This is a genomic window from Photobacterium sp. TY1-4 (genome assembly GCF_025398175.1).
Taxonomy (GTDB): domain Bacteria; phylum Pseudomonadota; class Gammaproteobacteria; order Enterobacterales; family Vibrionaceae; genus Photobacterium.
Genome location: NZ_CP099734.1, coordinates 1,896,445 through 2,011,787 on the forward strand (window position 1 = coordinate 1,896,445; position 115,343 = coordinate 2,011,787).

A 115,343-nucleotide genomic window follows, 5' to 3' on the forward strand; every position below is an offset into this window, starting at 1 on the left:
TCCTTGCCAGTCTTCTAAGTCCTGGTTCGGTTTTTCAGCTCGGAATTTTGCATACTGCTCAATCCCCAGTTTATCTTCCAGAATATCGACTTGAATCCCCTTTTCCCGAAGCAAGGCTTCATTCCCGCCGGCATTGGTGACATCACCGACAACGACACGACTAAAGCCGCGCATATAAAGTAAGGTAGCGCAGACATCACAAGGGCTCAGGCTGGTAAATAAGGTCGTTTGGCTGAAGTCGAGACGTCCCGCATCCCGAATGGCTGAGGTTTCACCATGATTATAAGGATGATCTTCCTGAACCAGAGTGTTATGTCCTTTACCGACAATGGTTCCTGTTGCGTTATCAACAATCACAGCGCCAATCGGACAACCACCTTCCTCGTCACTTTTTTGTGCAAGATATACCGCGATCCGCATGTAATCCGCATCCGTTAATTTTTGCGCAAAGTCTGGGCCAATCAGCACCGGTAAACTTTGTGTCGGCATATGGGCAATAGCTCTTAAGACTGCTTCATTGTTCTCGGAATAAGATTTGAACAAGGCTTCCATCTGTTTTTCTCCAACATTTCACTGAGGCCGACTTGCATCATAAAACACCACCGCCGGAATCTATACCCGTATTCAACCCAAAGACACATTAAGTTTTTTTCTTCAATGTTTGATTGTAGTGAACTGCGGCATGAATAAGAGCCTTCAACGCTTCCGTCTCTATGGTATCGTCCTGATAGATATCGATTGCACGCCTGACTTTCCCTTCAAGGCCGGCATTAAATAACGGTGTCGGATCCGGTAGTGCAGCACCATGTGCAAACGTCAGCTTGACTTTAGATGTGTAGGTTTCTCCCGTACAAACAATCCCGGTATGAGACCAAACCGGCACCCCCGCGGGGTTACTGGGCTTACACCACTTACGCTCTTCAATCATTTCCGGCACTGCGTCCAGAATCAGCTCGCGAACCTGACTCAACACATCAGCGCGCCAATCGCTCCGTTCGGTCATTTTTTCGTGTTCCAGCATGAACAGCCTCCCAACAAAAAAGGCGATCTGAGCGCCTTTTTACCCAATTGCAACGCCCCCGCGACACGGCCCGATCCACGAGCCGTTTAACGGGAAAATTAAGACCACCCCAGTTGCTGTAAGCTCACGGAGTCATTCCAGACTTTGGTCATATGCCGAATCAGCTTGCCTTCAAAATACATAATATAGACATAATCAGCCGCAACGACTTTCCCAGTCGGCTCTACAGGGCCACCAGGTCCGGTATTTGTGCCATGAAACACCGCAAATGCTGCGACACATGCCCGTGCATCATCTTCGGCGAAACATTTCAGTTCATAACGACCATCCGGGATGGGAGTGAGCAGACCCTTCATCCACTCAGTATAAGCTTCAAGCGTGGTCACCTCGGCCAGCGCCGCAGCCTGCGCTGAAAATGTTGCCTCAGGATGACAAAACATCTTGCAGACTTCCCATCCTTTACCGGTTTCACACGCATCGAAGAAAAGCATCGCCTGTTGCTGTCGATCACTCATCACGGTCACCTTCTGTTATCTGAAAATCATCAGCATAAGTGTGGTGCTTCCGACGATTGTTGCGTGATTCATTTGCAATCATCATGACGCGGCCAGAGACTCAGCGCCCACCACAACCAGACCGTTCAATTGAGATAACAGGGTTTACATGATTGATGATGCCACTTGCGTCGAATGCACTGCATGGACTTTCAAACGCCCATCCTGAGGTGCCCAGACACGGGAAAACATAAACTCCCCGCTGGCATCCATACCATCGTAGGTTCCGTGGATTGTCGCCCGAACCTGCACCACCCCAACTGACGCAATCAACTGAACAGTCATCTCAGAGAGCTCAATCGCCTCTAAGCGTAACTGGCCCGACTGATGCAGCGCTAAATCTTGCGCTTTGGTGACAACCTGACCGAAGTGATTCACAAACACCAAATCGTCAGACAGTAATTCAGAAAGCGTCTGGGTATCTGAAATTAACATTGCAGACTTCAAAGTTTCTTCTGCTGCGACAATTGTCTCACTCGATAACGAATTCATATTCACTCCAAATGTCATATTGATAGCATCACACAAGTTGACTGTCACACCAATCACGCGGACCATCACGACTGACTTTTCCCCAAACGACCCGCTTCAGGGGACAACTCCTCAGCACTTTTATTTGCAGAGCTTACTCAGCAAGTTGTTTTTTACGGCAGGCCATTCGCTGGCGATAATCGAATAAACGACCGTGTCTCGATACGAGCCATCCTTCATGATCTGGTGATTTCGCAAGATACCATCCAGCTTGGCCCCTAACCGCTCAATTGCAGCCCGGGAAGCCTGATTAAAAAAGTGAGTTCGAAACTCTACGGCGATTCCGGCGCAAGATTCGAAAAGATGACTCAGCAACAGCAATTTGGCTTCTGTGTTAATCGGCGTTCTTCGAACGGATGCGGCATACCAGGTGTAACCAATCATCGCTCGTCGATGGGCACTTTCAACATTGTAATAGCGTGTGGTCCCAACAATTTCATCGGTCAGTTTTGAACGAACGGCGTATGCGATATCCCCTGTTTCTGCTTGCCGAATGGCTTGCGCCACATATTGCGGAATTTCATCTTCACGCGGTACATTGGCATACCACAATTTCCAGGATTCGCCATCCTGCACGGCGTGCTGCAACGGCACAATATGCGCGTCGCTCAACGGCTCCAGCGTAACGTATTGACCTTCTAGGACTTTATTTTCTATCCACATGATTTCTATCCCTGATTTTCCTGACGCGCTACGTCTTACTTTTAAATTGATTAAGAACGAATTTTTTCGCCATACCCTGCTCAATGGGCGTGATGACTTATCATCCCCGACCGGTTTCCCATTCCTGTCTGAGAACACCATATTTCACAGAGTCATAGTATTGCCTCTGGTAATAGCGGACCTTTCGTAAGCAGGCTTCTTGTTGAAAACCTAGCTTCTCTGCACACGCCATCATCCTGGGATTCCCGGACCAGGTTGTTAAACCCACACGCTCGATTGCTAAAGTCGCAAAGAGGTGACTCACCCAAAGCTCCAAGGCACTGACTGCAATCCCCTGTCCCCAAAAGCGCGAGTCATAAATGACGACACCGGCTTCCAACCATCGGGTTGCCTCACATTCCCAGTAATAACTAACAGAGCCGACCGGCTGATCATTGACTGTGATCAGCCGCATGCGCCTTCCGGCACACAGTGAAGAAAACAGACCTTGCTTAAATTCGCAACGCGACGGCGTTGTGTATGGGAAATAGGGTCCGTTGAATTGGGTCCATTGTTCATCCGTCGTCACCAGCAGGAACAGTGACTCGAACTCATCTGAGCGTGCAGCCCTTAGTTGAACGGTATTGACCAATACTGAGCCCCCCTGAAGCCTGGATTTAAACGTGGTTTCGTTTTGGGATCCCCCCGAGACGAAACCTCTCCCGATTCTTTATGGCTGCTCGTCATACGCAACCACACCCTCGGATAAGGTATACCACGCCTGTTTCTGGCTGACCCAGACATGAGCGGTCGGCTGGATCAAACTCGTATCTGATAGATTGGAAGGTTTCAGTTTAATCTTATCGGGTTCGTCCGGGTTGAAATGATAGATACGGTTACCGCAAGTCGGGCAGAATTTTGCACCATTGATATTGCCGCTGTCAGCGGTTCGGCACCACTCTGCCAGCGCTCCCTGAAATTCAATATCCGTTGCATTCACGATTGCGGTAATACTAAACGCGCTGGTTGAGAGCTTCTGACACGCTTTACAATGGCAGGCAACCACCATCAAGGGTGCTGCGTGGAGCTGATAAGTCACACCGCCGCACTGGCATGACCCTTCTACCGGATAATTCATTGTTTCTCCTGATCGAATCGATGTTCGCTGTTCACCGCACCCCCGGCAAATGTCAGCGCATACCGACCAGTCGCAGCACCCAACTCGCACACGCTTGCTCCCGCCGTAAGATACGGGGCCAAAGCATGCATCGTGGTGTCAAACTCCATGCGCGTAATGTACTGACGAACCAAGCGGGCGTCTTCGTCCGCGCCGGTATACTGAGCAATTAATGCGTCCAATCTTGACGTCTCCCTGTCTGTTCAGTGGTGGGGTCATTCGGTGTTTTTCAGCGTCTGTGTCAGATATGCCACAATCATGGCACTCAACTCTTGATGGAACACGCTCCGGTCAAACCCCGCCGGGTCTTCAGCAACCACGCCGAGTTCAGCTTTGATGGATTCCGGATACGGCGTAATAAATGCGTAATGGCCGGCATTTTGAATCGTCACCTCAGTGAGCTTCGCTTTGCCGTTATTGTGTGTCTTCCCTGTATAGCCTGCCGCAATCACCGCTGAGTGATAGGGCTCCGTTAACTCTTCATCCTTTCCGGCCCGGATAAGCAGCATCGGAATGTCAACCTTTGCGAAAGCATCTGCGGCGCGAAAAACCAAGCCGACCGGCGCCATCAGCACCGCGGCTTTGATGCGCGGATCTTTGGGATTTTCAATCCGTACTGCCGTGAGCTGGTTGCCCTGAACACTCAGGCAAAACGGGTCTTTCATGTCCGTCTGCGATGTACACTGCTCGATGATCTGGCCGGTATCCGCAACAGCCCCGGCAGCCGCTAACGCTGCATAGCCGCCCATGGAATGCCCTATCACCGCAATCCTCCCGACATCCAGACGCTTGGACAGCTGTGGGTGCGTCACCAACGCATCAATGGCCGCTTGAAGATGCTTCGGCCGGTTCTGCCAGTTACGCGTCGTCCCTTCGGCCTGATTATTCTCAAAGTTGTTTCCCGGATGGAGCGGCATGCCGACCACAAATCCTTTACGGGCCAGCGCAAAAGCAATACTCCGATGCGCCAAATTACTCCCACCCGAACCGTGAGAGATGAGAACCAGCGGAAAGTGACCGGATGATATCTCGCTGCCAATCGCGAGCTCCATGGCAAACGGCCCGAATTGAACCCGGGTTTCGGGCGTCTGCGTCGGATACACCACCGACATCGGGAATTTCTCGCCGGTGTCCCGGGATTCAACCATCACTTTGCGAAATCCGACGTGATAGTCAGCCGGCGCCGCATTCGCGGAAAACGCCCCCAGAAAGCAAAACACAAGCAAGACCATCATCCGCGAGTTCATCATATGTCCCTACATTCAAAGCAAAACGTTCATCTAAAAAATCATTCAAAGCGCTATTTCATCAAGTGCTATTACCGATAAGGCGTGCCATCTTTTCGCGATGCGATCCATGCTCCGTCATCGGTGACGACCCATTTAAAATCATCATCCGGATACACGGCTTCATCGCCGTTCACCCGGCTGCCAACCACGATGAAGGTCGCAATTTCAGAGCTTCGGTTGATCAAGTGATGCCCGTTCTCTTTTCCCGCAGGAAAACCGACACACATCCCCGACTGTAATGTCTGCTCACCTTCATCGGTCACCAGCACCAAGGCGCCGGATAACACATACAAAAACTCATCCGACTCGGTGTGCCAGTGCCGCAAAGCCGACTGAGCACCAGGCTGTAAAACTTCCAGGTTGACCCCAAACTGTGACAGTCCGAACGAATCCCCCAGACTCCTGCACTCGGCGCTGCCGAGCCGGGTTTTCAAGGGTTCCGGAAATGGGTTAAACGTATCACCTTCAATTTCCAAGGCAATTTTCGCTTTTGGCATGCTTGTTCCTGTTCCATTGAATTGAATATTGCTGAGGGCAAGTGACCACGAGTCTGCACACCTGCCCTGAAACAGACGACACCAGAAAAGAGCCATAAAGGCTGAAGGTTAGTCCAATGTTGAATTGGTGAAGTTGAGGAGCGGCTCAGCCATGATAAATCCATCCGGCATGGTCATTTCCCATGCTACCGCCCCTAGGTAACGCTCCCACAAACGATAAATGATGCGCACGAAGCGCAACATCAATCGATTGAATATCATTTCGTATCGTTTTTCAATGAGTTATACGAAAAACATTAACATTTGAAAAATGAAATCGTCATCAATGGGTTACAGACAGGAAAATTCATAAGACACTTTTGCCACATATGGAGAAGGTTCAGAGACAGCCGGTTCTTTCATGGCGTAGAACAGCCAGCCATTGCTCCGGGTTGGCCAGAATAAACTCAAAAACTTGACCATCTGATAAGGTGATCCGAATTGCATCTGATGTGACGGGAATAAAACCGCCCCCTTTCTCCAAGCACTTTTCGACACGGGCAATCGATTTTCGCTCAATTCGATAGGGACCTAAACCAAACGCCTGATTATGCGGTTCAAACTGAAGCTCGGATTCGGTGACCCACAATTTTCCATCAGCTCTTGCAACACCACACTGCACGGTCGCGATCGATGATTTGAGCATCTGTTCCGACATATCAATTCCTCCCGGGTTAACCATGAACCTTATTCGCGAATCCCAAACTGTATTTCAATCACGTTTTGCGCCGACTCATTGTCTTGCTATTGGCGATCGCCAAACAGACCATACTCAACACAAGGTGAAAAACGGACCGATCCGCTTTGAAAGAAGCTACCGATGATTCGTGATAAATAATACGCAATTGATCACACTTGTGCTGATCTCACCCTCTAAATAATCAGAGCGTTTGTGTGAATAGCGCCCGGTAAACGGCGCCTCACATCATCAAAGGGCACCGCATTGCATCGAATGCCGGCGCCCATCCAAAAACAGCGGATTAACCTGAAAACGCATCAGCGCCTGAAAGGCAGGAATCTGTTGAGGTTAAGGGTGTTTGTTCAACACTTCGTCAATGTCGGCGGCATGATGACGCTCAGCCAGAATCTCCCAGTCTTCTCCCCAGGTGCGATTGACAATTCTTCCCCGTTGCACGGCGGGACGCTGCGCAATCTCTTTCGCCCAGCGCAAGACATGTTGGTAACGCTCAACATCAAGAAACACCGCCGCATCGTACAATTTGCCCAGGACCAGGTTCCCGTACCATGGCCACACTGCGATATCTGCAATGCTGTACTCATCCCCGGCAATAAATGCATGGCACGCCAGTTGTTTATCGAGCACATCCAACTGCCGTTTCGCTTCCATCGAAAAGCGATTGATCGGATATTCAAACTTTTCCGGCGCATAAGCATAAAAGTGACCAAATCCACCGCCCAGGTACGGCGCTGAGCCCTGAAGCCAGAACAGCCAGTTCATCATCTGGGTCCGAGCCGACGGCTCTGTCGGTAACAAGCGATTAAATTTTTCGGCCAGATACAACAGAATCGCCCCGGATTCGAACACGTTCACCGGCGTATCTGTTGAACGGTCCACCAACGCCGGGATCTTGGAGTTCGGGTTGACCTCAACAAATCCGGATGAAAATTGCTCCCCTTCGCCAATCTGAATCAGGTGGGCATCATATTCCGCCTCAGTCACCCCATCCGCCAGGAGTTCTTCAAGCATAATGGTGACTTTCTGCCCGTTGGGCGTCCCCAGGGAGTACAGTTGCAACGGGTGCGAACCAACGGGAAGCGCCTGATCGTATCGGGCACCGGCATCAGGCCGGTTGATACTGGCCCACTCGCCTCCATTTTCGGAATCCATCGTCCACACTTCGGGTACTATATATTCGTTTGACATATTCTCTCCTGGCCAATAAGGCCCGTCAGTCCTTGAAAACTCGTCATCAATATAGACATACTTGAACAATCACTCAAGTAATGAGTGGCATCCGTTCAAGGCTGATACAGCATAGTCCCTACCCTTCATATTGATTTGTTAGTTTCATCACAAACAAACGTCATAAAATTGACGAACTTTCGCCAGCAAACCTGCATCTACCACAAACTCAACACACACCCTTTGCCTTAAGCCTCTGTTAACAATATCATTTGCCGCCTGCCCTTAATGATGTGCCAGAAAAATAGTACTGACTGAGACCCTCAGTGATCAAAACAATAACGACTAATCCTGACGCCCCTTGGAGAAGCTTGCTTTGAGCGCCAATAACCAAATGTCATTTCATGTTCTGCAACGATTGAACCTTCGCCTGCTGATACTCTCGCTGGCCTTGCTCAGCGTCTTGATCACGCTGGGAAACAGTTTTTGTGCCACTTACCAGGTACAACGCGATTTACTGATTAACAATACTTTAGAAGCCAATCGGGCCTATTCCGCCAAGCTGGCGAAAGATACCGACAACTTTTTTGCCGTCGCCCAAAGCCAGCTTCAATACAGTGCCGATCTAATCGCCGCACACATGGATGACGAATCGTACCTGCAAACGGAAGCAACGCGCTTACACAAACAAAATGCCCTCTTCGATTCCGTTTTTATTGTAAATGCCGATGCCACCATCGTTGCTGCATCGCCAAGTGTTCTGAACCTAAAAGGAAGACAGCTTTCAACGCCCGATGCCATCGAAGCTTTCCACGCCCAAAAGCCGATCATATCCAATCCTTTTATCTCCCCGGTCGGCAATTACCTGATCAGCATCTCGCATCCTATTTTTAGCGCTGATGGTCACTATCTGGGCTATGTGGCCGGCACCATTTATCTGCAGGAGAACGGCATCCTGGGTAATTTGCTGGGCCAACATTACTATCAGGACGGCACCTATGTGTATGTCGTCGATCAGAGCGGCGTGCTGCTCTATCATCAGGATCCCAACCGGATTGGAGAAAAAGTCACCGTCAACGGTTTTCTTCAGGCCGTCATCAAACAACAAAGTGGCGAGGCGGAAATAACCAACTCGCGTGGGATCGACATGCTGGCCGGATATGCTCCCATTGCCCGCACCGGCTGGAGCGTGGTGGCACAACGGCCCAAAGCCGTTACCCTGACCAAACTGGAAGAGCAAATTCAGGTCTTCTCGGTCAAAACCCTCCCCTTAACGCTCATCACCTTAGTGTTCATTTGGGTCTCAGCGCTGCTGATTGCCCGGCCACTGAAAGAGCTCGCGAACAACGCCCGGGTTCTGGACCAAAAACAGGCACAGGATCGCATTCAATCCATCAGCTCCTGGTATTTTGAATCCGCCCTACTCAAAAGCGCGATTCTCAAAGGTGTCGGCTTGCTCAACGAGAAAATATCCAGACTACAGGCAGACAGTCATACCGACCCGATGACCGGGCTCTATAACCGCAGGGGAATGCAAAAAGTTCTGGATTACTATCAGGATGTAAAGCAGGACTTCGCCGTCATTTCCTTAGATATCGATCACTTTAAGCAAATCAATGACCGTTACGGTCACGATGTCGGTGATCAGGTCATTCAATCTCTGGCGCAGCTAATGCGTCACAACTCCCGCAAGGATGACGCGCTCTGTCGCAGTGGCGGAGAAGAGTTCCTCATCTTTCTGCCGAATACAACTGTAGAAATTGCAGAACGGATTGCCGAGCGCTTACGCCAAAACGTCGCACAGCATAAAATGACGGAACGTTTCTGTATCACCATTTCCCTGGGTGTGGTTCAGTGCCAAATCGACACCACATCGCCGAAAGATGCCCTGAAATTTGCGGACAACGCTCTCTATCAAGCCAAGCGAAACGGGAGAAACCAGGTGGTGAAGGCAGCTTGATTGTCGCGGTATCTCACAGAGTGAAGCAGCCGTCCGGGGCTGCTTCATTTACCGGCAACGTGTACTCGTCGCTTTCAGAAAACACTGCTGTTATTTTTGCTGATTCAAAGACTTTGCTACACGAAAATGTTGCAGCAGGTAAAATCACTATTCTCATGTAATCACAGCGGGAGTATGATGAATTCGCTAAACATGACTCCCCGATGATCATTCTCTAACCTCGAAGTTTTCTTATGACTAAGCCAGATTCACGGGCGCTCAACGCTCCACAACAATCAGAAGCTGCAAGTAAACCCAAGCGACGTGGCAGGCCTGTCGGCGACCACGAATCGAAGCGTGCTGAACTACTCGCAGCCGCCATTGCTGTCACCGCGGAAGAAGGATATGCCGGCGCTTCGCTGCGCAAAGTCGCCAAGCGATTCGGGGGCACGACTGGCGCCGTGACTTATTACTTTGCGAATAAAGAAGAGATGATCACCGCAGTGATTGAAGAACTATTCAATAGAGTCGACAACTTGCTGAACGTGGATACCGAAAACATCGATATCAAACAGTTAATGCAACAATTTTTAACCTGGCCAGAGACCAGCGAAACTGATTTATGGCTAGTGTTTATTCAGTTATTAGCCCACGCAAAGCATGAGCCCGCATTCGCCACAGTATTAGCCCAACGCAATGCAAATTTTCTGGCTAAATTTGCCTCTGTTATCGAGAAAGGTCAATGCCAAGGGGTTATCCGAAAAGACATTCCTGCCGCCATACTTGCCGATCAATTAAGTGCGATGTGCGACGGCTGGATGATCTTGATGCCGTTTGAACCTGAGCGATTTACGCCCGAACGTATTCAAACACTACTGGACGCCATCGCGAAACTGATTGCGCCGCCACAGATGCTCGCCCCCTAACAACGCCATCACATCAATACGCCGCACTGTTGGATAGATGACTTCAATCCGGCTTTTATTTTAATACGAACAGGAAAACGGCCTGGTGTTCAGTTTCTGAAAACCAGGCCGTCCCCATTGAACCTATCCAGTCATTCGTTCAGTTTCACCCTGTAGAACAACGCGTAAAGCACCGGAAGCACGATCATGGTCAGGAGCGTAGCAAACGACAGTCCGCCAATAATCGTAACCGCCATTGGCGCAAAAAAAGCGTCAAAGATCAGGGGAATCATCCCAAGCACCGTGGTCAGCGCCGCCATAGATACCGGACGCAGACGGCTCACAGATGCCTCAACAATCACCGATAGCAGGTCTTTGCCTTTTCCACTGAGCAGGTTGATTTCCTCAATCAACACAATCGCATTCTTGATGAGCATCCCCACCAGACTCAGGAATCCAAGCAAGGCCATGAAACCGAAGGGCTGACCGGTGCTCAATAAACCAATCGTGACACCAATCAGTGCCAGGGGAACACATAACCAGATCACCAAAGGCTGACGCAACGAGTTAAACATCATGATGGTGAGCAAAATCATCCCTAACACATAGATTGGAATCGTTGAGGCCAGTCCGGCTTCAGCTTTACCGGAGTCTTCATACTCCCCTCCCCACGCCAACTTGTAACCAGGCGGCAACGCTAACGCTTCCACTTGTGGACGTAAACGCGTAAATATCTGACTCGCATTCCCGGTAATCGGATCAGCAAAGACGGTAATCGTTCGCTGCCGGTCACGACGATGGATGATCTCATCTTCAAAGGTTGTTTCAAACTCATGGACAACCTGGCGTAAAGGGATCATTTTCTGTGCAACCGGGCTCCAGATTTGTAGATTCGATAAATTATCCAGACGGCTACGGGTCATTTCATCCGCACGAACAATGATGGGCAAAATCAAATCCGCTTCACGGTATAAACCTGCTGTCACCCCCTGGAAACCCTCCTGAATTGTACTGGCGACCATCGGCCGAGTAATGCCATTGATGTTCGACTGCTCTTCAGCTAACACCGCTCTGACCATTTTGACCGGCTGCCGCCAGTCAGTGCGAATTGACTTCGTATTGGGATCGCCGCGATAGATCGCTTCAACCTCACCGGCCAGGCGTCTCAATTCATTGATATCCGGACCGCTAATTCTTGCCTGTATCTTACCGGTAGACCCGGGTCCCAGCAGGAATGTTGATGCATAAGACAAGGCATCGGGAAACTCAGCGGCGAGTTCTGCCTCGACCTTAGGCAACAACGCATCAATCACCTCTGCGTCTTCCACACTGACCAAGAACTGTGCATAAGCGGAATTTGGCTGCTCCGGCTGGTAGGTCAGCAAAAAGCGCAACGCCCCTTGGCCAAGGCTGGAAGTCACATGCGTGACCCCTTCCTGTTTCAGCAACAGCTGCTCAACTTTTTCCGCATCCTGACGGGTGACATCAAAGTGCGTCCCTTGGGGTAACCAGTAATCAACCTGGAACTGCGGTCGCGTCGCACTTGGCAGAAAGTTCTGCTCTATCAAAGTAAACCCCCACATGGAAACTGCGAATATGCCCACGACGGAAGCGGAGCTCAGGTAACGATGGCGAATACAGGCCCGTAATAACCGCTGATAGCCAAGGTAAAAACCGCCGCTGTAGGGCTCAGCCTCCGCTTCCTTCACTGTTGGCTTCTTGAGGAACATCACGCACAGGAGCGGTGTGATGGTCACAGCCGTCAGCCAACTCAACATCAATGACACCATCACCACCTGGAATAATGAACGGCAAAATTCCCCGGTTTCATCCTGTGAAGTACCAATTGCGGCAAAGGCCAGTATCGCAATTAATGTGGCTGCAAGCAGAGGCCAGGCGGTGTCTTTCACTACTTCAATGGCTGACTCCTCCGCCCCTTTTCCCTTTTGCATTCGGATCTGTATCCCGTCGACCACAACAATCGCATTGTCGACCAGCATCCCCAGCGCAATGATCAGAGCACCTAAAGAAACACGTTCCAGCGCAACACCCATGGGATCGAGGAAGATAAATGAGCCGACAATCGTCAGCACCAGCACAAAACCAATCAGTAACCCGCTGCGCAGCCCCATAAACAGCAGCAGAACCCCAACAACAATCGCTGTGGCTTCAATCAGGCTTTCCACAAACCCCGATAGCGCGGTTGTCACAGATTCTGATTGCATCGAAACGGTGTGCAAGGCCATACCAAGCGGCCGCACGTTCTCCAGTTCAGCTAATCGTGCCTGTACGGCCTCCCCCATCGTCACGACATTACCGCCGGAAACAGTAGAGATCCCTAAGCCTACTCCGACCTGACCATCAAAACGAATTTCAGCCGTTACCGGATCCACATAGTCCCGCTTCACATCCGCAATATCACGCAAATAGATCTGCCGGCTCCCATTGCCACTGCTGATTAACAATGATTCAAAGTCAGTAACCGAACGCAGCCCTCCGGTCGGCATCATGGTCACAAATGAGGAGCCAAGCCGCGCACGACCGGCATCAACCGCCATGCCTTGTTGACGTAAAGACTCCATAATTGCGTCCGGCTGAATCCCCAGTTGCGACATCCGGCTGCGATTAAACTCAACGTAAATGGCTTCACGACGCTCGGCAAACGTCGTCACTTTGCCAACATCCTGAACCAGCAAAAGCTCGCGTTTCAGATTGTCGACATAGTCTTTGATCTCGGCATAGCTATAACCATCGCCGGTCACAACGGTGAAAATACTATAAACATCACCGTAATCATCAAAGACTATTGGTGTGCCGGCACCCGGGGGAAGTTCCCGTTGCGCATCACTGACTTTCCGACGCAGTTCGTCCCACACCTGCGGCAAAGTGGCTTTGTCATAATTATCTTTCATGGTCACCGTGAGCGTCGACAAACCACGCTCCGACTTTGACTTCACACGTTCGAGCTGACCCAGCTGCTGGACTGCTTGTTCCAGTTCATCACTGACTTCCTGCTCAACTTCCAGCGCCGATGCGCCGGGATACGGTGTGATAATCAAAGCTTCTTTAATCGTGAACTCAGGATCTTCCAAACGACTCATATTGCCGTAAGCGAATAAGCCTGTGGCAAACAAGACGAAGGTGAAAACCAACGTCACAACGCGATGTTTAATCGCGACAGAGGCAATATTCATCTCGTCACTCCTGCATCGCATGTACAGGATAACCATCACCTAACGATCGAGTGCCTGAAACCGCAATCTTATCGCCCCGAACAAGCCCGGACTTCACATGGATACTATCCCCAACAGGATCACCTAAGGTGATGATTCTCTGTGAAACCGTGCCGGTATCTTGATCATAGAGCCAGACAAACGATGTTTTATCAGTTGTCGCAAGCACGGCATTTGCCGGGACCAGCAACAGATTAAATTGTGCGTAGACCACCGAGTTGGTCGGCACCAGCAAAGTGACCTGACTCGGTTCCTGCGGCAGCTCATAAATCACGCGACCTGTCATCCCCGGACTGATACTGGCTCCTTCCGGCGCCTCAAAGCCGACAGTGACCTCAAACGTGCGAGTAATCGGATCAGCCATGCTGGAAAAAGACGTGATCTTAGCCGGAATCATCTGTCCCGGTAATGTGCTCAATTCAACATGGATGTGAGAGTTAATTTCTAACTCATCAATGGTATCCACGTTTTTTCCACGCACCCAGTCCGTTTCAGACACATGAACCTTCATTTCCAAAGCATCATCGCCTTGCAAGATCAACACCGTTTGCTTGGCCTGAACATTGGCATAGTCTTCAACCACTTTACGGGCAAGACGCCCGGTAAATGGCGCCCGTAAAATAGTATCGTCAAGAATTTTATTGGCTTGACGAAGGCTCGCTTCAGCAACATCCAGGTTTCGACGCGCAATGTCCAACTGTTGTTTCGTCACAGCTTTTCGTTCAAACGCCACCTGGTAGCGATGAAAATCAGTTTGCGCCGCGCTGCGTTCCGCACGCGCCCGATCACGCTCTGCTTCATAAGTCGTCGGATCCAACGTCGCCAGGACAGTCCCCGCTTGAACTAACTCTCCTTCAGTAACCGGAAAGTCGATAATCCGCCCGGGAACTTCAAAAGCCATGTCAGCTTGCTTGACCGCAGCAACACTCCCGGGAAATTTAAAAACCCGGTTAGCTGAATTCTCACCCACCATAAATAATTTAACCGGCCTGGAAACCATCGCCTTGGTTTGTTGTGGCGCTTGCTCACATGCCGTAAGCATCGTTGCAGCAAGCAACAACATAGAAACGGTTTTAAAACGTAAGTATTTGTCTGCCATTCAGCTCTCCGCAATACCGTACTGAATTTGGGAAGGGACAAGCGCTAAGGCATGGCAAAGCGCTCCCGTCATCATGTTTTTTTCTCTCAACGAGCAGTTACCACCATCATGAAAATCGCTCGCAAGACGAAAACAAAACACCACTACCTCGTTGCTTTACCTGTTGGTTCAAGCCGGCATCACCACCTGAAAAGCAGCATATGATTGAAGTGATTCGGCGGGATTATAGCAACCAGACGATTTTACACAACACACGTTATGTTAATTTTATTTTATTGCGGAAACGACAGTATTGATTCGAATCCGGCAGACTTTTCACCGGCCTTCACTCACCCAACGCACTGCGAAATCAAGAAAGCAAGTGCCGTTGACTGTTAAGTTTGACGGCACATTTTGCGCCATCCACAGAGCCGATTATCACTGTTCAGTACTGTATATCCCTGTATAAACCAGCCCACCAGCAACGTGAATCACGTCAAAGTTTGAATACTCAAAGCAAAATAATTCAGGTCCTTACCAGGGCTGAAACAAAAACAACGAATCAAATAAAAATAATTAATATCAATTAGTTAGGGATAAACAAAACCTCTCCAAACCCAGCGATAGCGATTTAACCTCTAGGCGGTTTTGCCACAAAAAAGCTTGCATCCCTGCCTGAATAAAACTACTGTATAGACATACAGCATGTACATATAACCACTGGTAAGGATGACAAACGATGACAACGTATTTCGATAACTCGCAATCAGTCACTGCATCTCAGGTTTACAAATCGACTTGTGCAACGGCCGCTCACTCGCCGTCATCTGTTCAGCCGGTGAACTGCCCGATTGAAGTCTGCTTCTCAGACGAAGCACAGGCCCAATTAGCGTACTTTTTGCGATTGCTCAAACAGGCCAGCCAGCAGAGTCGCTGGATCATGTTTATCGGGGAAGAGGCGTTAATCGATAAGCAACTACTAAAGGGCGCCGGCATTGATACCAACAAAGTGCTGCTGCTCAAAAACAAAAAAGGCATCTCTGACGAAGCCTTGATGGCAAAAGCGCTGAGTAGCGGGAATTGTAGTGCTGTGATTGCCACCGGCAGGATCGACACCTTTGAGCGGGAAGACATTCGTCACGCGGCGGAATCAAGCGCGAGCTATGCCTTTGTAATTAATCGTGAATTTAAAAATAAAGTTACCCTTCACTAACCTTGTTCAACTTTTTTGCATACACTTGTCTAACAATAAAATTCCAATCACCAGCGATTCTGTTGGTGGTTCTGCATTGAACTCACATTACTGGATTTAATGACTAATTATTGAGCCATTTTTAGTGATATTTTCATGATTAATACATTTATTGCGATATAAAATACAATCCATGATTGGATTTATGGTTTTTTCAACCGGAATATTGCAACATGGAAAAGAAACTTGGCTTGGGGGCATTAACCGCTCTGGTTATCGGCTCGATGATTGGCGCCGGCGTCTTCAGCCTTCCACAAAATATGGCCACCGTTGCCAGCCCGGCAGCAGTGATCATTGGCTGGACGATCACCGGGATCGGGATGATCTTTCTCGCGCTGGCTTTTCAATACTTATCACGACTGAAACCGGACATTACCAGTGGGGTGTTCGGCTACGCCCAAGCCGGCTTCGGTGATTTTGTCGGGTTCTGCTCCGCCTGGGGCTACTGGCTCAGTGCGATGCTGGCGAACGTTTCTTACCTGGTCATTGTCTTCAGTACCCTGGGGATGTTTTTTGATCATCCCGATCAAATCCTGTTTGGTGAAGGCAATACCTTGCTGTCCGTCATTGGCTCTTCCGTCCTGCTTTGGCTGGTCCATGCGCTGGTACTGAAAGGCGTGCAAACCGCCTCGGCGATCAATGTTCTGACCACCATTGCCAAACTCATTCCACTGTTCCTATTCATTGTGTTTGCCTTTATTGCCTTTCGCTGGGAAACCTTTCTCTTTGATTTCACCGGACTGCAATTTGGTGCGGAACATGATCTACTGGCTCAGGTCAAAGGCACCATGCTGATCACAGTTTGGGTCTTTATCGGGATCGAAGGCGCCGTCGTGGTGTCCAGCCGCGCCAAACACCGCAAAGATATCGGTCGAGCAACCATTCTGGGGTTACTAACCGCCCTAACAATCTATGTGCTGGTCACAGTGCTTTCCATGGGGGTCATTTCCACCCCGACGCTCGCGACTTACCAAAATCCATCCATGGCCCGAGTGCTGACAGAAATTCTCGGCCCCTGGGGCGCTGTGCTGATTGGTTGCGGGCTGATTATTTCGGTCTGCGGCGCTTTTCTCAGTTGGACGGTTCTGGCCTCAGAAGCGCCGTATCTGGCAGCACGTGAGCATATGTTCCCACGCGCATTTCGCCGTGAAAACCAGGCCGGCAGCCCGGTGGCATCACTTCTGCTGACCAACGGGAGTGTTCAGGTCGCGCTCATTTTTGTGGCTTTCGCCGGGAGTACATACGACATACTGTTGGTGATTGCTTCCGAGATGATCCTGGTTCCTTACTTCCTGGTTGGTGCCTACACCCTGAAGCTGGCGATTCAACAAGGCGAACGCGGAGCACTGCTCTGGGTCGGGCTGGGTGCAACCCTGTACGGTGCCTGGTTACTGTATGCTTCCGGTCTGAACTATCTCTTACTTTCGGCTCTACTGTACCTGCCGGGACTGTATTTCTATATCCGGGCCAAGCGGGAACAAAACAGGGGGCTATTCACCAGAAAGGAAAAGGCAGCTGCGGGTGTGCTCACCGTCGCAGCCGGGTGTGCCGTGCTGTTGCTTTATCAGGGCATATGATGCCTGAGCTCTTGGATATTCAGCACTTGGATACCCAACGCGTAGATGCAAACAAGCCAGCCGTCGATTCGGCTGGCTTGTTTTCACGATTGATGCGATATCCGTCGGTTTCAACACCTTATTGCTCGACGAGCATCGCGCGCAGCACTTCCCCGCTCTCTGAAGCCAGAATGATCTTGCATTCTGCTCTTTCTTCAATGTAATCGAGCTGTTCGCTGTCGAGCGCGTATGGCAGGGTGATCAGCAGCTCCTGAATCCGCTCCTGCCGAGCCAGCCGAATGAGACGGATCAGATTATTGGTATCGCTGGTACTGGTGGAAAGCACTTTCAGTGCCTGCGCTTGTAGTTTTTCTGAGTCTGACAGACCCTCGGGGAGCGCAGAGGTCCAGGATACCGTCAATGATGGAATCAATGCCTTCAACGCATCAATCAATGTCAGCCGGTATTGACAGGAGGCAGATAAAAACGATGTGTAATTAAACACGACGCCACTGTCTTTTGAGATTTCAATTGGTGTATCCATAACCATCCCTAAAGAAACGTGACCTCGACACACTGACAAGACTCAGTATCTCACTTGGTCGGTTGCCGTCTGCTTTATACTTAAAGAACACTTCCCAACTATACGTTTTACTGGATGCTGAGGAATCTTGGATTTTAGAAAATTTGCGGTCGATCTTACTTTTGGGTCAAGAAAACCAAACACAAAATATTTAGCACACAATTGATTAACATCAAAAAAACCGTAAAAACAAAAGATTCACCCCATTCATATTGATTTAACTTATGTTTTTTCGGCGTTGATTGCGCTGAATAAAACCACAAACACCCCCTATTCGCAAAAGAGTTTGTATAAAACAAGACGTGTATCACGCCCGTTTCCCGATGAAATTCATCACCTTTTTCGGTCAAACCTGCAGCCAATGATGCGCCTCAGGCATCATCACTTCAGCTGGTCCACTTCGGGAAATTGATAAGATGACGGGATCACGACCACGCCCTGTTCGGAGATCTGAAACCGTGCTGCATCCTGCTTTTTGTTCACCCCGATCACGGTCCCGGCAGGAATGGTGACATGCTTATCGACAATACAATTTTCCAGGTGGGCATCTTCTTCGACCGTGACCCCTTCAAATAAAATACTGTTGATCACCACCGCGGCATTGTTCACCGAGACCCGTGGAAACAGCACCGAGTTCTGCGCCGATCCCCCGGCGATCACCACGCCATCAGAAATCATCGAGTTGATGAAGATCCCTTCATTACCGGTGGCGGACGACACTGTTCTGGCCGGCGGCAACTGTGGCTCATACGTGCGTATCGGCCAGTCTGGCTGATAGATATCCAACGGCGGCTGTACCGCCAACAAATCCATATTGGCCTGATAGAACGCATCAAGCGTCCCGACATCGCGCCAATACGCATCCTGGCTCACCCGCCCCTCTGCACCGCCGAACTGATAGGCGTAGACACGTTCCGAATCGATCAAGCCGGGAATAATATCGTTGCCAAAGTCATGGCTGGACTGCGCATTGATCGCATCCCGCTCCAGCACCTCAACCAGCGTGTCCATCGAGAAGATATAAATGCCCATCGAGACCAGGCTTGATTGCGGTTTGTTGGGAATACAAGCAGGCTGCTCCGGCTTTTCCTGAAACGCAATCACCTGGTTCTGTGTGTTCACTTCCATGACACCAAATGCACCGGCATCTTCACGGGGCACTTCCATGCACGCCACCGTCAGGCCAGCCTGCGTCTCTTTGTGATGCTTCAGCATCGGCGCATAGTCCATTCGGTAAATATGATCGCCGGAGAGCACCACCACATACTTCGCGCTGCTGCGCGACAACAAATACAGGTTCTGATAAATCGCATCGGCCGTGCCCTGATACCAACTTGCCCCGGTGCGCATCTGCGGCGGAACCGCGGTAATATATTCCCCCAGTTCCGGATTAAAGACCGACCAGCCGTCCCGCAAGTGCTTCTGCAACGAGTGAGACTTATACTGAGTCAAAACCAAGATTTGCCGTAATCCGGAATGCAGACAGTTGGTCAGGGTAAAGTCGATGATGCGATATTTTCCACCGAACGGAACCGCCGGTTTTGCCCGGTTATCCGTCAGCGGTGACAGACGCTTCCCCTCTCCGCCAGCCAGAATGACAGTCATCGTTTCATCTTTCATCAGACATCCCCTGTATCGTCAATCAATGTTCCGTGTTCAACCATGGCCCGACAGCCCGCCAACTCTCTCAAGCCGTATCCTGTGCTATAGAGCATCCAGCAATTATCAGGCCAACTCGATTAACGGATGCGCATCAGCCCCCGAAGTTGACATCCAGCGCCCGGATAGCCGGTGTCCGCCCGCATCCGGCGACGGCTATCACACTTCGATTCCGATCAACCTCCAAACCTTGTCGGCTCAAAGCGCCTTTATTCACAACCGAACCTGAAACCGCAGCGCACCAAACAGGTGCAGCCCCGCGCAGATGCACCAACTTCATCCGTCCCGGCCAGAAAACAAAAAAGCCTTTGCACCATCATCATGCAAAGGCTTTTTGAGTCTAGTCGGGAATGCTCAGTATTGAGATGAAATCACAGGTCTTTTACGGGCGTTCACCGTTTGCCAGACGTTGCTCAATGTCGGCAATAACCGCAGGCAAATCCGCAATGGTATCAATCTGGTAATGAGCACCCGAGTGCGCAAAGGCATCCTGTGCTTTCACCCGAGCCGCCGCCAGCGTTGCTTCATCCGCCACTTCAAACTCAGCCTGGGTCAGGCCCGCTTCATTGCCAGACAGCAGCAAGGCAACCGTCCACATCCCGGCATTCAAGCCTTCCGTGATCCCCGGCACCGAGTCGTCCACTTTCACACAGGCTTTCACATCGCTCACCGCCAGTTCCAGCATGTTTTGCAGCAACATATAAGGCGCCGGGCGGCCACCCGCTTTCAGATCATCGGTGGCAACCGCACAATCCGGGCTGTAACCATTGGCTTTGGCTGCCGGGAGCAACGCATCCAGCACCACACGCGGATAACCGGTACATGAGCCGATTTTCAGCCCCTGCGCGCGTAAGCCATCGATCACGGCTTTCGCTCCGGGGATCAAATCCGCATGCTCGCCGACTTTCTTCACCTGCAGCGGCATGAAAGTCTGGTAGATTTTATCAATGTCTTCGTTTTGCATCGGGCGACCAAATTTGGTTTCCCAGCGCGCCGCGACTTCCGGCAGTTCGCCCACAGCTTTGATATGATCCCACTTACCCAGACCCATCGGAACCCGGGCTTCTTCCAGGCTGATCGCAAAATCATATTCGCGCTTAAATGCTTCGACAAAAATGGTGGTCGGGGCAAAAGAGCCGAAATCGACCACAGTGCCGGCCCAGTCAAACATAACCGCTTGTAAATGTTGCATCTGATGTCTCCTCATCCTTCGTAAAGATGTGCCACGTTCTGCGTCTGCGCTAACCGGCACACCCGAGTCATTGTTGTTGTGGTTCAAATTAGTTTCTGGCAGCGTCGGCTTCACCAATTGCCTGCTCGACGATATCCAACGCCCGGGCAAGGGCGTCGCGACTGATAATCAGAGGAGGACTTAGCTGTAAGACGTTACCCTGTGACACCTTAAAGCTCAGCCCCAGCGCCAGACAGCGATACATCACCTGCTCGGCAGCCGCTAAAGCGCGTTCTTTCGTGTCCCGATCAGTGACCAGCTCAATCCCCCACAACAGACCCATGCCACGCACATCACCGATCAGGGAGAATTTCTCTTGCATGTGCATCAACCGCTCGCGGACATACATCTCATCGGCTTTGACCTTATCGAGCAGGCACTCCTGCTCAATCACCTCAATCGTCGCCAGCGCGGCAGCGCAACAAACCGGGCTTTTCTCGTGGGTGTAATGTCCCAGTGAAACCTGTGAAGCAGTGTTGTATCGATCTTTGGTCAGCAGCGCAGCCAGCGGGACGACTCCGCCGCCCAGGCCTTTACCGATACACAGAATATCGGGCTCAATACCGAACGCCTGGTGGGTAAACCAATGGCCGGTGCGTCCCATGCCATTGGGAATATCATCCATGATCAGCAGCACATTGTGCCGATCGCAAATCTCCCGTACCCGCTGCCAATAAGCCCGGCTGGGCACCTGAACGTCTGTATTGCGAATACCTTCGGCGATAAACGCGCCGATCCCGCCTTCTTTTTCAATCACATACTCAAGATAGTCGGCGTAGTGAACATCGCTGCCGTCCGGGGAAGGCAAGGCTCCGCGATAGCTGACAGCCGGTGGGATCCGCTCCACCCCGGCCATCAACGGCCCCATCCCCTCACGGAAACAGGCTTCGCCGCCGACCGAAATCGCATCCATTGAGGCGCCATGAAACGAATCCCACAGCGACACCACCTTGGCATTACCAGTGACAAAACGCGCCAGCTTGAGCGCCATGCCAATCACTGACGTGCCTCCCGGCGCAAACAACACCCGGTTCAGCTCCCCTCCGGCAATTTCGGTTAAACGGCGGGCACAATCGATCGCCGTCTGATTGGTAAAGCGCCGCGGAGCGAAGGGCAAAGTGGCCAACTGTTGCTGCACCCGTTCAACCACATGCGGATGACCGTAGCCCAGCTGATGGACGTTGTTGCCGTGAAAGTCCATATAGCGCTTGCCGGCCGCATCTTCGAGATAGATCCCCTGCGCGCCCACCAGCGCATCCAGACACGGAGTCGACATTGCTTGGTGGAGAAAATAACGGCTGTCCTCAACCAGCATGGCACGGGTATTTTCATCAGCAATGGTCTGGTTCCAGGCCGCGCGCGCCAGGGAGGTATTGGTATCCCCTTCGCTGCGCAGGGATTGCTCGGACAAGCCCGGTCGGTCGGGCTCGTTCATCGGCAAAAAACTCATGCCTGAGGCTCCTGCGTCCCGGCTGCAATGCTGCTCTCAGCATCATGCTGCCAATACATGGCGGTGCCAATGGCATCAATCAGGCGATGGATATCCTGGTTGTAAACTTCGCCGATATTGCCGATCCGGAAGCAGTCTGCATTGGAGACTTTCCCCGGATAAATCACGAAGCCCTTTTCTTTCAGCAGGTGATAAAAGGTTTTGAAGTCATAGTCCGGATGCGCCGGTGAATAAAATGACGTAATAATCGGTGAGTGTAGCGATTTATCAAGCAGACAGCGGAACCCCAAACGTTCCATCCCATCGACCAGAATTTGCTGATTGCTGTGATAACGCGCATAACGGGCTTCCACGCCCCCTTCCGCCAACAGTTCCTGCAGTGCCTGGTGAAAAGCACGTACAGTATGGGTCGGTGATGTGAAGCGCCATTTTCCGTGATTTTTTTCCATGCACTGCCACTGATCATACAGATCCAGCGTCAGCGAACGGGCACGGCCCTGACATTGTTCCAGCTCCGCTTGTTTGGCCAGGACAAAACCAAATCCCGGAACGCCCTGGATGCATTTGTTGGCGGAGCTGATCAGAAAGTCGATCCCCAGCGCACCAACATCCAGCGGGATCCCGCCAAAGCTGGACATCGCATCGAGGATCATCACTTTGCCGTGCGCTTTCACCAACTCACACACCGGTACGACCGGGTTCAGCATGCCCGTCGTGGTTTCGCAATGCACCATGGCCACGTGGGTAATGGCCGGGTCTTCGGCCAGAATATTCTCCAGCGCCTGCATGTCCGGTTGCGCCACTTCACCCAGCTCAACAATATGGTGCGCAATATTCAGGTATTGGGCAATCTGACCGATCCGCTCGCCGTAGGCCCCATTGTTGATCACCAGCAGTTTGCCATCGGCCGGGATCACCGAGCCGATCGTCGCTTCCACCGCGGCGGTACCGCTGCCCTGCATCAGCACACAGGTATAGCCATCCTGAGCTGTCGCCAAGGCAACGAGTTGCTGGCGAATCACCTCAACAATGCCTTTGTTATAGTCATCATCCCAGGTACACCAGTCTTTCAGCATCGCCTCACGCACGGTACGGCTGGTGGATAATGGGCCCGGGGTCAGCAGCAAGTATTGATTTTCTACAGTTTCCATCTTTTGATTCTCATTCTGGACTATACCAATTTGACAAAAACTATAGCGAGCCAAGTGAATTGCTGTAAATCCCCCCACCGTAGACTTAATAAAACTTTCATAAACGGCAGTGAATGACCCAAACATGAACAGCATGTCGCAATTAACAACTCACATAACTGTTAGCAAACTGACATCTGAAAATCATTGAATTGTCATAATTGCTCCCTAGCATCTTCCATGTCGAACCAATCTGGTACATACCAAAAATACTCATGGAGAATGAACAATGAAGCACCGTTGGATGATTGCGCCTCTGACTGCGATTGCCGCCCTATCTGCGACCTCGGCGTTTGCCGCTGAGGAACTGACGGTTTACACCGCCTACGAAACAGACATGCTGGCCAAGTTCAAAAATGGATTTGAAAAAGCCAATCCGGATATCAAAATCAAATGGGTTCGTGACTCAACCGGGATCATGACCGCCAAGCTGTTGGCTGAAAAAGCCAACCCGCGCGCCGATGTGGTTTGGGGCCTGGCTGGCTCTTCAATGGCCCTGCTGAAAGATGAAGGGATCCTGAAGCCTTATACGCCAGCCGGTCTGGATCAAATCCGCCCGAATCTGATTGACCCGGAGCAGGACAAAGCCTGGTTCGGCAACGACGCCTTCTTCAACGCGGTCTGCTTTAACGAAATGGTTGCCAAAGCACAGGGGCTGCCGAAACCGGAAAGCTGGCAGGATCTGCTGAAACCTGTCTATAAAGGCCATATCGCCATGCCGAACCCGGCCTCTTCCGGCACCGGCTATATGCAGGTTTCCGCCTGGATGCAGTCGATGGGTGACGATGCGGCCTGGGACTACATGGAAAAACTGGATAAGAATATTGCCCACTATACTCACTCGGGCTCCAAGCCTTGTGTTCAGGCCGGGATGGGTGAAGTGGCGATCGGTATTTCCATGGCGATCCGTGGCGCGAAACTGAAAACCCAGGGCGCACCGATTGATATCATCATGCCGACCGGCGGTGTGGGCTGGGAATCGGAAGCTGTGGGCCTGGTGAACACTAAATCGGATGCGGCGAAGCGCCTGGTTGACTGGTCATTGTCGAAAGAAGCCAATCATTTGTACAACGCCTTCTACCCGGTAGTCGGCCACAAAGCGGTTAACAAGCCGGTGAAAAACTATCCGGATGTCGAAAGTGCCATGGTGAAAATGGATTTCTCGAAAATGGCGGTCAGTCGTCAGGACGTGCTGAAAACCTGGTCTGCCAAGTTTGACGCCAAATCTGAGCCACGCTCGTAAGGGTCAGTAAAACCGGTGTGACGTGAGCACAAGAAACAAGAAAGAGTGATGGTGAACCGCCATCACTCTTTTTGTATCTCAATCTGAATAGATGTCAGGGTAAATTTTGAAAGAAAAAGTCCCCAAAGTTGATTCGGATTGATCAATCTGCATCCCGCTAGTGCTGCTTTTCGTGCAGGGTCGCCTCTTCGTTTTCGGGCAGCACCGCTTGCTCTTGCTGCTCCCACCTCGCATCCAGTACCGCCAGTTCCTTCTTCATTTCCGACAACTCACGTTCCATATACGAAATATTTCGAATCAGCATTTTCCTTTCCATCACTTATTCCTTATTAGATTAAGCTCATGTGGATGGTAGCAAATTGAATGGATTAAAACGCGGCTCTCTATTCAATAATCTTTTTTCACGCCAAGTAAAAAAAGTTCATTCAGGTCAAGTTAAGTATTGACCCGATGACAGAAATTTACCACCAGGAGTGTCTTTATTTCGTCAAACAGCTGTCATTGAAGTGTAACTGTCCGCGCGTATGTTTGGTATATACCAAACAAATCGAGCACTCCCATGAAGACTTATCTGAAGATTGAACATCTCAGCAAGCAATATGGCCAGTTTACTGCGCTGACCGACATCTCTCTCGACATTCATCAAGGCGAATTCATCTGCTTCCTCGGCCCTTCCGGGTGCGGTAAAACCACCTTGCTGCGGGCCATCGCCGGTTTGGATCTCGCCTCTTCCGGTACCATCACCCAAAACGGTCAGGACACCACTTTTCTGCCGCCAGAGAAACGTGATTTCGGCATTGTCTTTCAGTCCTACGCCCTGTTCCCGAACCTGACAGTTGCTGAAAACATCGGCCTGGGACTGCGAAATCAGGGCAAAAGCATCAAAGAAGTGGATGACATCGTCAACCACTGGCTCAATCTCATCGGCCTGCCCGACGCCGGAGTGAAGTTCCCCAACCAGCTCTCCGGTGGCCAACAGCAACGCATCGCGCTGGCCCGGGCCCTTTCATTATCCCCAGGATTGTTACTGCTTGATGAACCTTTGTCGGCATTGGATGCAAAAGTGCGCGGCCACCTGCGGGAAGAAATCCGTCGCCTGCAACGCCAGCTGGGGATCACCACCATCATGGTGACCCACGATCAGGAAGAAGCCCTGGCCATGGCCGACCGCATTGTGGTGATGAACCACGGCAGTATCGAGCAGGTCGGCACTCCGGAAGAAATTTATCAGCAACCGGCATCGCGTTTTGTCGCTGACTTTGTCGGGAACATGAACTTCATCACCGGCTCCGTCGTCAGCAATACCCAAATCCGCATCGGGGAAACCCTGTTGCCAAAACCGGCCGACTTCCTCAAGCGCGGTGACACGTTTGAGCTCGGCCTGCGCCCGGAAGATCTGCATTTTGCGGATATTGGTGAGTCCAGCGAGGCCAGTTTTCCAGTCATGGTTGAAGATCTGGAATTTCAGGGCACCTTTGTCCGCGCCGAATGTAAATTGCAGGGAGAGCACCATGCGCCGACACTTCGGGTCGATGTGCCGATCCGTGAACTTCGCCGCCTGGCCCTGCAACGCGGACATTACCACCGGGTAAACCTCTCGAAGAAGCACACACACATCTTTCAGGCGGGGCAGTAACTATGGTCTTCAAGACAACTGCGGCGCCCAAAATACCGCCAATGACCCGTGAGCCATCCATGAGCCATTCTCAGACACGCAGCAAGCCGCGGCTCCATCAAATCCGCAGCGCTTTTAGTCGTGACAACCTGATCCTGGCAATCGTGCTCGGCGGGGTTGCGATCATCCTGGCGCTTTTCGTTTTGGCGCCCCTGGGAGCCATGCTGCAAAAAAGTGTTCTCGACCGCGACGGCAATTTCGTCGGACTGGCCAATTTTGCCGAGTATTTTGCCTCACCGGCCCTGTGGCTCTCGCTGCAAAACACGCTGGGGATTGGGTTTATCGTCACCCTGGCTGTCGGCCTGCTGGCGTTCGGCTATGCCTTCGCCCTGACCCGAAGCTGTATGCCGTTTAAAGGATTGTTTACCGTCATCGGCGCAGCCCCGATTCTGGCTCCTTCATTGCTGCCGGCGATCAGCCTGATCTACCTGTTCGGCAATCAGGGGATCGCTAAAGACTGGCTGATGGGTTATTCAATCTACGGCCCAATCGGGATTGCACTGGGCTTAATTTTCTGGACATTTCCGCACGCGGTGATGATCCTCAACACCTCGCTGAAAACCTCCGATGCACGCCTGTATGAAGCTGCCCGGGCACTCAATACCTCGCCGGTGAAAACCTTCTTCATCGTCACCCTGCCTGCGGCGAAATACGGCCTGATCAGTGCGCTGATCGTGGTCTTCACCCTGGTGGTGTGTGACTTCGGGGTGCCGAAGGTCATCGGCGGACAATACAATGTGCTGGCAACCGACATTTTCAAACAGGTGGTTGGGCAACAGAACTTCTCGATGGGTGCAGTCACCAGTGTGATCCTTCTGCTCCCCGCCCTGCTGGCGTTCGCTGCCGATCGCTGGGTTCAGAAGAAACAACAAGGGCTGTTTGATTCCCGCTCTGTGGCCTACACCCCGAGCCCGCACAAAATTCGGGACGGCCTGTGCTTCCTGTTCTGTGCCGGGATCTCGGTGGCTATTCTGGCTGTGATCGGAATGGCGGTTTACGGCTCGCTGGTCACGTTCTGGCCGTGGAATCTGACTCTGAGCCTGAACAACTACAACTTTGCCGAGTTCAGTACCTACGGCTGGGCACCTTACTTCAACTCAATTCAGCTGGCCAGCCTGGTGGCCGTGATCGGCACCGTGGTGATTTTTATCGGTGCTTACTGTATCGAGAAAGGCCGGAGCTTCGGCCCGCTCCGGAGCCTGCTGCAAATGATTGCGATTCTGCCGATGGCCGTTCCCGGCATGGTCTTGGGGTTGGGATATATTTTCTTCTTTAACCACCATGCCAACCCGATGTCGGTGCTGTACAGCACCATGACGATTCTGGTGATCAACACTGTGATCCACTACTACACGGTCGGCCATATGACCGCCCTGACCGCACTGAAACAGCTGCCGGCGGAAGTAGAGGCGATCTCAGCCTCGATCAAAATGCCGCAATACAAAGTGTTTCTTAAAGTAACGGTTCCGGTCTGTACGCCGGCCATTCTGGAGATCGCGGTGTACCTGTTCGTCAACGCCATGACCACCACCTCGGCCATCGTGTTCCTGTACGCCACCGATACCATGCCGGCTTCCGTGTCTGTCCTGAACATGGACGACGCCGGACAAACCGGTCCGGCGGCAGCGATGGCGGTCATGATCCTGCTCACCGCAGCCGGAGTGAAGCTGGCCCATGTCGGTGCCGGACGCCTGATTGAACGCTCGACTCAGGCCTGGCGAACACGCTGACCTGAACCAGAGACTTACAATGCCATTCAATGCCCCTGTTCATTGAATGGTCATAGAAAACAGATAGGCTCTTTTGACAACAAATACCAAGCTGAAGATATGGGAAACTGCTTGTGCGGCCCCCAAAATCAGCTTGGTATTTTTATAATAAATCACTGAAAAGCGATACGTTATCTTCAGCACCGCCGCGGCGATACCGTATGCCCCGGGCCGAAAGTTGATATAATGCCCAAGCGCACCGCGCATGACTTGAATGAAAGGTAGATCGTGCAATATTTAAAAATCATGGAAGCCATCAACGAGCAGATTGATGCCGGACTTCTGATTGCAGGCAATAAACTGCCGGCCGAACGTAAACTGGCCGAATCTTTTAATACCACACGGGTGACTCTGCGGGAGTCTCTGGCCCTGCTGGAAGCGGAAGGCAAGCTGTATCGCGAAGATCGCCGCGGCTGGTTTGTCTCCCCGGAGCCTTTAAAATACGATCCCACCTATACCACGAACTTTCCGGCGATGGCGAGAGAGCAAGGCCGGGTCGCGCGCTCCCAGCTCCTCTCGGCCAAGCGGGTTCCGGCCAGCCGTCGGGCAGCTTCTCTGCTGCAACTGCCGCCGCTGACGGAAGTCTACCGGATCGACCGCCTGCGCTTTTTAGATGAGCGCCCGGTTGTCGTGGTAACCAACTTCGTTCTGCCCCAGCATTTTCCGAACCTGCTGGATCACGATGTCACCAACTCGCTGACCACCACCTATCGCGAGCAGTACAACGTGATTTACTCGAAAACCCGCTATCGGGTCAGTACGACCTCCCTGTTGGGAGATACGGCTCAGGCATTACGTGCCACCTCCGGCAGCCCGGCCATGTTTGTCGAACGCCTGAACTATGATCAGCACGATAACCTGATTGACTGCGACCTCGAATACTGGCGCCATGATGCGATCTGCATCGAATCACTGGCCACGTTGACCTAAACGCCAGCTCAATCGGCAGCCGATCTCTCAGACAATCCCGCCACTGCGACCCATGAAAAAACCGCCAATCTTCAAAAATTGGCGGTTTTGTTATCGAAAACGCAATACTGAGATACTGAGCGGCTGAGCGGCTGAGCGGCTGAGCGGGGTTATCCTTTATCCGCCTTCCCGGCGGCATTGGCAAATTTTGCCAATTGTCGGTCCAGCCAGTTCGGCTTGAGGCCAGCATCTTCGGCGGCCTCTTTGCGACGGATGGCATTACGAACCAGCATCGCCCCGCTCCAGCGCACCGGCTCCGGCGGAAAATAGCCTTTCGGTCCGGAGACTAACCCGCAACGACGCCAGGCGTTGTCCTGCTCCAACACCAGAGACGCCAGGATTTGGCCGCCAATCCAGGTTTGCGCCACTCCGTTGCCTGAGTATCCCAGACCATAGACGATATTCGCGTTCTGCTTCAGGTGGCCAAAGAACGGCAACCCGGTCACCGAACGATCCGAAGCCCCGGTCCAGGTCGTCGCAAACGGCTCATCTGCCAGCGATGGAAAGAACCCGGCAAAGGCCCGGCGCAACAACGACTGATACCGGCTCGGCTGATCAAACAACGGGCTCACCCGGTTGGCAAATGAGAAGTGATTCCCACCCTTGCCCAGCATCAAACGACCATCCGGCGTTGTGCGGTAGTAATGGACGAAAATCCGCGAATCCACAACCGCCTTGCCATCAGCCAGACCAAGCTGCGCCAGCTTGTCCGGGATCGGCTTGGTGATCGCCATATCGGAAGACACCAGCACGATACTGCGGCGAAATTCGGGAAACTTCTCCACCATCCAGGCATTCAGCGCCAGCACCACCTTGCCGGCAAAAATATCAGCCTGCGGTGTCGTAACAGTAATCGGCGCATCGGTATTGATATCTTCCATCGGGGTGTGCTCATACACGGCCACCCCCAATTGCTCCGCTACCCGCTTCAGGCCCCGCGCCAGCAGCGCCGGTTGCACACTGCCGGCAGCCGGAGAAAAGACCCCTTCCCGATGCAGCGTTGAGCCCGCGGCCTGCTGAACCTGATCGGCTTCCCACTGCTGCCAGCTATTGATTTCCTGTGCATCCAGTGCCTGCAATACCGGATCCAGACAGCCTTCCTGCGCGGCATTAGTGGCGGTATACAGCGCGCCGTGACGCCTGAGCTGGGCATCAATCCCATGGGTGTGGCAAAACGATTCAATCTCATAAACCGCCTGCTCAGACGACTGGACCAACCGGACCGCTTCTTCTTCGCCGAAGAGTTTTCTCATCGACAGGTACTTGGTCGACCAGGTCAGCATACAGCCGCCGTTCCTGCCTGATGCCCCGCTGCCGCAGAGCCCCTTTTCGATCACCACGACATCCAGCGACGGTTGCTGTTGTTTCAGGTTGATTGCTGTCCAGAGCCCGGTAAAGCCCCCGCCAACAATACAGACATCGGTTTGGATATCGTGTGTGAGGACTTTTGCCGTCGTCGGCGATTCCGCTTTCATCGCTTGGGCAAACCAGTACGGCTGGAATGCCTGGTGGTTCTTGTTCATGATTCACCTTGGTATAGACCAAATTAGAGGTGCTAATTTAAATCTATCCTGTGAACAATTGATGATCCCCGCGCGCTGACATAAATAATTCATTTACCAACACCAAAAAGCCCGATCCGGTGTGATCCGGACCGGGCAATTGGCGGCCTTCACAGGCTCAGTAACTGAAATCTTTCAGAGTTATATATTGCGGCTCAACCGGTTTGGCACCCGGCCGGTCATAGCCGTAAATATCTTCACGCATTTGCAACTGCTGATGCTCGTCCAGCCAGGCCGTCACATAGGTAAAATCCACATCGACCCGTTTTGCCAGGCTAATCGTATCCTGCGCTTCATCGTGAACCAGGGTCCGGTATGGCGGGATCCCCGGGCGGGCCTGGTAATCGAGCAAGAATTCCGCCAGCTCATCGGCTTTTTCGACCCGGACGCAGCCGGAGCTGAAACTACGCTTATGCTGCTGAAACAGGCCACGGGCCGGGGTGTCGTGCAGAAAGACCGAGTAGTCATTGGGCATCAGGAACTTCACCCGGCCCAGGGCGTTTCGCGGTCCGGGTCCCTGCTGAAACTCATAGGGGAAAGTTTCCGGATCAACCGTACTCCATTCAATTTGCTCCGGCGCAATTTCACTGCGGTCACGCCAGCTGCGGACAATCCGTATATTCCGCTCGGCCAGATAGCTCGGCGAAACTTTCACACTCGGGATCACATCTTCCTGTTTAATGGTCGTCGGCACATTCCAGTATGGGTTCACGACCATGGTATTGAGCGAGGAAGAAAACAGATACGTTGGCCGGCTACTGCGCCCGACAATTACTTTCGACTCAAACAGCAACTGCTCATCACGGGTAACCCGCAGCATGTAATCAGGGATATTGACCTCAATGCGCGGTCGATCCGTGCCTTGCGAACCAAAGCGGCTGCGTTGCAGGTTCAGCGCAATCACCCGTGCAACCTCCGTATAGGGCAACGTCAGTTGGTGTGCGGTCGCCGGGCCGATGATCCCATCATCGACTAAGCCGTTGCGGCGCTGAAAAGCTTGAACTGCATGGTGCACCTCACCGCTGTTGGTGATCGTGCTTTGCTCTTCCAGCAGCGTATAATCAAGCTGACTGATATCCCCATACTGCAACAGGACATCCAACAACTGATGCCCATTCGGGATCACTTGATGTTCCTTAATGAATCCCCGGCCGGGGAATGCCAGTTCATGAGGCGAGAGGGTGCGGAACTTTTCTGCCAGCACGACGGCGTTTGCCAACCGTTTGACCTGGGGACGAAGCTGGTACAATTCATCAGCCAATTGCAATGGCAGCTGAGTCAGCGTCGATGTTTCAGCCGTCTGAGCCATCAAAGGGAAACTCTGATGAACAAATAGCCGGCTGGGCTTTGACTCGACCTGTTGAATTGCGGATTTATAGACTAAAAAAGTATCCGTGGCCAGAATATCGAAAGCGCGTTGATCCTGTTCGTGTTTCAACTGATCCAGTTCGGCAATCCGCAACATTAACCCGGGAACTAACTCGGCATAAGCCAGAGATTTTAATTGCAAAAATAACTCATCGCGCAATGTCTGATGCATCCAAATCGGATAATAATGATTGGCTGCGTACACCTGCTCCAATAATTCGGGGAAACAAACCTTCTCTGAGCGATGCGGGCATAAACTTTGCTGACTGACCGCCTGGTAGCTTGCCAGCGGCGCCAGCCCTAACCGTGCTTCCGCCTGCACACTGCCGGAAGAGAAAGCAACGGCAGCTGAAATAGAAGACATCACACCGAATTTCAACGCGGCATACAAGGTACGGCTTACTTCGAACATTATTAACAATCCTTATTCAGGAAGAAGACTATTAATGCTCTCAATCCATGATGGCTATTGATTTTATATCGCCGGAATAAATATCCTTCATTACCCAGCGATATTTAATATTTAGTCAACAAAGTAACAAGATGACAAATAAATACCAAAATTACTTTTAAGCCACTGTTTTCAAATCATCAGAAATATATAGCCCTTCGCCAACCCAGAAATTATTTCATACTTTTTTAGTAAATACGGTTCGTTGATTTGGTTTACCCATCAGCGTTCACTGACCGGATAAATAATCCAAATCACAGTCAGGAAGTATTCACACATAGCGTCTGAAAATAAAAAAGGCCGGCTGATCGATCAGCCGGCCTTTCAAATTGTAAAAAATGGCTATTAACGCAAACCGTTCAGAAACTCCGCGCGGGTTGCCGGGTTGCGCTTGAAGATCCCGCCCAACGCAGTCGTCGTTGTTGTGCTGGTCGCATCCATCACCCCACGCGCTTTTACGCAATAGTGTGTCGCGTCCATGGTGACCGCAACATCGTCGCTCTCCAGCAACGTTTGCAGAGCCACCAGGATCTGCTGCGTCATACGCTCCTGCACCTGCGGGCGCTGCGCAAAGAAGCGGACTATCCGGTTAATCTTGGACAAGCCGATAATTTTGCCGCGTGGGATATACGCCACGGTTGCTTTACCGTCGATCGTGACCAGGTGATGCTCACAGGTACTGGTGAGGGTGATATCTTTCACACGAACCATTTCATCACAGTTCATCTTGTTTTCAATGACGGTGATCTTCGGGAAGTTTGCGTAATCCAGGCCGGAGAAGATTTCATCCACATACATTTTTGCAATTCGATGTGGCGTTTCCATCAAGCTGTCATCGGTTAAATCCAGCGACAGCAGCCCGAGGATTTCACGCATATGGTATTCAATTTGCTCTTTCTTTTCTTCGCGGCTGACCACCCGGTCGGTCATCGGTGTTTCAAGCCCGCGCGCTTCCAGTGCGTTACGCACCTTTAATGCAGATTCACTTAATGCCGTCATTCTTTCCCCTCCAACTGGCCCAGGCGTAATGCAGTATCAGTGCCTAAATATCAGCAGCCAGCGATAATCAAGCCCGAAGGATACCTGTAATCGCCGCAAAATACACTACGTAATTGCGAAATGGCTATTCCGGGCCCGTGCGGCACCAGCCTGAGCATTTATTTCTCCCCTGTTGATGAGGAAAAGATAGCGGATCGCGCCAGAGCGCAGGGGAAATCAGAGAAACCCACATTAATATGAGTGTTTTCTCTGTTCTCGCACCGGAATCGGCTTGAGGCAGAAATAATATGCCCAGGCGATCAAAATACATTGCAGGGGCGCGCGGAGCAGTAAGTAGACCGGCCCCCACTGATGGCCGCCTAATCCGACCTGATGCATTGCCGCATAGATGTTGGCAGGGAAAAAGATCACAAACACCCCAATCGCCAGTTGCGCTGTCCGGATCCGAAACCGCGGGATCAATAACCCGGCCGCGATGACCAGCTCCAGGAGTCCCGTGGCATACACCAGTTCAAGTCGCACCGGCAACCAGGGGGGCAGCATCGCAACCATGCCTTGTGTTTCCACCCCGTGACCGATGGCAAAAAAGATAAAAGCTAGGCTTAACCCCCAAAAGGCCTGCTGTTGCCGGGCCAAGGCCAGGCTCTGAGCCGAGGACTGAGCCGGATGCTGACGCTGTCTCCGGCCCAATAATCCGGCAATCAGCATCGGGCCGGTCAGCAGCAGGAGAATGATGATTGGCGTGATCATGCGAACGCCTCCCGGTCGGCATAAATCCGTTTGGGTATCCAGCCGAGTGTTGCTTCTGCCTTTTGGCTGGAAAAAACCTGCTTTAATCCATATCCCTCGGTCCAGCCCCCATAAATCGCACGCCACTGTACCTCGGCATGGGTCAAAATGGGTCCTGCTGCGAGCGATTGAGCCAGGGTTGCCACACTCACCGCCGGATCGCCGACGCCGATATATTCTTCCCCTGGCGCACCTTTTTCCAGCACCAGCCGATACAATTCAGCCAGATTCTGCCGCTCCACCAGCGACCAGGTCAGTGACAGCGACGTAGGGACCGTCGGCTGCCCGTTGCGTTCCAGCTCCATCAGCATAATGGGCGGAACATATTGCTCTTCGGCGCGAATCACATTGGCCGGAGTGACAATCCGCAGATCGACATTCGGCTGCGCTGCCAGCCACGCCCCGTTGTCATTCATCCATTGAAACGCCTCAATGGACTGGCGCTCAGAGTGTTCGGTGATCACCTGCTCATGATTGCCGTAAGTCCAGCAACCGTTGGTATAGAGCACGATTAAAGGGGTTTTCCGCGTTTTTGCATGCGAGGCTAATGCCTGCACAAAGCGACGATCTTCAGCTGCCATGCTTTCCTCAAAGCTGCAGGCGGTATGGATCACGGCATCAACCTGTTCAAGATGCGCCGACCAGATTTCAGGTTCCGACATGTTGCCCTTGACCGGCAAACACCCAGCGGCGGCCGCCTGCTGCGCACTGGCCGAAGAACGACACAAGGCAAGGACCCGGTATTCATGATTCAGCAGCGCTTCGGCCACCGCACTGCCGATATTGCCGGTCGCCCCGGTTAGAAAAACGGTTGTGATTTGACTCATGACTCTCTCCCTGACGTTGTTTTCCATCAACTTACGGACAATAACCTGTCAGGAAAAGACATCGGCTGAACTTACCGACTGATCATCGATAGCGCCGGATGAATCGTCGATTTTTCGGCACGGCTTCCCTGCTCTCCCAACCGGTATTGCTTGGGTGTGGTCTGGTGAAATTGCTTAAAGTTTCGGATCAGTACATCGCTGGACTGAAAGCCGCAGTACTGCGCAATTTGCTGGACCGAGTCAGTGGTTGTCACCAGACGTTCGGCGGCAATAAAGCAGCGCCACTGCCGTAAAAACTGAAGCGGCGCCGTCCCGGCGATCCGTTTAAACCGTTCGGCAAACGACGAGCGCGACAACGCGGCAAGACTCGCCAGTTCTTCCACCGTCCAGTCCCGGGCAAAATTATTCTGGATCGCCAGAATCACGGACGCCAGATGGCGATCGTGCAGCGCACGTAGCCAGCTCGGGTTAATGGCCAGTGTATTCAGCCCCCGTAACATCTCGAGAAAAAACAGCTCCAGCAAGTGCTTCATGGCCAGATCATGGCCGGCTTCCCGGTCCAGGTTTTCCTGGTAAATCCAGGTCAGATAATTCTCCAGCCGATCCCCGGGATCAATATCAACCACGATGGTATTCGGCATCCCGCCAATTTTGGGATCCTGCCCCCAGTGCTGCACCATGGAAAAGCGGATATTGCCGCACATCAGCTGACACGGTGCGCCATCCCCGCCAATGTTCATCTGCCGGATCGCTTCCGGCGTCTGATGCTCAAACAGCGCGCTGACCGACAGACAAGGCACACCGGGCTCACTCATGATGCGGTGCGCACAGCCATAGGGCAGCAGGATCAGTTGTCCTGCTCGCAGGTGGATCGGCGCCTGCCCCTCCACTTCCACCACGCAGCGGCCCGAACGCAGGTAGCTGAACGCCCCGCAATCGAGCTGGGTTTCAGCCATTCCCCACGGCTCGCGCAGCCCGACCTGGGCGAACACTTCCACCTGTGGCGAAAGATGATGGATAAACTGACTTAAGGGATCTTGAAAGTGCATCATCACAATCCATATCAAACGATATGATGATTCAACGGCGAAAGCCGCGAAGCGTCAAGGTGGGACCTGGGATCCTCGGCGTCCTGTCACAACTTCTCGCTTTATCACGGACTTCGAGCTTTCTTATCTACTTCAAGCTTTCTCGCCTACTTCATGTCTGCTCACATTCTTCATGCCGTTTAACCCCTTCACATGCGATTCCGCGCGATGCCCCACTGGCCGCTCTATCACAAAGGGGGTATTCTGCCCGCGTTGCCACAGACAGATTAGTGATGCCCCTGTTTTTTTGTCATAATGGCTTCCACGCCAAATATGTATAAGCCGTTGACGACAAACAGGTACACTTTATGGGATGTTGTGATGTGCCAGGCCTGATGCCTGTAGAAGATGCCCTGACCAAAATCTTGGCAGAGGTCAAACCTTTAACGAAAACCCACACGGTTGCACTGGCCGATGCCATTGGACTGGTGCTGGCTGAAGACATTTGTTCACCAATCAATGTTCCGCCTTTCGCAAACTCAGCCATGGATGGGTATGCCCTGCGCTGTGCCGATCTCGAACACACCGACACCCTGACCCAGGTCGGCAAATCCTTTGCCGGGGCCCCGTTCGACGGACGTTGCGACGAAGGCCAGTGTGTGCGCATCATGACCGGTGCAGAAATTCCGGCCGGTGTCGACACTGTGGTGATGCAGGAAGAAACCGAAGCCGATGGCGATCAAATCCGCTTTCTGGCCCGACCGAAAGCACAACAGAATATCCGCCCGATTGGCGATGATGTCTGCCAGGGCGATGTGGTCGTCGCCAAAGGTCACCGCCTGACTGCCCGCGAAATGCCGCTGCTGGCCTCTCTGGGGATTGCCACTGTGCCCGTTTATCAGCGTCCGTGCGTGGCCTTTTTCTCAACCGGTGACGAGCTGCGCCCGGTTGGCGAGCCACTCGAAGCCGGTCAAATCTACGACAGTAACCGGTACGGCATTCGTGCCCTGCTGGAGAAATTCGGCTGCGAGGTGATGGATCTTGGGATCATCCCGGATGAACCGGAAAAACTGCGCGCTGCATTCCAGCAGGCAACGCAAGCCGACGTGTTGATCACCTCCGGCGGCGTCAGTGTCGGCGAAGCGGACTACACCAAGACGATCCTCGATGAGCAAGGCGAAATCGGTTTCTGGAAAATTGCGATGAAACCGGGCAAGCCGTTTGCCTTTGGCACCATCGGCAACACCTGGTTCTGCGGTCTGCCGGGCAACCCGGTCTCTGCCATGCTGACCCTGTACCAGCTGGTGCAGCCGATGCTGGCAAAACTGGCCGGACACAGCCAGTATCAGCCACCGCAGCGTCTGAAAGCCAAGGCCACCACCGCCTTTAAAAAGCAGCCGGGCCGGACGGATTTCCAACGTGGGATTTACCAAATCGGTGCGGACGGGCAATTTGAAGTCGCCACCACCGGCAATCAGGGCTCCGGCGCTTTCAGCTCCATGCATCTGGCCAACTGCTTTGTGATTCTAGAGCGCGAGCGCGGCCGGGTTGAGCCGGGGGAAACCGTCACCATCGAGCTGTTCAACCAGACGATGTACTGATGCCCCCATCTTCAACTGCCCAGTGAGAATGAACAGGAATAACCCGTGGTAGAACTTAGCGACGCAGAAATGCTGCGTTACAACCGCCAGATCATCCTGCGCCAGTTCGATTTTGACGGCCAGGAAGCCCTGAAGGCGTCATCTATGCTGATCCTCGGTGCAGGCGGCCTCGGCTGTGCGTCAACGCAGTACCTGGCTGCTGCCGGGGTCGGCAAGCTGACCTTGATTGATGACGACACCGTTGAAGTTTCGAACCTGCAACGCCAGGTGCTGCACAGCGATGCAACAGTCGGCCTGCTCAAGGTGGATTCGGCCAAACAAGCGCTGCAAACCATCAACCCCAATACTCAGGTCGACACCCTGGCCCGCCGTCTTGATGACAGCGAGCTGCTGTCGCTGATCGCGCAGCATAGCCTGGTGCTCGATTGCAGCGACAATGTCGAGACCCGCAACCAGCTCAACCGCTTGTGCCACCAGAGTCGCACGCCCCTGATCTCAGGCGCGGCGATTCGGATGGAAGGGCAAATCAGTGTCTATACCTATCAGGATGACGAGCCCTGCTATCAGTGCCTCAGCGCCCTGTTCGGACAGCAGGCCCTGAGCTGCGTGGAAGCCGGGATCATGTCGCCGGTAGTTGGGATTGTCGGTGCGGTGCAGGCGATGGAGGCGATCAAAGTGGTTGCCGGTATGGGCCAGCCGCTGAACGGTAAAATCCTGATGCTGGATGCCATGACCATGAGCTGGCGGGAGATGAAGCTGAGCAAGCAACCGTCTTGTCCGGTGTGCAGATAATCCGGTGCAACAGAGCGTTCTGCCAGCGTCAGATTCAAAAACAACAAAGCCGGTCATCTGACCGGCTTTGTATTTTATAGGGGCACGGAATGGTGCGCTGGATGGCATCACACCAAACTTTGAAGCACCGAAATTAGTTGTCGTTAAGACGGATCCCGTCACGCTCAATGAGGATCAGCCCTTTCTTATACAAACCACCAATGGTTTTCTTGAACGTGGCCTTGCTGGTGCGGAACTCTTTAAAAATCGCTTCCGGAGACGATTTGTCACTAAGCGGGATAAAACCACCCTTGCGTTCCAGCGTGGTCAGGATCTTATCCGCCAGATCATCCACTTTTGCCCGACCGGCTTTTTGCAGAGATAGGTTGATCTTCCCGTCCGGACGAATTTCCTTGATAAAAGCTTTGAGTTTTTTCCCCGGGAACAGTTTACCGAAGGATTCCGTGCGGAAAAGTAATCCCCAGTGCTCATCTTCGATCACCGCCTTGTACCCCAGGTCGCTCACTTCCGCGATTTGTACCTGCACTTCCTGGCCAACCTGGTAGCGTGCCGGGGTTTTATCCAGGAAACGGTTGAACTTGGTCGAACCAACAATCCGGCCGGACGCTTTGTCGGTATAGATGCGAACCATGATGTCCTGACCCTCTTCCAGACGACGGCGCTGCTCACTGAACGGGACCAGCAAATCTTTTTTCAGGCCCCAATCGACGAAAGCACCGACACCACAGATCCCCACCACGCGCAGCAATGCAAAATCACCCACCTGCGCCAGCGGACGCTCCGTGGTGGCAATCACGTCATCTTCAGAATCAAAATAAATAAAGACTTCGAGTTCATCACCCAGCTCTGTGCCGGCCGGGACATCTGATTTCGGCAACAGAATATTGCCAAAGTCTTCACCACCATCAAGGAATACGCCAAAATCTACCTGTTTGACGACCTCTAACGTGTTGTATTGTCCAATTTTAATCATCTGTTCGACACTCTCTGGGTAAATAAAAACGAACCAGGCAACCCGCCTGTCAGGCCGCTGACAACCGTTGCAGCCCATCATTATCGGTTGTAGGCGGCGCATTATACGTGATGTTGCTCCACCCCGCCTCGCCTATCGGCACTTATTTGATTGTTTTTCCGGCTAACGAAGCCTCATACTGGGTTATACAATAAGATTAAACGATTAATTTTACGAAAAATCACTCGGCCGCTGACATTTCTGTCAAAAGTGAGTGATAATCTGCATCATCCTCTTTTCCATCATAAATTCATGACGAGGTCTTAAAGCATAGTGATCACTGTTGAGAAAAAAGACGGCCATAAAATAAAAATCTCCCACGTCATCCAGGAAACCACCAATCGACAGCTTGATCTCTACCTTTTCGTGCCCGGCGAACTGGGACTCAACCCCAACATTCTCTCCGAAGATGAGTTTTACCACACCGCCCTGCTCGGCAAGCGAACCTATTACAGTGATGTCAACCATCTGCCGCTGGTTCACAGCCGGCTCGCCAGCCGGGGCAAACTCTCGACCGAACAATACCGCCTGAGCCTGAGTTTGTATGCTTACCAGTATGCACTGGCGCTGGAAGAAACCGTCCAACAGCTGCTGGATGACAAGCTTGAACGAACGTTGGAAGAAGTCAGTGAAGTCGCCAATTTGGCTCTGCGGATCTTAAAACGGTTACGCCGGAATGTGCCCAGCGACAAGAAGCTGCACAAATACTATGAAAATATCGATAACTACCTGTCCTGGTATACCGAGCAACGCTGCCTGGCGCTGATTGCACACCTGCCGCGCAGCAGTGACTACCCGGAGATCAAGTCGCTGCTGATCGAGATTTGCGAGAATGAGGCCGCGCACCGCCTGAAACATGACTACAACTCCAGCCGGGCCACCCAGGATCCGACCCGGATGTCGAACAAGATGCGCCTGCTGCGCCGTCTGATCGAATACCCGGTGACCATGAAAGAACAAACCATGGCGCTGGGACAAAATACCAAAAAAATTGTGACCGGGTTTGCGGCTGGCTTTGTGATGATATTTGTCACCCTGATGCTGATTAAAGCGCGCGGGGTGCTGGGCGATATTACCGCGTCCTTTATCCTGGTGCTGTCGTTTATCTACGCGGCGCGGGAAGTGTTTAAAGATGATCTGAAAACCGTTCTGTGGCGCTGGGTTCGCAAAGGGAAGCCGAAATGGCGTAAACAGTTCTTCGATGCCAACTCCAACCGCCTGATCGGCCGTCAGCTAGAGTGGCTGGAGTACGCCAGCTATGACGTCCTGGACGAAGAAATTAAAAAGAAGCGTAAACACAAAGTCTCGCAACGGGAAGAAACCATCCTGCACTACAAGAGCACCACCCGGATGTCGACCACTAAGTTTATGACCGGTTACGAGCAGAGCCGCGAGTCGCTGCAACTGGATCTGCGAGTGATCTCGAAGATGATGGAAAAAGGCTCGCAGCGGGTATACCAACTGAAAGAAGGTCAGGTGTCCAAAGAGTCGGTAGAAAAGCGCCACCTGATCAATTTGATCACCCGGGAAACCGACGAAGACAACACGGTGCGGATCCAACGATGGAAAGTCATCGTCAACCGATCCAAGATTGTCGATATCGAGGCTATCGACTAAGCCAGAGTCCATTCAAGCTTTAAAGTCGCTATGCTTACAAAAGATAGCGACTGAGCCGAACACCGGAAAAACCCTACTTTTTATCTCTTGTTTGCGGCCGATAACTTGCTACCCTGACCGGACTTTCTACTCCCTGCTTCACTCGCTAAGGTCAGCTTGATGCGCGCACTTTCAGAACTGGTTTTCCATAACACTTACAGTGAATTACCGAGCGACTTCGGTACCCGGGTCACCCCCCAACCGCTGAGCGACCCTTTCCTGGTCAGTGTGAACCCGCAGATCTGCACCCTGTTGGAACTGGATCCGGCTCAGGCACAAACCGATTTTTTCATCGACCTGTTTACCGGCAACGATGAACTCGCCGGGTTTGACCCGATTGCGATGAAATACACCGGCCACCAGTTCGGCCAGTACAACCCGGCGCTGGGTGACGGGCGCGGTTTGCTGATGGGCGAAGTGTTAACCAGCGAAGGCAACAAGTGGGATATCCACCTCAAAGGTGCCGGCATGACCCCATACTCGCGCCAAGGCGATGGACGGGCGGTATTGCGCTCCAGTATTCGGGAATATCTCGCCAGCGCGGCGATGCATGGATTGGGGATCCGAACCACGCATGCCCTGGCGGTTCTCAGCAGCACCACCCCGGTCTACCGGGAGAAAGTCGAGCGCGGTGCGACCCTAATCCGGGTGGCGGAAAGCCACCTGCGCTTCGGTCACTTTGAGTACCTGTTCTATACCGACAAGCACGGCGACCTGAAGCTGTTGGCAGACTACCTGATCCAACATCATTTTCCGGACCTGCTGGCGGATGAAAGTCTGCAAGAACACACGCAGCCGGATCGCTATGCTGCCATGTTCCACCGAATTGTCAGCCTGACCGCCGAGATGATTGCCGACTGGCAGGCGGTGGGGTTTGCACACGGGGTGATGAATACCGACAACATGTCCGTGCTGGGCCTGACTTTCGATTATGGTCCCTACGGGTTTCTCGATGACTATCAGCCGGGCTTTATCTGCAACCATTCCGATTACAGTGGCCGCTACGCCTTTAATCAGCAGCCGTCCATCGCCTTGTGGAATCTTTCCGCGCTGGGCTATGCCCTGTCGCCACTGATTGATAAAGAGCTAATTGATGAAGCGCTCAACACCTATCAGCCACAATTGCAGCAATATTACAGTATCCGGATGCGCAGCAAACTCGGCCTGCAAGAACAGCTGCCACAGGACTCCCAGCTATTCAGCGATATGTTTGCCTTGCTGGCCCACCAAGCGGCGGACTATACCCTGTTTTTCCGTACTCTGTCGGAGATCCCCCGGGCCGAGCTGGCGCAAAGCGCGCACCAGTTCGAATCTTTCTTCGGATGCACCCAATCCCTGTCTGTTTGGCTGGCACAGTACGCAGCCCGGCTGAATAACGAAACTCAGACGGACACTCTGCGCCTGGCGGCGATGAAAGCGGCGAATCCGAAATTTATCCTGAGAAACTATCTGGCCCAGCAAGCCATTGACGCTGCGGAGCAGGGAGACTTTACGATGATTGAACAACTCCTGCAGGTGCTGGCAGCCCCGTTTGAGGAGCACCCGGATTACGCACATTTTGCAGCCGTGCCGCCGCAATGGGGCAAGGAACTTGAAATCAGCTGCTCGTCTTAAACCCATGCGGTTCGAACCGGCGCCGTCTCAGAACCTTCGCCGACTCTAGATACACATGCCTTAGATACACATGCCTGAAATACACATGCCCCGCGAACGGGGCTTTTCTTGATTCAATCGCTTCAGTTGCTTTAGTAGCTTAGTAGCTTAGTAGCTTAGTAGCTTAGTAGCTTAGTAGCTTAGTAGCTTAGTAGGAAATCACCTCATGGATCCCCTGCTCGAGCAACCACTGTTGCAGCTTGGGTGACTGCTCGATGGCGTGGCTGATGACTTCACACGGTTTATCCACGGCCACTGCCGCCTGAATCGCATGCTGCAGCAGTTTCAGGATCGCCTCGTTCTGATCATCATGCAGATAATTCAGCGCCGGATGCGCCGGATCCAGCCCCAAAGCGAATTGCCCAAGCTGATCGACATCGATCAGCATGCCGTCGAAATACGGCAGAAACTTCTCGGCCAGCAAGGCATTAGCTGGCAACTCACACATCAGATGGACCTTCAGCCCCTGAACACCACGACACAACCCCTGCTCGGCCAGCAAATCGATCATCGTGGCCGCTTCGCTGTAGGTCCGGACAAAAGGGAGCACCAGCTCAATGCGTTTGCCGCCTGCGGTTTGCCGGGCCAACTTCACCGCTTCACATTCCAAATCGAAGCTCGGGCGGTGAGTCGGATCGGCAAAACGGGACACACCCCGTAATCCAATCAGCGGATTAACCTCCGACGCTTCCAGCTCATGGCCGAGCAAACCACGCCGGCTGTGCGAATCCGCACCACTCAGACGGACCCGTAACGGACACTCGCCGTTGTGCGCCGCAGCCTGCACCAGAAATTGGACCAGCGTATGGACAAACCACTCCTCAGGGGTGGCATCACCGGCACGTGCCAGCACAGCCTGTTGGGTCGCTTCCGGCAAACGCATGGTTTCAGCAATGGCATACGGGTGAATGCCAATCAACCGACGAATTAAATCGTCCATGGAAACCAACCCAATCGGCAGGGTTGACTGCGTCAGTTGCGCCGGATCGTGTAACAGCTGTGTGAATTGTAAATTGCCTGTCATCTCTGCTTCCTGCCTTCCGTTACGGTGCCATGTACCTTGTGTCATTTGCCATCCGGTAACCATGCTACTTCACCGTCTAAGCTTATACCAACAACGACGCAACACCGTTTTGACCGATGACATTGGCCTACACAATTTTGCAACTAATTCAGACGGGTATTCAGCAGAAAAAGTTAAGCCATATCACAAGTTTGGTTTATTCCTGAGGTCATTTGGGCTATCTTAACGCGTCGTTATTTTTTGATATACCGAGATAGGCAACGAATTATGCCAATGAAAACAGATGAACTCCGCACGGTGAGCCTCGGCTTAATGCCGACACCAGCAGAAGTTGAAGCCGCTTCCCCGCTGACCGATGATATCGCAGCCCATGTCGCGAACGCCCGCCGCCAGGTTGAGGCGATTCTCTCCGCGCAGGACAGCAGGCTCCTGGTTATCGTTGGCCCTTGCTCGGTACACGACCCGGAAGCAGCCCTGGACTATGCCCGTCGGCTGAAAGCTGTTCAGGCGCAATACCAGGATCAGCTGTGTATTGTCATGCGCACCTATTTCGAAAAACCACGCACCGTCGTGGGCTGGAAAGGCCTGGTCTCCGACCCACACCTGGACGGCAGCCTGGATCTGATCAGCGGCCTGCACAAGGCCCGCAAACTGCTGGTCGATATCAACCAGATGGGCGTGCCGACCGCGACTGAATTTCTTGATATGATCACCGGCCAGTATATCGCCGACCTGATCACCTGGGGGGCCATCGGGGCCCGCACCACCGAATCGCAAATCCACCGCGAAATGGCTTCAGCGCTCTCCTGCCCGGTCGGTTTCAAAAACGGCACCGACGGCAACATCAAAATTGCCGTCGATGCGATCCGCGCGACCCGCGAGTCTCACGTATTCTGCTCCCCGGCCAAAACCGGCGAGATGACCATTTACCGCACCGCCGGCAACCCGTATGGCCATGTGATTCTGCGCGGCGGTAAAATGCCGAACTATCATCCGGAAGACATTGCGTCAGCCTGTGAAACCCTGGCCGCCTTTGATCTGCCGACCCGCTTGGTGGTGGATTTCAGCCACGGGAACTGCCAGAAACAACACAAGCGCCAGCTGGATGTCGCCGCAGATATTTGCGAGCAAATCCGAAACGGCAGCCAGTTCATCGCCGGCATTATGGCGGAGAGTTTCATTACCGAAGGCAACCAGGCCGTTGATCCGGCGCACCTGGATCAGTTGACCTATGGCCAGTCAATCACCGATCCTTGCATTGGCTGGGAAGATACAGTGACCCTGCTGGATATGCTGGCCAATGCAGTAAAGTCGCAAAAATAAGCTATATATAGAATCAGTTGGGGTGGTCGCGGAGCGTTTCGGTGGCTCCCTCCTCTTCACCCTTGATAGCTGCCGGATTCAATCCATGGGCTACTTTTTAGAAAGCAGAGAGCCAAAGATAAATCCGGCTGGGATTTATACCAATCACAGTCAGTAAGTGATCATAAATAGCGCAGGAAAACGTTTGAGAACAAGGCAAAATTTTTCGATCAGTAGTTATTCTACAATCAAAAATTCTAACGCAGTGATCGAGCGTTTTAACAAGCGAGGATGACCAGTGATTGACTACGATTGGTATTATCACCGAAAACAATTTCATCTTTAAACCAGGACAGAGACATGCCCTCTTTTGATATTATTTCTGACGTCGATTTTGTAGAAGTTCGCAACGCCGTCGACAACGCTTCCCGTGAGCTGGAAACTCGTTTTGATTTTCGCGGCGTCGATGCCAGCTTCAAACTGGAAAAAGAAGTCGTCAAAGTTGTTTCAGAATCTGACTTTCAGATCGATCAGCTGATGACCATTTTGCGCGGCAACCTCGCCAAGCGTAATGTCGATGCCGATTCCATTGATCAGAAGCCAACAACCCGCTCAGGTAAACTCAACATGTGCGATGTTGCCTTCAAACAAGGGATCGAAACCGCCACCGCGAAAAAACTGGTGAAAATGATCAAAGATTCCAAGATCAAGGTTCAGGCTTCAATCCAGGGTGACAAAGTTCGCGTCACCGGCAAAAAACGTGATGACCTGCAAGCGGTCATGGCCTTGGTTCGCCAGGCAGAACTGGATCAGCCGTTCCAGTTTGATAACTTCCGCGACTAATCCTTAAAGCAGAAGCACAACCAGTCACAAAAGCAACACCCGTAACAACGGCAGACAGCCGGCGCACTATACCAATAATCGAATCATCGTCCGACTGTCTGCTGATCAGACCAATATGTACGACCGTTTTTACTGATATTTAAAACAATTACGACGTGATAAACTACGACCTTTATTACCAATAAGAATATGTAGAAGAGGCCTGTCATGTCCGACTCAGGCTTACGAGACTTGTTGATTTACCATAAGTTAGGGGGTAATTCGTGGTAGAGTCGATTTTTTCTGAGAAGCGCTACACCAAAGAAGCGCAAGCTGCCGCATCAGAAATAAGTCAACAGGTACAGCAACGCCATGCCAGATGGATGGTGAGCCAACAGTATTTGGTCAACCAAGATGATGTTGATCACCTTTTAAGCCGGGAAACCGAGTTCTGCGAAACCATCATTCTGTATGAAGAAGAGCGGGTGACAAACAATCAACGTCTGTTACTCAGCTGTGAAACCGATAAAGTGCTTGAGCGACGCGCAGAGAGCGTGGTCCGACAAGAACGCTACAAACGTCTGGTCGAGCTGGTGCAACATGCCGCCAGTAAAGTCATGGAAACCCGATTCCAGCAGACGGATATTACCCGCCTGCTCAGTGTCCATGAAGGGTTCGGTGATTTCGCATCTTTTGCCTATTCCCCGACCCTGAATTTCCAGAAGCTGGGCTCGTTGGCGATCCTGTACCACTCCCTCGGGGTGAATCTCCTGGATTTGGTCAACGAACCGAAGTTCTGTCGACAAATGGGCAAAGCACCACGGAAAATTTCAGATCCGAAAACAGCCATTGGGTTTCTGGGCATCGACAACTGCCGGATGTTATATCCGATCCTGATGGCCAAACCCCTGCTGAAATGGGCTGACAAGAACACCAAGCTGATGGCGCCGAAGATGTGGCAACACAGCATCATGCTGGCAAATGCAACCCGCATGCGATTGAGCGATGTGAACTACCGGGAGCCGGACGAAGGTATCTTCCTCGGAATTGTCCGTAGCATTGGCCAGTTTACGATTTGTAACCATTTCACCAACTGTTTCGATATTGCCCTGGAGAGGGTCATGATGGAGCTGCGGGAGCAAGAGCGCCGGGAAGATTACTTTGCCTGTGCTGAAATTACCCATTCAATGGAGTTCCTGCCCGAAGTGCTGGCGAAGTGGGAAAAGAAACTGACCCAGAAGATTATCGATTATATTGAGTGGACGCCACGCACCCTGCACCTCAAGAATGCGCTGGAAGAAGACATCAATGATGTGCCGATTTACGAGCGGGGGCTGCACGGCGCTGCGCTGGGCCAGGGCCGGGTCTTTACGATTTATGACATGATGAGCAAAAGTAAAGCCTTCAGCCATGACCACGCGCCCTACTGGTTTGCCAATATGCAGATGGACGGTAGAATTCTCAAATCAATCAGCAGCCGTAACCCGGGCAAATTTACGCTGTCAATCATCGGCTAAGCGCAACATCCAATCAACCTTTCCGCATCGCGAGTCGCCCGACCAGCGATGCGGATCCCCGATATCCATTTCCGGCCGATATCACACTCAAGACAACACCATCCGCTCACACTGGAAGATAATGTTGAATTGACTCGCAAACTCACTATTTCATGCCGCCAGCGTTCTCAATCTCTTCCTATCGTTAATCCCTGAAGCAAAACCGCTTTAGTCAACTCCAATAACGATGGTGGAAGAATGAAAAAAATAATACATCACAAACGCGGCAAGGCCCTTCGCAAACGCAGTATGGTTCTGCTGGGCGGGATCATCTCCGGAACGTTATTCCTGTCAACGGGCGCGTCGGCGACCTATCCTAACTATAATCCGGATGCCGTCTATCAGAGCGGCGATCAGGTTCTCTACCAGGGCCACCTCTATGAAGCCCGTCAGCCGGTACAAAACATTATCCCGGCACCCGGCGCCGAAAGTGATAGCTGGCAGTGGCTGGGCGAGCGCAGCGAACAGCCGCAGGCAACACTGGCCACCAGCTATCCGGCCTATCAAGCGAGTCAGATTTATGTCAACGGCGATCGGGTGTCCTACAACGGTCAGGTTTATGAAGCCAAATGGTGGACCCAGGGCGAAGCACCGGATGCACCCAATAGCACCGGGGTCTGGCAACACATTACAGCCGATCCCGGTCCAGGACCTGATCCGGATCCCGGCACCCCAGACAACGGCATTATCGGCCAGAACCCCGATGGCAGCTATATCATGAGCAAAGCGTTTCTGGATGCCAAAGAAGCGACACTGACCAGCTCGCCGCAATTTGACGCGGTACGCGCCTCCATCAAAACCCGGAGCAACGCCCTTGTGGATACCATTGTCCCGGGCGCAGCCAGCAACCCGGACAACGTCAAGCGGGTGGAATCCCTCGTCAGTGAGCAGCAGTGGGATCACCGGTTTCCGGAACGAAACGCCGCCTACACCTATACCAACTTCCTGAAAGCAGTCGGCAAGTTTGAAGGATTCTGCGCCACCTATACCGACCACAGAGCGGCAGCATCAGATGCCATCTGTGCCAAGTCTTTGGCCGTGATGTTTGCGCACTTTACCCAGGAAACCGGGGCTCACAATCCGCACTCACCCAATGAAGAGTGGCGTCAGGGGCTGTACTTTGTCCGCGAAGCCGGCTGTTCGGACGATGTCGGCTCCTGTGGCTACAACAGCGAATGTGCCGCCACCAACTGGCAAACCGAACAATGGCCCTGTGGCACCACACCGGACGGTCATTATGTGAAGTACTTTGGCCGCGGTGCCAAACAACTCTCCTATCACTACAACTACGGACCGTTTTCGGACTTTATCTTCAATGACGTCCGTGTACTGCTGAACAACCCGGATCAAGTCGCCAGCACCTGGCTGAATCTGGCTTCCGCAGTGTTCTTCTTTGTCTATCCGCAGCCGCCGAAACCTTCAATGCTGCATGTGATCGACGGCACCTGGCAACCCACTGCGACCGATATTACCGAGAAGCGCACGTCGGGCTTCGGCGTGACGACGATGATCATTAACGGCGGCATCGAATGTACCCTGGACACTGAAAAGCCACAGTCCGTCAACCGCATCAAATACTATCGCGGCCACGCGGCGGCACTGGGCGTTCCAATCCCGGCAGATGAACAGCTCGGCTGTGCCGGCATGAAACCGTTCAAGAAAACCAGCGACAACAGCTTTGGTTTGTACTGGGAAAATGACTGGGGCTACTACAAAGACAATCCGGGCGGTGCCAGCTTCGCCTGCCGAATCGAGTCGGGCTACCAGACTGCCCACACCACGCTCAAACAAGGGGATTACGCCAAGTGTGTTCAGAAATACTACGGCGTGACAATTGAATAAACCAATTTAGTCACAGGGTCATTTCCTGTAGTGATGGCCGGCGAAACTCACCACGCTGTTTTCGTGGTTCAGCCGGCCACTATTGGAACTCAATTGCAGCACTAACCGAGTTCACTACTGATTCATCTTCATCCCCGATGATGACCCTCGCTTTCACCGGCACAATATCCCCGGGAGTTGACACTGCCCCGCCCTCTTCTGTTAGGCTTTCATCAACGCACGACGCAGAATATCTTCGCGCAGACGCCTTTACGCAGACGCTTATACGCACAGCCCCTTACGCAGGAACCCTTATGGATCTCAACGCTGAACCGGAATACGACAACCCGCTGATCTGGCCGATCCTTACCCTGCTGAATGCTAAACCCTGCGGCTGGAAAATCCACACGCTGTCCGATGCCCTCAAAAAACAGGATCTCCTGAAGTCTTTGGATGACAATCCTGAGCAGGATCTGTTTAAACGCAATTTCCTGCTGATGAATGCCTTGTACCAGCTGCAAGCACTGCTACTGCCATCGCAATGGTTGCAGGTTCAGGCGATGGACATTCAACTGCTGGAGCATCCTGAACCCGGTCATGCGCTTGATCCGCATGATCCCCTGCGGCGTTACTATCTCGACTGGCACAATTACCACACCGATGCCGCGGCAGTGAAGCGACTGCTGTCTTCCTTCTGGAGCCGCTACCAGCGCTATATCGGCCATACGACGCCACTCCCGGACACCACAAGAACCCAGGATTTAGCCCGGCTCGACCTGCCGGAAGATGCCTCCCCCACTCAAATCCGCCGCCAGTGGCGTAAACTGGCCCTGCGCTGGCATCCCGACCGGCCCAACGGCGATGCCGACACCTTCCGCCAGGTCTGCGAAGCCTGGCAGCGCCTGCAATCATCCTGAACCAGCATCGCTGGCTTGTTATACGCGATGAACCAACGTGATTTTCCCTGTACGAAACAGGACTTGTTCAGTTTTTTCTAACAACCTGTTCATCCCAGTGCGCTGTTCCGCCTGCATTTGCCCGCCTACACTATCAGCAATGAAACATCGGAGGACTTATGGCTATCAGACGTATCAAACAGATCATTGCTTCCCATCCTTCAGCAGATGGTGATGGCGTTAAAATTCAGCGGGTCCACGGCTTTAACGATGCCCGGCTCTCTCCTTTTCTGATGGTTGATGAACTGAAATCCGACCATCCGGACGATTATATCGGCGGCTTTCCACCGCACCCGCACCGGGGGATCGAAACCCTGACCTACATGCTCAGCGGTCACTTCCAGCACCGGGATCATATGGGGAATACCGGGGAGTTACGGGACGGTGGTGCCCAGTGGATGTCTGCCGGGCGTGGGGTGATCCACAGCGAAATGCCGATCATGACCGAGGGCAAGCTGCACGGGTTCCAAATCTGGATCAACCTGCCGGCAGCGAAGAAAATGCAGCCGGCGCAGTATCACGATTTTCAATCCGACGTGATCACCGAAAAAGTGCTTGCCGACAACAGCCTGATCCGAGTGATCGCCGGGGATCTGACGATTAAGGGTGATACCCTGATCGGCCCGTTGCAGCAAACCGGGGTTCCGACCACCATTGCCAACTGGCAGGCAGGAAAAGGGGCGCACTTTACCAGTTGCCTGAATCCGGATTTCCAGGCATTGCTTTATGTCTACCAAGGAGCAATCGACATTGAGGGAAGCACGGCCAAGGCGGGTGAGCTGGTGATCCTCGACCATGGCGAAGGGCTGGCGATTGATGCGATCGGTGAGCAAACCGGGCTGCTGCTGCTTTCCGGCATGCCGATCCACGAACCGGTCGTGCATTACGGTCCGTTTGTGATGAACAGCATGGATGAAATCGAACAGGCGATCTCAGATTATCAGCAGGGGAAGCTGGTCGCACCGGAATAAACTTCCCCCCGCTTCCATGTCTGACGGTTACAGAAACAACAAGGGCAGAGATTACTCTCTGCCCTTGTTCACTTTGAGTCCAGCGGCACTTACCGTGTATCTCAAATTAATACAATGACGGCTCGCCTTCCGGCCGGGTCTTAAACCGACGGTGCAACCACATGTATTGCTCCGGCGCTTCCATAATCGAGCGCTCAAGCGCTTTGTTTACGTACGCCGCAGCGGCATCCGGATCGTTATGCGGGAACGCATCCAGCGGCGGGAAAACCTTCAGCGTATACTGGCCGGAGTCGGTATTTCTTACCATCGCAAAAGGCACCACAGCACAGTCAGAAGCATCGGCCAGCAAGCTGGTGCCGGTGGTCGTACAGGCCTTTTCCACCGCAAACAGCGGAGCAAATGTGGATCGGCGACGACCATAGTCATGATCCGGCGCGTACCAGACCCGCTCGCCGTGTCGCAGCGCACGCAGCATGCCTTTGACATCTTTGCGATCGACCATGTAATTGTTCGAACGCACCCGGCCCTTAAACTGAAAATAATCAAAGCAAGGATTATTGTTCGGGCGATAGACGCCCACGCCCGGTGCCTTCAAACCAAATGCCCGGGCACCCAGCTCCAGATTCAATGAATGTACGGCGATCATCAACGCCCCTTTGCCCTGTTTCTCCAATGCTTCCAGGTGCTCGAAGCCTTCATAGCGGACATGACGCTTCACCCGAATATCGGGCCAGAACCAGGCCATCCCGGTTTCAAACATCGCCAGGCCAGTATTGTCGACGTTCTTGCGCGCAATGGCGTCCCGCTCGGCCTGCGGCATCTCCGGAAAACACAGCTCCAGATTTCGGGCAATGGTTTTCCCGCGTTTCTTGATCACTTTCATCGCCAAACGGCCCAGCCCTTGTCCGAGGCGAAACTGAATGAAGTACGGCAACCAACTGATCAGGTACATCACACCAACCAGGAGCAGCGTTAACCAATAGCGAGGATGGAGAAACGCTGTTTTAAACGTTGGTGTTGGAAACTTACTCATATCAGAAATTCAAATCCCATGGTTATTATTGTGGCTTCGTCATGGTATCGAGAGGAAGGCGATGTTTGTATCGAACATCGTATTCTATTGACAGAGAGGAATTTCTGCAAGAAAGGGTTCACCGGAATGACGCCTGTTCAGCTCCGTGCAAGCTGCTCGTACGAAAAGCAGACGATGGACGCCGGGTGATTACCACGGCAGTCGAGAAGAAGCCCTTCATCATCAAGGGCTGCTGATTAGAATCCTTCGATGCCGTGCATCTCCGGCAACCGGTGGGCGATCCCCTTATGGCAATCAATACAGGTTTTACTGCCGTCGGCCAATGCCGTTGAATGCTGGTTGGAAGCCCGCTGAGATTGCCGGGTGAAATCCATATACACAAATTCGTGGCAGTTCCGGCACTCCAAGGAGTCATTTTTTTTCATCCGGGCCCACTCACGCTCCGCCATTTCCCGTCGCAGGGCATTGAACTTATCCAGTGTCGAAATCGCGCCGGTGACCCAGGCATAGACCTCTTTGGACGCCTGCATTTTGCGCGCCATTTTATCGGTCCAGTCATGGGGCACGTGACAGTCAGAGCAAATCGCCCGCACCCCGGTCCGATTGGTAAAATGGATCGTACCCTGGATCTCCTGATACACATTATCGCGGTGGCAACTGACACAGAAGGGTTCGGTATTGGTCAGCTCCATCCCGGTATTGAAGGCCCCCCAGAAAATGATCCCGGCAATAAACCCGCCCAAGGTCAAAAAGCCCAGACTGAAGTACTTGGACGGTGATGTAACCAGCGCCCACCACCTTTTGATCCAATTCCACATCACGACGCCTCCTCACTCTTCTTGATCAATCAAGGTATCAAGATCGGTGAATTGAGAAGCCACCAGCGGCTTGGCATTGGTTTGCACCACATGGCACTGCTGACAGAAATACCGACGGGGTGACAGCTCGGCCAGAAAGTTCCCGTCCCGATCCATATAGTGCGTCACACTGATCATCCGGGCCTGGGTTTCTTCGACCCGACTGCGGGCATGGCAGGCCATGCATTTGTTGACCTTCAAGTCGACCTGGTAATTGTCGATCTTGTGGGGGATCAAGGGGGGCTGCATCGGATAATTGCGCCCCGGGATCACATCCGTATTCAGCGGCTGGCTCATCCGCGGTGGTTCGGGTTCGGTATTCAGGTCAAACTGACGCAACGTGGCCAGATCCCGATCCGTCACTGCCGTTGCCCCCGGACAGACAAATACCAAGGCCAGCGCTGCGAGAATCGCCCGATCAACCGTGGTTGAACGGCGCAGTATTGAGAACAATCGCTTCATCACGCATCTCCTACACTTTCTCCAACTTGACCGCGCATTTTTTAAAGTCGGTTTGCTTCGACAGCGGATCGGTCGCATCCAGGGTCACTTTGTTGATCAATTGGCTGGCATCGAACCAAGGCACAAACACCAGCCCTCGCGGCGGTTTATTTCGTCCCCGGGTTTCGACCCGCGTGACGATTTCGCCCCGGCGGGAAATCACCCGCACCGCATCCCCGCGTCGGAGCCCGCGCGCCCGCGCTTCTTCAGGATGCAGAAACACCTGCGCATCAGGATACGCCTGATACAACTCCGGCACTCGCTGCGTCATCGAGCCCGAGTGCCAGTGCTCAAGCACCCGCCCCGTCACCAGCCACAAGTCATACTCTTCATCCGGACTTTCCGCCGGTGGCTCATATGGCAGGGCGAAAATCACGGCTTTACCATCCGGTTTGCCGTAAAACTCAAACCCGGTCCCCGGTTTCACATACGGATCCGAGCCCTCCCGATACCGCCACAGGGTTTCCTGACCATCGACCACCGGCCAGCGTAAGCCCCGGGTCTGGTGATACATTTCAAACGGCGCCAAATCATGGCCATGACCCCGGCCAAATTCGGCATACTCTTCAAACAACCCTTTCTGGACGTAGAAACCGTAATCAGCCACTTCGTCATTGAGCATGCCTTCTTCCAGCTCAGACGACGGAAACTGATTCACCTTGCCGTTCAGATACAGCACATCAAACAGGGTTTTGTCCCGGTAGTCCGGATTGGCTTTGAGGATCTCTTCCGGCCAGACTTCATCGGTTTTAAAGCGTTTGGAGAACTCCATCAGTTGCCACAGATCCGATTTGGCTTCGCCCGGCGCTTTGACCATCTGATGCCAGAGCTGGGTCCGGCGCTCCGCATTGCCGTACGCGCCTTCTTTCTCAACCCACATTGCTGACGGCAGAATCAAATCGGCGGCCTGTGCCGTCACCGTCGGATAGGCATCTGATACCACGATGAAGTTATCGGGATTACGGTAGCCCGGCAGAGTTTCCTCGTTCATATTCGCCCCTGCCTGAAGGTTATTGTTTACCTGAATCCAGTAAACGTTGATGTCCCCATCACGCAGCATCCGACTTTGGAGCACGGCATGAGCGCCGATTTTTTCCGGAATGATCCCGGACGGCAGCTTCCAGATTTTTTCCGCAGTCTGACGATGTTCAGGATTGGTCACCACTAAATCAGCCGGTAGCCGGTGGGCAAACGTGCCGACTTCCCGCGCTGTGCCGCACGCTGACGGCTGTCCGGTCAGGGAGAACGGACTGTTGCCCGGGGTGGATATTTTCCCGGTCAGCAGATGAATGTTATAAATCAGATTGTTACACCACACGCCGCGGGTATGCTGATTGAACCCCATGGTCCAGAATGAAACCACTTTGGTCTGTGGATTGGCGTACAACTCGGCCAGCTCGGTGAGCCGCTCCGGTGACGCACCGGTCATTTCCGCGGTTTTCTCCAAGGTGTATTCGGCGACAAACGCTTTAAATTCTTCGAACGTCATCGGCTCTGACGCGCCGCTGTCGGGGTTTTTCGCCTGCTGCTGAAGCGGATGCTCCGGTCGCAAGCCATAGCCGATATCGGTCGCCCCGCGGCGAAAGTTGACATGCTTACCAACAAAGTCCTGGTTTACTTTGTCATTGGTGATGATGTAGTTGGCAATAAAATTCAGGATCGCCAGATCCGTCTGGGGATGAAACACCACCGGCACATCCGCCAGTTCGAAACTGCGATGTTCAAACGTCGACAGCACCGCCACTTTCACAGCCGGATTTGATAACCGGCGATCGGTCACCCGGGTCCACAGAATGGGGTGCATTTCCGCCATATTAGAGCCCCATAACACAAACGCATCCGCCGCTTCAATATCGTCATAGCAGCCCATCGGTTCATCGATACCGAAAGTGCGGATAAAGCCGACGACCGCTGAGGCCATACAATGGCGGGCATTGGGTTCGATGTTGTTGGATCGGAAGCCGCCTTTCATCAACTTGGAGGCGGCGTACCCTTCGTAAACCGTCCACTGGCCGGAGCCGAACATTCCGATGGCTTCGGGACCCTTAGCGTTGAGCGTCGCTTTCCACTTCTCCGCCATCAGATCAAACGCCTGATCCCAGGACACCGGGGAGAATTCGCCTTGCTTGTTGTACTTGCCGTCTTTCATGCGAAGCAGTGGCTGGGTCAGGCGGTCGGCGCCATACATGATTTTGGAAAGAAAATACCCTTTCACGCAATTCAGGCCGCGGTTCACCGGTGACTTGATATCCCCGTGTGTCGCAACCACATGGTTCCCTTTGATCCCGACATTCACCGAGCACCCTGTACCGCAAAACCGGCAGGGAGCCTTTTGCCACTTGAGGCGTGTCATCGATGCGTCCGTGACCACATTACTGGCACTGAGCGGAAGCGTGATCCCGGCGGCGGCGGCCGCAGCGGCGGCGGCCTGCGCCTTGATAAACTTACGGCGAGAACATTTCATCTTGACCTCTCTACCTGCGCGTCCCGGCAGATCTCAAGGTGGCCGGCTAGCCAGTCAATACCTGGAGAAACCACACCAGAAAGCCGTATCCCCCCACGACCGCGACTGCCAGAATGGGAAACAGGATCACGGTAATAAACAGGAAAGCTCTGAGCTCAGCGCGACGTCGGGTGTTGTCTGCCATCGGTCCAATCCGAGTCATTGAGATACGATAACTGTAGTCAGCTTTTGACAAATTGTTAGCGTGAACCGATGGGATACCCAGAAAGAGGGGGGATTGAGCTGCACATTCCCGCAGCAGGCGGCGGCTGAAGCAAATCCGGCAGCCAACCTGCGCAGATCACAATCGTTCGCCGGTATCACCGACCCGGCTTTAATGATACTCTCAGCCATGAAATCAGCCACCTACAAAGGATTGAAGTTGAAGGCTATGAGTATCAGTAAAACCAAAACCAGTTTTTATCGCCGCCTTTATATTGCCCACTTAATCGAACACGGTATCGACACCGTGCCCGGGATCCTGGAATACACCGGCATGCCGCGGCGCACCGCGCAAGACACCATCAAAAGCCTGGCCGACCTGGATATCACTTGCACCTTTGTCCAGACCCAGGGCGAGCGCAATCGCATCGGCCACTATCGCATCAGTGACTGGGGCGCAATCAACAAGCAGTGGATTGATGACAATCTGACGGAAATCAAATCGGTGCTGGACTACCCTTAAGCCGCATTCACACGCGGATAAGAGCAGCAAGACCCCAGCCTCGCCGGCGACGATGACTGAAAGAAAAGCGTGGGCACACAATCAATAGCATACGGACTGGTCTAGAATGACAGAGAAGTGTCAAACCTTTGATTGGTTGCAAATTAATCTAAGGCAGCATTTCTCACCTTAAATTGCAACAAAAACATGCCTGGCTTAGATGTAATGCAGGTTGAGTATGGTAGTATTCGACCCAAATTATTCATAGTGAATCGATTTTCACTGTAACGAGAAGACGGATATGGCTTTTGATTTTTCTAAAATGACTGTGGATTTATCGGCAATGCCGACAACCATCGATATGGGGCACGCCTGGCTCGGCGGCTTAGTCTTGGTCCTGCTGGTAATGTATATCGCCAAAAAAGGGAAACCGGTAGAAGTTGAGAAAATTGTCGAAAAAGAAGTCGAAGTAGAAAAAATCGTTGAGGTTGAAAAACCTGTCGAGAAAATCGTTGAAGTTGAAAAAGTTGTCGAAAAAATTGTTGAAGTTGAACCAAAACTAAAAACCGCGACACCGGACGCTGCGCTTCAACTGCTTTCCCTGTTGCAACAAGAAGCACGCTTTATCGATTTCATGCAAGAAGATCTGAAAGGCTTTTCAGATGCGGAAATCGGTGCAGCAGCCCGCGTGATCCACGAAGGCGGCCAGAAAGTTCTGAAAGACTATTTCAGCTTTTCACCGGTTCGCGCTGAAGACGAAGAAACCCGCATCACCCTACCGGAAGGCTTCAATGCATCTGAAGTGCGCCTGACCGGCAATGTGGTGGGCGAAGCGCCGTTTACCGGCACCCTGATCCACCGCGGCTGGAAAGTGACAGAAGTGAAACTGCCGAAACTGGCAGACGGTCATGATGCACGTATTGTTGCCGCCGCTGAGGTAGAACTGTAATGCAAGAGACACAAGCACATCGCTATAGCGTTGGCATCGACTTAGGGACCACTCACTGTGTCCTGTCGTATGTCGACCTGCAAGAAGAAACGGCATCGGTCAATGTCATGCCGATTGCCCAGTTGACGACACCAGGGAATGTGGAAGAAAAATCCCAGTTACCGTCGTTTATGTATCAGGCCCATGAGTCTGAGCTGGCTGAAGGTGACACTGCCCTACCCTGGAGTGCGCAGCCAAACGCAATTGTCGGTGCGATGGCCCGAACGCTGGGCAGCAAAACCCCAATCCGCCTGATTGCCAGTGCCAAAAGCTGGTTGTGCCATGGCGGCGTCAATCGCCGGGATGCCTTCCTGCCGCTCAACAGCCCGGAAGAAGTGACCAAAGCCTCGCCGCTGGACGCGACGCAACAGTATCTGGCCCATCTGGCAGCAGCTTGGAACCACCAGCATCCGGACACCCCGCTGTTTGATCAGGATGTGACCATCACGGTCCCGGCCTCGTTTGACCCGGCAGCCCGCGATCTGACCGCTGAAGCTGCGCGCAATGTCGGCTTCAAACACATGACACTGCTGGAAGAGCCGCAGGCTGCGGTTTACAGCTGGCTGAAAAACAATGAAGAAAGCTGGCGTGATCAGGTCTCGGTCGGCGATGTGATTCTGGTCGTCGATATCGGCGGCGGCACCACAGACTTGTCTCTGGTCGCGGTGACTGAAGAAGAAGGCAATCTGGTACTGAACCGCGTTGCCGTCGGCGATCACATCCTGCTTGGTGGCGACAACATGGATCTGGCGCTGGCCTATCGCCTGAAAGCGAAGCTGGCTCAGGAAGGCAAACAACTGCAACCGTGGCAGATCCAGGCGATCACCCATGCCTGCCGAGATGCCAAAGAAGCGCTACTGAGCGATGCGACGCTTCAGGCGATGCCGATTGTCGTGCCGAGCCGGGGCTCGAAACTGCTGGGCGGTACACTGCAAACCGAACTGACTCAGGAAGAAGTGCAGCAAACCCTGGTGGAAGGTTTCTTCCCACGGAATGCGATTGAAGAACATCCGGTCGAAATGCAGCGCGGCGCTCTGACCCAAATGGGTCTGCCGTATGCGCAGGATGCCGCCATCACTCGCCACGTGGCCGGCTTCCTGAGCCGTCAATCTGCGGCGGTCGATGAGCTGTTTGAGAAATACGACCAGCTGCATGAAGGCTTTATCCGCCCGACCGCTGTGCTGTTCAACGGCGGTGTGCTGAAGTCTCAGCTCCTGTCTGATCGCCTGCTGTCGATTATCAACAGCTGGCTGGCGACCGGCGGCAGCGACGCTGCCAAACTGCTGGAAGGCCTGGATCTGGATCTGGCCGTGGCCAGCGGTGCCTCCTACTATGGCTCCGTGCGCCAGGGCAAAGGCGTTCGGATCCGCGGCGGTATTGCCAGCAGCTACTATGTGGGTATCGAAAGCGCCATGCCGGCGATCCCGGGCATGGAGCCACCGCTCGAAGCCCTGTGTGTAGCGCCGTTCGGCATGGAAGAAGGGACCCACGCCGAGGTGCCAAGCCGCGAATTCGGGCTGGTGATTGGTCAGCCGGTTCAGTTCAAATTCTTCGGCTCAACCGTTCGCCGTGATGATCCAGCCGGGACCCATCTGGATTGGTGGCAACCGGAAGAGCTGGAAGAGCTACCGGCCATTCAGGTCACGCTACCGGTGTCGGAAGGCCGCTCTGCCGGTGAAGTCGTCCCGGTCCGTCTGGCATCGCGCGTCACCGAACTGGGTACGCTGTGCCTGGAAGCCATTCCGACCGACGGCGGTCAGAAATGGCAAGTCGAATTCGACGTTCGCGAAAAATAATTACGGTTACAATTCTCTTACGGCGCATCCTGGATGCGCCGTAATTTTTTATCACGGAGTCATCCATGCCTTCCCCGCGTTATCTTGTCGGTATCGATTTAGGAACGACACATACTGTGGTGGCTTATGCCGCAATCACCGATGATCTGGAGTCCAGCCCGGTTCAGATTTTCGACATTGACCAGCTGATTGCGCCGGGCGAAGTTGCCCGCAAGCCGTTATTGCCTTCATTCCGTTATCACCCTGCCGAAGGTGAACTCAACCCGTCTGAGCTGGTGCTGCCCTGGGATCTCCAGCCAGTCGCCGGGGATATTCCGGCCGCCATTATCGGCGAGTTTGCCCGCGAGCTGGGCGCTAAGGTTGAAGGACGTCAGGTCGTCAGCGCCAAGAGCTGGCTTTCGCATACCGGCGTTGATCGCAGTGAAGCGATCCTGCCGTGGTCCGCCGCCAGCGACGTTGCCAAAGTTTCACCGGTTGTGGCCAGTGCCAGCTATCTCAATCATGTCCGCCAGGCGTGGGACTATCACCACCAAGATGCCAAACTGGCTGACCAGGAAGTGGTGATCACAGTCCCGGCTTCATTCGATGAAGCCGCACGCGCCCTGACGCTGGAAGCTGCGTCCCTGGCCGGATTGCCTGACATTTTATTGCTGGAAGAGCCGCAGGCCGTTTGCTACGACTGGTATGCCAACAACAAAGCCGAGGCCCCGCAACTGCTGCACAATATTCCGTTGCTGATGGTGTGCGATGTGGGAGGCGGCACCACGGACCTCAGTCTGATCAAAGTCAGTACCCAAGACGATCAACTCAGCCTGGATCGGATTGGCGTCGGCGATCACCTGATGCTCGGTGGCGACAACCTGGATCTGGCCCTCGCCCATCGGGCTGAGCTGTTACTACACGGCAATCAGAAAAAACTCACCGCGGCCGGACTGTCAAAACTGATCCAGCAAACCCGCAAGGTCAAAGAGCAGCTACTGTCCGGCAACGCCCCTGCATCTGCCAAGATCACCCTGCTCGGCAGTGGATCACGCTTGATCGGTGGCGCCCGAAGCGTCGAACTGAGCCGGGAAGAAGTGCATGACATCGCCCTGAACGGATTCTTCCCGCAGACCGAATTCCAGGATCAACCGAGCCAGCGCCAGGCCGCTGTGGTCGAGTTCGGCCTGCCCTACGCGGCCGATCCGGCTATCAGCAAACACTTGGCCCAATTTATCGGTTTACATGATGCCGTCTGTCGGGAAGCACTGCACGACGGTGGGAATGACGTGGATGAGAGCCTGCCGGCGATTCCGGCCGCCGTCTTGCTGAACGGCGGGGTGTTTAACAGCCCGCTGCTGACCGAGCGCGTGCTGGGCAACTTTTCACACTGGCGTGGTGACAGTGTCACTGAATTACAAAACCCGCATCCGGATCTGGCGGTAGCCTATGGTGCAGTGGCCTACGCAAAAGCGCGACATGGCGCTCAGTTAAAAATTGGTGGTGGCTCCGCCCGCTCCTTCTTCCTGGCACTCGACGATAAAAAGAAAGGCAAGCAAGGGATCTGCTTGCTTCCGAAGGGGATGGATGAAGGCACGGAAGTGCGTTTGGCCAATCGCAAATTTGCCCTGACGCTGGGAGAGCCGGTACGCTTTAATCTGGTCTCATCCACCGATGACAGCCATACCCAGGCCGGCGAGCTGTTCGACATTGATAGCGATAGTTTTGTCACCTTACCGCCGTTTATTGCAACCCTGGACAGCGAACGGGATCGCGCATCACTGGCAGCCAATCAGAAAGACCGGGAAGAAGTCACTCTGGCCTGTCAGCTGACCGAAGTCGGTACCCTGCAAATCGAATGTGTCAGCCTCAGTGACGAGCACAAGCGCTGGAAAGTGGAATTTGCCATCCGCAAAGATATTGCCCGGTTAAATCGCGGTGAAGACAGTACACTGGCCGAGTCCGTGCTTCCGGCACGTATTGATGAAGCGCTTGAAGCCATCAAGCAGGTTTACGGTGGCAGTACCAAAACAGCGGACAATCTGGCGATCAAGACCCTGCGCAACCGGCTGGAAAAAATGCTGGGTAAACGCGATAGCTGGGACACCCCTTGCCTGCGGGAGCTGGCCGGAACCCTGCTCGACAGTAAAAAACGCCGTCGCCGTTCCGATTTGCATGAGCGGAACTGGCTTAAACTGACTGGCTTTGCCATGCGCCCGGGATTCGGTTATCCCTCGGATGACTGGCGAATGGAACAGATCTGGCACTTATATCAGCAAGGAATCCAGTTCAATACCAATACCCAAACCTGGAGTGACTGGTGGGTTTTCTGGCGCCGGGTCGCAGGCGGGCTCAGCCAGGAGCAGCAACAGGTGATCTTGAAAGACATTGCCAAGTACATCAACCCGAGTGCCACGCGCAACAGTAAGCTGAAAGCCGAAATGCAAGAGCGTAGCTACGAAGATATGGTCCGCCTGGCCGCGTCACTGGAGCACCTGCCGTTTGAGAAAAAGCTGCAGCTGATTGAGTGGTTGTTTGGCCGACTCCAGAAGCCACAGCATGCGCAGGCGCACTGGTGGGCGATCGGGCGGATTGCCAGCCGCAGTCCGTTCTACGGCAGTGCACACAACCTGCTCACCCCGCAGCATGTTGCTTACTGTCTGCCGGAGCTGATGAACTGGGATTGGCGCAAGGAGCCCTACATCGCTTTTGCCGCCGTCATGATGTCCCGCATGACCGGGGATCGGGCGCTGGATCTCGACGACGCGAATCGCCAAGCCGTGATTGATAAACTGAAAGCGAGCAAAGCGCCCGACAGCTGGATCCAAATGGTGTCTGAGGTCAAAGTGCTGACTGAAGATGAGACCAAACGCGTCTTCGGCGATGCCTTGCCAACCGGATTAAGACTACTTGATTAAGCTACGGTTAGGGTTCGGGTGCTATAGTCGACACATTGTTCGTTATTAGCTCCCGACATTTGAAGCGGGACGACGCAAGCTTTAGTGAGTATGACCATGACCCGGAATCAGTATCAGATCATTGCACAGCGGATTTTCAAATCAGAGAATCAACGTATTGCTGTTGCGGCCGTTGTATTTGATGGCTTGTCCAGCTATGAGGCCGAAAAACGTTTTGATGTCCCCAAAGGCACACTGTCGCGCAATGTCCGAAAGTATCGAAATGAAGTCGATTACCTGACACAGATTGTTGAAGCTTAAACGGCATACCACCACAAAAAAACGGAGAGCCTGGCTCTCCGTTTTTTGTTGTCTCTGTATTGGGGGATTCGGTATCAGACGTACCCGAGTATATTTTTATCGTATTTTTTTGATGCGGCTGATTACAAATTTGCGGCAAACCGATTATAGAACGTAAATCCCCCGCCCCGTCGTATAGACATTCGATAAAACGCAGATGCGCGCCCGATCAACGTGTCGATTGCGCGAACTTCCACAGAAACAGCAGCACGGTAGATTTATTCCCTAGTACCTGATCCCTCTTCAGCAGGCACTTTCCCGAACGCTATCTCCTGGATAAGATCGATCTAGAAATAAGAAATTCACCGATCCGGCGATTTCCCGACGGGATAATTGACAGGCTGAAATTGGCCTGATGTCCGGGAACAAAGATAAATCCCTATCACTATTTGCAACATTTGATCGTAAAACTTCTGTCAATTTTTTACGATTCAAATGCTGACACCCGACACTGACAATACAAGCGGCAGATAAAAGAATTCCGTCAACGGACATATCGCTGTGTTGAAAGTCTGGATAAAGCGTGATGTGTTTCGAGAAATTAGTCTTGTTGTTTCAACACCAGATCTTCAGGGTGGACACCATCTTTTTCCATTTGAGCCAGGATTTCTGTCATACGAACCTGGCGTGCTTCTTCTTTAAATTCGTAAAGTACAGCAATCAGATCATTAATCTTTTGCAGTGGAATGCGCTTGATCACGGCTTTCTGACGTCCCGGGACTTCGTCGGCGAAATCAATCAACATTTGACGATAATCAACACGCTCTTCTTTTGTTGAGCCGTTCGCATCTACGTTTTTTAACATTGCGGTCAGTGCTTTTTCAGCAGCTGCAAAACTATCCATGAAATATACCTCTTAAATCACAAACCAACTTGGTCTCATTCAGGCATTACATGAAAGCTTGAACGAATAATAAGTTGTTCGGCATTCGCCTTAGAACGAGATTGCCAATTAATATAAAAATTAATAGGCACACAAAAGGAATCATAAAGGTTGGTAACTGCCTGCCAAACTCATCGATTAGAACGGAGAATCAATTCACACCCTAATTATAATGGAAATTTGTCGCTGTGCAGCGCAGAGAGGCATTTACGTGCAAATCATACTCTCAGTTTTGTTTATTGTGAACTTAAATTTTAGCGATTTCTCAAATAAAGTCTCCGTCCAGGGGCTTTGAAACAGGTGCCTATCACCTCTGGAAGCCAAGTCCTTCACAATACAGCGTCTTGTTCATCCTCATTGATACATGTTCACTGTCTGGCACCTTAGATCATGGTGCCCAAAAACCCTCTAACTGCTGAGAGTTCGAGCACTTAATCTCATACCGTCACGGTTTTGGTAGATTGATCACACTTTAGCCTTTGCTTTCCGGGCGGCTTGTTGCTAACTTAAACCCGTCGATAAGACCATGAATATAATGGCCTTTTGGCGGACATTAGCGCAGTCTGGTAGCGCACTACTCTGGGGGAGTAGGGGTCGCTGGTTCGAATCCAGTATGTCCGACCAAAGGGCCCTTTTTGTATCTGAACGTTACGAAGCACGATGTTGAACATGAAAGCATTGATCGATTCCCCTGCCCGTCCTTTTCGTTAGATGAGATCGCTTTTCCCTGTCTATGCCAGTCACAGGCGCAGAATAAAAACTTGCGATGAATCCAACTTTCCACCGCGTAATATATGAAACCCATGGAACTCACAGTATGATTTCAGCGTATAACAGGGAGGAAAACCAATGAAGCTCGATCCGATTTGTAATCAATGCGGACAATCTGATGAGTTTTTTGTGTCAGAAGATAATGTCTACATCTGTATCTGCGGACACAAATGTACAGATATTATTGAAATACACGAAGACGATGTCCTGAAGCCTGCATTCATGCACTATCACCATCTGCTGAAACCCCAGTATACCCACTAAAGCGACGCATCCTTATATCGCTTCAATTTGGGTTGCACCCGCATTGCATTAAGTCGCCTGCTCCCGAACGGGGGCATCATTGCGTTTTCAACAACATCTGCCTCATCCACATCTGATTGATTCACAACCAACAAGGTGTTCAAAAAGTTGCCAGTTGTTAAAATTTGGCAATAAAACCCCACCAGCAATAAGTTAAATTTTCTGCATTTTAAGTTAAATTCAGGTTAAAATAATTCTTTTGCTTAATTGTTCAGCGTTCGATTTATCCCTCATCACATCATGTGAATACAAATATAACCCATTGATTTATAGTGTTAATATTTATTTACATTCAATAAATAACAGTTACTTGCATATTTATCATTTGAAAAGTGTGATTTAGATCGCAAGTGGGCTTTAGAATTTCATGCTAACTTTCTGCACCTTCACAAGTCGAAGCATCCGATTTCATGTTTCACAATTGTAAATGCAACTGGTTACCCATGCAGACACGTTTGTGAGCAACCAACAAGAACACATCTGAAATCGGTCAATACGAACTGTCACTTAAATGGACGTTCCGGTTCGCTCAGTAAGTCCCTGACCTGCTGAGCCTGATAAACAGGAAAATAATATGAGTGTTACACACGAAACTTGGTTAACCTCGCTCAATGACAGCCTGCTGGCAATGATTGGCGAAGTTAATGGTGTACTTTGGGGCTATCTACTTATCTACCTGCTGGTTGCAGTGGGTATCTACTTTACTATTCGCCTCGGTTTCATCCAGATTCGTCAATTCAAACACGCCGTCGATGTCCTGAAGAGCGGGAAAGATGTTGATAATGGGATCAGTTCCTATCAGGTTTTCTGCACCTCAATGGCTGCCCGTGTCGGTACCGGGAACATGGCGGGTGTCGCTGTTGCCCTGACTGTGGGCGGTCCGGGCGCTATCTTCTGGATGTGGTTAATTGCCATGTTCGGGATGTCGACCGCCTTTATCGAGTCAACCCTGGCTCAGGTATTCAAAACCAAAGATGTCGACGGTCAATACCGTGGTGGACCGGCCTACTACATGGAAAAAGGTCTGGGCATGCGCTGGATGGGATCACTGTTCTCCGTCTGTCTGATCATCGCCTTCGGTCTGGTCTTTAACGCCGTTCAAGCCAACACCATCACCGATGCACTGAACCATTCATTCGGTTTTGATAAAACCATCATGGGGATTGTGATTGTCATCGCTGCGGCCTTCTTCATTATGGGCGGCCTGCGTAAAGTCGCGGAAGCTTCCTCTCGCATCGTCCCCGTGATGGCGATTGGTTACCTGGCGATTGCGATGGTGATTGTGATCATGAACATCACCGAACTGCCTGCGGCCGTAGCTCTGATTGTCAAGAGCGCGTTTGGCTGGGAAGAAGCCGCTGTCGGTGGCGTGGCGTACACCATTTCACAAGCCATGCAGAGCGGTATCGCCCGCGGCCTGTTCTCGAACGAGGCCGGTATGGGCTCTGCAGCCAACGTGGCTGCCAGCGCAACACCAAACCCGAACCACCCTGCCTCTCAGGGCTTTGTTCAAATGCTGGGGGTTTTTGCCGACACCATCGTGATCTGTACAGCTTCTGCTGCGATGATCATGCTTTCCGGTGTGATGGATCAACCGAATGCCGCGACCGGTATCGGCCTGCTCCAACAAGCCCTGAGCAGTGAGCTGGGCAGCTGGACAACCTACTTTATGGCTGCTGCCATCCTGTTGTTCTGCTTCACCTCGATCATTGCCAACTACACCTACGCTGAAACGAACATCATGTTCCTGAACGGCAACAGCAAAAAAGGCCTGTTCATCTTCCGCCTGTTTGTGCTGGCGATGGTCATGTTCGGTTCTGTTGCGTCGCTGCCGGTGGTCTGGAACCTGGCAGATGCATCCATGGGGGTCATGGCACTGGTCAACATCATCGCACTGATGCTGCTGTCACAGCTGGCCATCAAGGTGATTAAAGACTATGAAGTGCAGCTGAAAGCCGGTAAAACACCTGAGTTCGACCGCTCGAAGTTCCCGGAACTGGAAGAGCTGGACGGTGCCTGGCACCCGGAGCAGCCGAGCACGGCAAACAAATAACGCAATTTCTATTGCCACGAATAAAAACAGCCAGCAAATTGCTGGCTGTTTTTTTATCCCCAGAGCCCGTTTATTCAAACCGGATATTGATCTCCAGTGGCTGTCGGACATCCACCGCCGGGTTGCTGATCCGCACCTGCTCGCCCTGTTGTGTCCATTCGCCAACCGGCTTGCCATTCAGCGTCACAGCCGCAACCTTCTGCGTTAGCCCGAACCACGCCAGCTGAATTGGCCGCTGTTGCAATGCACCGTCGTAGCTGCCTTCCGTGGTCACCTGTAGCGCAACCCCGTTTGTTGTTTCACGAGTGCTCAGCGTCGTCTTCCGTACTTTCCCCTGCAGATATGCTCGCGTCTGCCCATCATCTTCATACAAGGTAAATGCACCGGATTTGCCGTAAATCCGCGCCGCCAGGGCTTCCGGGACTTCACTACTCATCGGCATCGATTGCTGTGGATTGACCGGAATAATCGCGCCCTCCCGGGCATACAACGGAAGAGTCATCACCTGATCCTGATACAGCGGTACCGATGACAACCACTGGCCCTGGCTTTCAATAGCCCGTCCGGTACGATAGTCATACCAGGTGCCACGCGGCAAGTAGACATCCACGCTTTGCTGCCCCAGTTTAGCCACCGCTGCGCCCATCAAGGACGGGCCCATCATCTTTTGCGCCGGCAGGTTATACGCCTGCTGATCATCACCAAAATAATACTCCAGCGACGGATAGACCGGCTCGGCAGCCACATGAGCCCGGTGGGCCAGCGAGTACAGGTAAGGAATTAACTGGTAACGCAACTGGATACTGGCCAAATTACTGGCCTGATCGCCGACGCGGTCGGGCGCAGTTTCTTTACAGTTACACAAGTTTTCCGTATGCGGCCTGACCGGCACCTCAAACAAGGTGCTGTAGGCAAACCATTGGGTATAGGTTTCATCCAATGCTTGCTTCCGTTTCTCCGGCACCACGCTGAGGGCACTGCGGTGAAAGCCACCGATATCCGAGCTGTAGTAATCCATGCCCGACAGCATCATATTCGGCTGCATACTGAACTGAGTCGCCAAGCTCTCCACATTGGTGCCGATATCTGCCGACCACATCGTCGCACCGAAACGTTGAATGCCCGGAGCACCGGAGCGAGACATCATGAAGGGTCTCGTCTCTACCTCATTTCGCTGATAGCCGGCGTAAATACTCTCCAGCCACTTGTAGTTGAAAATATTATGAACCGCATTGTGCGACTTCCCACCGGCATAGATCCCCTGCGGGTTATACATTTCCGGCTCACCCAAGTCGGTCCAGTGACCTAATATGCCCATCTCAATCAGAGGCTGGCGTTTCCAGTCATGCCAGGCATTCCCGGCTTCCGGGTGGGTCCAGTCAATCATGCCGCCTTTGCCCCACCAGTAGCCGTAGCCATTGGGATCGGAATCTATCGGCTGGCCGCTTTGGCGATCCTGGACCAGGTAACCATCTTCAGCCAGCTTGGTGTGCTCTGCCAACCCGTCACTGACATAAGACTCTTCGATCAGCATCATGCCGACGCCCTGCTCTTTGAGCTGCTGAATTTTTTGCGCCGGATTCGGGAAATGTGCCTCATCCCAGGTCAAGGTGCCCATGGCGCTGGTTGAGCTGAATGCATCGACATTACCGAACCACTGCAAATCCATCACCACGCCATCCAGCGGGAACTTGTGCTCCGCCAGGGTGGTCAGTTTATCATCCAGCTCCTGCCAGTTATCGAATCCATATTCCGACAGCCACAAACCAAACAACTTTCTGGGTGGTACCAGCGGATTGCCGACCAAAGCCATATACTGCTGGCGCAGATCCGGCAGATCCTCTCCGGCGATGAATAAAAACTTCGGGTCGTCTTCTAGCTGGGCGACCTGCCAGGGGGCCCGGGTAAAATCCCATTCCGCGGAGTAAACGGTATCCAGATAGACGGCATAATTTTTTTGCTGCGGGTTAAGCGCATACAAGATCGGAAACTGGGTATTCCCGGTACCGCCGCCCTGGAACCCTTCCATCTTGTTGCCGCCATGGCGCTTATGACCCAGCCAGTTGGCATTCAACACGCCCGGATCATGAAACTCCTGCCCAAGCCCGTTGAGCTGGTAATCTCCTGGTGAATCGAGGCTAAAGCTATGTCCCTTGCCCGGACAGATTTCGCTCAGCTGGCCGTGGCGCTTTGATGTGACCGTCAAACACAGGCTCTCGGGCGCTACCGTAACTTGCAATGACGCCGTCGAGAATCCCTGTTCAGTGTTCACCACCGAAGCTTTGCGGGCCAGTCCATTCAGATCAATCAATTCTGTGGTCGGGAGTGCCTGATTGTCCGGATACGATGCAAAGGCGACATGCAGCACATCATCGTTAATGACATCAATCGACAAACTTTCAACCGGTTGACGCGCTTTCTCCACCAACCGGGCCTGATGCTGCGCTACAATCGCCCCACCCAGTTGGTCGCTCAGTGCCTGTAAAAACAATGGCTCACTGTAATACGTCTTCCCTATCAGCGGATTCAGCGCCTTGCGCAGGTGTTCCGGAATCGCCTTGCGCATCCGGAACACCTGCGCGGCATCGAGCCGGTAACTTTCCAGATTCTGATAACGAAAATGGGTACTTTCAGCCGCCGCAGCGCCACTCATCGCCAGTAAGCCTGGCACCGCCAACCCCAGCAGCCACGGGCGTAATCGTTTGTTTCGGGTCATCGTCATTCCTTTTCAGCTCGAGGCGGAGCGATATCTACCAACCCGTCCAACACCTGCATGAACGGTGGCTCCCCCTGCTGAAACGCAATATACGACGCGCGAAAGCACCTTAAAAGCATTCAATATCAATAATTTAGTTATTTAACACCTGTCACTAAATGTGCAGATAAAAAGTTACCCGGGTCACAGAATGCGGGGCTGTCTGTCAATTACAATCTCTGTCACTGCACCCGAATATTGCCTTTCCCCCACCTCCAGAGTGCCACTGCGGTGAATTTTTATCCGATAGACGCGGCAAATCGGCCTGATCGCTTTAAACTCATTCTGAGCTGCTTTACTATGCCCCTGCAATTCACCTGAGGACAACACGCCATGCAACAAGTCAATATTGCTCCGAATCCGCAAATCGCCGTGATCTTCAAGGGTTGGGCCGAAGACTGGGCGAAAGACAGCCAAGCGAACCAAAAAGATATGGCGACCAAATTCCACACGGTCTACACCATTGCCGCAGAAATGTTTTCAAAGGGCGGGGATATTGAGCTGACCTTTCTTTCTGCGTTGTTTCAGGACTGCAAGACCAAGCTGGAAATGGCTGAAGCGATGAACCAGAAAATTAAGGCAAGCCTGAAGGAAGACGATGCGCGTGCTGAGCAGCTGATTGCCAAAGTGAACCGCGCCGCTCAGGATGCGGCGCATGTGGTTCGTTACCTCGGCCAGCTCCTGAAACCAGCGGCCTGAAAGCAATAGTTTTAAAACAGCAGCCTGAAACCAACAGTCTCAAAGCAACAGCCGGAGACCGACCCTTAATAGCAGGCACTTGATATACCTGACGCACGGGCCCGGGCGGCCTGTGTGCTTCTATCAAGAATCCTGGCTGTCCGCCTGCGACGGCTTCGGCTTCCAGGCTTTCAGATCAAGATCGAGATCCGAAAATTTCTTCGGATCAAAAACCGGATGCTCAACCCCGGCCTTGAGCTGCTGTTTGTAATCTTTGAGGATCCGGGTCAGGGTTGGGAACAACATCAACAGCGCCAGCAAGTTGACAATCGCCAGCACCCCCATCAGCGGATCGGAAAAGAAGAAGACTGAGGTGGCTCCGGGTGCAACCGCCCCCATAAACACAATCCCAATCACCACCACCCGCAGCACAAACACGGCGACTTTGCTACCGGACATAAAGGTCAGGGCATTTTCACCCAAGTAGTAGTTATAAATAATTGAACTGACGGCAAAGAGCAGGATCGCCACGGTCAGGAAGTACTGCGACCATTCCCCCATATGCGATACCAGGGACTGCTGCGTGAGCACGACCCCGTCAATATCCCCGGCGCCGGGAACATACACATCCCCCAGCAGGATCACAAACGCGGTACAGCTACAGATCAGGATCGTATCAATGAACACCGACAAAGACTGCGTGATCCCCTGGCTGATCGGGTGAGACACTTCGGCAGTCGCCGCCACATTCGGCGCCGACCCCAGTCCGGCTTCATTCGAGAACAGGCCCCGGCGCAGCCCCTGAGCCAATGCGGCGCCCATCCCGCCGCCAACCGCTTCTTCCAGTCCAAAAGCGTTGGCAACAATGCTGCTGATCACGGCTGGAATATGGGTAATGTTCATCAAAATCACCACCAAGGACATTGCCAGGTACCCGACGGCCATTATCGGCACAATGACGTCCGCCGCTTTGGCAATCCGCTTGATCCCACCAAATACGATAAAGCCAGTCCCAATCGCCAGTAAAGCGCCGGTCCAAATCCGGTCGATCCCCAAACTATCCTGCGCTGCACCGGCAACGGTGTTGCCCTGGAATGCGTTGAATCCCAGTGCAAACGAGGCAATCAGACACACGGCGTACAGGGACGCCAGCCAGCGGTAGTCTTCCCCCAGCCCGTGAATAATGGTCCGCGCCGGCCCCCCGCGATAGGTTTCACCTTCTTTACGTTTATACAATTGGGCCAGTGAACACTCCACCAGGCTGGTAGCCATCCCAACCAATGCGATCGCCCACATCCAGAAGACCGCACCGGGACCGCCGAGGGTAATCGCAACCGCAACCCCGGCAATATTCCCGCCACCAACCCGGCCGCCGACGGAAAGCAGCAATGCTTCCCGACCCGAAATGGCATTCTTGTCTGTTGTCTGATTTTTATTAAGCAGAACCCGGAACATACGTCCGAAGAAACGGAATTGGACGAATCCGCTGACAATGGTAAAGAAAAGGCCCAAGATGACGAGGAAAGGCACCAACGACCATCCCCAGGTGAGATCACCGATGATCCCAAAAAAGCTCTCTAAAAAGTCCATACCCACTCCGAATTCGTTTTCTTCTTTTGACCATTCAGAGTATAGACAGGGCTATTCAATCCAGTTGTCGGGGATTTGCGTCCTTTCATGCTGATCTCAGCGATGAAAATCACGCACGAAAGAGAAAAGATCGATCCCGACGCTCTAGTCGACGGGAACTTCAACACAATTGCAGCACAGCTGCCGGGCATTCAGATATCCGGCCGCACACCCGAGCTCACAGGCCCGGCAGGTGGAAAAATAAGCCGGATTGTTCAAGGCGATGAGCAAGCACTGGATGGCTTGCAAAGCATCTGCACAGCGGAAGGTACCGAGGGTTTGCCAACGATGGATCGGCCTTGCATTCGGTTGTTGTTTGGCCGTACAGAGGGTGAGCTTGATCGGTCGGAGCGGGTCATCCTGGCAAGACGGCGAAGGCGCCGAACTGAAGAAATCAACCGGCATCCAAGACGTCAGCCTGAGCATCGGATAAGGGCTGCTGAGATCATCCAGCGTTAAATAATGCGTGCGCGGAATATGCGACTCGACCAGCAGGCTTTCAATATAGACTAAAGCCCCCTGGCGTAAATGCGCGTCGATATAGACCAGCCGCTGCGAGAGCAACTGGTGGACCAGCGATAATTGTTCTACAGAAAAGACCACAGGTACGACAACTTACTGTTTTGCGGTTAAATCGCTTCACCAGCCGTGCATCGCAATGTAAGGCATGGTTCAGCCGGATGCAGCATTCAGGGGCTACTTCGGAATATTGAAACTCTTGTCATCAGCGCAGGTGAAGGTGTAATAATTACTGCGTTCATTAAACACAGAAAAGCCTTTCCCGTAACAATAGGCACCATTGAGCTCATTCATGTAGGCCAGCGTTTGCTGATCTTTCACCAGGAAATAGCTTTCATTGGCACACACCACCCGAATTTTGCCGTCTTCTCCCTGTGAATACGACTTCACTTTGGCGCCGCACAGCGCAAAACTTAAATCAATATATTCATCGGCGCGCTCATCAACAGATTTGGCACACCCGGCCAGGAAGATCGGCAGCAACATTGGCAGAATAGCTTTCACAGAGGATCCCCCGAATCATATTTCATATCTTGAACCTATCAGGGCATTATGATCAGTTTGTACCATCGGTGCAACAGATTGAGGGATGTAAAACAAGCGTTTGCGGGGATTATCATCACTTCACCTCCCCGCAGGTTCAACCGGACTCACCCCACGATTTCAGGCAAGCCCGAAACCGAATCTACCCGACCGCCGGCATGGTACAGTTCCCCCAACGCCCCTTCAACAATCATCATGCAATCCATCCCGGCAGCCAGCGCGGCACGCTTCCCCAACTCAGTATCTTCAAAAACCACACAGTCCCGCGGCGCCAGACCGAGACGCTCGGCCGCCTGGAGAAAGGTATCCGGGTGGGGTTTGTGATTATCGACATCATCGGCGGTCACCAGTGCATCCAGCAGAGGCAAAATTGCGGTTTCTTCCAGCAACGGCGCCGCATACTTATGACGGCTGCCGGTGCCCACCGCAATTTTCTTCTCGGTTCGCAAACGTTGAAGCAACTGAAACGTTTCCGGGATCACTTCGCCCCGATTGGGCAATGCGGCAAAAAATTCGCCCTTGGTGTCTGCCAGACGGTGAATATCAAAGTTTTGTGCATAGCGACGGTTAATCGCCTGCGCAGTCTTCAGGGTTGGCAGTCCGCCCAGGCTGTAAAACCAGTCTTCATCGAACGGGATTTCAAATAATTCACAGGTTTGTTTCCAGGCATAGACGTGGGCAGGCATTGAATCGATCAACGTGCCGTCCATATCAAAAATCAATCCTTTATAAGCTGAAAAATCCATATCACTCCTTGCGATAGCATCACTCCAGATCCGGTGGCTCGAAGCCCTCCCCGATCAACCTATCAATCCACCATGTCATTTTTATTGCGTCAATTCAACGCCAAAGGTGGACAATTTTTCACCGCCAATATCGCCCACCCCTGCCGTGAGCTTAAGGAATATCCAGACTCACCATGCCCCACTTCCTAGCTACGCGGTCAAAAAAACCCTGTGTCTTTTTCAGCTCAATCCAGTGATTGACATAATTGATCCAAACCTGATCTTCTTTCGGCAGCAGCATGGCGACCGGGGTTGGCCGTCGCATGCCCTTTACCTTGGCCACCGCCAGTTGCGGAAAGCGGTTCGTCAGCGTCGCCGCTTCAATATTGGAAATCACAATCGCCGTGGCTTTATCCGCCAATAATTGCTGGTAATCTCGCAACGGCGGTTGAATCACATCGTGCCGGGCTTCCGGGAACAACTCCTTGGCCAGACTCTCCTGGGTGGTCCCTTCCCGGGAAGTAATGGTGATCAAATGACTGTTAAAATCCCCCCAGGCGCTAAAGCGACGAAAATGTTTTTTCTGGATCACCGGGACATAAGCCAGATAAAAATACGGCTGGCTGTAACCGGCGACCCTGGCCCGTTTCATGTTCAGTGTCGCACTCCCGGTCATGTCATACTTACTGGTGATCACCCCGCTGACCAACGCCTTCCAGTCCGTAGCTACATATTCCACCGTTACGCCCAGATCTTTGGCCAGCTCCGTGGTGATATCAATATCAAAACCTTTGTAGAAGTTGGTGGCCGGATCACGCATCGTCATCGGCGCCCAGTCACCGGTTGTTCCAACGCGTAGCACACCCCGATCGATGATTTGTTGCAAACGGCTGGCCGCGGCAAGTGATGGCTGGGATAAAATAAGCAGAAGGAGTAAACCGGCAAAGAGAACAGGATTCGGGGCGTACAACGCTCTCATAAAACTTCTCCGCAAAGATAGCTGAAAACACAAGCGCATACGTTTAAAGATAGCAGTCTTTTGACGCCACATTTCACAAATAAATAACATTCCTGATCAGAGCCGGGCCACCAGCGCCGACTCCCGGGCTTCCAGGCACGCCGTTACAAATGACCCCAGCGGGAAGCGGTGACCATGACAGGTCAACCATCGCCCCCCATCCCCCGTCTGGTTAGCGGCAACGCTGCTGCAATTGCTGATAAGCTTCGACAAAGCCCTGGTTGGGAAAGTATTCATTGTTGATGAGTAAGCTTTGGCTGTCTGCCCAGTTGGTCGCAAATGAGCCATTGCCGTAAGGGATGTTATACACCTGGAAGTGCCGATCATGTCGCTCAAAAATCAGATTGGCGGCCAGGCGCCCGGCACGAAGGTGACTATTGCGATAATACTGGAAATCTCCGTCACACCCTTTGACGATATAGGATCCCTTGTCACTCCGGACCCGGATATAAGGCTGGGGAAGGTTCTCATATTGCTGAAGGTCCCAATGCCCCACCAGATTAATCAGCCGGATGCGCGGCGCAGGCGGGCGGGTGACCGGCTCCACCGGCACGGGCATGGCATCCTGTGTCGGACTAGCCGGCATCGCATCATCAGGGTTGTAATTCAGAATGGTCATTTTGATTTCCGGCGGTGGCGGCGGCTCATCAAACATCGCCATCAACGATACCCACGGCGCCTTACCCGCAGCAATCAATCCGGCCACCACAACCAGCGGCATCGCCATCAGCGCCGAACGACGCAGGTTAACCCGCCCCAAAGACTTAAGTTGATTCAGCACCGCAGGCGACACCTGACTCAGTGGGTTCAGCGTTCCGGCCTCCGCCTTACGGTTCGTTTTGCGCTCCGGTTCAAACCGGGTGACGGTGCGGGTCGATTCACTGAGTTTTCTGCGCGCTTCATCCAGTTGTTTGGTCAGACGGATATTTTCCCGACGGAGCAACTTGAGATCTTCTTCACAGGCTGCCGCAACACGTTCCAGATCTTCGGTCGCTTTCTGTTGCCGCTTCTCGCGCTGTAACTGGAGGGTCAAATCGTCATTGATCCGCTGCAGGGCTTCCACTTCCCGCTCAAGCTGGCGACACTGCGCCTGATACCGCTCACTCGAAGCCCCTTTCACGGCGATCGTTCGCACAGCTTCTTCATGTCCTTTGCCCTGGCTGATCTTATCGTAAGCCTGAACCAGCAATTGCATCATGGCCTTCGAACCGCCTTTGTCCGGATGCAGGCGACTGGAAAGGAGTTTATAACGCCGCTTGAGCTCGTCTGCCGGCGTATGCCGGTCTGTCCCTAAAATATCGTGAAAGGTTGTCATTTTATTCTTATACCGTTAACCCTTTGCGCATCTGCCACGACCATTCAGCTCATCCACATCACTGAAGACAATATCACTGAAAAATATGTCACCGAAAACTATGCTACTGAAGATGATACGACGGAGGACTGTGCAGCTGAATGCGGCGCATTCCTTCTTGGTATGCTTTCAAGTGTATATCATGAATAAACAAGGTCACAGGCAACTTCGCGACACGGACAAATTGTCCTGTCCGGGTTATCGGCAAGAAAGGCAATTCTTTAAGGAAAATGAGGTGCGCTCAGGACTGAACGCACATCGTCGACGCAAACTAGGTGTTGAGATTATGTTTGCGCATTCTGAACTCTCCGGGTGAACATCCCATATGCTTTTTAAACACCCGGGAGAAATAGGACACATCCTTGAATCCGGCAGAATTGGCAATCTGAGAAATTTTTTCCCGATCGGAGCTCAGCAGCCCGCACGCCAAGTCCAACCGTTTTTTGATAATGTACTGCTTCAGCGTCACCCCCATGATGCTATGAAATAACCGGGAGAAATAGGTTGGCGAATAGTGACAGGCGTTCGCCAGATCCTCCTCGCGCAACGGTGCGCTGATGTTTTCATCGATAATTTTCAGTGCCGGTCGAATCGACAATTCCCGGTGTTCAAAGCCGCTGTCCGCTTCATTTTCCACCTGATGGGTGTGCAATCGGCTGAAACACTCATCCAACTCCTGTCGTGTCGCGTTCGCGGGCAACACATCCTCTCCACCGGCCCTCAGCACATTCAATGCCAGATTAGCATCCAGGCTATGGTACACCACCACAACTTTCGCCTGAGGAAAGCGACTTTTCACCGAACGCAGCAACTCAAACCCTTCTGAGCTTGAATCAACGACCTCCAAAAAAATCAATTCCTGGCCTGTCATGGTCGACAGTAATTCAAAAGGCGAAACATCAACAACATTGTGTGATTGCTTTAAGTTTTCTCTGGCTTCTGCCGTCTTATCGTGATGACTACAACTGACCCAAATCACAAATTCACCTTACTACCAGTCGGATTAGTACATACAGCTTTTGGCTAAGCTGTGGTGAAACACTCCTTGTTGATGAAGTAAATAAGCATTTATAGGAATTGTTGTTTCAGTCGTCAAAAAATTGACCACCTGTGAATAATTAACGCTCAGAAACTTAAATAAATCCAGCAGGACGATACTGTTTCAAATTTAAGCAATAACTCTGAAATTTTCTGCTACCCCAGTGTGTTCAGGAACTTAGATCCGGAGAGACAAGTTTTCATTCGACTTTGAATATCGAATAGGAATTAAAAACGGCCAGATTATTCCCAATTGGTCTATAGATTCCCTATTCGTCACTGTCTAGAAAATAGTATAGAAAACCATAAAAAAATAATAGTTCAGTACGAATTGCTATGAATTACTTAATTCGTATGATTTTTTCGTCACTTGTTGTCGTGCCAACTTTTACAGACCGAATGTGCTCTGAATCAAAGCGGTCAAAATATCACCCAACAGTGATGGTATTTTGCTCGACGATCTCGCCGAACTTGCAAGATTTTATCTCGCCTTGTGATTTTTATGCAGACAATCACATTTTTATCCATTAGTATAGCCAGCGCAAAATGAGTTCCGATGAAGACAGCAGGAGAGTGGCACGCGACTGACCCATCCGGTTCAGGACCCGCCCGCCGAAGAAGTAAGTACGTTATCCCCTGGATTTTTCTGATGAAAACCAGCCGGCGATAAGGTGTAAATCTTTCAGGCACCCGCATTTCTATGCATAGATATACGGGTATGGACTGTTGTTGGAGGAGCCTCTGGAGAGATCCGTTCGATCGGACGCCGAAGGAGCAAACTTGCCGACTCGCTGAATCCTTCAGCCACGGCAGGTGAAACTCTCAGGCAAAAGGACAGAGGAGATAAGATCAACAGCTCAGAAATTTTAACGTACCAACTTTCTGGAACACCCTTTTCCTGTTGTTCTTCATCTCTTCCTTTGATGTTTAAGGGGAGAATTATGAATCCAATCTACCACTTTCTTGAAACTGTCGATAACTTCATCTGGGGACCTCCCCTGCTGATCCTGTTAGTCGGCACCGGCTGTTACCTCACGCTACGTCTTGGCTTTATTCAACTGCGCCACCTGCCGCTGGCCCTGCGCCACCTGTTCTCTGGCAATGGCAACACTCGGGGTGAAGGGGATGTGTCCAGCTTTGCCGCCTTGTGTACTGCCCTGTCCGCCACCATCGGCACCGGGAATATCGTCGGTGTGGCCACCGCCATAAAACTGGGAGGGCCGGGTGCCCTGTTCTGGATGTGGCTGGCTGCCCTGTTCGGTATGGCGACCAAATACGCAGAATGTCTGCTTGCAGTAAAGTACCGCGAAGTGGATGCGAATGGCCAGATGATCGGCGGCCCGATGTACTACCTGGAAAAAGGGGTCGGCAGCAAATGGCTGGCAAAACTGTTTGCCGTATTTGCACTGGGTGTCGCCTGCTTCGGGATCGGCACGTTCCCGCAAACCAATGCCATCCTCGATGCGGCCTACCTGTCATTTGAAGTACCGCGCGAACTGGGGGCCATCCTGCTGACGCTGCTGGTTGCTACCGTTACGCTCGGTGGGATCCAGTCTATCGCCAAAGTCGCCAGTAAAGTCGTTCCCCTGATGGCCGGCCTCTATATCATCGCCTGTATTACCGTGCTGACAGCTCAGTCTGAAGCCTTGCCAGCAGCCATTGCGCTGGTGATCCAGTCCGCCTTTACCGGCCATGCCGCGGCCGGCGGCTTCGTCGGCGCCGGGATTATGCTCGCAATTCAGTCCGGGATTGCCCGCGGGGTGTTTTCGAATGAGTCCGGTCTGGGAAGTGCGCCGATGGCCGCCGCAGCCGCCAAAACAGATTCCTGCGTTCAACAGGGCCTGGTATCGATGACCGGGACTTTCTTTGACACCATCATTATCTGTACCATGACCGGCCTGACCCTGGTTGTGACCGGTGCCTGGCAAGGGGAACACGCCGGGGCGGCCATGACCACCTTTGCGTTTGCCAGCGGGCTGGACTCTGCGTACTGGGGGCCAATGATGGTATCCGTCGGACTGATGTTCTTCGCGTTTACCACCATTCTGGGCTGGAACTACTACGGCGAACGCTGTGTCACCTATCTGTTCGGGGTGAAAGCCATTTTGCCTTACAAGTTGTTTTTCCTGGTGTTGATTGGCGGAGGTGCTTTCCTGCAACTGGATATGATTTGGCTGATTGCCGATATTGTGAACGGGCTGATGGCGATCCCGAACCTGATCGGTCTGATCCTGCTGCGAGAAGTGGTGATTGGGGAAACCCGGCAGTATTTCGAGGCGCTTAAATTAACCCGAGCCGCCAAGATCCAGACCGCCTAAGCATCTGACCGCTGAGTCAACCGGCAGCTTAATCGGCCCGGCGCTGTTCAACCTAGCCAATGGCCCCAAACGATATGCGGCGCAGTCTCTACTGCGCCGCATTTTTTCATGGCAACCCTACTCTTTCATTACAACCTTACTTGAGTTTATTCGAGATAACGGGTCAGCTGCTGGTACAGATCAAAGCTACTGTCTTCCATGCGGCACGTGGTGATCAGGTTATCCTGACGCTGAAAATACACCATCCCGGTCATCTCAACCTGTTGCTTGCGCGCCGGGATCTTGGCCCAGCCGCCATTATAAATTGCACTGCACTGATAGAGGGCAACAGTCCGATCACCTTCATTGACGATATCCCGCACCGTGAATTTCACATCCCGGAACCGTTGACCCCAGATATCCAGGTACCCCAGATACTCCTGATGACTGACCGTCCTCACTCGCCCGCCGGGCAAATGAAAACTGAACGGATCGGCAGCATATTCTGACAACAACCGGCCATCAGACCGTTGCCAGATATCCGAAAACCAGCGAATTACCCACTCGTTACTCTTATTCATGCGCGGCACCACTCCAACATCATTTTTTGCGCTTCCTAAAGGAAGACTAGACAAAAAAGTACCGAATTGCAGCGAAACCGCGCCGAGAGATCAGACAATGGACCCGATTGCGTTCTCTTATCCAATTCTTTCAGAAACGCAACCTGTCCGAAAACACATTACTGCAAGGCCAGTTGAGAAAATGCCGCTTTAAAGTGCACCATGTTCGGAATATGGTGGCGGTGTTGTTTCGCCTGCCCGACTTCGACAAAATCGTATCCCAGCTCCTGCGCAGCATGCTTGTTCCAGCTGCCGTTACCGAAAAATACCCGGCGGGCAAACGTCGCCCCGGAGTCCTGTTTGGCGCGAAATGCAGCCAGTGCCATGATTTCCGTGCGGCTGATCGCGTCAGATGAGGTGGTCAGGGTCATCCCGGCCAAGGCAATACCTGCCGCCCGCAGCTTCAACTCGGCCACAGCGGCCCAGTTTCCGGTCGCTACCGCCACATGGGTATTGTCCCGCTCCCGCATTTGCGCCACAAACGCCTCAGCGCCCTGCGCTGCTGTAAAGGCTGCTGGGTGGGCAGCCACATGCTCCCGCAGTAACGCGAGATAGCGGCTTTCAACCTGCCGGTGGATCAGCGACCGATTTGCCGCGACATGATGCCGTTGGATCACATCATCCAGAATCCCGGCATCGGTCACATTTTGATACTGAGGCCAGTCCGTATGGATCTGGATCCCGACAACATCTTCAATTGCCTGACAGAAACACTGAAGATCAGAATGGTCGGATTCAACCAAAACCCCATCAATATCAATCAGAAATAAGTTCATTTTCTTACCTTTGTAATTCTCGTCATTGGTGAGACGGACACATGATGCACTTGTAAATAAAATGTTTCAACTACGCAAACGTTACAATCTGAAAATTGTTTGCGCTGTATCAATCCTTTGTAGTCAACCACTTGAGCTTGAATATTCAATGACCACAATGTTTACAAAGTGTTAATTTTGCAACCGATATCCCCGTGAGTATCTTTACTCTCCTGGCGAATGATGCCCGCATATCAAGAACATCCCCAATGTCGCAAAATGAATGTGCCGCTCCCGGCTTATCCCTTCCACACTTATATGGACCTGAGCAAAGTCGCCCATAAGTTCGATATACCCTCAGCGAAGTCACTATCAATGCAATGTCGTGTTCTCAGAGGAAATCATCATGAAAAAAGATGCAAGTCGCAGGACGTTTTTAAAACTCAGTCTGGCAAGTGTGATCGGGATGACTTTGGGCGGGAAGGAGCTCATCAGCCCGGCTCAAGCGGCAGATCTTCCCCATCTGACGGCGGACGATCCGCAAGCCAAAGCGCTGCAGTACACCGATAACTCGCCTCATGAAGATAAGAAGTGCAGTGGGTGTGCCTTGCTTCAAGGGGAAGACGGCGCGGAATGGCGGCCTTGCCAGCTCTTTCCCGGCAAGGCCGTGTCGGTCAACGGTTGGTGCTCAGCCTGGGTCAAACGCCCTTAATACGACATCCGGCAAGCGAATTGCGCAAGCCCGCTCCTTCGGCGGGCTTGTGCCATTGACGCTTTCTGGTTTGGTTTCCGTCCAATTCGCAAACACACCTTCACCATATCGCGTTTAAGCCAAGCCGTGACTTATTAAACGCACCAGCATGAAACCCAACCGTGCTTAGGCAAAACAGCGTTCGGCCCAGCGGGCCAAACCCGCTGTCACCGAACCAAAATAGTTGCCACTGACCAAAGGCACACCCGGCAACAGCGATTCGATACTGGCACGCAACACCGGAGAGCGCGCCGTCCCGCCGGTCAAGTACACGACATCCGGCTTGGTGCTGCTCTGCTCGATCACTTCCGTCACCAACTGGCTGATCTTCACCCGCGGCGACTCAATCGCCTGCGCCATATCCTGTTGGGATACAGATGCCGTCAACAACGTCGACAATCCATCCAGCACCACCTGATTTGACATCTGCTCGGACAAGGCAATCTTGCATTCCTCAGCCTTCCGAACCAGTTGATAGCCCAAGGTTTCCTGATGTACCCGGAGCAAGTAGCGGAGTTTGTCCGGATCAGCCGCATCACGCAGCAGTTGCTCCAGCACCCGATAGTTCGCAGCACTGTAGAAATCCGTCTGCGCCGCAATATTGTTGATGGCAATCGGGTTCCAGAACTGACTCACCGGCAGATCAATGCCTTTCTGGTTCTGGCTGCCCAGGCCGAGCAACGGCATCAGTTGGCGAAACGCCAGATGAATATCCAGATCATTCCCCCCGACCCGCAAGCCGGTGTGGCCCAGCAGGCTGGCCTGACGGTCGATCTTACCGCACCAGTCCGGCCCCATCTGAATCATCGAACAGTCCGTGGTTCCCCCGCCGATATCGACCACCAGCACGGTTTTGTTGTCCGTCAGGGTACTTTCATAATCCAGCCCGGCCGCGACCGGCTCGAACTGGAACTCAATCTCACGAAACCCGGCGCGCTCGGCGGCCTGGCGTAAAATCCCTTCCGCCTGCCGGTTAGCCTGTTCACCGCCGGTACCCTGAAAATTGACCGGGCGGCCGATCACCGCATGCTCAATGGCTTGCTGCGTCGTCTGCTCCGCCTGAGTTTTAATGTTATGCATCATGGCACAGACCAGATCCTCGAAGAAACTGATCTGAACCGCTTGCAGGCCATTGGCGCCTAAAAACGACTTGGCCGATTTGACGTAATACACTTCTTCCGGATCATCGAGATACAGATCCAGGGCCGCCTGGCCGAACCGCATATCTCCCGGCTCGACATCAATCCCCTCTTCCCGGTTCATCGCAATGGAGCGACGCAACAACTGCTCGCCAACCGTCTCCCGGGGAGAAACGCCCATATGCCGATACAAATATTCACTCACCGCCTCGCGGCTCGGGGCACACAGCGTGGAAGGAATATAGTGGCTCCCGCCTTCCAGCGGTAATAACACTGGATTGCCTTCGGCCATCATGGCCACCGAACAATTCGCCGTCCCGTAATCAAACCCAATATACATCCTGATTTCTCCACGCTGAAAAAAGCTGGCCATCTTAGCGAAACTCCGGGAAATACTCAACGACTTGCAATACCTCCATTGTTGCGACACTCGAATGAAAAAATGTAACAAAAGCCTTCAATTCACGCTGTTTTTTATACAGTTTGTGTTGTTCTGAACCGTTATTTTTACAACGCGATGACAAGAGCGTTGAATGTTCTTGTCAAGACTTGAAGATCCAGATTGATAGTGGTTTGATCTGCCGCCTTGCCGCAATAAACCCCGAAAAAACCGGGCCGAAAGCGGATATAAAACCAGTTGTTATGAGCTGGTTTTATATCATTTGTGCTGGAACAGAAGACAAACATTAAGGTGCATTCATCATGGCGAAAACTCCAACGGCTTCAGCAGCCTCTCAGGCAATCGACATTGCTTACCAGCCGACATCAATGGAGATTTGGGACAGCAAATACCGTCTGAAATCCAAGCATGGCGAGGCGATTGATCAAACGCTCGATGACACATTCAAGCGTATCGCCCGTGCGCTAGCCGATTTGGAACATGACAAGGTCCAAGACCACTGGTACCAGGAATTTCTGTGGGCCCTGCGCAACGGTGCAATTCCGGCGGGACGGATCACCTCCAACGCCGGGGCTTTTGAGCATAAACCTGCGACGTCGACCATCAACTGTACTGTCTCCGGCACCATTGAAGACTCAATGGACGATATTCTGGGGAAAGTTCACGAAGCCGGGCTGACCCTGAAGGCCGGCTGCGGGATCGGCTATGATTTCTCGACCCTGCGCCCGCGCGGTGCCTTTGTCTCCGGAGCCGGCGCCTACACTTCAGGTCCGCTGTCCTTCATGGATATCTATGACAAGATGTGTTTTACCGTCTCGTCTGCCGGAGGCCGGCGCGGCGCACAAATGGGCACCATGGATATCCGCCACCCGGATGTGATCGACTTTATCCGCGCCAAACGTGAAAACGGCCGCCTGCGCCAGTTCAACCTGTCACTGCTAATCACCGAAGAATTCATCAACGCCGTCAAAACCGACAGCGAATGGCAGCTGATTTTCCCGATCACCGCGACCGAAGCCAAGCAAGATCAGTTGGATCCGCACACAGATACGTCGATCATCTGGGCGGACTGGCCGACCAAAACCAACCTGATTGAAGATGATCTGGGCCGCGTGGCCTGTAAAATCTACCGCACCTTGCCGGCCCGCAAGCTGTGGAACGTGATCATGAGTTCAACCTATGACTACGCCGAGCCGGGTTTTATCCTGATCGACAAAGTCAACCAGATGAACAACAACTGGTTCTGTGAAGACATTCGCGCCACCAACCCGTGCGGCGAGCAACCCCTGCCGCCTTATGGCGCCTGCCTGCTGGGTTCGGTCAACCTGACCAAGTTTGTCCGCGACCCGTTTACCGACAAGGCGCGTTTTGACTGGGACAGCTACCGCCGGGTGGTTGCCATCTTTACCCGCATGCTGGATAACGTGGTCGAAATCAACCAGCTGCCGCTGGAAAAACAGCGTCATGAAATCCAGCACAAGCGCCGTCACGGCATGGGCTTTTTGGGTCTGGGCTCAACCCTGACCATGCTCAAGCACCAGTACGGCAGTGCGGCATCCGTGGCATTCACCGAGCAGGTTGCCCAGCAAATGGCTGTCACCGGCTGGAAAGAAGCCCTCAGCCTGGCCAAAGAAAAAGGCGCAGCACCGATCATGGCGGAAGAATTTGAGATCACCGCGAAAATGATGCGTCTTCGCCCGGAAATGGCTGAATACGGTATTCAGGTCGGCGACAAAGTGCAAGGCAAGGTACTGCACGCCCGATACAGCCGCTACATGCAGCAAGTCGCGGCCATTGAGCCAGAGCTGGTTGCCGAGCTGGAAAAACACGGCGCCCGCTTTACCCACCACAGCTCGATTGCGCCGACCGGCACCATTTCGCTGTCGCTGGCCAATAACGCCAGTAACGGCATCGAGCCAAGTTTTGCCCACCACTACACCCGCAACGTGATTGTCAGCGGCAAGAAATCGAAAGAAAGTGTCGATGTATACAGCTATGAGCTGCTGGCCTACCGTGCGTTGATCAATGATCAGGCAATGCCATACAGCCAGGAACCAGAAGCCCAACTGCCGGACTATTTCATCACCGCCGATGATATTACACCGGCACAACATGTGGCTGTTCAGGCGGCCGCCCAGCGCTGGATCGACTCGTCCATCTCCAAAACGGCCAACGTCCCGACCGACTTCCCGTTCGAGACGTTTAAGGACATCTATATGGATGCCTACGATCAGGGCCTGAAAGGCTGCACGACGTTCCGCTTTAACCCGGAAGTCTTCCAGGGTGTGCTGGTCAAAGAGCAGGATCTGGAGAACACCACCTATGTGTTCACGCTGGAAGACGGCTCGACCCTGGAAGCCAAAGGCAACGAGACCATCGAGTACGATGGCGAAACACACACCGCGGCCAACCTCTATGATGCGCTCAAAGAAGGCTACTACGGCAAATTTTAAGTAAGGTTACAACATCATGGTCAAGAAGATTGACAGCAAAATTGTCGGGTTCAAAGTCAAAACCCCGGCCGACGATAGCACCGCAGCAGCAACCGCGGCGCCGCAACCAGCCGCCACACCGGATGTGGTCCACATGCATGAAGATATGCCGCGCCCGGAAAAACTGCTGGGCTCGACTTATAAGCTGAAAACGCCGGAGCATATCTCTGAGCATTCCCTGTTCATCACCATTAACGATGTGGTGCTGAATGAAGGCACGGAGCATGAAATCCGCCGTCCGTTTGAAGTGTTCATCAACTCCAAAAGCCTGGAGCACTACCAGTGGATTGTGGCATTGACGCGCATTATGTCTGCCGTGTTCCGCAAAGGCGGCGACTGTACCTTCCTGGTGGAAGAGTTGCGCTCCGTGTTCGATCCGAAAGGCGGATACTGGAACAAAGGCAAGTATGTCCCGTCTCTGATTGCCGAAATCGGCAACGTGATTGAGCAGCACCTGACCGAAATCGGCATGCTGGCCAAACCGGAGCCGGATGTACACCAACAGACATTCCTTGAAGCCAAAAAGCAGGAATTGGCCACCGATACTGACTCTGCCGAGGCCGAAAAAGCGGAAGAAGCCAACAACAGTAGTTTTCCGCCGAGTGCAACATTGTGCTACAAATGCCACAACAAGGCCGTGATCATCAAAGACGGTTGCCAGACTTGCCTCAATTGTGGCGATTCTAAGTGCGGCTAATCCGTTAAGTCTCTGATATTTATCTGGTGATTGAGCCATATAGACTCAATCACCAGAAAAATTTTCTCATTCAAATCCAACTGATGATTCTTGCGCGACAGTATTTCACCATCAGATAAACGGTTCAAAATTAATATTTAATTTATCAACATCTGTTCTTGAATCTAATTTCACTCATTTCCCCGATTCAATATTCAAAACTCAATAAAAAATACCTATCCTGTTGCTTTGTCATTAAATTGTAATAATTAATGCTCATATCTTTCTTTAGAATCACCATAGTAACCCGAAACGAAAATCAATTTCGATTTCGCTTATGGGTGTATTGCCCCAAATGACCACATCCGCGCTCCCTCCCTGTTCAAGCATCCCTACGCAAGAAACAGTGCGAACGTAACCCAAGTGAGGCTGCTACCGCACGCCTTCCCGTCCCCCGCCAAGGCTCTCCTGTTCCATCAGCCCCTCACGACACTCGCAGCACCAGCGCAATACAGAATCCCCGTGCCTATATATTCCGACTTTATTGACAATAAGCGAGAGTAAATGTGAGCGAACACAAAAACTGAATCATATTCTGCATAAATAACATGACAACGCTTCAATAATTTTTATGCTTTGCCGATATAATAAAAAAGTTCATATACCAAGATCCAAACCCTATTCCGGAAGCCAGAGTTAAGCCGTATGAAAGAAATGAAAATAAAGAGCAAGTTGTTATTACTCAGTTTGTTACCAGCACTGGTGATGATGAGTGTCGCCATCGGCATCATTATTTCCCTGGAAGATAAAGCCATTGATGAAGAAGTGGCACTCTATAAAGCACGGCTGGTTCAGGAGCGAAAAAGCCAACTGCAAGATTCCGTCAATATTGCCAAACATGCCGTGGATCATGTCCTCGCCAACACCCCCAACACCACGGCAGCCCTGACAGAGCTGCGCCAGCTCCTGACGCCGCTGCGCTTTGCCGACAACAACGCCGGCTACTTTTTCATTTATGACATGCAGGGAGTAAACCTGGTCCACCCGCTCGCGCCGGAGAAGCATAACTCAAACATGATCGGCCTGAAGGACAGCAACGGTGTGGCCTTCATTCGGGAGCTGGTTCAAGCCAGTCAACGTGGGGGGGATTTTGTCGCCTACGCGTACCCGAAGACCAATGGCGGTCAACCGCAACCCAAACTGAGCTTCGCAACCAGTGTAAACAACGGCAAATGGATGATTGGCACTGGGCTCTACATTGATGATATTGACCGTGAAGTGGCTATTTTCCATGACGATGCCGTCGCCGGAATGCAAAAACGTTTCCAGATCGTATTGATGATCACCCTGGTCCTCGGTGTCCTGTTTGCCATGGTAATTCTCTACTTTGCCAATCGCATGGCCCGGCCGGTTCAGAACATGGCGCGTACCCTCAATGAAATTGCTGATGGTGAAGGAGATTTAACCCGCCGCCTGGATGTGCACGGTCATGACGAAATTGCCCAGCTCGGCGATGCGTTCAACCGTTTCGTGGCAAAACTGCAAGGGATCATCACCCAGGTTTCCGATGCCACCCATCATGTCTCCAGCGCAGCCAGTAACATTCACCAGCAAACGGTTCGCCTGACGGAGCAGTTACATGAACACAATAACGAAACCGAGCAGGTGGTGACTGCCGTCACCGAAATGAGCTCAGCAGCCAGCGAAGTGGCGATGAATGCTAATGAAGTCTCCAATGCCACCAGCAGTGCCAGTGAAGAAGCACATGTTGCCCAGCAGCGGGTTGACACCTCGGTAGTCTCTATTACCGCGCTGGTTGAAGAAGTCGATCAGGCGGCCCAGCACATCCACTCGCTGAACCAGCAATCGCAGAAAATTGATAATGTCCTGAAAGTCATTGGTGAGATCGCCGAGCAGACCAACCTGCTGGCGCTGAATGCTGCCATTGAGGCTGCCCGGGCCGGTGAGCAAGGCCGTGGTTTCGCCGTTGTTGCTGATGAAGTACGCGGGCTTGCCAGCCGCACCCAGTCCAGCACACAGGAAATTAAAGAGATGCTGGATGAGCTGCATGCCCTGGTTTCCCAGGCCGTGTCTTCCATGACACATAGCCAGTCCACCTGTAACGAAGCTGTGGATGCCGCCAACTCGATCACCGAAAGCCTGTCGACCGTCACCCACGCGGTGGAAGCCATCAATGACATGACCAGCCAAATTGCCACGGCTGCCACTGAGCAAAGCTCGGTGACTGACGAGATCAACCGCAATATGGTGGCGATTCAGGACATCGTTGCCGAGCTAACCGAGTCGAGCCGCAGCTCCGAGCAGGTGGTCAGTGAGCTCAATCATGCCGGTGCGGATCTGAAAAAGCTGGTCGGACAGTTCAAAACCAGTTAGTCCCTGTTACTTTGATTTGAACGAACTCAGGCGGCCTGTTCAGGCCGCCTTTTCTTTACCGTCGAGCGGAAAATCCTGTTGCGGTGCCTACTTCGGCTGCTATGCTTTTGCCCTTAGCCTCATCATCATGACCAAGGGAACTTCATGAACAACACCCATCCCTACCCAATCGGCACACCGGGTACCCCCTGGACCGAACAAGAAAAAAGCGCCTGGCGCACTCAGGTTACCCGCAAACGCTCGTATCAGGACGAGGTGCTGACCAAACTCAAACCGCTGGAGGGCCGCTTCGAGCGGGTTCAGTACGGCGCGCTTTCTTATGACGAACAACGCTACCCGTTGTATGCGCTGAAAACCCGGAACTGGGACAGCCGCAAGCCGACGATCCTGGTGACCGGCGGTGTCCACGGCTACGAAACCAGCGGTGTCCACGGCGCAATTCAGTTTATCGACCAGCAGGCGGAACGATACAGCCAGTGGTTTAATCTGCTGATTGCCCCGTGTGTCAGCCCCTGGGGATATGAAACGATCAACCGCTGGAACCCGAATGCAGTCGATCCGAACCGTTCATTTTACGCCGACAGTCCGGCAGAAGAATCCGCCGCCCTGATGAACTTAGTGGAATCTCTGCAAACCGACATCCTGGCGCACATTGATCTGCATGAGACTACCGACACCGACGAGCTGGAATTTCGTCCGGCGCTGGCGGCCCGCGACGGGGTTGCTTACATCCCGGGCACAATACCGGATGGCTTCTACCTGGTCGGCGATACCGATAACCCGCGACCGGATTTCCAGAAAGCGGTGATCGATGCCGTCCGCCCCGTGACGCATATTGCCCCGCCGGACAGTGATGGCAAGATCATCGGCGAGCCGATCACCCAGGAAGGCGTCATCAACTACCCGACCCAAAAACTGGGTCTGTGCAGCGGCCTAACGCAATGTGTCTACGGCACCACCACGGAGGTCTACCCGGACAGTCCGAAAGTGACCGAGCAAGAATGTAATGATGCCCAGGTCGCCGCGATCACTGGTGCGCTGGACTATATTCTCAAGGCCGAAGGTCTCTAAACTCGCCTCCTCCAATGCAAGGCCGAGCCAAGCGAACAAAATGAGTGAGTAAGTGAGCAAAACAAAGGGGCGCCCGAAGCGCCCCTGATTCAGATTAACTTTCATTCATGTTCATCATTAGACTGAATCAATGCCATAGTCCTTGCCATATTGCGCCACAACAAAGTCGATATCTTTGTCACCGCGACCTGACAGGTTAATCAGCATTGAGCCTTTCTCGCCGGCCTTCGCCAGTTTCAACGCATAAGCCACCGCGTGTGCCGACTCAATCGCCGGGATGATCCCTTCACTGCGCGAGAGTTCGAAGAATGCTGCAATCGCTTCATCATCGCTGACGGTGCCATACTGGGCCCGGCCGATGTCTTTCAGGTAACTGTGCTGCGGCCCGACCGACGGGTAATCCAGCCCGCTGGCGACCGAATACACTTCCTGCGGCTCCCCCTGATCATCTTTGAGCATATAAGACTTAAAGCCATGCATGATCCCCGGCTCTCCCAAAGTGAGGGTTGCCGCATGCTCTCCAACTTCCGTCAATGAACGACCTGCCGGCTCTACTCCATGAATCGCCACATCGTGATCGTCCAGAAATGCGCTGAATAATCCCATCGCATTCGAACCGCCGCCGACGCAAGCCACCAGATTCTCGGGCAAATTCCCGGTCATTTCCTTAAACTGCACCCGCGCTTCATTGCCGATAATCGACTGAAAATCACGCACCATCATCGGAAACGGATGTGGCCCCACCACCGAGCCAATGGCATACAACTGATGAATCGGATCTTTCAGATAAGCTTCGAACGCAGCATCAACCGCTTCCTTCAGCGTTTTACGTCCGTGGGTCGCCGGGATCACATTGGCCCCAAGGATCCGCATCCGCACCACATTCGGATGCTCCTTGGCGATATCCACCTCACCCATGTAGATATCACACTCTAATCCGACCAATGCCGCGGCTGTTGCCAACGCAACACCGTGCTGACCGGCCCCGGTTTCCGCAATCAGCTTCTTCTTGCCCATTTTCTTGGCGACCAGCGCCTCACCCAAGCAGTGGTTAATCTTATGGGCGCCGGTGTGGTTCAAGTCTTCCCGTTTCAGATAAATCGATGCGCCATATTGACGGGACAGGTTCTCGGCATGAAAAATAGGACTGGGCCGCCCCACAAAATGCTTATATAAACGTGCCAGCTCGTCACGGAATGCCGGATCCTGTCGACACGCATCATAAGCTGCCGTGATCTGAACCATGATCTCCTGCAACGCCGGCGGAATAAAACTGCCGCCATATTCACCGAAATAACCTTCTGCATTAGGCAATGCGTGCTCAAACGTATTTTTCATACTTCCCTGTCCTACTCAATAAGTACAGTTTTCATCTTAAATCAATCACTCGGCAGGAATCTATGACCAAGATATCAGTATTGATGCATAGGGATGAATGTTGGTAAATCAATGTCACCGCTTCAAAATGCAATCACGATTCCATTTCACCCACAGTAAGACAACCGACACATTTTGTGCAGAAATGCCGACGGACATCGCTTTTGCTCATTTTCCAAGCAAACGCATCTCAAATTAAAAACAATGTACATAATAATATTGCACACTGTTTTTATAAGCGTTAATCTGCCGCCAGAGCTAAGACGACATCACGGTTCACCGTGCTGCGCAATAACAAAATACAGGCGAACAACATGAACAAGATTGCTTTACTTCCGCTATCAGCGCTGATGATCACCGCTTTTTCTGCTCAGGCTGACAACGCAACGCAAAACTTCAACTTTGTCAGCGGCGGACTTCAGGTTTCTGAATACAACCACCAATTGCCGACCTCCGTTTCTTCCTGGGGCGAGACAACTTCAGATTCAACTGCCGGTCTGTATCTGCGCGGTAGCTGGAACTTTACCGATCAATTTTTTCTGGAAGCCCGAAGCGAAGGTACCGTCGACAACGATCTGACCATTTCACACTCGCTGCTGGGCCTGGGTTACTTCCAGCCGATTAATAACCGTTTGACCGTTTACGGCCTGGCGGGGATTTCAGGAATCGAAGCTGAGCTGGATGTGCATTACTGGGGCTTCTCGGACGGCCATGCATCATTCAGTGAAGATGACTCCGGCCTGACGGGTGAAGTCGGTGCCCGTTACCAACTGATGAGCAACTGGACGATTGAGCCTGCGGTTCGCCTGGCGGCGTATGACGATACCATGCAAGAGTTTCGTCTGGGGAACAACATCCAGCTGACTCAGCATTTCAGCCTGGAAGCAAACCTCCAGCACCGTAAAATTGAAGATCTGAAAGAAACCAGCTATCAGTTAGGTGCGCGTTACAGCTTCTAAGCACGTAACCGCGGTTGTTCTTACTGACTGAACTCGCGTCTGCAAGAACGCAAAAGCGGTTTATCCGGCCATCGGATAAACCGCTTTGTTGTTTCTCAGAACTAAAGGTTATTTCAACGTCGCAACCAAACGTTCAAACGCCGCCACTTGTTGCTGCACCATGTCCACACTTTGCTGCCAGAATTCCGGCTGACGGATGTCCATCCCCAGATGTTTCTGAACCACAGCTTCCGCCGTCATGGCGCCGGTATCGCGCAGCAAGGCTTTGTAGTCGCTGTAGAACTGTGCCCCTTTCGCTGCCCGTTGTGCATACACGCCTTTACTGAACAGATAGCCGAACAGGTACGGGTAGTTGTAGAAACTGATCCCCGGAATACTGAAGTGCAGCTTGCTGGCCCAGAACATGTCGTTGGTTTCGTCCATCGCCTCGCCGTACCAGTCACGCCAGGTCTTGGCCATCAGCTCTCGCAATTGCAGCGGCGTCAGTTCCCCTTCCTGGCGTTGCTCGTAGAAAGCCTTCTCAAACTCATAACGAACGGGAGTATTGATCAGCAGCTGCAATGCCGCCTGTGCTTCTTCCCACAACATCTGCAGTTTGTCCTGCGTCGTTTTCGCTTTGGCCATCAGCGCATCGCGGACAATATTCTCGGCAAAAATGGAGGCGGTTTCAGCCAGCGTCATCGGATATTCGGTGCGAACCAGCGGCATATCCCGCATCACCCAGTTATGGAAGGCATGGCCCAGCTCATGAGCCAGCGTCAGCACATCGGACATACTACCGCCCCAGGTCATGAACACCAACGGCGAGCGGGTGTCGGCAAACTTGGTGCAATAAGCGCCCAAGCGTTTGCGCGGTTGCGGCGCGGCATCAATGCGCTGGTTTTCCACCATCCAGTCGACAAAATCGGCCATTTCCGGATCAACCCCGGCAAACGCCTCGCGGATAATCGCGATCCCCTCATCAAAGCTGTACGTTTCACTCTCCCCGCCGCCCAACGCCGGCATCGATGCCAGCTCATCCCAGGGCTTAAGTTTCTCAGTACCAAACAAGGTCGCCATCGCCAGGCCGGCTTGCTGTCCGACCTCGCGATTGTCCCTTGCTACACTCAGCATGGCATCGAGAGTCTGCTTTTCAATCCGGCTGGTGTGTAGGCTTGGGTCCAGAAAATGAACCTGCTCGGTATGACTGCGCTTGTCATACTCGGTCAAACGACCGCCGGAAAGGCCGTTCAGGATCGCTGCAAATGACTCTTGATGCACCGTCATCACCTGCGAGATACCACGCCAGGCGGGCTCCCGACGTTGGATATCCGGGCCATACAACAGACTCGCAGCCTGTGACAAACCCACCGTTTCTTCACTGCCGTCGGCAAGCTGCATCGTCACCGACAAACTCCCGGTCAGGTTGTCATAGAGACGCCCCCAGGCATTGCGGCCATCCACATGCATCGCCGAAAGCAATTGCTCTTCGCCGACCGATAACATTCGGTTACGCTGTAACCGACGACGTTCCAACTTAAAGCGAAATGCCTCCAGCCCCTCGCCTTGCAGGTAAGTCTCAAATGCGTTTTCATCCAGATGAATGATGGATTGCTGATAAGGATTCATCGCCTGCTCAGCCTGCGAATAAAGTCGATCGGCCTGCCCGGCCAGCTTCTTCGCCCCGTCGTGGCCGGCATCCACGGAGGCCAGACAGTTGGCATACGTGGACAGGGTCGACAGGATCACCGCAATGTTGGCATCCGTGATCACAGCCTGCTGCAAGTCTTCCAGCGATGTTGGATCCAGTGCTTCCAAGCGCGTGATCAGAGATTTGATCGTCTGGATATCCTGGGTGATTTTGGGATCAGAAAGATCCTGATAGGCGATGGAGAGATCCCAGCTGGGTACGTTCATGTTTAACTCCTCGTCAGCCGAACTTCCTGTTACGGCTTGGTTATCACAGATATGAAACCAAGATTATAACAAATTCGCAGCAGATCGCCTGCTATTCCCGGCCAGATCCCGTCATCATTTTTGCGAGCAGGACCAAACGCTCACCCGCCACTTTCGTGCTAGTCGGTAAAAATCAGGCAGGATTGCCCCTGATGTTCGATGCGCTGGACCCGGGTTGAAAAGACACTTTCTAAACGCTCAACGGTCATCACGGTCTCCGGTTCGCCTTTCGCCACGCAACAGCCATGGTTGAGCAAAATGACTTTATCGGCCTCACGCAAGGTGCGGTTCAGATCATGGTTTGCCATCACCACGGCGATGCCTTTCCCGGCCATCATGCGGATCAACTGGTACATCGCGGCTTCCTGACCGATATCCAGCGCCGCAGCCGGCTCGTCGAGCAGGAGCAATCGGGCTTCAGGGTTTAAGGCCGGCCACACCTGCAAGCAGGCCGCCGCCAGGCGAACCCGCTGCCATTCCCCCCCGGAGAGCTGTTGAATGTTACGGTTCAGTTTGTCTGCAATACTGAGCGCAAGGCACACCTCATCCAGCGCTTGCTGGACCGCGACCGGATCCAAAGGCCCCAGCGCCGAGAGCGCCAGTGCCAGGTAATGATAGACCCCGACAGAAAAAGCCGGTCTGTCCTGCTGCGCCAGGTAACATCGCACGGTTGCCAGACCCGGCAAATCATAATCCGCGAGTGATTGCCCTTGCAGCACAATTTTCCCCTGGGCTGGGACCAAGCCTGACAGCATCGCAATCGCGGTACTCTTACCGCTGCCGTTCGGGCCAATCAGATGCACAATCTCGCCGGCAGCGACGGTAAATGACACCGGCAGCAAACGCGGTGGCATCGCCAGGTTTTTCACATCCAGGAGCAAGCCCTGTGAATTCATCTCGTTCATCGGCTTAATCCATTTGCGATCGCAGCAGCATCCAGATAAAGACCGGCGCGCCGAGGCTGGTGATCACCACACCAACCGGCAGCTCGGCCGCCGGCAGTAAAACCCGGGCGAAAATGTCGGCGACGGCCAGCAGTAAAGCACCGCAGATCACCGACAGTGGCAACAAATATCGGTTTTCGGTCCCGAGTGACAAGCGCAGTAAATGCGGCACGACCAGTCCGATGAAGCCAATCACTCCACCCAGCGCAACGGCTGCGCCAACCAGTAAAGACACCACCAGGATCAGTCGCCAGCGAAACGCCACAACGTCCAACCCCAGTTGCCGGGCCTGATTTTCACCCAACATCAGCAGATCCAGTTTTTGTCCCTGCAGGCACAGCCAAGCCAAGACAGGGATCACCAGGAACAGCAGGGAGAGTTGCAGCCAGTTTGCACCACCAACGCTCCCCATCAACCAGTACATCAGCTGGCGCAGGTTCAAATCGTCACTGAAGTAAAAGGCCCAGGTCACAACGGCTCCGGAGAGGATCCCCAGCGCCACCCCGATGAGCAGCAACCGTGTCGTCGATACCTTACGTCGCCGCGACAAACCGGCCAGGATCAGGGTAAAACACAAGGCCCCGGCCATCGCCACGGCCATGGTGATCATTGGGTTCGATAATGCCGGAAAGAAAAACAGCAGGATCACCAGCGCCAGGCTGGCACCGCCAGAGATGCCAATCACCCCGGGCTCCGCCAGCGGGTTCCCAAGCAACACCTGAAGCACAGCCCCGGAAACCGCCAGTGAAGCCCCGATGGCCATCGCGGCGAATAACCGCGGCATGCGTAATTGCAGTAGGAACTGTTGCTCCAGTGGCCCTTCCGGTGACCAGGGTAAGATAAAGATTTCGCCCACGGCGAGAGAGAAGAAACCCGCGATGACCAGCGCGACAGCACTCAGTATGAGACTGAACTGCCACCTCGCGCGCTGGCGTAAAATAAGATCGTTTAGCTGCATGGGACGAATATGGTAAAAACGGAGCGTTTACAATACCTTCTCGACCCCGGAATGAAAAGCGGCGACCGACAAAGAATGCTGTTTCTTTGCCGGTCGCCGCACGTTACCGATGAGAGCGATGAATTATTCGACAGTCACCTGCTCACGGAAATTGACCCGGGTTTTCTTCACCAGCAGACAGGCACGCTGGCCGATGGCCACATTCGGGTTCGGAAAGACCACCGCTTCGCCGCCCGGTGCCGCGGTGTACTCGACCCCTTCATCACTGCCCAGCAAAGCCCCTTCTTCAAAGTGAGTAAAGTTCGCCTGGTTCGCCGGGAACGTAAACTGAAACGCATCGGTATGCTTGGTCAGCGTACGCGTCACTTTATAGACGCTGATGGTTTCCCCGTACCACTCCAGCGGGACATCGTTCTCGGTGACCAACGCCAGCATGGCATGATAAAAATCTTCCAGCAGCGTCAGGTCATTCTCACCAAATCGGGCCACTTTACCAAGCTCCATCGTCAGCGCTTGGGCCGAGAAGTATTCAGCGCTGTACCAGCTGAATGTCGGTGAAGCAGAGTTAGACAGGAGCACCGCGTCAATTTGGGCACGCTGTAAAAACGCAAAAAGACGATTGCTGCGGGTCGGGTTGTCCGTATACGGACTGACCGCGAAGGTGTAGTGCCTGGAGTCGCGAATGGCACAATGCAGATCTAAGTGCCAGCGATCCGGCTGCGCCTGTGGGGAACCATGATAAAAATCACTGACGGCTTGTTGCAATGCGTTGGCCGTGATGCAGTCAATGTTGCGCGCTTCATTTTGCGCTTTAAACAAGCGGTTCATATTTTCAGTCACGAACCGGGTGTGCGCGTTAATCGCTTCCGGATGAGCAATGATTAACAATAAACGGTGAGCAGGGATAATCTCCCCTTGCAGAATCCCCTCAGCCAGGCGCTGGATCAGTTCTATCGGGCTGGTTTCATCACCATGAACCCCCGAGGAGAGCACGATATCTTTTTCTGTCCCATTCAATACTGACGGTGTAATTTCGAGAACACCGCGCATCGGCATCTTGCACTGAATTCCTGAATCCAGTGTCCATTCCCCGGGCTCAAACGGTGATGTCAGATCCAGAGTTGCTTTCAGGAACCGACCTTTTTTCACCTGTTTCAGAAACGCCATCGACAACCTCCGTGTAATTGCTCTTTTGCTTTGCGCTTTAGTAGTGTTTTATCGTTGGGATTCACTGTCTGTTAGCGTTACACAGTGAAAGCGTTGCGAAGTAATATACAAGTTAGCTAAATGATTGTAACGACCGGGCTCTTGCAGAAGATCTCAAAAAAAGAAAAAAGCCCTAAAAAAACGAAACCCAGGTAAGCCTACACACCTTACCTGGGTTCATATTCCGAACTCAAAACTGCTATTTTTCGATTTCGATGCTTTCTACGCGAGCTTTAAGTTTCTGGCCTGGGCGGAAAGTGACAACACGGCGGGCAGAAATCGGAATGTCTTCACCGGTTTTCGGATTTCGTCCTGGTCGCTCATTTTTATCACGCAGGTCGAAATTACCAAATCCAGATAACTTCACTTGCTCACCATGTTCCAGAGCTTTCCTGATCTCTTCAAAGAAGACTTCCACCGTATCCTTGGCGTCCCGTTTGCTTAGTCCCACATTCTCAAACAGGTTCTCAGCCAAATCGGCTTTTGTGAGCGCCATAGATAATTCCCTCAAGACTATGTTGAATGGACCACAGAGATAGTGTCACAACCTCTGCTACGTATTAGTCGTCAGGCAAGCATCACTCGGCGATGGATCGTCGTACAGTATTATTTCCATAACCGGAGCCCGTCCTTAACTAGTGACAAGTTTAAGCCAACTCGCTGATTTCCGCCAACTTTTTTACGTCAATGAAACGTCAAATTATTGATTTTTCGTCGCAGTAAAAGCCAAATTTCATGCACCCTGTTGTGCTTTCTATTCACATCGTCCCAAAATTATTTCTGAAAAATCAGGGGACTACCGCATATCACTCTGCCAGTTGCGACAGAACCAGCAAATACCGCTATCAATCAGAATGTTAGCCAATTTTGGCTAAAGATCAAAAAAAAGCAGCCGTTTCCGGCTGCTTTCATAAAACAATGACTTAAATAGCAAAAAAATGCATATTCAGGTCAAACCAGTTTGCAATCAATCACGCAGTGATGCGGCAAAACCTTCTGCCAGAGCCGCAACAATGCTATCAACAGCACCTGAAATATCAGCTTCTTCCAGCGTCCGCTCTGTCGATTGCAGCGTCAGCGCAATGGCCAGGCTCTTCTTGCCTTCTTCAACCCCTTTACCGCGGTATACGTCAAAGAGATTCACGTCGGTCAGCAATTCACCACCGTGAGCCTGACAAGCCGCAACGATATCGCCCGCAGCAACGTCTTCGTTCACAACCACAGCGATATCGCGACGGTTGGCAGGGAACTTAGACAGACCCACAGCTTCCGGGATCACCCGAGAATCAATGGCAGCCCACTCCAACTCAAAGACGATGGTGCGGCCGTTCAGACCGAACTTACGCTCCAGCTCAGGGTGCACGGTACCAATGATACCCACTTCCTGACCGTCGACGACGATGGCAGCCGTTTGACCCGGATGCAATGCCGGATGCTTCGCCGCTTTGAAGTTGTAGGCTTTCTCGTTCGATGTCAGCTCGAGAATTGCTTCCAGATCACCTTTCAGATCGAAGAAATCAACCGTGTTGGTCTCAATGTCCCAGTGCTCTTCGCCGCGTGTTCCTGCAATCACACCGGCCAGCATCGGCTCCTGGCGCATGCCGTTTTCAGCAGTGTCACACGGAATGAAACGCAGGCCGTGCTCGAACAGGCGAACGCGTGGTTGCTGGCGCTTCTGGTTATGAACCACAGTGTTCAGCAGACCCTGGATCAGACCCAGGCGCATCGCCGACATATCTGCAGAGATCGGGTTTGGCAGTACCAGCGGTGCAACATCCGGTACGATCAGCTTCTGCTGCTCAGGCTCAACGAAGCTATAAGTGATCGCTTCATGGTAGCCACGGTCAACCAGCAGGTTACGTACACGTTTCAGCGGCAAATCCGCTTCTTTGTGGTCGTTCATTTTCAGGGCAGCAGCCGGCGACTGATTCGGAATATTGTTGTAACCGTAAATACGGCCCACTTCTTCGATCAGGTCCTGCTCAATGGCAATGTCGAAACGCCAGGTCGGCGCTGTTGCCGTCCAGCCTTCAGCCGTTGTTGCCACAGCCATCCCCAGACGCTCAAGGATCTCAACCACGTCGGCATCTGCGATGTGATGACCCAGCAGGTTGTCCAGTTTCTCACGACGCAGGGCAACAGTGTTTGGTTTCGGCAGATCGGCTTCAGATTCAACCGCAACCACAGGTGCGACTTCGCCACCACAGATCTCAACGATCAGCTGCGTCGCACGCTCCATGGCGCTGGCTTGCAGTGCGTAATCCACACCACGCTCAAAACGCATTGAAGAATCCGTGTGCAGACCGTAGCTACGCGCACGACCACGGATGTGATCCGGCGCGAAGAACGCACACTCCAGCAGGATGTCTTTGGTGTATGACATCACACCTGACAGTTCGCCGCCGAAGATGCCAGCGATTGCCAGCGCTTTGTTGTGGTCAGCCACAACCAGCGTGTCTGCATTCAGCACCGCTTCAGAGCCATCCAGCAGCGTCAGCTTCTCATCTTGCTCTGCCATACGAACCACAATACCGCCTTCGATCTTGTCCAGATCAAATGCATGCATCGGTTGGCCCTGCTCCAGCAGAATATAGTTGGTGATATCAACAACCGGATCAATCGAGCGGATGCCGCAACGACGCAGCTTTTCCTGCATCCACAGCGGTGTTTCTGCAGCAACGTTCACATTCTTGATCACTCGACCCAGGTAGCGTGGACACGCCGCAGACGCTTTCACTTCGATCGACACCGTGTCGTCAATCGATGGCACAACCGCGTCAACAGCCGGTGCGGTCACGTCGGCACGGTTCAGAACGCCGACTTCACGCGCCATACCACGAATGCTGAAACAGTCCGCACGGTTCGCCGTCAGATCAACGTCAACGGTCACATCATCCAGGCCCAGGAATTCACGGAAATCGGTACCGATCACCGCATCTTCTGCCAACTCCATGATACCGTCAGATTCAACGTCGATGCCCAGCTCAGTGAAAGAACACAGCATGCCGTGCGATGGCTGGCCACGCAGCTTGGCTTTCTTAATTTTGAAATCACCCGGCAGAACAGCGCCCACAGTCGCCACAGCGACTTTCAAGCCCAGGCGACAGTTCGACGCACCACAGACGATGTCCAGCAGTTCGGCTTCACCCACGTCAACTTTTGTCACGCGCAGCTTGTCCGCATCCGGGTGCTGACCGCATTCCACAACCTGACCCACTTTCACGCCAGTGAAGGTGCCCGCAACCGGCAGGACGTCGTCGACCTCCAGGCCGGCCATTGTAATTTGGTGCGTCAGCTCGTCCGTTGTTACAGAAGGGCTTACCCACTCACGAAGCCATGATTCGCTAAATTTCATAGTGTTTAAACCTCTGGATTACTTGAACTGTTTCAGGAAACGAAGATCGTTCTCGAAGAATGCGCGTAAATCGTTGACGCCGTAACGCAACATCGTCAGACGCTCTACACCCATACCGAACGCAAAACCAGAGTATTTTTCAGGATCGATCCCAACACTACGCAGTACGTTCGGATGAACCATACCGCAGCCCAGAACCTCAAGCCACTTACCGTTTTTCCCTTTCACGTCCACTTCCGCAGAAGGCTCTGTAAACGGAAAGTACGATGGGCGGAAACGCACTTCCACTTCTTCTTCGAAGAAGTTACACAGGAAGTCATGCAGAATGCCTTTCAGCTGGGCAAAGTTGACGTTTTCATCAACCAGCATCCCTTCCACTTGGTGGAACATTGGCGTGTGCGTCTGGTCGTAGTCGTTACGGTACACACGGCCCGGAGCAATAAAGCGGAATGGCGGCTTGCCATTTTCCATGGTCCGGATCTGAACGCCTGAAGTGTGCGTACGAAGCATCAGATCAGGGTTGAAGAAGAAGGTGTCGTGATCCGTACGCGCCGGGTGATCGGCTGCAATGTTCAACGCGTCAAAGTTGTGGAAGGCATCTTCAATTTCAGGACCAGACTCAACATTGAAGCCCAGTTCACCAAAGAAGGTTTCAATACGCTCAACGGTACGTGTCACCGGATGCAGACCACCGTTCTCAATGCGACGACCCGGCAGGCTCACATCAATGGTTTCTGCCGCCAGCTTCGCTTCCAGCTCGGCACGTTGCAGCGCATCTTTACGCGCGGCAATCCCCTGCTGAACCGCCTGCTTGGCTTTGTTGATTTCTTGGCCCGCTTCGCGGCGCTCTTCCGGCGGAAGTTTACCCAAACTTTGGAGTTGCAGGGTCAGTTCACCCTTTTTGCCCAGATACTGGACACGGACTTCGTCCAGAGCGACTAATGATTCAGCCTGCTCTATGGCTGCCGTTGCGTTGGCAATAATCTCGTCTAGATGTAGCATCGTTTCCTCATCCACCTACAAGTGGCGTCCTTTAGGGAGATATAAATTCGCGTAACGATACATACTAAAGAAACATGCGTCTAAATCCAAACTGAAATGCCATAAAAAGAGGGAATTGAGCAAAATTAACCCCGCAAAGCTGCGAACGATTCAGGCACGAATCCGCAACCTCTCGAGTGACACGTCAAAACGACTTGCAAAACCAAGGAAACAGTTGAATCAGTTGCAAAAACAGTGAAGGATCGCCCCTATATGCAACCAAGCTCAACATTGATTCGGAGACACAAATGCCAAGGATCTATGCCTTCGACACGTTTAAATTTTTCGCCATCATTGCGGTGTTTGTGATTCATTATATGAGTTTCTACGGATACGGCGGCGAAGATCAAAACGGAATTTATCTCAGCCTGAATATACTGGCGCGATTTGCGGTGCCTTTCTTTTTCGTTGTTGCCGGCTACCTGTACTTTTTCCAGAGTCAGAAAGACAGCTGGGGCTATACCTGGCGCTATGTCCGCAAGCTCATGCGAATGTATCTCGTCTGGACGCTGCTCTACCTGCTCGTCGATGGCCTGGGCTATCAACACTGGCAACCTTTTTCCTGGCTGCAGGCGCTTTACCACGGCACCCTCGGATTCGAGATCATGTGGTTTATGACCGCGCTGATCATCGCCACTGTCCTGCTCTGCCTGGCTCAGCATTTCCAACGGACCATGCACCTGTTCCTACTCGCTGGTGTCCTGCATGTCATCGGCCTGAGCGGGCAGTCTTATCAAGCCCTACTTTCATTTGAAATTTTCATCCCGGAAACCCACACGTTTTTTGTCAACTCAAGGGATCCGTTGTTTTTTGGTTTATTTTATCTATGTTTGGGCTATCAACTCGCCCGGGGCGATGCTATCCAATGGTTCAGGCGTGCCCCCTGGCCTTTGTATTTACTAGCTACCCTCCTGTTTTCAGCGCTTGCCGTGGCCGAAGGGCTCTGGCTGATTTGGGGACACGACAGTTTCGCCGCCGACTATTACCTTATGACGCTTCCGCTCACGCTCGCGATCACCGCCCTAGCCCTGACGCTGCCGTCGGAAAAATCGCCATCCCTCCTGGCTCAACTCGGAACCCACAGTGGCGAGATTTACCTCAACCATGGCGTGCTCAATACGCTGGTCATGTCGCTCTTTTGGTATATGGGGGCCTACAGCGATCCCGTAATCGCCGCACTGATTTTTGATAACCTGCCGCTACAACTACTGCTGGTTCCTGTTGCGCTGGGCGTAAACTTGCTTCTTTACTTCGCTATTCGGCGTGTCTTTCAGGGACTGTTTGGCCGCCTCTGGCTTGGCCAGTGGCGCGAGTCTGCCATGGTCCTTTGTGGCTACTGGCTCCTGTTCCTCCTGATGGGCGATAACCAGGGGGGACTACGATTTGATATTCACGATCCGACCACCATCCTACTGGCTATTGTCGGCAGTCTGGTGACCTACCTGGCTTTCATCTGGTTGTTGATGCCTGCATCCAGTCGCAACGGTATTGATCTGCGACGCCATGCCCTGATCCCGTTACTGACTGCTGGGTATTGGCTAATGCTGGATTGGTTTGGCGTAATTGACTGGCTCCTGGCGCAATACCAATACGATGCCTCCCCCGCGGTGCAACTGCTGACCAGCCCTTTACTCCTTTTCAGCCTGCTGACGGTTGCTTCTGTTGCACTAATCCTGGGCCTGCAACAATGGGCTTACCAGCATGAATCCGATCGCCAGACTGCGCTGTCCTATGAATCGTAACCCGTCATATTGCGACGCGATGCACCGGCTATGTGACTTGGTAGCCTTGAACGTTGAAGTTGAAGCACTGAAGCACTGAAGCACTGAAGCACTGAAGCACTGAAGCACTGAAGCACTGAAGCAATGAAGCAATGAAGCAATGAAGCAATGAAGCAATGAAGTAATGAAGCAATGAAGCAATGAAGCAATGAGGCAATGAAGCAATGAGGCAATGAGGCAATGAGGCAATGAGGCAATGAGGCAATGAAGCAATGAAGCAATGAGGCAATGAAGCACTGAAGTACTGAAGTACTGAAGTAATGAAGTAATGAAGCAATGAAATCTTGAGGCGCAAAAGAGAATCAGTGAAGTGGATAGACCGACCGAACAGGCATGGCCTGCTGAGAATGGGTGGCGCTTGCTTGTCAGCGGAAATTTCAGGTTTGGATATCAGGCAGGTATACAGGAAACAGATAAGAAAAAAGGAGAGCCGAAGCTCTCCTTTTCCCATCAAACTGGACTGAAATTACAGTGCAGCTTTTGCTTTTTCAACTAGAACTGTGAAAGTTGCTTTGTCGAATACAGCGATGTCAGCCAGGATCTTACGATCGATCTCGATAGATGCTTTCTTCAGACCATTGATCAGACGGCTGTAAGACATACCGTTTTGACGAGCAGCAGCGTTGATACGTGCAATCCACAGTTGACGGAAAGTACGTTTCTTGTTGCGACGGTCACGGTAGGCATACTGACCAGCTTTAGTAACTGCTTGGAAAGCTACACGATATACACGTGAACGTGCACCGTAGTAACCTTTAGCTTGTTTAAGAACTTTCTTGTGACGTGCACGTGCTTGTACACCACGTTTTACGCGAGGCATAGGAGACTCCTAACTAAAATTAAATATAAAACTAAAAACGATTAAGCGAACGGAAGCATACGTGCAACAGCTGCCACTTCACATGCAGGAAGGATAGCGTTTGGACGAAGCTGACGTTTGTTCTTAGTAGTACGTTTAGTCAGGATGTGACGCTTAGTTGCGTGCTTAAACTTAAAGCCACCAGCAGTTTTCTTGAAACGCTTAGCAGCACCTTTGTTGGATTTCATCTTAGGCATGATGAGACTCCGCATTGTTGATAGTTAATAACATAGTAATCAGGCGAACAAAAAACGCTGCGGTGAAGCAGCGCTTTTGCTACTTGAAATGCCGTAATTACTTCTTCTTCGGGGCAAGCATCATCGTCATTTGACGACCTTCAACTCGGCTCGGGAAGCTCTCTACAACCGCTAGGTCGGCCAGCTCTTCCTTAATACGATTCAGAAGATCGATACCCAGACTCTGGTGGGCCATTTCACGACCGCGGAAACGCAGCGTGACTTTACCCTTGTTGCCCTCTTCTAAAAAGCGAGTCAGGTTGCGCAGTTTTACCTGATAATCGCCTTCGTCTGTACCAGGACGGAATTTAACTTCCTTCACCTGGATTTGTTTTTGCTTTTTCTTTTGCTCTTTAGCAGCCTTGCTCTTTTCGAACAGGTACTTGCCATAGTCCATCACACGACAGACTGGTGGCTCGGCATTAGGGCTGATTTCAACTAGATCAACACCAGCTTCATGAGCAGTATTAATTGCTTCTTCAATAGAAACAACGCCAATTGACTCCCCATCAATACCAGTCAAGCGAACTTCGCGTACACCACGGATCTCGCCGTTCAGACGATGCTGATTTTGTTTAACCGGTGCTTGGGTTTTTCTTCCGCCTTTAATACCTTATTCCTCCACAATATTGAGCTTGCGACTGCTAATTTCTTCCTGCATGAATGCAACAAGATCATCAATCTTAAATTTACCCAAATCTTTACCCTTGCGAGTACGTACCGCAATCTCGCCTGCTTCGACTTCTTTGTCGCCGCAAACCAGCATGTATGGTACTCGCTTCAAAGTATGTTCGCGAATTTTAAAGCCAATCTTCTCATTTCTCAAGTCCGCAATGGCTCTAATTCCACTTTTTTGCAGTTTTGCTACGACTTCCTGGACATATTCTGACTGACTATCAGTGATATTCATCACCACAGCCTGTTGCGGCGCCAACCAAGTTGGGAAGAAGCCAGCATAATCTTCAATCAGAATGCCGATAAAGCGCTCCAGCGAGCCCAGAATCGCACGGTGAATCATCACCGGCGTGTGACGCTCGTTGTCTTCACCGACATAGGTCGCACCCAGACGCTCAGGCAGGGCGAAGTCCAGCTGTACCGTACCACACTGCCAGGCACGATCCAGACAGTCATGCAGGGTAAACTCGATCTTCGGTCCATAGAATGCGCCCTCACCTTCCTGGATTTCATATGGCAGTGCCATTGATTCCAGTGCCAGTTTCAGGTCAGACTCAGCTTTATCCCACATTTCATCTGAACCAACACGCTTCTCAGGGCGCGTTGACAGTTTCACAACGATGTTGTCGAAACCAAATGTCTGGTAGGTATCATAAACCATTTTAATGCAAGAAGTAACTTCTTGTTGCACTTGGCTTTCCGTACAGAAGATATGCGCATCGTCCTGAGTGAAGCCTCGAACACGCATGATGCCGTGCAGGGCGCCGGATGGCTCGTTGCGGTGACATGAACCGAATTCAGCCATGCGCAGCGGCAGATCACGGTACGATTTCAGACCTTGGTTGAAGATCTGAACGTGACCCGGACAGTTCATCGGCTTAATCGCGTATTCACGGTTCTCTGAAGAAGTGGTGAACATCGCCTCAGCGTATTTATCCCAGTGGCCTGAACGTTCCCACAGCACGCGATCCATCATCAGCGGACCTTTCACTTCCTGATAGTCATACTCAGTCAGTTTTTCACGTACGAACACTTCCAGCTCACGGAAGATGGTCCAGCCGTTGTGGTGCCAGAACACCATCCCCGGTGCTTCTTGCTGCATGTGGAACAGATCCAGCTGCTTACCAATCTTACGGTGGTCACGCTTTGCTGCTTCTTCCAGGCGAACCAAGTGCGCTTTCAGCGCTTTCTTGTCGTGGAAAGCTGTCCCGTAAATACGCTGCAGCATCTTGTTGTCGCTGTTACCGCGCCAGTAGGCACCGGCAACGTTCAGCAGCGTAAAGTGCTGACAGAAGCCCATGTGCGGCACGTGTGGGCCACGACACATGTCGACGTATTCTTCATGATGGTACAGTCCCGGACGATCGTCACGAGAAACATTCTCATCGAGAATTTCCATCTTGTACGGTTCGCCGCGTGATTCAAACGTATCACGTGCTTCCTGCCAGCTGACCTTTTTCTTCACCACTTGGTATTTGGTCTTCGCCAGCTCTTTCATCCGCGCTTCGATCTTTTCCAGATCTTCTTGCGTCAGTGACTCATCCAGATCGATATCGTAATAGAAGCCGTTATCGATGGTTGGACCGATCGCCATTTTCGCTTGTGGGTACAGCTGCTTCAGGGCGTGGCCCAGCAGGTGCGCACAGGAGTGACGAACGATTTCAAGGCCGTCGACTTCATCTTTTACGGTGATGATTTCAAGGCTCGCGTCGGCTTCAATCGGATCACACGCATCGACGCGTTGACCGTCGACACGACCGGCAATGGTGGCTTTCGCCAGGCCCGGACCAATCGATTCCGCAACTTCCATAGTTGAAACTGGGTTGTCAAAGTGACGCTGACTGCCGTCAGGAAGAGTAATTACAGGCATGTATATATCCCTTAACAGTGGTCTTGCACACCAAGCAAGACATGTTGAATTTAAACGTAAAAGCTTTGAGAAGCTTAAAGTGAGAGTCGCCTTTGTGCCGATACCGCAATACTGAGCAGCCCGAGACACAATAGCAAAGTGGGACTATAGCAAACGCAGGGAAGAGAATGCAAAGTCAGACTGCGTCAACACGCGGAAATTGTACATTTTCCCACCATTACTTCCTCGACGGGCTGATTTCTCTTGCATTTCCCCGGATTCTACGCGGGCAAACTTGAAATCGTATGAAAAAATTGCTTTCATTTGTATAGGCAATTTTGGAATCACAACAATGGCGCAGTCCCCGCGATACTTACAAATCAAGCAATATCTCCATGACAAAATCCAGTCCCGCGCCTGGCCGCCGGGCCATCGGATCCCCACTGAAATCGAACTGTCGGAGCAATTTTCCGTCAGCCGTATGACAGCCAACAAGGCTGTTCGCGATTTGGTGAAAGACGGCATGCTGGAACGGACACCACGACTGGGGACATTCGTTTGTCAGAAGAAAGCCGAATCGCCGTTGATGGAGATCCGAAATATCGCGGCAGAAGTCAAAAACCGCGGCCATCACTATACCAGCCAGGTGATCAGCCAAACCACCGTGAAAGCCAGTGATGACATTGCGTTGCAGCTGGGGGTCAGGCACGGCACCGATGTTTATTTTACCCAGATCGTCCATTACGAGAATGACAGCCCGATCCAACTGGAAGAGCGCTGGGTCAATCCGGACTATGCCCCGAGCTATATCGAACAGGATTTTACCCGTCAGACGCCGAATGAATATCTGGTGCAGGCATGCCCGCTCAGTGATATCGAGCATACGGTTGAAGCGATTTTGCCCGCCAAACGCATTGCTGATTTGCTGAAGATTCGTGCCGGCTCGCCTTGCTTACTCCTCAACCGCCGGACCTGGAGTAATAAAAACCTGATCAGTACCGCCCTGCTCTACCATCCGGGTGACAAATACAAACTCAGCTCCCGCAGCAAGGTTTAACCCCTGCTTTTTCTGCACCAGACAGGGACCGTCCATCGGTCCCTGCGTTGTCATCTGAACTGTCACTTCACTCCTTATCAGCCGATATCCGCCACAGCGAAGCTCATCGTCCCAGCAAAGCCATAACCATAGCCTGAAAATAACCACCCTTCGCGGTCATATTTATCATCTATACATTTATAAAATCAGTGGTTCAGCATGGCCGATTCAGAACACGGATCCTGCCCAATTGTTAAAATTATCGATTTAGTGCCATTTCGATCACATTTTATTTACACAATCTCTTGTGTTCAGCCTCAATTTTGACTAATAATTTGTATATACATAAACGACACGCAAATTAGGTTCCCATGGATCGCGTACTGACAAATCTCAAATTGGTAACGATGCAGCCAGAAAACGGCTACCAGATCATCGATAACGCCATGATCGGTATCCAGGACGGTAAAATTCAATTCGCCGGTCATGCCGATGAACATCCGGACTGTCATGGTCACCCGCAGGTGATCGATTGCCAGGGCGCATTGGTCACACCGGGGTTCATCGACAGTCACACCCACCTGGTGTTTGCCGGTAATCGTGCCAATGAGTTTGAGCAGCGTTTGAACGGCGTGCCTTACGAAACCATTGCCAAAGCCGGTGGCGGAATTCTGGCCACGGTTAATGCCACTCGCGAAGCGTCAGAAGACGAATTGTATGCACTCGCCATGGCGCGATTGCAGGGGCTGAAGAATGACGGCGTCACCACGGTCGAGATCAAATCCGGTTATGGCCTGACGCTGGAAAGCGAAATGAAGATGCTGCGCGTCGCTCGCCGGATCGGCCAGGCGTCGGACATCAAAGTTTCCACAACCCTGCTGGCCGCCCATGCCCTGCCGCCTGAATTCAAAGATGATGCGGATGGCTATATCGATCGGGTCTGCAATGAGATGATCCCTGTGGCTGCCAAAGAGCAACTGGCAGATGCCGTCGATGTATTCTGTGAAGGCATCGGTTTCTCAACACAGCAGTGTGAGCGCGTATTTGAAGCGGCCAAGCAGCATGGTTTAGCCATAAAAGGTCACACTGAGCAACTGTCCAACCTTGGCGGCAGCGCACTGGCGGCTCGCATGGGCGCTTTATCCGTCGACCATATTGAATTCCTTGATGAGCCCGGCGTAAAAGCTTTGGCTGAGCACGGTACGGTGGCGACGCTGCTGCCGGGCGCCTTTTACTTTCTGCGTGAAACCCAGCAACCGCCCATTGAAACCCTGCGCCAACACCAGGTGCCAATGGCTTTGGCGACGGATTTCAACCCGGGAACCTCCCCGATTGCCTCGCTGCGAACCATGATGAATATGGGCTGTACCCTGTTCCGCCTGACGCCGGAAGAATGCCTGCGCGGTGTTACCTGCCACGCAGCAAAAGCGCTGGGGTTACAGGAACAGCGCGGACAAATCAAACCCGGTATGGCTGCCGACCTTGCCCTGTGGCAAGTCTCGACGCCTGCCGAGCTATCTTATCGCCTCGGTGTTCCGGACTTGATGGCACGTGTCGTCGACGGACATCTGTTTCCAGCGAATGGAGCGTTCAACCATGCCAATTGATATGAGTGCCTGGACAGGCCGTACTGATCCGGAAGACGGTGAACTGGGATTGCGCTGGCACCAGGTGGTCCAGCCGGCCGATCAGGCCAACGACGAAGGCATCATGCTGCTGGGATTTGCCTGCGATGAAGGCGTCGCCCGGAACAAAGGCCGCACCGGTGCTTACCAGGCACCGCAAGCTATCCGTAAAGCCCTGGCCAATTTGGCTTGGCACCATGCAGAGCCGGTCTATGACGGCGGCGATATCAGCTGTAACGACGGGAACCTGGAGCTGGCTCAGCATCGGCTGGGCGAAGATGTCTGCCGGGCATTGCGCCAACGCCATAAAGTAATGGTCTTCGGCGGCGGCCATGAAGTGGCTTGGGGGACCTTCCAGGGGATCGGCAACTACCTGCTGCAAAAACAACATGCAGCGGTGTCGGATCACTCGGACGCCGACGCCCAGTCGTCTCATCCGGCACCCAGCATCGGCATTATCAACTTCGACGCGCATTTCGATCTGCGGAACCCGCCTGCCGGGCAGCAATCCAACATGGGCAGCTCCGGCACGCCGTTTCATCAGGCCGCCCGTTTCTGTCAGCTGCAAAACTGGCCGTTCCGCTATGCCTGCCTGGGCCTGAGCCGAACCAGTAATACCCAGGCGCTGTATGAGAAAGCGGACCGTCTGGGCGTACTTTACAAAGACGATACGGAGCTGACACATCAGCACCTGGAGCAAACCCTAAATGAATTACAAGCGTTTATCGATCAGTGTGATCACCTCTACCTGACCATTGATCTGGACGTATTTCCCGCCGCTGTCGCCCCCGGGGTCAGTGCCCCGGCTGCACGCGGCGTCCCATTCGATGTCGTTGAGCAATTACTCGCGCCTATTCTGGCGGCGAAAAATCAGGCCGGTGAATCCAAGATCCTGGTCGCCGACCTGGCCGAGTACAACCCGCGTTTCGACATTGATAACCACACAGCACGGCTGGCCGCACGGTTAGCCTGGACAATCGCCCGTGCCATCCGATAACAACACAGGCACAGCAAGGAGAGCCAAATGACACAATCTACGACGCAACAGAATCCACGTTTAGATGAAACACGGACCATCGAAGCACCGACCGGAACTCAGCTCAATGCCAAATCCTGGCTGACAGAAGCGCCGCTGCGAATGTTGATGAACAACCTGCACCCGGATGTCGCGGAACACCCGCATTCGCTGGTGGTTTACGGCGGGATTGGCCGTGCTGCACGAAACTGGGAATGCTACGACAAGATTGTAGAAGTGTTGAAACGCCTGGAAGAAGACGAGACGCTGATGGTTCAATCCGGAAAGCCGGTCGGCGTCTTTAAGACCCATGCCAATGCGCCGCGTGTCCTGATCGCCAACTCCAATCTGGTCCCGCACTGGGCCAACTGGGAGCACTTTAACGAGTTGGATAAGAAAGGCTTGATGATGTACGGTCAGATGACTGCCGGGAGCTGGATCTATATCGGCTCACAGGGCATCGTTCAGGGCACTTACGAAACCTTCGTGGCAATGGCGAAAACGCACTTTAACGGTGACGCATCCGGCCGCTGGATCCTGACCGGTGGCTTGGGCGGCATGGGCGGTGCTCAACCCCTGGCGGCAACCATGGCCGGCTTCTCGATGATTGCAGTCGAGTGTGATGAAAGCCGTATCGACTACCGTCTGCGCACCGGCTATGTCGACTGTAAAGCCACTTCGCTGGATGAAGCGCTGGCGATTGTTGAAGAAGCCAAGCAAACCGGCAAACCAGTATCCGTCGGCCTGCTGGGCAATGCCGCCGATATCTATCCGGAAATTGTTCGTCGCGGTATTGTCCCGGACGGCACCACGGATCAGACCTCAGCCCATGATCCACTGAACGGCTACCTGCCACAAGGCTGGAGCATGACATACGCGGCTGAAATGCGTCAGCAAGACGAAGCAGCAGTGGTGAAAGCGGCAAAAGCTTCTATGGCTGTTCAGGTTCAGGCGATGCTGGATCTGCAAAAAGCCGGCTCGGCGACTGTGGACTACGGCAACAACATCCGTCAGATGGCGCTGGAAGAAGGCGTTGAGAACGCATTCGATTTCCCAGGTTTCGTTCCGGCGTATATCCGCCCACTGTTCTGTGAAGGTGTCGGTCCGTTCCGTTGGGCAGCGCTGTCCGGCGATCCGGAAGATATCTACAAAACCGATCAGAAAGTGAAAGAGCTGATCCCGGACAACCCGCACCTGCACAACTGGCTGGACATGGCGCGCGAGCGTATTCAGTTCCAGGGCTTGCCGGCGCGTATCTGCTGGGTGGGTCTGAAAGACCGTGCCCGCCTGGGGAAAGCCTTCAACGAAATGGTGAAAAATGGTGAGCTGAAAGCACCGATTGTCATCGGCCGTGACCACCTGGACTCTGGCTCTGTTGCCAGCCCGAACCGTGAAACCGAAGGCATGATGGACGGCTCTGATGCAGTGTCTGACTGGCCGCTGCTGAACGCCCTGCTGAACACGGCATCCGGTGCCACCTGGGTCTCGCTGCACCACGGCGGCGGTGTCGGGATGGGCTTCTCACAACACTCAGGGATGGTTGTCGTGTGTGACGGCTCTGACGAAGCGGGCGAGCGTGTCGGTCGCGTGCTGCGTAACGACCCGGCCACAGGCGTCATGCGTCATGCCGATGCCGGTTACGATATTGCCATTAACTGTGCCAAAGAGCAGGGTCTGGACCTGCCAATGATCACTACCAAATAACGATTGCGAAAAGGACGTTGTATGTACCATTTAGAAATCAATCCGGGTCAACTGTCACTGAAACAGCTGCGTGAAGTGAACCGTCAGCGCGTTTCACTGTCTCTCCATGACTCTGCGCTGGAAGGCATGCTGGCCAGTACCGCTGCGGTTGAACGGATCATTGCTGAAGATCGTGTCGTTTACGGGATCAACACCGGGTTTGGCCTGCTGGCCAACACCCGCATCGCCGTCGAGGATCTGGAAACCCTGCAGCGCAGTATCGTCCTTTCCCATGCCGCCGGGATTGGCGAGTTCATGGACGACGCGACCGTGCGCCTGATGATGGTGCTGAAGATTAACAGCCTGTCTCGCGGCTTCTCCGGCATCCGTCCGTTGGTGGTCAATGCCCTGATGCAGCTGGTCAATGCCGAAGTCTACCCGTGTATTCCGAAGAAAGGCTCCGTCGGTGCGTCCGGCGACCTGGCGCCACTGGCACACATGAGCACCGTGCTGCTGGGCGAAGGTCAGGCCCGTCACAAAGGTGAAATCCTGAGTGGTGCTGAGGCGCTGAAAATTGCCGGTCTGGAACCAATCACCCTGGCACCGAAAGAAGGTCTGGCACTGCTGAACGGCACCCAGGCATCCACAGCATTTGCGCTGGAAGGTCTGTTTGCAGCGGAAGATCTGTACGCGGCCGGGACTGTGTGCGGCTCTATGTCCGTCGATGCCGCACTGGGCAGCCGTCGTCCGTTTGATCCGCGCATCCACCGTGTTCGCGGCCATCGCAGCCAGATTGATGCTGCCACGGCATATCGTCACATGCTGGATAAAGACAGCGAAATTGGTCTTTCCCACCAGCAGTGTGAAAAAGTACAGGATCCTTACTCCCTGCGCTGTCAGCCGCAAGTCATGGGCGCCTGTTTGCAGCAGATCCGCCACGCCGCGGACATCCTGGAAGTCGAAGCCAACTCAGTGTCCGACAACCCACTGGTGTTTGCGGAAGATGACGACATCATCTCCGGCGGGAACTTCCACGCCGAGCCGGTCGCCATGGCCGCCGACAACCTGGCGCTGGCGATTGCTGAAATCGGCAGCCTATCAGAGCGTCGCATGGCTCTGCTGATTGACAGCGCGCTGAGCAAACTGCCGCCATTCCTGGTTGATAACGGCGGCGTGAACTCCGGCTTCATGATTGCGCAGGTGACCTCAGCTGCCCTGGCCAGTGAAAACAAAACCCTGGCCCACCCGGCTTCCGTCGACAGCCTGCCAACCTCGGCAAACCAGGAAGACCATGTATCGATGGCCACGTTCGCCGGTCGCCGCCTGGCAGACATGGCTGAGAATACCCGGGGGATCCTGGCGGTTGAATTGCTGGCCGCTGCTCAGGGTCTGGATTTCCGTAGCCCGAGCAAGAGTTCGGTACGAATTGAAACGGCCAAAGCCCAGCTGCGTGAACGTGTCAGCTTCTACGATAAGGACCGCTATTTTGCGCCGGATATCGAAAAAGCAAACCAATTACTGCTGGAAGCAAGCTTCAATGCCCTGATGCCGGCAACGCTTCTGCCAAGCCTGTAAGCAGCACGATCACCCATCCCTCACCCAAAGCCGGAAGACTTTCCGGCTTTTTTCATGGTTTTGTCATCTGTTCAGGCCGCCAACCCGGTCAGCTTTGGCTATGCTTGGATGAGCAGATCAGAAGTCAATGCGCTAAAACCTTGATGAACGCACAGTAACGTGTTCAAAAATTAGGCTAGGATGTTGAAAGAACAGGTAACTTCTGACTGGTTATACCTGGATGGGCCGTGGAGGATGCTATGTGGCAAGTAATATCTCACCAGCTTTCTGATGTTTTGGGAAAACCGTTCACAATCACCGAAAAGGAGCCCGTCGAGGGCGGCGATGTCAATGACTGCTACTGTATCAGCGATGGCAACGACCGTTTCTTTGTCAAACTCAACGATCGCGAACAACTGGTGACCTTCGAAGCCGAAGCTGAAAACCTGCGCATTCTGCAGGAAGCCGGGTGCATCCAGGTTCCGGAAGTCCAGCATCTGGGGATCTCCCGCGAGCACGCCTTTCTGATCTTAAATTTCCTGCCCACCAAAGTTCTGGATGACGACAGCGCCTACGCATTAGGCCAAGAACTGGCACGCCTGCATGCTTGGGGCGAGCAAGCCGAGTACGGATTCGATATCGACAATTTTATCGGCCTGACACCGCAGCCCAACAAATGGCGCCGCCGTTGGTGCCGGTTCTTCGCCGAACAACGCATCGCCTGGCAACTCCAGCTTTGCCTGGAAAAAGGCATCGACTTCGGCAATATCGACACCATCACCAGCCGGGTCATCGATCTGCTCATGAACCACCAGCCCAAACCGTCGCTGCTCCATGGCGACCTCTGGCATGGCAATACCGCCGTCACCGTCACCGGCCCAATCATCTTCGATCCGGCCAGCTACTGGGGCGATCGGGAATGCGACATCGCGATGACAGAGCTGTTTGGTGGCTTCCCGCCCCGCTTCTATGAAGGCTACCAAGCCATCTGGCCCCTGGACGAAGGCTACCAGGAGCGAAAAGAGCTGTACAACCTGTACCACATCCTCAATCACTGTAACCTGTTCGGCGGCAGCTATATCGCCAAAGCCGAGCACCTGATTGAAAAACTCGGACTGCTCGATTAACCCCTCAGCCATCGGCACGGTGGCGGGCATCTGTCCCGCCACCCCGGCACACGCCCCGAGACCTTCCGCGCCATACCATGACGAGCGCCACAATCTTGTGTTATCTTCAGGCTTTCCGACAAGTCAGAACGTGCGAATCGTCAGATATTC

Annotated in this window: 95 protein-coding genes, 1 tRNA gene, 1 pseudogene and 1 riboswitch (1 of these 98 running past the window's edge); of the genes and pseudogenes, 40 read left to right on the plus strand and 57 right to left on the minus strand. The window is 52.8% G+C overall.

The features are described 5' to 3' along the window. The 12 genes and pseudogenes from NH461_RS09020 to yghU form a co-directional block, all read right to left on the minus strand. On the minus strand, positions 1 to 552 hold the 5' portion of the coding sequence (locus NH461_RS09020; RefSeq protein WP_261600038.1) for a nucleoside deaminase. 45 nt of this gene lie to the left of the window's left edge; 552 of the gene's 597 nt are visible here — the first part of the coding sequence; it begins with the start codon at positions 550 to 552; its stop codon lies off the left edge, out of view. An 88-nt stretch (positions 553 to 640) separates the two neighbouring features. Continuing rightward, positions 641 to 1,021 carry a DUF1801 domain-containing protein gene (locus tag NH461_RS09025; RefSeq protein WP_261600039.1) on the minus strand — a complete coding sequence of 127 codons (381 nt, stop codon included), beginning with the start codon at positions 1,019 to 1,021 and terminating at the stop codon, positions 641 to 643. A 98-nt stretch (positions 1,022 to 1,119) separates the two neighbouring features. After that, complete coding sequence (locus tag NH461_RS09030) at positions 1,120 to 1,536, minus strand: ester cyclase (RefSeq protein WP_261600040.1); 417 nt, start codon at positions 1,534 to 1,536, stop codon at positions 1,120 to 1,122. A 144-nt stretch (positions 1,537 to 1,680) separates the two neighbouring features. Beyond that, positions 1,681 to 2,133, minus strand: coding sequence for a nuclear transport factor 2 family protein (locus NH461_RS09035; RefSeq protein WP_261600041.1), 453 nt, complete (start codon positions 2,131 to 2,133; stop codon positions 1,681 to 1,683). Between the two features lie 54 nt (positions 2,134 to 2,187). Then, on the minus strand, positions 2,188 to 2,769 hold the full coding sequence (locus NH461_RS09040) for a GNAT family N-acetyltransferase (RefSeq protein ID WP_261600042.1): 582 nt from the start codon (positions 2,767 to 2,769) through the stop codon (positions 2,188 to 2,190). Positions 2,770 to 2,869: 100 nt separating this feature from the next. Beyond that, positions 2,870 to 3,400, minus strand: a complete 531-nt coding sequence (locus NH461_RS09045; RefSeq protein ID WP_261600043.1) for a GNAT family N-acetyltransferase — start codon at positions 3,398 to 3,400, stop codon at positions 2,870 to 2,872. A gap of 78 nt (positions 3,401 to 3,478) precedes the next feature. Next, positions 3,479 to 3,886 (minus strand): GFA family protein, encoded by a 408-nt coding sequence (locus NH461_RS09050; RefSeq protein WP_261600044.1) that lies wholly within the window; start codon positions 3,884 to 3,886, stop codon positions 3,479 to 3,481. 44 nt (positions 3,887 to 3,930) lie between these two features. Continuing rightward, positions 3,931 to 4,107: pseudogene (locus NH461_RS09055) on the minus strand (SAM-dependent methyltransferase); the annotation flags it as partial. Between the two features lie 33 nt (positions 4,108 to 4,140). Continuing rightward, positions 4,141 to 5,160 (minus strand): alpha/beta hydrolase family protein, encoded by a 1,020-nt coding sequence (locus tag NH461_RS09060; RefSeq protein WP_261600045.1) that lies wholly within the window; start codon positions 5,158 to 5,160, stop codon positions 4,141 to 4,143. A gap of 83 nt (positions 5,161 to 5,243) precedes the next feature. Beyond that, positions 5,244 to 5,711 carry a cupin domain-containing protein gene (locus NH461_RS09065; RefSeq protein WP_261600046.1) on the minus strand — a complete coding sequence of 156 codons (468 nt, stop codon included), beginning with the start codon at positions 5,709 to 5,711 and terminating at the stop codon, positions 5,244 to 5,246. A 379-nt stretch (positions 5,712 to 6,090) separates the two neighbouring features. Continuing rightward, on the minus strand, positions 6,091 to 6,408 hold the full coding sequence (locus NH461_RS09070; protein ID WP_261600047.1) for a hypothetical protein: 318 nt from the start codon (positions 6,406 to 6,408) through the stop codon (positions 6,091 to 6,093). Between the two features lie 369 nt (positions 6,409 to 6,777). Then, positions 6,778 to 7,635, minus strand: coding sequence for a glutathione-dependent disulfide-bond oxidoreductase (gene yghU / locus NH461_RS09075; RefSeq protein WP_261600048.1), 858 nt, complete (start codon positions 7,633 to 7,635; stop codon positions 6,778 to 6,780). A gap of 355 nt (positions 7,636 to 7,990) precedes the next feature. Here yghU and NH461_RS09080 point away from each other — a divergent pair, with 355 nt between their 5' ends. Continuing rightward, positions 7,991 to 9,574, plus strand: a complete 1,584-nt coding sequence (locus NH461_RS09080; RefSeq protein ID WP_261600049.1) for a sensor domain-containing diguanylate cyclase — start codon at positions 7,991 to 7,993, stop codon at positions 9,572 to 9,574. A 233-nt stretch (positions 9,575 to 9,807) separates the two neighbouring features. Next, positions 9,808 to 10,479 (plus strand): TetR/AcrR family transcriptional regulator, encoded by a 672-nt coding sequence (locus NH461_RS09085; protein ID WP_261600050.1) that lies wholly within the window; start codon positions 9,808 to 9,810, stop codon positions 10,477 to 10,479. 131 nt (positions 10,480 to 10,610) lie between these two features. Here NH461_RS09085 and NH461_RS09090 read toward each other — a convergent pair whose 3' ends face one another. Both NH461_RS09090 and NH461_RS09095 read right to left on the minus strand, forming a co-directional pair. Beyond that, positions 10,611 to 13,652, minus strand: a complete 3,042-nt coding sequence (locus NH461_RS09090; protein ID WP_261600051.1) for an efflux RND transporter permease subunit — start codon at positions 13,650 to 13,652, stop codon at positions 10,611 to 10,613. A gap of 4 nt (positions 13,653 to 13,656) precedes the next feature. Continuing rightward, complete coding sequence (locus NH461_RS09095) at positions 13,657 to 14,790, minus strand: efflux RND transporter periplasmic adaptor subunit (RefSeq protein ID WP_261600052.1); 1,134 nt, start codon at positions 14,788 to 14,790, stop codon at positions 13,657 to 13,659. A 718-nt stretch (positions 14,791 to 15,508) separates the two neighbouring features. On the opposite strand from NH461_RS09095, the gene NH461_RS09100 reads away from it, so the two are divergent. Both NH461_RS09100 and NH461_RS09105 read left to right on the plus strand, forming a co-directional pair. Continuing rightward, positions 15,509 to 15,982 carry a cell division inhibitor SulA gene (locus NH461_RS09100; RefSeq protein WP_261600053.1) on the plus strand — a complete coding sequence of 158 codons (474 nt, stop codon included), beginning with the start codon at positions 15,509 to 15,511 and terminating at the stop codon, positions 15,980 to 15,982. A 212-nt stretch (positions 15,983 to 16,194) separates the two neighbouring features. Continuing rightward, positions 16,195 to 17,598: a basic amino acid/polyamine antiporter gene (locus NH461_RS09105; RefSeq protein ID WP_261600054.1), complete on the plus strand. Its 1,404-nt coding sequence runs from the start codon at positions 16,195 to 16,197 to the stop codon at positions 17,596 to 17,598. A gap of 118 nt (positions 17,599 to 17,716) precedes the next feature. Here the strand turns inward: NH461_RS09105 and NH461_RS09110 are convergent, their stop codons facing one another. From NH461_RS09110 to phnW, 5 genes are all read right to left on the minus strand, one after another. Then, a complete protein-coding gene (locus tag NH461_RS09110) occupies positions 17,717 to 18,121 on the minus strand; it encodes a hypothetical protein (RefSeq protein ID WP_261600055.1) in 405 nt (134 codons plus the stop codon). A 420-nt stretch (positions 18,122 to 18,541) separates the two neighbouring features. Further along, positions 18,542 to 19,780, minus strand: coding sequence for a glucose-1-phosphate adenylyltransferase (gene glgC, locus NH461_RS09115; RefSeq protein ID WP_261600056.1), 1,239 nt, complete (start codon positions 19,778 to 19,780; stop codon positions 18,542 to 18,544). A 421-nt stretch (positions 19,781 to 20,201) separates the two neighbouring features. Continuing rightward, entirely contained in the window at positions 20,202 to 21,011 is an 810-nt protein-coding gene (phnX, locus tag NH461_RS09120; RefSeq protein ID WP_261600057.1) for a phosphonoacetaldehyde hydrolase, read from the minus strand. A gap of 88 nt (positions 21,012 to 21,099) precedes the next feature. Then, positions 21,100 to 22,500 (minus strand): aspartate aminotransferase family protein, encoded by a 1,401-nt coding sequence (locus tag NH461_RS09125; protein ID WP_261600058.1) that lies wholly within the window; start codon positions 22,498 to 22,500, stop codon positions 21,100 to 21,102. Beyond that, complete coding sequence (gene phnW, locus NH461_RS09130) at positions 22,497 to 23,651, minus strand: 2-aminoethylphosphonate--pyruvate transaminase (RefSeq protein ID WP_261600059.1); 1,155 nt, start codon at positions 23,649 to 23,651, stop codon at positions 22,497 to 22,499. The genes NH461_RS09125 and phnW overlap by 4 nt, the downstream gene beginning before the upstream one ends. Before the next feature lie 268 nt (positions 23,652 to 23,919). Between phnW and NH461_RS09135 the strand changes: the two genes are divergently transcribed. Beyond that, positions 23,920 to 24,933, plus strand: coding sequence for a putative 2-aminoethylphosphonate ABC transporter substrate-binding protein (locus NH461_RS09135; protein WP_261600060.1), 1,014 nt, complete (start codon positions 23,920 to 23,922; stop codon positions 24,931 to 24,933). Between the two features lie 157 nt (positions 24,934 to 25,090). On the opposite strand, the gene NH461_RS09140 is transcribed toward NH461_RS09135, so the two are convergent. After that, entirely contained in the window at positions 25,091 to 25,249 is a 159-nt protein-coding gene (locus NH461_RS09140) for a hypothetical protein (RefSeq protein WP_261600061.1), read from the minus strand. A 243-nt stretch (positions 25,250 to 25,492) separates the two neighbouring features. On the opposite strand from NH461_RS09140, the gene NH461_RS09145 reads away from it, so the two are divergent. The 3 genes from NH461_RS09145 (at position 25,493) to phnR (ending at position 29,307) form a co-directional block, all read left to right on the plus strand. Then, positions 25,493 to 26,569, plus strand: a complete 1,077-nt coding sequence (locus NH461_RS09145) for a putative 2-aminoethylphosphonate ABC transporter ATP-binding protein (RefSeq protein WP_261600062.1) — start codon at positions 25,493 to 25,495, stop codon at positions 26,567 to 26,569. 59 nt (positions 26,570 to 26,628) lie between these two features. Beyond that, positions 26,629 to 28,338, plus strand: a complete 1,710-nt coding sequence (locus tag NH461_RS09150; RefSeq protein WP_261600063.1) for a putative 2-aminoethylphosphonate ABC transporter permease subunit — start codon at positions 26,629 to 26,631, stop codon at positions 28,336 to 28,338. A 267-nt stretch (positions 28,339 to 28,605) separates the two neighbouring features. Continuing rightward, a complete protein-coding gene (gene phnR, locus NH461_RS09155) occupies positions 28,606 to 29,307 on the plus strand; it encodes a phosphonate utilization transcriptional regulator PhnR (RefSeq protein ID WP_261600064.1) in 702 nt (233 codons plus the stop codon). 149 nt (positions 29,308 to 29,456) lie between these two features. On the opposite strand, the gene NH461_RS09160 is transcribed toward phnR, so the two are convergent. The 6 genes from NH461_RS09160 to NH461_RS09185 all read right to left on the minus strand — a co-directional run bounded on the left by NH461_RS09160 (position 29,457) and on the right by NH461_RS09185 (position 36,394). After that, positions 29,457 to 30,869 (minus strand): FAD-dependent oxidoreductase, encoded by a 1,413-nt coding sequence (locus NH461_RS09160; RefSeq protein ID WP_261600065.1) that lies wholly within the window; start codon positions 30,867 to 30,869, stop codon positions 29,457 to 29,459. Between the two features lie 157 nt (positions 30,870 to 31,026). Beyond that, on the minus strand, positions 31,027 to 32,688 hold the full coding sequence (locus NH461_RS09165) for a murein L,D-transpeptidase (RefSeq protein ID WP_261600066.1): 1,662 nt from the start codon (positions 32,686 to 32,688) through the stop codon (positions 31,027 to 31,029). 384 nt (positions 32,689 to 33,072) lie between these two features. After that, on the minus strand, positions 33,073 to 33,726 hold the full coding sequence (folE, locus tag NH461_RS09170) for a GTP cyclohydrolase I FolE (protein ID WP_261600067.1): 654 nt from the start codon (positions 33,724 to 33,726) through the stop codon (positions 33,073 to 33,075). Positions 33,727 to 33,957: 231 nt separating this feature from the next. Then, entirely contained in the window at positions 33,958 to 34,476 is a 519-nt protein-coding gene (locus NH461_RS09175) for a hypothetical protein (protein ID WP_261600068.1), read from the minus strand. Continuing rightward, a complete protein-coding gene (locus tag NH461_RS09180; RefSeq protein WP_261600069.1) occupies positions 34,473 to 35,342 on the minus strand; it encodes an NAD(P)H-binding protein in 870 nt (289 codons plus the stop codon). Before NH461_RS09180 ends, NH461_RS09175 begins: the two co-directional genes overlap by 4 nt. A gap of 71 nt (positions 35,343 to 35,413) precedes the next feature. Further along, positions 35,414 to 36,394: an AraC family transcriptional regulator gene (locus NH461_RS09185; RefSeq protein ID WP_261600070.1), complete on the minus strand. Its 981-nt coding sequence runs from the start codon at positions 36,392 to 36,394 to the stop codon at positions 35,414 to 35,416. Positions 36,395 to 36,738: 344 nt separating this feature from the next. On the opposite strand from NH461_RS09185, the gene moeA reads away from it, so the two are divergent. Both moeA and moeB read left to right on the plus strand, forming a co-directional pair. Continuing rightward, a complete protein-coding gene (gene moeA, locus NH461_RS09190) occupies positions 36,739 to 37,971 on the plus strand; it encodes a molybdopterin molybdotransferase MoeA (protein ID WP_261600071.1) in 1,233 nt (410 codons plus the stop codon). A 45-nt stretch (positions 37,972 to 38,016) separates the two neighbouring features. Next, the gene (gene moeB / locus NH461_RS09195) at positions 38,017 to 38,763 is read left to right on the plus strand and encodes a molybdopterin-synthase adenylyltransferase MoeB (RefSeq protein WP_261600072.1); all 747 of its coding nucleotides are present in this window, start codon (positions 38,017 to 38,019) and stop codon (positions 38,761 to 38,763) included. A 133-nt stretch (positions 38,764 to 38,896) separates the two neighbouring features. On the opposite strand, the gene NH461_RS09200 is transcribed toward moeB, so the two are convergent. Further along, complete coding sequence (locus tag NH461_RS09200; RefSeq protein ID WP_261600073.1) at positions 38,897 to 39,736, minus strand: S1 RNA-binding domain-containing protein; 840 nt, start codon at positions 39,734 to 39,736, stop codon at positions 38,897 to 38,899. Between the two features lie 312 nt (positions 39,737 to 40,048). Here NH461_RS09200 and NH461_RS09205 point away from each other — a divergent pair, with 312 nt between their 5' ends. After that, complete coding sequence (locus NH461_RS09205; protein ID WP_261600074.1) at positions 40,049 to 41,392, plus strand: hypothetical protein; 1,344 nt, start codon at positions 40,049 to 40,051, stop codon at positions 41,390 to 41,392. Positions 41,393 to 41,551: 159 nt separating this feature from the next. Beyond that, positions 41,552 to 43,045 carry a protein adenylyltransferase SelO gene (locus NH461_RS09210; protein ID WP_261600075.1) on the plus strand — a complete coding sequence of 498 codons (1,494 nt, stop codon included), beginning with the start codon at positions 41,552 to 41,554 and terminating at the stop codon, positions 43,043 to 43,045. Between the two features lie 187 nt (positions 43,046 to 43,232). Here NH461_RS09210 and NH461_RS09215 read toward each other — a convergent pair whose 3' ends face one another. Continuing rightward, a complete protein-coding gene (locus NH461_RS09215; protein WP_261600076.1) occupies positions 43,233 to 44,108 on the minus strand; it encodes a putative PEP-binding protein in 876 nt (291 codons plus the stop codon). Positions 44,109 to 44,375: 267 nt separating this feature from the next. Here NH461_RS09215 and NH461_RS09220 point away from each other — a divergent pair, with 267 nt between their 5' ends. The 6 genes from NH461_RS09220 to NH461_RS09250 all read left to right on the plus strand — a co-directional run bounded on the left by NH461_RS09220 (position 44,376) and on the right by NH461_RS09250 (position 51,536). Beyond that, a complete protein-coding gene (locus NH461_RS09220) occupies positions 44,376 to 45,431 on the plus strand; it encodes a 3-deoxy-7-phosphoheptulonate synthase (RefSeq protein WP_261600077.1) in 1,056 nt (351 codons plus the stop codon). 339 nt (positions 45,432 to 45,770) lie between these two features. Next, a complete protein-coding gene (locus NH461_RS09225; protein ID WP_261600078.1) occupies positions 45,771 to 46,253 on the plus strand; it encodes a YajQ family cyclic di-GMP-binding protein in 483 nt (160 codons plus the stop codon). Positions 46,254 to 46,516: 263 nt separating this feature from the next. Further along, a complete protein-coding gene (locus NH461_RS09230) occupies positions 46,517 to 47,749 on the plus strand; it encodes an HDOD domain-containing protein (RefSeq protein ID WP_261600079.1) in 1,233 nt (410 codons plus the stop codon). A 237-nt stretch (positions 47,750 to 47,986) separates the two neighbouring features. Further along, the gene (locus tag NH461_RS09240) at positions 47,987 to 49,630 is read left to right on the plus strand and encodes a glycoside hydrolase family 19 protein (protein ID WP_315903219.1); all 1,644 of its coding nucleotides are present in this window, start codon (positions 47,987 to 47,989) and stop codon (positions 49,628 to 49,630) included. Between the two features lie 293 nt (positions 49,631 to 49,923). Beyond that, positions 49,924 to 50,526, plus strand: coding sequence for a DNA-J related domain-containing protein (locus NH461_RS09245; RefSeq protein WP_261600080.1), 603 nt, complete (start codon positions 49,924 to 49,926; stop codon positions 50,524 to 50,526). 158 nt (positions 50,527 to 50,684) lie between these two features. After that, positions 50,685 to 51,536: a pirin family protein gene (locus NH461_RS09250; RefSeq protein WP_261600081.1), complete on the plus strand. Its 852-nt coding sequence runs from the start codon at positions 50,685 to 50,687 to the stop codon at positions 51,534 to 51,536. A gap of 106 nt (positions 51,537 to 51,642) precedes the next feature. Here NH461_RS09250 and lpxL read toward each other — a convergent pair whose 3' ends face one another. The 5 genes from lpxL to NH461_RS09275 form a co-directional block, all read right to left on the minus strand. Next, positions 51,643 to 52,569 carry an LpxL/LpxP family Kdo(2)-lipid IV(A) lauroyl/palmitoleoyl acyltransferase gene (gene lpxL, locus NH461_RS09255; protein ID WP_261600082.1) on the minus strand — a complete coding sequence of 309 codons (927 nt, stop codon included), beginning with the start codon at positions 52,567 to 52,569 and terminating at the stop codon, positions 51,643 to 51,645. Positions 52,570 to 52,805: 236 nt separating this feature from the next. Continuing rightward, positions 52,806 to 53,387: a NapC/NirT family cytochrome c gene (locus NH461_RS09260; RefSeq protein ID WP_261600083.1), complete on the minus strand. Its 582-nt coding sequence runs from the start codon at positions 53,385 to 53,387 to the stop codon at positions 52,806 to 52,808. Positions 53,388 to 53,399: 12 nt separating this feature from the next. Continuing rightward, entirely contained in the window at positions 53,400 to 53,888 is a 489-nt protein-coding gene (locus NH461_RS09265; protein WP_261600084.1) for a nitrate reductase cytochrome c-type subunit, read from the minus strand. Positions 53,889 to 53,898: 10 nt separating this feature from the next. Next, positions 53,899 to 56,391 (minus strand): nitrate reductase catalytic subunit NapA, encoded by a 2,493-nt coding sequence (gene napA / locus NH461_RS09270; RefSeq protein WP_261600085.1) that lies wholly within the window; start codon positions 56,389 to 56,391, stop codon positions 53,899 to 53,901. 46 nt (positions 56,392 to 56,437) lie between these two features. Then, a complete protein-coding gene (locus tag NH461_RS09275) occupies positions 56,438 to 56,575 on the minus strand; it encodes a periplasmic nitrate reductase, NapE protein (protein ID WP_337736164.1) in 138 nt (45 codons plus the stop codon). 246 nt (positions 56,576 to 56,821) lie between these two features. Between NH461_RS09275 and NH461_RS09280 the strand changes: the two genes are divergently transcribed. The 5 genes from NH461_RS09280 (at position 56,822) to NH461_RS09300 (ending at position 63,075) form a co-directional block, all read left to right on the plus strand. Then, complete coding sequence (locus tag NH461_RS09280) at positions 56,822 to 57,115, plus strand: winged helix-turn-helix domain-containing protein (RefSeq protein WP_261600087.1); 294 nt, start codon at positions 56,822 to 56,824, stop codon at positions 57,113 to 57,115. A gap of 280 nt (positions 57,116 to 57,395) precedes the next feature. Further along, positions 57,396 to 58,043, plus strand: a complete 648-nt coding sequence (locus tag NH461_RS09285; protein ID WP_410000076.1) for a DUF2760 domain-containing protein — start codon at positions 57,396 to 57,398, stop codon at positions 58,041 to 58,043. After that, entirely contained in the window at positions 58,043 to 59,878 is a 1,836-nt protein-coding gene (locus tag NH461_RS09290) for an Hsp70 family protein (protein ID WP_261600088.1), read from the plus strand. The genes NH461_RS09285 and NH461_RS09290 overlap by 1 nt, the downstream gene beginning before the upstream one ends. A gap of 65 nt (positions 59,879 to 59,943) precedes the next feature. Next, positions 59,944 to 62,775: an Hsp70 family protein gene (locus tag NH461_RS09295; protein ID WP_261600089.1), complete on the plus strand. Its 2,832-nt coding sequence runs from the start codon at positions 59,944 to 59,946 to the stop codon at positions 62,773 to 62,775. Between the two features lie 96 nt (positions 62,776 to 62,871). Next, positions 62,872 to 63,075 (plus strand): helix-turn-helix domain-containing protein, encoded by a 204-nt coding sequence (locus NH461_RS09300; RefSeq protein WP_261600090.1) that lies wholly within the window; start codon positions 62,872 to 62,874, stop codon positions 63,073 to 63,075. A 580-nt stretch (positions 63,076 to 63,655) separates the two neighbouring features. On the opposite strand, the gene NH461_RS09305 is transcribed toward NH461_RS09300, so the two are convergent. Then, on the minus strand, positions 63,656 to 63,958 hold the full coding sequence (locus tag NH461_RS09305; protein WP_261600091.1) for a hypothetical protein: 303 nt from the start codon (positions 63,956 to 63,958) through the stop codon (positions 63,656 to 63,658). Positions 63,959 to 64,544: 586 nt separating this feature from the next. Here NH461_RS09305 and NH461_RS09310 point away from each other — a divergent pair. Beyond that, positions 64,545 to 64,621 (plus strand) — tRNA-Pro (locus NH461_RS09310). 1,024 nt (positions 64,622 to 65,645) lie between these two features. Beyond that, on the plus strand, positions 65,646 to 67,124 hold the full coding sequence (locus NH461_RS09315) for an alanine/glycine:cation symporter family protein (RefSeq protein WP_261600092.1): 1,479 nt from the start codon (positions 65,646 to 65,648) through the stop codon (positions 67,122 to 67,124). 70 nt (positions 67,125 to 67,194) lie between these two features. On the opposite strand, the gene NH461_RS09320 is transcribed toward NH461_RS09315, so the two are convergent. Then, complete coding sequence (locus NH461_RS09320; protein WP_261600093.1) at positions 67,195 to 69,840, minus strand: TIM-barrel domain-containing protein; 2,646 nt, start codon at positions 69,838 to 69,840, stop codon at positions 67,195 to 67,197. Positions 69,841 to 70,212: 372 nt separating this feature from the next. Here NH461_RS09320 and NH461_RS09325 point away from each other — a divergent pair, with 372 nt between their 5' ends. Beyond that, positions 70,213 to 70,578, plus strand: coding sequence for a hypothetical protein (locus NH461_RS09325; RefSeq protein ID WP_261600094.1), 366 nt, complete (start codon positions 70,213 to 70,215; stop codon positions 70,576 to 70,578). A gap of 123 nt (positions 70,579 to 70,701) precedes the next feature. Here the strand turns inward: NH461_RS09325 and NH461_RS09330 are convergent, their stop codons facing one another. The 7 genes from NH461_RS09330 to NH461_RS09360 form a co-directional block, all read right to left on the minus strand. Beyond that, complete coding sequence (locus NH461_RS09330) at positions 70,702 to 72,147, minus strand: alanine/glycine:cation symporter family protein (protein ID WP_261600095.1); 1,446 nt, start codon at positions 72,145 to 72,147, stop codon at positions 70,702 to 70,704. A gap of 144 nt (positions 72,148 to 72,291) precedes the next feature. Beyond that, positions 72,292 to 72,789, minus strand: coding sequence for a hypothetical protein (locus NH461_RS09335; protein ID WP_261600096.1), 498 nt, complete (start codon positions 72,787 to 72,789; stop codon positions 72,292 to 72,294). 93 nt (positions 72,790 to 72,882) lie between these two features. Continuing rightward, positions 72,883 to 73,209: a hypothetical protein gene (locus NH461_RS09340; protein WP_261600097.1), complete on the minus strand. Its 327-nt coding sequence runs from the start codon at positions 73,207 to 73,209 to the stop codon at positions 72,883 to 72,885. A gap of 146 nt (positions 73,210 to 73,355) precedes the next feature. After that, a complete protein-coding gene (locus tag NH461_RS09345) occupies positions 73,356 to 73,994 on the minus strand; it encodes a beta-phosphoglucomutase family hydrolase (protein WP_261600098.1) in 639 nt (212 codons plus the stop codon). A 151-nt stretch (positions 73,995 to 74,145) separates the two neighbouring features. Next, on the minus strand, positions 74,146 to 74,952 hold the full coding sequence (locus NH461_RS09350) for a transporter substrate-binding domain-containing protein (protein ID WP_261600099.1): 807 nt from the start codon (positions 74,950 to 74,952) through the stop codon (positions 74,146 to 74,148). Between the two features lie 211 nt (positions 74,953 to 75,163). Continuing rightward, positions 75,164 to 76,306: a J domain-containing protein gene (locus NH461_RS09355; protein ID WP_261600100.1), complete on the minus strand. Its 1,143-nt coding sequence runs from the start codon at positions 76,304 to 76,306 to the stop codon at positions 75,164 to 75,166. A 310-nt stretch (positions 76,307 to 76,616) separates the two neighbouring features. After that, positions 76,617 to 77,192 carry a helix-turn-helix transcriptional regulator gene (locus NH461_RS09360; protein WP_261600101.1) on the minus strand — a complete coding sequence of 192 codons (576 nt, stop codon included), beginning with the start codon at positions 77,190 to 77,192 and terminating at the stop codon, positions 76,617 to 76,619. Positions 77,193 to 78,114: 922 nt separating this feature from the next. Next, a riboswitch (glycine riboswitch) is annotated at positions 78,115 to 78,231 on the plus strand. A 93-nt stretch (positions 78,232 to 78,324) separates the two neighbouring features. Between NH461_RS09360 and NH461_RS09365 the strand changes: the two genes are divergently transcribed. Beyond that, complete coding sequence (locus NH461_RS09365) at positions 78,325 to 79,701, plus strand: alanine/glycine:cation symporter family protein (RefSeq protein WP_261600102.1); 1,377 nt, start codon at positions 78,325 to 78,327, stop codon at positions 79,699 to 79,701. 146 nt (positions 79,702 to 79,847) lie between these two features. Here NH461_RS09365 and NH461_RS09370 read toward each other — a convergent pair whose 3' ends face one another. Together NH461_RS09370 and NH461_RS09375 are read right to left on the minus strand one after the other, a co-directional pair. Further along, on the minus strand, positions 79,848 to 80,261 hold the full coding sequence (locus NH461_RS09370; RefSeq protein WP_261600103.1) for a nuclear transport factor 2 family protein: 414 nt from the start codon (positions 80,259 to 80,261) through the stop codon (positions 79,848 to 79,850). A gap of 158 nt (positions 80,262 to 80,419) precedes the next feature. Continuing rightward, a complete protein-coding gene (locus NH461_RS09375) occupies positions 80,420 to 81,076 on the minus strand; it encodes an HAD family hydrolase (protein WP_261600104.1) in 657 nt (218 codons plus the stop codon). 385 nt (positions 81,077 to 81,461) lie between these two features. Here NH461_RS09375 and NH461_RS09380 point away from each other — a divergent pair, with 385 nt between their 5' ends. Continuing rightward, positions 81,462 to 81,767 carry a high-potential iron-sulfur protein gene (locus tag NH461_RS09380; protein WP_261600105.1) on the plus strand — a complete coding sequence of 102 codons (306 nt, stop codon included), beginning with the start codon at positions 81,462 to 81,464 and terminating at the stop codon, positions 81,765 to 81,767. Positions 81,768 to 81,932: 165 nt separating this feature from the next. Here the strand turns inward: NH461_RS09380 and yegD are convergent, their stop codons facing one another. After that, the gene (gene yegD, locus NH461_RS09385) at positions 81,933 to 83,285 is read right to left on the minus strand and encodes a molecular chaperone (RefSeq protein ID WP_261600106.1); all 1,353 of its coding nucleotides are present in this window, start codon (positions 83,283 to 83,285) and stop codon (positions 81,933 to 81,935) included. A 362-nt stretch (positions 83,286 to 83,647) separates the two neighbouring features. On the opposite strand from yegD, the gene NH461_RS09390 reads away from it, so the two are divergent. From NH461_RS09390 to NH461_RS09405, 4 genes are all read left to right on the plus strand, one after another. Next, entirely contained in the window at positions 83,648 to 85,798 is a 2,151-nt protein-coding gene (locus NH461_RS09390; RefSeq protein WP_261600107.1) for an adenosylcobalamin-dependent ribonucleoside-diphosphate reductase, read from the plus strand. 16 nt (positions 85,799 to 85,814) lie between these two features. After that, positions 85,815 to 86,534 (plus strand): NrdJb, encoded by a 720-nt coding sequence (locus NH461_RS09395; protein ID WP_261600108.1) that lies wholly within the window; start codon positions 85,815 to 85,817, stop codon positions 86,532 to 86,534. A 684-nt stretch (positions 86,535 to 87,218) separates the two neighbouring features. After that, positions 87,219 to 88,907: a methyl-accepting chemotaxis protein gene (locus NH461_RS09400; protein WP_261600109.1), complete on the plus strand. Its 1,689-nt coding sequence runs from the start codon at positions 87,219 to 87,221 to the stop codon at positions 88,905 to 88,907. A 144-nt stretch (positions 88,908 to 89,051) separates the two neighbouring features. Then, complete coding sequence (locus NH461_RS09405) at positions 89,052 to 89,978, plus strand: M14 family metallocarboxypeptidase (RefSeq protein ID WP_261600110.1); 927 nt, start codon at positions 89,052 to 89,054, stop codon at positions 89,976 to 89,978. 117 nt (positions 89,979 to 90,095) lie between these two features. On the opposite strand, the gene trpB is transcribed toward NH461_RS09405, so the two are convergent. Continuing rightward, positions 90,096 to 91,316 carry a tryptophan synthase subunit beta gene (trpB, locus tag NH461_RS09410; protein ID WP_261600111.1) on the minus strand — a complete coding sequence of 407 codons (1,221 nt, stop codon included), beginning with the start codon at positions 91,314 to 91,316 and terminating at the stop codon, positions 90,096 to 90,098. Positions 91,317 to 91,669: 353 nt separating this feature from the next. Here trpB and NH461_RS09415 point away from each other — a divergent pair, with 353 nt between their 5' ends. Then, on the plus strand, positions 91,670 to 92,314 hold the full coding sequence (locus tag NH461_RS09415; protein ID WP_261600112.1) for a porin family protein: 645 nt from the start codon (positions 91,670 to 91,672) through the stop codon (positions 92,312 to 92,314). 108 nt (positions 92,315 to 92,422) lie between these two features. On the opposite strand, the gene NH461_RS09420 is transcribed toward NH461_RS09415, so the two are convergent. The 7 genes from NH461_RS09420 to pheS form a co-directional block, all read right to left on the minus strand. After that, positions 92,423 to 94,210 carry a M3 family oligoendopeptidase gene (locus NH461_RS09420; RefSeq protein WP_261600113.1) on the minus strand — a complete coding sequence of 596 codons (1,788 nt, stop codon included), beginning with the start codon at positions 94,208 to 94,210 and terminating at the stop codon, positions 92,423 to 92,425. 158 nt (positions 94,211 to 94,368) lie between these two features. Continuing rightward, complete coding sequence (gene btuD, locus NH461_RS09425; RefSeq protein ID WP_261602873.1) at positions 94,369 to 95,130, minus strand: vitamin B12 ABC transporter ATP-binding protein BtuD; 762 nt, start codon at positions 95,128 to 95,130, stop codon at positions 94,369 to 94,371. Between the two features lie 28 nt (positions 95,131 to 95,158). After that, the gene (btuC, locus tag NH461_RS09430; RefSeq protein WP_261600114.1) at positions 95,159 to 96,151 is read right to left on the minus strand and encodes a vitamin B12 ABC transporter permease BtuC; all 993 of its coding nucleotides are present in this window, start codon (positions 96,149 to 96,151) and stop codon (positions 95,159 to 95,161) included. A gap of 123 nt (positions 96,152 to 96,274) precedes the next feature. After that, positions 96,275 to 97,318, minus strand: coding sequence for a succinylglutamate desuccinylase (locus NH461_RS09435; protein ID WP_261600115.1), 1,044 nt, complete (start codon positions 97,316 to 97,318; stop codon positions 96,275 to 96,277). 238 nt (positions 97,319 to 97,556) lie between these two features. Further along, the gene (ihfA, locus tag NH461_RS09440) at positions 97,557 to 97,853 is read right to left on the minus strand and encodes an integration host factor subunit alpha (protein WP_255387773.1); all 297 of its coding nucleotides are present in this window, start codon (positions 97,851 to 97,853) and stop codon (positions 97,557 to 97,559) included. Between the two features lie 471 nt (positions 97,854 to 98,324). Beyond that, positions 98,325 to 100,712 carry a phenylalanine--tRNA ligase subunit beta gene (gene pheT, locus NH461_RS09445; RefSeq protein WP_261600116.1) on the minus strand — a complete coding sequence of 796 codons (2,388 nt, stop codon included), beginning with the start codon at positions 100,710 to 100,712 and terminating at the stop codon, positions 98,325 to 98,327. An 18-nt stretch (positions 100,713 to 100,730) separates the two neighbouring features. Next, complete coding sequence (gene pheS, locus NH461_RS09450; RefSeq protein WP_261600117.1) at positions 100,731 to 101,714, minus strand: phenylalanine--tRNA ligase subunit alpha; 984 nt, start codon at positions 101,712 to 101,714, stop codon at positions 100,731 to 100,733. Positions 101,715 to 102,001: 287 nt separating this feature from the next. On the opposite strand from pheS, the gene NH461_RS09455 reads away from it, so the two are divergent. Next, complete coding sequence (locus tag NH461_RS09455; RefSeq protein WP_261600118.1) at positions 102,002 to 103,495, plus strand: acyltransferase; 1,494 nt, start codon at positions 102,002 to 102,004, stop codon at positions 103,493 to 103,495. A 505-nt stretch (positions 103,496 to 104,000) separates the two neighbouring features. On the opposite strand, the gene rplT is transcribed toward NH461_RS09455, so the two are convergent. The 4 genes from rplT to thrS all read right to left on the minus strand — a co-directional run bounded on the left by rplT (position 104,001) and on the right by thrS (position 107,174). Further along, positions 104,001 to 104,354, minus strand: coding sequence for a 50S ribosomal protein L20 (rplT, locus tag NH461_RS09460; RefSeq protein WP_048897216.1), 354 nt, complete (start codon positions 104,352 to 104,354; stop codon positions 104,001 to 104,003). Between the two features lie 41 nt (positions 104,355 to 104,395). Continuing rightward, positions 104,396 to 104,590 (minus strand): 50S ribosomal protein L35, encoded by a 195-nt coding sequence (gene rpmI / locus NH461_RS09465; RefSeq protein ID WP_007469870.1) that lies wholly within the window; start codon positions 104,588 to 104,590, stop codon positions 104,396 to 104,398. A 97-nt stretch (positions 104,591 to 104,687) separates the two neighbouring features. Then, the gene (gene infC / locus NH461_RS09470; protein WP_261602874.1) at positions 104,688 to 105,239 is read right to left on the minus strand and encodes a translation initiation factor IF-3; all 552 of its coding nucleotides are present in this window, start codon (positions 105,237 to 105,239) and stop codon (positions 104,688 to 104,690) included. Between the two features lie 3 nt (positions 105,240 to 105,242). Then, the gene (gene thrS / locus NH461_RS09475; protein WP_261600119.1) at positions 105,243 to 107,174 is read right to left on the minus strand and encodes a threonine--tRNA ligase; all 1,932 of its coding nucleotides are present in this window, start codon (positions 107,172 to 107,174) and stop codon (positions 105,243 to 105,245) included. 331 nt (positions 107,175 to 107,505) lie between these two features. Here thrS and hutC point away from each other — a divergent pair, with 331 nt between their 5' ends. The 6 genes from hutC (at position 107,506) to NH461_RS09505 (ending at position 115,193) form a co-directional block, all read left to right on the plus strand. Next, a complete protein-coding gene (gene hutC, locus NH461_RS09480) occupies positions 107,506 to 108,210 on the plus strand; it encodes a histidine utilization repressor (protein ID WP_261600120.1) in 705 nt (234 codons plus the stop codon). A gap of 350 nt (positions 108,211 to 108,560) precedes the next feature. Beyond that, positions 108,561 to 109,796 carry an imidazolonepropionase gene (gene hutI / locus NH461_RS09485; RefSeq protein ID WP_261600121.1) on the plus strand — a complete coding sequence of 412 codons (1,236 nt, stop codon included), beginning with the start codon at positions 108,561 to 108,563 and terminating at the stop codon, positions 109,794 to 109,796. After that, complete coding sequence (gene hutG / locus NH461_RS09490) at positions 109,786 to 110,811, plus strand: formimidoylglutamase (RefSeq protein ID WP_261600122.1); 1,026 nt, start codon at positions 109,786 to 109,788, stop codon at positions 110,809 to 110,811. Before hutI ends, hutG begins: the two co-directional genes overlap by 11 nt. Before the next feature lie 27 nt (positions 110,812 to 110,838). Next, on the plus strand, positions 110,839 to 112,533 hold the full coding sequence (hutU, locus tag NH461_RS09495) for a urocanate hydratase (protein ID WP_261600123.1): 1,695 nt from the start codon (positions 110,839 to 110,841) through the stop codon (positions 112,531 to 112,533). Between the two features lie 21 nt (positions 112,534 to 112,554). Then, on the plus strand, positions 112,555 to 114,087 hold the full coding sequence (hutH, locus tag NH461_RS09500; RefSeq protein WP_261600124.1) for a histidine ammonia-lyase: 1,533 nt from the start codon (positions 112,555 to 112,557) through the stop codon (positions 114,085 to 114,087). A 239-nt stretch (positions 114,088 to 114,326) separates the two neighbouring features. Continuing rightward, on the plus strand, positions 114,327 to 115,193 hold the full coding sequence (locus NH461_RS09505; protein ID WP_261600125.1) for a fructosamine kinase family protein: 867 nt from the start codon (positions 114,327 to 114,329) through the stop codon (positions 115,191 to 115,193). Positions 115,194 to 115,343 lie beyond the last annotated feature (150 nt).

What these genes read in the sequence shown, in the direction of transcription:
- NH461_RS09025 (WP_261600039.1), bottom strand. Translation starts at nt 1,021, where the DNA reads ATGCTGGAACACGAAAAAATGACCGAACGGAGCGATTGGCGCGCTGAT.
- NH461_RS09030 (WP_261600040.1), bottom strand. Translation starts at nt 1,536, where the DNA reads ATGAGTGATCGACAGCAACAGGCGATGCTTTTCTTCGATGCGTGTGAA.
- NH461_RS09035 (WP_261600041.1), bottom strand. Translation starts at nt 2,133, where the DNA reads ATGGTCCGCGTGATTGGTGTGACAGTCAACTTGTGTGATGCTATCAAT.
- NH461_RS09040 (WP_261600042.1), bottom strand. Translation starts at nt 2,769, where the DNA reads ATGTGGATAGAAAATAAAGTCCTAGAAGGTCAATACGTTACGCTGGAG.
- NH461_RS09050 (WP_261600044.1), bottom strand. Translation starts at nt 3,886, where the DNA reads ATGAATTATCCGGTAGAAGGGTCATGCCAGTGCGGCGGTGTGACTTAT.
- NH461_RS09060 (WP_261600045.1), bottom strand. Translation starts at nt 5,160, where the DNA reads ATGATGGTCTTGCTTGTGTTTTGCTTTCTGGGGGCGTTTTCCGCGAAT.
- NH461_RS09065 (WP_261600046.1), bottom strand. Translation starts at nt 5,711, where the DNA reads ATGCCAAAAGCGAAAATTGCCTTGGAAATTGAAGGTGATACGTTTAAC.
- NH461_RS09070 (WP_261600047.1), bottom strand. Translation starts at nt 6,408, where the DNA reads ATGTCGGAACAGATGCTCAAATCATCGATCGCGACCGTGCAGTGTGGT.
- yghU (WP_261600048.1), bottom strand. Translation starts at nt 7,635, where the DNA reads ATGTCAAACGAATATATAGTACCCGAAGTGTGGACGATGGATTCCGAA.
- NH461_RS09085 (WP_261600050.1), top strand. Translation starts at nt 9,808, where the DNA reads ATGACTAAGCCAGATTCACGGGCGCTCAACGCTCCACAACAATCAGAA.
- NH461_RS09090 (WP_261600051.1), bottom strand. Translation starts at nt 13,652, where the DNA reads ATGAATATTGCCTCTGTCGCGATTAAACATCGCGTTGTGACGTTGGTT.
- NH461_RS09095 (WP_261600052.1), bottom strand. Translation starts at nt 14,790, where the DNA reads ATGGCAGACAAATACTTACGTTTTAAAACCGTTTCTATGTTGTTGCTT.
- NH461_RS09100 (WP_261600053.1), top strand. Translation starts at nt 15,509, where the DNA reads ATGACAACGTATTTCGATAACTCGCAATCAGTCACTGCATCTCAGGTT.
- NH461_RS09105 (WP_261600054.1), top strand. Translation starts at nt 16,195, where the DNA reads ATGGAAAAGAAACTTGGCTTGGGGGCATTAACCGCTCTGGTTATCGGC.
- NH461_RS09110 (WP_261600055.1), bottom strand. Translation starts at nt 18,121, where the DNA reads ATGGATACACCAATTGAAATCTCAAAAGACAGTGGCGTCGTGTTTAAT.
- glgC (WP_261600056.1), bottom strand. Translation starts at nt 19,780, where the DNA reads ATGAAAGATGAAACGATGACTGTCATTCTGGCTGGCGGAGAGGGGAAG.
- phnX (WP_261600057.1), bottom strand. Translation starts at nt 21,011, where the DNA reads ATGCAACATTTACAAGCGGTTATGTTTGACTGGGCCGGCACTGTGGTC.
- NH461_RS09125 (WP_261600058.1), bottom strand. Translation starts at nt 22,500, where the DNA reads ATGAGTTTTTTGCCGATGAACGAGCCCGACCGACCGGGCTTGTCCGAG.
- phnW (WP_261600059.1), bottom strand. Translation starts at nt 23,651, where the DNA reads ATGGAAACTGTAGAAAATCAATACTTGCTGCTGACCCCGGGCCCATTA.
- NH461_RS09135 (WP_261600060.1), top strand. Translation starts at nt 23,920, where the DNA reads ATGAAGCACCGTTGGATGATTGCGCCTCTGACTGCGATTGCCGCCCTA.
- NH461_RS09140 (WP_261600061.1), bottom strand. Translation starts at nt 25,249, where the DNA reads ATGGAAAGGAAAATGCTGATTCGAAATATTTCGTATATGGAACGTGAG.
- NH461_RS09145 (WP_261600062.1), top strand. Translation starts at nt 25,493, where the DNA reads ATGAAGACTTATCTGAAGATTGAACATCTCAGCAAGCAATATGGCCAG.
- NH461_RS09150 (WP_261600063.1), top strand. Translation starts at nt 26,629, where the DNA reads ATGAGCCATTCTCAGACACGCAGCAAGCCGCGGCTCCATCAAATCCGC.
- NH461_RS09160 (WP_261600065.1), bottom strand. Translation starts at nt 30,869, where the DNA reads ATGAACAAGAACCACCAGGCATTCCAGCCGTACTGGTTTGCCCAAGCG.
- NH461_RS09165 (WP_261600066.1), bottom strand. Translation starts at nt 32,688, where the DNA reads ATGTTCGAAGTAAGCCGTACCTTGTATGCCGCGTTGAAATTCGGTGTG.
- folE (WP_261600067.1), bottom strand. Translation starts at nt 33,726, where the DNA reads ATGACGGCATTAAGTGAATCTGCATTAAAGGTGCGTAACGCACTGGAA.
- NH461_RS09175 (WP_261600068.1), bottom strand. Translation starts at nt 34,476, where the DNA reads ATGATCACGCCAATCATCATTCTCCTGCTGCTGACCGGCCCGATGCTG.
- NH461_RS09180 (WP_261600069.1), bottom strand. Translation starts at nt 35,342, where the DNA reads ATGAGTCAAATCACAACCGTTTTTCTAACCGGGGCGACCGGCAATATC.
- NH461_RS09185 (WP_261600070.1), bottom strand. Translation starts at nt 36,394, where the DNA reads ATGATGCACTTTCAAGATCCCTTAAGTCAGTTTATCCATCATCTTTCG.
- moeA (WP_261600071.1), top strand. Translation starts at nt 36,739, where the DNA reads ATGGGATGTTGTGATGTGCCAGGCCTGATGCCTGTAGAAGATGCCCTG.
- NH461_RS09200 (WP_261600073.1), bottom strand. Translation starts at nt 39,736, where the DNA reads ATGATTAAAATTGGACAATACAACACGTTAGAGGTCGTCAAACAGGTA.
- NH461_RS09210 (WP_261600075.1), top strand. Translation starts at nt 41,552, where the DNA reads ATGCGCGCACTTTCAGAACTGGTTTTCCATAACACTTACAGTGAATTA.
- NH461_RS09215 (WP_261600076.1), bottom strand. Translation starts at nt 44,108, where the DNA reads ATGACAGGCAATTTACAATTCACACAGCTGTTACACGATCCGGCGCAA.
- NH461_RS09220 (WP_261600077.1), top strand. Translation starts at nt 44,376, where the DNA reads ATGCCAATGAAAACAGATGAACTCCGCACGGTGAGCCTCGGCTTAATG.
- NH461_RS09225 (WP_261600078.1), top strand. Translation starts at nt 45,771, where the DNA reads ATGCCCTCTTTTGATATTATTTCTGACGTCGATTTTGTAGAAGTTCGC.
- NH461_RS09240 (WP_315903219.1), top strand. Translation starts at nt 47,987, where the DNA reads ATGAAAAAAATAATACATCACAAACGCGGCAAGGCCCTTCGCAAACGC.
- NH461_RS09245 (WP_261600080.1), top strand. Translation starts at nt 49,924, where the DNA reads ATGGATCTCAACGCTGAACCGGAATACGACAACCCGCTGATCTGGCCG.
- NH461_RS09250 (WP_261600081.1), top strand. Translation starts at nt 50,685, where the DNA reads ATGGCTATCAGACGTATCAAACAGATCATTGCTTCCCATCCTTCAGCA.
- lpxL (WP_261600082.1), bottom strand. Translation starts at nt 52,569, where the DNA reads ATGAGTAAGTTTCCAACACCAACGTTTAAAACAGCGTTTCTCCATCCT.
- NH461_RS09260 (WP_261600083.1), bottom strand. Translation starts at nt 53,387, where the DNA reads ATGTGGAATTGGATCAAAAGGTGGTGGGCGCTGGTTACATCACCGTCC.
- NH461_RS09265 (WP_261600084.1), bottom strand. Translation starts at nt 53,888, where the DNA reads ATGAAGCGATTGTTCTCAATACTGCGCCGTTCAACCACGGTTGATCGG.
- napA (WP_261600085.1), bottom strand. Translation starts at nt 56,391, where the DNA reads ATGAAATGTTCTCGCCGTAAGTTTATCAAGGCGCAGGCCGCCGCCGCT.
- NH461_RS09275 (WP_337736164.1), bottom strand. Translation starts at nt 56,575, where the DNA reads ATGGCAGACAACACCCGACGTCGCGCTGAGCTCAGAGCTTTCCTGTTT.
- NH461_RS09280 (WP_261600087.1), top strand. Translation starts at nt 56,822, where the DNA reads ATGAGTATCAGTAAAACCAAAACCAGTTTTTATCGCCGCCTTTATATT.
- NH461_RS09285 (WP_410000076.1), top strand. Translation starts at nt 57,396, where the DNA reads ATGGCTTTTGATTTTTCTAAAATGACTGTGGATTTATCGGCAATGCCG.
- NH461_RS09290 (WP_261600088.1), top strand. Translation starts at nt 58,043, where the DNA reads ATGCAAGAGACACAAGCACATCGCTATAGCGTTGGCATCGACTTAGGG.
- NH461_RS09295 (WP_261600089.1), top strand. Translation starts at nt 59,944, where the DNA reads ATGCCTTCCCCGCGTTATCTTGTCGGTATCGATTTAGGAACGACACAT.
- NH461_RS09300 (WP_261600090.1), top strand. Translation starts at nt 62,872, where the DNA reads ATGACCCGGAATCAGTATCAGATCATTGCACAGCGGATTTTCAAATCA.
- NH461_RS09305 (WP_261600091.1), bottom strand. Translation starts at nt 63,958, where the DNA reads ATGGATAGTTTTGCAGCTGCTGAAAAAGCACTGACCGCAATGTTAAAA.
- NH461_RS09315 (WP_261600092.1), top strand. Translation starts at nt 65,646, where the DNA reads ATGAGTGTTACACACGAAACTTGGTTAACCTCGCTCAATGACAGCCTG.
- NH461_RS09320 (WP_261600093.1), bottom strand. Translation starts at nt 69,840, where the DNA reads ATGACCCGAAACAAACGATTACGCCCGTGGCTGCTGGGGTTGGCGGTG.
- NH461_RS09325 (WP_261600094.1), top strand. Translation starts at nt 70,213, where the DNA reads ATGCAACAAGTCAATATTGCTCCGAATCCGCAAATCGCCGTGATCTTC.
- NH461_RS09330 (WP_261600095.1), bottom strand. Translation starts at nt 72,147, where the DNA reads ATGGACTTTTTAGAGAGCTTTTTTGGGATCATCGGTGATCTCACCTGG.
- NH461_RS09345 (WP_261600098.1), bottom strand. Translation starts at nt 73,994, where the DNA reads ATGGATTTTTCAGCTTATAAAGGATTGATTTTTGATATGGACGGCACG.
- NH461_RS09350 (WP_261600099.1), bottom strand. Translation starts at nt 74,952, where the DNA reads ATGAGAGCGTTGTACGCCCCGAATCCTGTTCTCTTTGCCGGTTTACTC.
- NH461_RS09355 (WP_261600100.1), bottom strand. Translation starts at nt 76,306, where the DNA reads ATGACAACCTTTCACGATATTTTAGGGACAGACCGGCATACGCCGGCA.
- NH461_RS09365 (WP_261600102.1), top strand. Translation starts at nt 78,325, where the DNA reads ATGAATCCAATCTACCACTTTCTTGAAACTGTCGATAACTTCATCTGG.
- NH461_RS09370 (WP_261600103.1), bottom strand. Translation starts at nt 80,261, where the DNA reads ATGAATAAGAGTAACGAGTGGGTAATTCGCTGGTTTTCGGATATCTGG.
- NH461_RS09375 (WP_261600104.1), bottom strand. Translation starts at nt 81,076, where the DNA reads ATGAACTTATTTCTGATTGATATTGATGGGGTTTTGGTTGAATCCGAC.
- NH461_RS09380 (WP_261600105.1), top strand. Translation starts at nt 81,462, where the DNA reads ATGAAAAAAGATGCAAGTCGCAGGACGTTTTTAAAACTCAGTCTGGCA.
- yegD (WP_261600106.1), bottom strand. Translation starts at nt 83,285, where the DNA reads ATGTATATTGGGTTTGATTACGGGACGGCGAATTGTTCGGTGGCCATG.
- NH461_RS09390 (WP_261600107.1), top strand. Translation starts at nt 83,648, where the DNA reads ATGGCGAAAACTCCAACGGCTTCAGCAGCCTCTCAGGCAATCGACATT.
- NH461_RS09395 (WP_261600108.1), top strand. Translation starts at nt 85,815, where the DNA reads ATGGTCAAGAAGATTGACAGCAAAATTGTCGGGTTCAAAGTCAAAACC.
- NH461_RS09400 (WP_261600109.1), top strand. Translation starts at nt 87,219, where the DNA reads ATGAAAGAAATGAAAATAAAGAGCAAGTTGTTATTACTCAGTTTGTTA.
- NH461_RS09405 (WP_261600110.1), top strand. Translation starts at nt 89,052, where the DNA reads ATGAACAACACCCATCCCTACCCAATCGGCACACCGGGTACCCCCTGG.
- trpB (WP_261600111.1), bottom strand. Translation starts at nt 91,316, where the DNA reads ATGAAAAATACGTTTGAGCACGCATTGCCTAATGCAGAAGGTTATTTC.
- NH461_RS09415 (WP_261600112.1), top strand. Translation starts at nt 91,670, where the DNA reads ATGAACAAGATTGCTTTACTTCCGCTATCAGCGCTGATGATCACCGCT.
- NH461_RS09420 (WP_261600113.1), bottom strand. Translation starts at nt 94,210, where the DNA reads ATGAACGTACCCAGCTGGGATCTCTCCATCGCCTATCAGGATCTTTCT.
- btuC (WP_261600114.1), bottom strand. Translation starts at nt 96,151, where the DNA reads ATGCAGCTAAACGATCTTATTTTACGCCAGCGCGCGAGGTGGCAGTTC.
- NH461_RS09435 (WP_261600115.1), bottom strand. Translation starts at nt 97,318, where the DNA reads ATGGCGTTTCTGAAACAGGTGAAAAAAGGTCGGTTCCTGAAAGCAACT.
- ihfA (WP_255387773.1), bottom strand. Translation starts at nt 97,853, where the DNA reads ATGGCGCTCACAAAAGCCGATTTGGCTGAGAACCTGTTTGAGAATGTG.
- pheT (WP_261600116.1), bottom strand. Translation starts at nt 100,712, where the DNA reads ATGAAATTTAGCGAATCATGGCTTCGTGAGTGGGTAAGCCCTTCTGTA.
- pheS (WP_261600117.1), bottom strand. Translation starts at nt 101,714, where the DNA reads ATGCTACATCTAGACGAGATTATTGCCAACGCAACGGCAGCCATAGAG.
- NH461_RS09455 (WP_261600118.1), top strand. Translation starts at nt 102,002, where the DNA reads ATGCCAAGGATCTATGCCTTCGACACGTTTAAATTTTTCGCCATCATT.
- rplT (WP_048897216.1), bottom strand. Translation starts at nt 104,354, where the DNA reads ATGCCTCGCGTAAAACGTGGTGTACAAGCACGTGCACGTCACAAGAAA.
- rpmI (WP_007469870.1), bottom strand. Translation starts at nt 104,590, where the DNA reads ATGCCTAAGATGAAATCCAACAAAGGTGCTGCTAAGCGTTTCAAGAAA.
- thrS (WP_261600119.1), bottom strand. Translation starts at nt 107,174, where the DNA reads ATGCCTGTAATTACTCTTCCTGACGGCAGTCAGCGTCACTTTGACAAC.
- hutC (WP_261600120.1), top strand. Translation starts at nt 107,506, where the DNA reads ATGGCGCAGTCCCCGCGATACTTACAAATCAAGCAATATCTCCATGAC.
- hutI (WP_261600121.1), top strand. Translation starts at nt 108,561, where the DNA reads ATGGATCGCGTACTGACAAATCTCAAATTGGTAACGATGCAGCCAGAA.
- hutG (WP_261600122.1), top strand. Translation starts at nt 109,786, where the DNA reads ATGCCAATTGATATGAGTGCCTGGACAGGCCGTACTGATCCGGAAGAC.
- hutU (WP_261600123.1), top strand. Translation starts at nt 110,839, where the DNA reads ATGACACAATCTACGACGCAACAGAATCCACGTTTAGATGAAACACGG.
- hutH (WP_261600124.1), top strand. Translation starts at nt 112,555, where the DNA reads ATGTACCATTTAGAAATCAATCCGGGTCAACTGTCACTGAAACAGCTG.
- NH461_RS09505 (WP_261600125.1), top strand. Translation starts at nt 114,327, where the DNA reads ATGTGGCAAGTAATATCTCACCAGCTTTCTGATGTTTTGGGAAAACCG.